At 51.9% G+C, this 115343-nt stretch carries 83 protein-coding genes, 2 tRNA genes and 1 pseudogene (1 of these 86 running past the window's edge); 40 read left to right on the forward strand and 46 right to left on the reverse strand.

Going from position 1 to position 115343, the window contains the following annotated elements:
* The 5 genes and pseudogenes from ACKI61_RS00680 to ACKI61_RS00700 all read right to left on the reverse strand — a co-directional run.
* A pseudogene (locus tag ACKI61_RS00680) lies at positions 1 to 314 on the reverse strand (carbohydrate-binding protein); the annotation flags it as partial.
* A 161-nt stretch (positions 315 to 475) separates the two neighbouring features.
* Positions 476 to 2584 (reverse strand): carbohydrate-binding protein, encoded by a 2109-nt coding sequence (locus tag ACKI61_RS00685; protein ID WP_407455901.1) that lies wholly within the window; start codon positions 2582 to 2584, stop codon positions 476 to 478.
* Positions 2585 to 2720: 136 nt separating this feature from the next.
* Positions 2721 to 4976: a carbohydrate-binding protein gene (locus ACKI61_RS00690; RefSeq protein ID WP_407455902.1), complete on the reverse strand. Its 2256-nt coding sequence runs from the start codon at positions 4974 to 4976 to the stop codon at positions 2721 to 2723.
* A gap of 190 nt (positions 4977 to 5166) precedes the next feature.
* The gene (locus tag ACKI61_RS00695) at positions 5167 to 6498 is read right to left on the reverse strand and encodes a carboxypeptidase-like regulatory domain-containing protein (protein ID WP_407455903.1); all 1332 of its coding nucleotides are present in this window, start codon (positions 6496 to 6498) and stop codon (positions 5167 to 5169) included.
* On the reverse strand, positions 6495 to 7358 hold the full coding sequence (locus ACKI61_RS00700) for a DUF4423 domain-containing protein (RefSeq protein WP_407455904.1): 864 nt from the start codon (positions 7356 to 7358) through the stop codon (positions 6495 to 6497). Before ACKI61_RS00700 ends, ACKI61_RS00695 begins: the two co-directional genes overlap by 4 nt.
* Positions 7359 to 7568: 210 nt before the next feature.
* Between ACKI61_RS00700 and ACKI61_RS00705 the strand changes: the two genes are divergently transcribed.
* The 16 genes from ACKI61_RS00705 to ACKI61_RS00780 all read left to right on the forward strand — a co-directional run bounded on the left by ACKI61_RS00705 (position 7569) and on the right by ACKI61_RS00780 (position 26417).
* On the forward strand, positions 7569 to 8081 hold the full coding sequence (locus ACKI61_RS00705) for a Fur family transcriptional regulator (RefSeq protein WP_407455905.1): 513 nt from the start codon (positions 7569 to 7571) through the stop codon (positions 8079 to 8081).
* Positions 8074 to 8340, forward strand: a complete 267-nt coding sequence (locus tag ACKI61_RS00710; RefSeq protein ID WP_407455906.1) for a hypothetical protein — start codon at positions 8074 to 8076, stop codon at positions 8338 to 8340. The genes ACKI61_RS00705 and ACKI61_RS00710 overlap by 8 nt, the downstream gene beginning before the upstream one ends.
* 80 nt (positions 8341 to 8420) lie before the next feature.
* Complete coding sequence (locus tag ACKI61_RS00715; RefSeq protein ID WP_407455907.1) at positions 8421 to 9482, forward strand: metal ABC transporter substrate-binding protein; 1062 nt, start codon at positions 8421 to 8423, stop codon at positions 9480 to 9482.
* 99 nt (positions 9483 to 9581) lie between these two features.
* Complete coding sequence (locus ACKI61_RS00720) at positions 9582 to 10322, forward strand: metal ABC transporter ATP-binding protein (RefSeq protein ID WP_407450440.1); 741 nt, start codon at positions 9582 to 9584, stop codon at positions 10320 to 10322.
* A gap of 68 nt (positions 10323 to 10390) precedes the next feature.
* A complete protein-coding gene (locus tag ACKI61_RS00725) occupies positions 10391 to 11242 on the forward strand; it encodes a metal ABC transporter permease (RefSeq protein ID WP_407450439.1) in 852 nt (283 codons plus the stop codon).
* Positions 11235 to 11669, forward strand: a complete 435-nt coding sequence (locus tag ACKI61_RS00730) for a hypothetical protein (protein WP_407450438.1) — start codon at positions 11235 to 11237, stop codon at positions 11667 to 11669. The genes ACKI61_RS00725 and ACKI61_RS00730 overlap by 8 nt, the downstream gene beginning before the upstream one ends.
* 29 nt (positions 11670 to 11698) lie before the next feature.
* Positions 11699 to 11965 (forward strand): DUF2946 family protein, encoded by a 267-nt coding sequence (locus ACKI61_RS00735; protein WP_407455908.1) that lies wholly within the window; start codon positions 11699 to 11701, stop codon positions 11963 to 11965.
* A gap of 169 nt (positions 11966 to 12134) precedes the next feature.
* Complete coding sequence (locus ACKI61_RS00740; protein WP_298768766.1) at positions 12135 to 12668, forward strand: hypothetical protein; 534 nt, start codon at positions 12135 to 12137, stop codon at positions 12666 to 12668.
* Positions 12607 to 14703, forward strand: coding sequence for a TonB-dependent receptor domain-containing protein (locus ACKI61_RS00745; RefSeq protein WP_407455909.1), 2097 nt, complete (start codon positions 12607 to 12609; stop codon positions 14701 to 14703). Before ACKI61_RS00740 ends, ACKI61_RS00745 begins: the two co-directional genes overlap by 62 nt.
* A gap of 38 nt (positions 14704 to 14741) precedes the next feature.
* Entirely contained in the window at positions 14742 to 15884 is a 1143-nt protein-coding gene (locus tag ACKI61_RS00750) for a CobW family GTP-binding protein (protein ID WP_407455910.1), read from the forward strand.
* Between the two features lie 74 nt (positions 15885 to 15958).
* Positions 15959 to 19612, forward strand: coding sequence for a methionine synthase (gene metH / locus ACKI61_RS00755; protein WP_407455911.1), 3654 nt, complete (start codon positions 15959 to 15961; stop codon positions 19610 to 19612).
* Between the two features lie 91 nt (positions 19613 to 19703).
* Entirely contained in the window at positions 19704 to 20555 is an 852-nt protein-coding gene (locus tag ACKI61_RS00760; RefSeq protein WP_407455912.1) for a TIGR02147 family protein, read from the forward strand.
* Entirely contained in the window at positions 20555 to 21811 is a 1257-nt protein-coding gene (locus ACKI61_RS00765; RefSeq protein WP_407455913.1) for a carboxypeptidase regulatory-like domain-containing protein, read from the forward strand. The genes ACKI61_RS00760 and ACKI61_RS00765 overlap by 1 nt, the downstream gene beginning before the upstream one ends.
* 33 nt (positions 21812 to 21844) lie before the next feature.
* On the forward strand, positions 21845 to 23746 hold the full coding sequence (locus tag ACKI61_RS00770) for a glycoside hydrolase family 5 protein (RefSeq protein ID WP_407455914.1): 1902 nt from the start codon (positions 21845 to 21847) through the stop codon (positions 23744 to 23746).
* 162 nt (positions 23747 to 23908) lie between these two features.
* Complete coding sequence (locus ACKI61_RS00775; protein WP_407455915.1) at positions 23909 to 25675, forward strand: glycoside hydrolase family 44 protein; 1767 nt, start codon at positions 23909 to 23911, stop codon at positions 25673 to 25675.
* Positions 25676 to 25739: 64 nt separating this feature from the next.
* Positions 25740 to 26417, forward strand: coding sequence for a DUF975 family protein (locus ACKI61_RS00780; protein WP_407455916.1), 678 nt, complete (start codon positions 25740 to 25742; stop codon positions 26415 to 26417).
* Positions 26418 to 26426: 9 nt separating this feature from the next.
* Here the strand turns inward: ACKI61_RS00780 and ACKI61_RS00785 are convergent, their stop codons facing one another.
* Entirely contained in the window at positions 26427 to 27332 is a 906-nt protein-coding gene (locus tag ACKI61_RS00785) for a flavodoxin (RefSeq protein ID WP_407455917.1), read from the reverse strand.
* A gap of 100 nt (positions 27333 to 27432) precedes the next feature.
* Between ACKI61_RS00785 and ACKI61_RS00790 the strand changes: the two genes are divergently transcribed.
* Positions 27433 to 28380, forward strand: coding sequence for an MBL fold metallo-hydrolase (locus ACKI61_RS00790; RefSeq protein WP_407455918.1), 948 nt, complete (start codon positions 27433 to 27435; stop codon positions 28378 to 28380).
* Positions 28381 to 28723: 343 nt separating this feature from the next.
* Here the strand turns inward: ACKI61_RS00790 and ACKI61_RS00795 are convergent, their stop codons facing one another.
* Positions 28724 to 30877: a fibrobacter succinogenes major paralogous domain-containing protein gene (locus ACKI61_RS00795; protein ID WP_407455919.1), complete on the reverse strand. Its 2154-nt coding sequence runs from the start codon at positions 30875 to 30877 to the stop codon at positions 28724 to 28726.
* 519 nt (positions 30878 to 31396) lie between these two features.
* Here ACKI61_RS00795 and ACKI61_RS00800 point away from each other — a divergent pair.
* Positions 31397 to 31951 (forward strand): hypothetical protein, encoded by a 555-nt coding sequence (locus tag ACKI61_RS00800; RefSeq protein ID WP_407455920.1) that lies wholly within the window; start codon positions 31397 to 31399, stop codon positions 31949 to 31951.
* Positions 31952 to 32245: 294 nt separating this feature from the next.
* Here ACKI61_RS00800 and ileS read toward each other — a convergent pair whose 3' ends face one another.
* Positions 32246 to 35431: an isoleucine--tRNA ligase gene (gene ileS, locus ACKI61_RS00805; protein WP_407455921.1), complete on the reverse strand. Its 3186-nt coding sequence runs from the start codon at positions 35429 to 35431 to the stop codon at positions 32246 to 32248.
* Positions 35432 to 35861: 430 nt separating this feature from the next.
* On the opposite strand from ileS, the gene ACKI61_RS00810 reads away from it, so the two are divergent.
* Positions 35862 to 37271: a sugar porter family MFS transporter gene (locus tag ACKI61_RS00810; protein ID WP_407455987.1), complete on the forward strand. Its 1410-nt coding sequence runs from the start codon at positions 35862 to 35864 to the stop codon at positions 37269 to 37271.
* Between the two features lie 166 nt (positions 37272 to 37437).
* Here the strand turns inward: ACKI61_RS00810 and ACKI61_RS00815 are convergent, their stop codons facing one another.
* The 6 genes from ACKI61_RS00815 to ACKI61_RS00840 form a co-directional block, all read right to left on the reverse strand.
* Positions 37438 to 39588, reverse strand: coding sequence for a glycosyl hydrolase family 8 (locus ACKI61_RS00815; RefSeq protein WP_407455922.1), 2151 nt, complete (start codon positions 39586 to 39588; stop codon positions 37438 to 37440).
* Between the two features lie 183 nt (positions 39589 to 39771).
* Positions 39772 to 40941 carry an acyltransferase family protein gene (locus ACKI61_RS00820; RefSeq protein ID WP_407455923.1) on the reverse strand — a complete coding sequence of 390 codons (1170 nt, stop codon included), beginning with the start codon at positions 40939 to 40941 and terminating at the stop codon, positions 39772 to 39774.
* Complete coding sequence (locus tag ACKI61_RS00825; RefSeq protein WP_407455924.1) at positions 40941 to 42008, reverse strand: hemolysin family protein; 1068 nt, start codon at positions 42006 to 42008, stop codon at positions 40941 to 40943. The genes ACKI61_RS00820 and ACKI61_RS00825 overlap by 1 nt, the downstream gene beginning before the upstream one ends.
* A complete protein-coding gene (sppA, locus tag ACKI61_RS00830; RefSeq protein WP_407455925.1) occupies positions 42008 to 44356 on the reverse strand; it encodes a signal peptide peptidase SppA in 2349 nt (782 codons plus the stop codon). The genes ACKI61_RS00825 and sppA overlap by 1 nt, the downstream gene beginning before the upstream one ends.
* Positions 44337 to 45284 carry a Gfo/Idh/MocA family protein gene (locus ACKI61_RS00835; RefSeq protein ID WP_407455926.1) on the reverse strand — a complete coding sequence of 316 codons (948 nt, stop codon included), beginning with the start codon at positions 45282 to 45284 and terminating at the stop codon, positions 44337 to 44339. Before ACKI61_RS00835 ends, sppA begins: the two co-directional genes overlap by 20 nt.
* Positions 45262 to 46041 carry a hypothetical protein gene (locus ACKI61_RS00840; RefSeq protein ID WP_407455927.1) on the reverse strand — a complete coding sequence of 260 codons (780 nt, stop codon included), beginning with the start codon at positions 46039 to 46041 and terminating at the stop codon, positions 45262 to 45264. Before ACKI61_RS00840 ends, ACKI61_RS00835 begins: the two co-directional genes overlap by 23 nt.
* Before the next feature lie 94 nt (positions 46042 to 46135).
* On the opposite strand from ACKI61_RS00840, the gene ACKI61_RS00845 reads away from it, so the two are divergent.
* From ACKI61_RS00845 to ACKI61_RS00895, 11 genes are read left to right on the forward strand one after another with little or no spacing between them, the layout of a single operon-like run.
* Positions 46136 to 47362, forward strand: coding sequence for a CotH kinase family protein (locus tag ACKI61_RS00845; RefSeq protein ID WP_407455928.1), 1227 nt, complete (start codon positions 46136 to 46138; stop codon positions 47360 to 47362).
* Positions 47363 to 47385: 23 nt separating this feature from the next.
* Positions 47386 to 48105 (forward strand): 2-C-methyl-D-erythritol 4-phosphate cytidylyltransferase, encoded by a 720-nt coding sequence (gene ispD, locus ACKI61_RS00850; protein ID WP_298771057.1) that lies wholly within the window; start codon positions 47386 to 47388, stop codon positions 48103 to 48105.
* Positions 48106 to 48117: 12 nt separating this feature from the next.
* Positions 48118 to 49203, forward strand: coding sequence for an NAD-dependent epimerase/dehydratase family protein (locus ACKI61_RS00855; protein WP_407455929.1), 1086 nt, complete (start codon positions 48118 to 48120; stop codon positions 49201 to 49203).
* Positions 49194 to 50345: a CDP-glycerol glycerophosphotransferase family protein gene (locus ACKI61_RS00860; RefSeq protein WP_407455930.1), complete on the forward strand. Its 1152-nt coding sequence runs from the start codon at positions 49194 to 49196 to the stop codon at positions 50343 to 50345. Before ACKI61_RS00855 ends, ACKI61_RS00860 begins: the two co-directional genes overlap by 10 nt.
* A complete protein-coding gene (locus ACKI61_RS00865; RefSeq protein ID WP_407455931.1) occupies positions 50327 to 51493 on the forward strand; it encodes a CDP-glycerol glycerophosphotransferase family protein in 1167 nt (388 codons plus the stop codon). Before ACKI61_RS00860 ends, ACKI61_RS00865 begins: the two co-directional genes overlap by 19 nt.
* A gap of 3 nt (positions 51494 to 51496) precedes the next feature.
* Positions 51497 to 53020 (forward strand): lipopolysaccharide biosynthesis protein, encoded by a 1524-nt coding sequence (locus ACKI61_RS00870; RefSeq protein ID WP_407455932.1) that lies wholly within the window; start codon positions 51497 to 51499, stop codon positions 53018 to 53020.
* A gap of 12 nt (positions 53021 to 53032) precedes the next feature.
* Positions 53033 to 54913 (forward strand): LTA synthase family protein, encoded by a 1881-nt coding sequence (locus tag ACKI61_RS00875; protein ID WP_407455933.1) that lies wholly within the window; start codon positions 53033 to 53035, stop codon positions 54911 to 54913.
* 2 nt (positions 54914 to 54915) lie between these two features.
* The gene (locus ACKI61_RS00880) at positions 54916 to 56178 is read left to right on the forward strand and encodes a hypothetical protein (protein WP_407455934.1); all 1263 of its coding nucleotides are present in this window, start codon (positions 54916 to 54918) and stop codon (positions 56176 to 56178) included.
* Between the two features lie 9 nt (positions 56179 to 56187).
* Entirely contained in the window at positions 56188 to 57048 is an 861-nt protein-coding gene (locus ACKI61_RS00885) for an endonuclease/exonuclease/phosphatase family protein (RefSeq protein WP_407455935.1), read from the forward strand.
* A 21-nt stretch (positions 57049 to 57069) separates the two neighbouring features.
* A complete protein-coding gene (locus ACKI61_RS00890) occupies positions 57070 to 57465 on the forward strand; it encodes an adenylyltransferase/cytidyltransferase family protein (RefSeq protein ID WP_407455936.1) in 396 nt (131 codons plus the stop codon).
* A gap of 15 nt (positions 57466 to 57480) precedes the next feature.
* Positions 57481 to 58833: an O-antigen ligase family protein gene (locus tag ACKI61_RS00895; RefSeq protein WP_407455937.1), complete on the forward strand. Its 1353-nt coding sequence runs from the start codon at positions 57481 to 57483 to the stop codon at positions 58831 to 58833.
* On the opposite strand, the gene ACKI61_RS00900 is transcribed toward ACKI61_RS00895, so the two are convergent.
* The 13 genes from ACKI61_RS00900 to ACKI61_RS00960 form a co-directional block, all read right to left on the reverse strand.
* A complete protein-coding gene (locus ACKI61_RS00900) occupies positions 58811 to 59932 on the reverse strand; it encodes a glycosyltransferase family 2 protein (RefSeq protein ID WP_407455938.1) in 1122 nt (373 codons plus the stop codon). The two genes, ACKI61_RS00895 and ACKI61_RS00900, sit on opposite strands and share 23 nt — an antisense overlap.
* Positions 59871 to 60716, reverse strand: a complete 846-nt coding sequence (locus ACKI61_RS00905) for a phosphorylcholine transferase LicD (RefSeq protein WP_407455939.1) — start codon at positions 60714 to 60716, stop codon at positions 59871 to 59873. Before ACKI61_RS00905 ends, ACKI61_RS00900 begins: the two co-directional genes overlap by 62 nt.
* Before the next feature lie 2 nt (positions 60717 to 60718).
* The gene (locus tag ACKI61_RS00910) at positions 60719 to 61567 is read right to left on the reverse strand and encodes a phosphorylcholine transferase LicD (protein WP_407455940.1); all 849 of its coding nucleotides are present in this window, start codon (positions 61565 to 61567) and stop codon (positions 60719 to 60721) included.
* Positions 61568 to 61569: 2 nt separating this feature from the next.
* Positions 61570 to 62940: a nucleotide sugar dehydrogenase gene (locus tag ACKI61_RS00915; protein ID WP_407455941.1), complete on the reverse strand. Its 1371-nt coding sequence runs from the start codon at positions 62938 to 62940 to the stop codon at positions 61570 to 61572.
* 136 nt (positions 62941 to 63076) lie between these two features.
* Positions 63077 to 65878 carry a CotH kinase family protein gene (locus ACKI61_RS00920; RefSeq protein ID WP_407455942.1) on the reverse strand — a complete coding sequence of 934 codons (2802 nt, stop codon included), beginning with the start codon at positions 65876 to 65878 and terminating at the stop codon, positions 63077 to 63079.
* A gap of 50 nt (positions 65879 to 65928) precedes the next feature.
* On the reverse strand, positions 65929 to 66768 hold the full coding sequence (locus ACKI61_RS00925) for an EamA family transporter (protein ID WP_298768574.1): 840 nt from the start codon (positions 66766 to 66768) through the stop codon (positions 65929 to 65931).
* 3 nt (positions 66769 to 66771) lie between these two features.
* Positions 66772 to 69129 (reverse strand): transglycosylase SLT domain-containing protein, encoded by a 2358-nt coding sequence (locus tag ACKI61_RS00930; protein WP_407455943.1) that lies wholly within the window; start codon positions 69127 to 69129, stop codon positions 66772 to 66774.
* An 8-nt stretch (positions 69130 to 69137) separates the two neighbouring features.
* Complete coding sequence (gene ptsP, locus ACKI61_RS00935) at positions 69138 to 70955, reverse strand: phosphoenolpyruvate--protein phosphotransferase (RefSeq protein ID WP_407455944.1); 1818 nt, start codon at positions 70953 to 70955, stop codon at positions 69138 to 69140.
* The gene (locus ACKI61_RS00940) at positions 70927 to 71199 is read right to left on the reverse strand and encodes an HPr family phosphocarrier protein (protein ID WP_072979301.1); all 273 of its coding nucleotides are present in this window, start codon (positions 71197 to 71199) and stop codon (positions 70927 to 70929) included. The genes ptsP and ACKI61_RS00940 overlap by 29 nt, the downstream gene beginning before the upstream one ends.
* A 7-nt stretch (positions 71200 to 71206) precedes the next feature.
* Complete coding sequence (locus tag ACKI61_RS00945) at positions 71207 to 72127, reverse strand: MlaD family protein (RefSeq protein ID WP_407455945.1); 921 nt, start codon at positions 72125 to 72127, stop codon at positions 71207 to 71209.
* A gap of 130 nt (positions 72128 to 72257) precedes the next feature.
* On the reverse strand, positions 72258 to 72917 hold the full coding sequence (locus tag ACKI61_RS00950) for a TrmH family RNA methyltransferase (protein WP_407455946.1): 660 nt from the start codon (positions 72915 to 72917) through the stop codon (positions 72258 to 72260).
* Positions 72914 to 73957, reverse strand: coding sequence for a hypothetical protein (locus tag ACKI61_RS00955; RefSeq protein WP_407455947.1), 1044 nt, complete (start codon positions 73955 to 73957; stop codon positions 72914 to 72916). The genes ACKI61_RS00950 and ACKI61_RS00955 overlap by 4 nt, the downstream gene beginning before the upstream one ends.
* Positions 73957 to 75549 carry a M16 family metallopeptidase gene (locus tag ACKI61_RS00960; RefSeq protein ID WP_407455948.1) on the reverse strand — a complete coding sequence of 531 codons (1593 nt, stop codon included), beginning with the start codon at positions 75547 to 75549 and terminating at the stop codon, positions 73957 to 73959. The genes ACKI61_RS00955 and ACKI61_RS00960 overlap by 1 nt, the downstream gene beginning before the upstream one ends.
* A 59-nt stretch (positions 75550 to 75608) precedes the next feature.
* Here ACKI61_RS00960 and ACKI61_RS00965 point away from each other — a divergent pair, with 59 nt between their 5' ends.
* Together ACKI61_RS00965 and ACKI61_RS00970 are read left to right on the forward strand one after the other, a co-directional pair.
* Positions 75609 to 76505 (forward strand): glutamate--tRNA ligase family protein, encoded by an 897-nt coding sequence (locus ACKI61_RS00965; protein WP_407455949.1) that lies wholly within the window; start codon positions 75609 to 75611, stop codon positions 76503 to 76505.
* Positions 76506 to 76573: 68 nt separating this feature from the next.
* Positions 76574 to 80677: a hypothetical protein gene (locus ACKI61_RS00970; RefSeq protein ID WP_407455950.1), complete on the forward strand. Its 4104-nt coding sequence runs from the start codon at positions 76574 to 76576 to the stop codon at positions 80675 to 80677.
* A gap of 56 nt (positions 80678 to 80733) precedes the next feature.
* Here ACKI61_RS00970 and ACKI61_RS00975 read toward each other — a convergent pair whose 3' ends face one another.
* A complete protein-coding gene (locus ACKI61_RS00975; protein ID WP_407455951.1) occupies positions 80734 to 81138 on the reverse strand; it encodes an SPOR domain-containing protein in 405 nt (134 codons plus the stop codon).
* A gap of 65 nt (positions 81139 to 81203) precedes the next feature.
* On the reverse strand, positions 81204 to 85985 hold the full coding sequence (locus tag ACKI61_RS00980; protein WP_407455952.1) for a fibro-slime domain-containing protein: 4782 nt from the start codon (positions 85983 to 85985) through the stop codon (positions 81204 to 81206).
* A gap of 397 nt (positions 85986 to 86382) precedes the next feature.
* Between ACKI61_RS00980 and ACKI61_RS00985 the strand changes: the two genes are divergently transcribed.
* Together ACKI61_RS00985 and ACKI61_RS00990 are read left to right on the forward strand one after the other, a co-directional pair.
* Positions 86383 to 87252, forward strand: coding sequence for a GGDEF domain-containing protein (locus ACKI61_RS00985; protein WP_407455953.1), 870 nt, complete (start codon positions 86383 to 86385; stop codon positions 87250 to 87252).
* Between the two features lie 71 nt (positions 87253 to 87323).
* The gene (locus tag ACKI61_RS00990) at positions 87324 to 88709 is read left to right on the forward strand and encodes an MATE family efflux transporter (RefSeq protein ID WP_407455954.1); all 1386 of its coding nucleotides are present in this window, start codon (positions 87324 to 87326) and stop codon (positions 88707 to 88709) included.
* A 4-nt stretch (positions 88710 to 88713) separates the two neighbouring features.
* Here the strand turns inward: ACKI61_RS00990 and ACKI61_RS00995 are convergent, their stop codons facing one another.
* The 8 genes from ACKI61_RS00995 to ACKI61_RS01030 form a co-directional block, all read right to left on the reverse strand.
* On the reverse strand, positions 88714 to 89499 hold the full coding sequence (locus ACKI61_RS00995) for a M15 family metallopeptidase (RefSeq protein ID WP_407455955.1): 786 nt from the start codon (positions 89497 to 89499) through the stop codon (positions 88714 to 88716).
* Positions 89500 to 89585: 86 nt separating this feature from the next.
* Positions 89586 to 90071: a hypothetical protein gene (locus tag ACKI61_RS01000; RefSeq protein ID WP_407455956.1), complete on the reverse strand. Its 486-nt coding sequence runs from the start codon at positions 90069 to 90071 to the stop codon at positions 89586 to 89588.
* A 108-nt stretch (positions 90072 to 90179) separates the two neighbouring features.
* A complete protein-coding gene (locus tag ACKI61_RS01005) occupies positions 90180 to 90977 on the reverse strand; it encodes a hypothetical protein (protein WP_407455957.1) in 798 nt (265 codons plus the stop codon).
* Between the two features lie 58 nt (positions 90978 to 91035).
* Positions 91036 to 91353, reverse strand: a complete 318-nt coding sequence (locus tag ACKI61_RS01010; RefSeq protein WP_407455958.1) for an AzlD domain-containing protein — start codon at positions 91351 to 91353, stop codon at positions 91036 to 91038.
* On the reverse strand, positions 91350 to 92075 hold the full coding sequence (locus ACKI61_RS01015; RefSeq protein ID WP_407455959.1) for an AzlC family ABC transporter permease: 726 nt from the start codon (positions 92073 to 92075) through the stop codon (positions 91350 to 91352). Before ACKI61_RS01015 ends, ACKI61_RS01010 begins: the two co-directional genes overlap by 4 nt.
* Before the next feature lie 146 nt (positions 92076 to 92221).
* Entirely contained in the window at positions 92222 to 97378 is a 5157-nt protein-coding gene (locus ACKI61_RS01020; RefSeq protein WP_407455960.1) for a T9SS type A sorting domain-containing protein, read from the reverse strand.
* A 120-nt stretch (positions 97379 to 97498) separates the two neighbouring features.
* Positions 97499 to 100147 (reverse strand): cellulase family glycosylhydrolase, encoded by a 2649-nt coding sequence (locus ACKI61_RS01025; protein WP_407455961.1) that lies wholly within the window; start codon positions 100145 to 100147, stop codon positions 97499 to 97501.
* Positions 100148 to 100344: 197 nt separating this feature from the next.
* On the reverse strand, positions 100345 to 100782 hold the full coding sequence (locus ACKI61_RS01030; protein WP_173565546.1) for a hypothetical protein: 438 nt from the start codon (positions 100780 to 100782) through the stop codon (positions 100345 to 100347).
* A gap of 97 nt (positions 100783 to 100879) precedes the next feature.
* Between ACKI61_RS01030 and mltG the strand changes: the two genes are divergently transcribed.
* The 4 genes from mltG (at position 100880) to ACKI61_RS01050 (ending at position 104822) form a co-directional block, all read left to right on the forward strand.
* The gene (mltG, locus tag ACKI61_RS01035; protein WP_407455962.1) at positions 100880 to 101887 is read left to right on the forward strand and encodes an endolytic transglycosylase MltG; all 1008 of its coding nucleotides are present in this window, start codon (positions 100880 to 100882) and stop codon (positions 101885 to 101887) included.
* A gap of 92 nt (positions 101888 to 101979) precedes the next feature.
* On the forward strand, positions 101980 to 103311 hold the full coding sequence (locus ACKI61_RS01040; RefSeq protein ID WP_407455963.1) for an MATE family efflux transporter: 1332 nt from the start codon (positions 101980 to 101982) through the stop codon (positions 103309 to 103311).
* Between the two features lie 69 nt (positions 103312 to 103380).
* Entirely contained in the window at positions 103381 to 103842 is a 462-nt protein-coding gene (locus ACKI61_RS01045) for a hypothetical protein (RefSeq protein WP_407455964.1), read from the forward strand.
* Between the two features lie 80 nt (positions 103843 to 103922).
* A complete protein-coding gene (locus ACKI61_RS01050; protein ID WP_407455965.1) occupies positions 103923 to 104822 on the forward strand; it encodes a biotin--[acetyl-CoA-carboxylase] ligase in 900 nt (299 codons plus the stop codon).
* A 39-nt stretch (positions 104823 to 104861) separates the two neighbouring features.
* Here the strand turns inward: ACKI61_RS01050 and ACKI61_RS01055 are convergent, their stop codons facing one another.
* The 5 genes from ACKI61_RS01055 to ACKI61_RS01075 form a co-directional block, all read right to left on the reverse strand.
* Positions 104862 to 105095 (reverse strand): hypothetical protein, encoded by a 234-nt coding sequence (locus ACKI61_RS01055; RefSeq protein ID WP_407455966.1) that lies wholly within the window; start codon positions 105093 to 105095, stop codon positions 104862 to 104864.
* A complete protein-coding gene (locus tag ACKI61_RS01060; protein WP_407455967.1) occupies positions 105082 to 105975 on the reverse strand; it encodes a 4-hydroxybenzoate octaprenyltransferase in 894 nt (297 codons plus the stop codon). Before ACKI61_RS01060 ends, ACKI61_RS01055 begins: the two co-directional genes overlap by 14 nt.
* A 37-nt stretch (positions 105976 to 106012) precedes the next feature.
* Positions 106013 to 106642, reverse strand: a complete 630-nt coding sequence (locus ACKI61_RS01065; protein WP_407455968.1) for a UbiX family flavin prenyltransferase — start codon at positions 106640 to 106642, stop codon at positions 106013 to 106015.
* Positions 106639 to 107319, reverse strand: coding sequence for a ubiquinone/menaquinone biosynthesis methyltransferase (locus ACKI61_RS01070; protein ID WP_407455969.1), 681 nt, complete (start codon positions 107317 to 107319; stop codon positions 106639 to 106641). Before ACKI61_RS01070 ends, ACKI61_RS01065 begins: the two co-directional genes overlap by 4 nt.
* Positions 107320 to 107388: 69 nt before the next feature.
* Positions 107389 to 109908: a CotH kinase family protein gene (locus tag ACKI61_RS01075; protein WP_407455970.1), complete on the reverse strand. Its 2520-nt coding sequence runs from the start codon at positions 109906 to 109908 to the stop codon at positions 107389 to 107391.
* Positions 109909 to 110083: 175 nt separating this feature from the next.
* Here ACKI61_RS01075 and ACKI61_RS01080 point away from each other — a divergent pair.
* A tRNA-Phe gene (locus tag ACKI61_RS01080) sits at positions 110084 to 110156 on the forward strand.
* 78 nt (positions 110157 to 110234) lie between these two features.
* Here the strand turns inward: ACKI61_RS01080 and ACKI61_RS01085 are convergent.
* Positions 110235 to 111383 (reverse strand): HD domain-containing phosphohydrolase, encoded by a 1149-nt coding sequence (locus tag ACKI61_RS01085; RefSeq protein WP_407455971.1) that lies wholly within the window; start codon positions 111381 to 111383, stop codon positions 110235 to 110237.
* 85 nt (positions 111384 to 111468) lie between these two features.
* Between ACKI61_RS01085 and ACKI61_RS01090 the strand changes: the two genes are divergently transcribed.
* A tRNA-Ser gene (locus ACKI61_RS01090) sits at positions 111469 to 111549 on the forward strand.
* A gap of 73 nt (positions 111550 to 111622) precedes the next feature.
* Here ACKI61_RS01090 and ACKI61_RS01095 read toward each other — a convergent pair.
* The 3 genes from ACKI61_RS01095 to mrdA form a co-directional block, all read right to left on the reverse strand.
* A complete protein-coding gene (locus ACKI61_RS01095; RefSeq protein WP_407455972.1) occupies positions 111623 to 112363 on the reverse strand; it encodes a ComF family protein in 741 nt (246 codons plus the stop codon).
* Between the two features lie 89 nt (positions 112364 to 112452).
* The gene (gene rodA, locus ACKI61_RS01100; RefSeq protein WP_407455973.1) at positions 112453 to 113706 is read right to left on the reverse strand and encodes a rod shape-determining protein RodA; all 1254 of its coding nucleotides are present in this window, start codon (positions 113704 to 113706) and stop codon (positions 112453 to 112455) included.
* Positions 113684 to 115343: the 3' portion of a penicillin-binding protein 2 gene (mrdA, locus tag ACKI61_RS01105; protein ID WP_407455974.1), read on the reverse strand. 218 nt of this gene lie beyond the right edge of the window; the window shows 1660 of its 1878 coding nt (coding positions 219-1878); the start codon falls outside the window, past its right edge; its stop codon occupies positions 113684 to 113686. Before mrdA ends, rodA begins: the two co-directional genes overlap by 23 nt.

Below are 115343 nucleotides of genomic sequence, written 5' to 3' on the forward strand. Positions count from 1 at the left end.
AGGTTCTCGAAAGCGTGGAACATCGGGGGAATCGCAGTGTACCATTCGCCAGTCTTGATGGACTGGTTCGTCTTGCCGCTACGCTGGCTTGCATTCGCGTTATGCGAGGCAAGCATCAGGAACTTTTCGGAATACTTGTCCTGGTCTTCGGAAGGGACGATATCGCCGTTACCCGCCATGTTGGACTGACCGTAGGCAATATAAATGTGGAAATTGGGGTTCGGTGCCGCATTGGCAAGCGTCGCAAGCATCAAAAGCCCGCCAATAAGCCACAGCGCCGGGGTAAGCAATTCCGAAAACTTTTTGATATCCATAACACACTCCTTTTACTGTTCTAAAATTATCCTAAAAAAACGGCAAAATTTCGCTAAATTCGCCAAAAACTATGGACAAATAGTCAACGGGAGATAAAGAAAACGTAACGAAAAACCCGCTTTTCAGCGGGTTCTTATTCAGCGTTGGATTTCGAATTACTCTATTTTGTCACCTGGAGGCGCATAACGCGGCCATTCGCAGATTTCGCCAAATAGACGCCACCACGCTTTACAAGGCTTGCCGTATTGACGCGGAGTTCCTGAGCTCCTGCCGCACGGACAGCACCCATGTAGCTGCCATTCAGGTCAAAGATGCGGTAATTTTCGGCCTCGGTCGACAATTTCACGCGAGAACCCGAAAGCATGATTTCGCCACCAATCGGTTCGGGGTCGGTCGCATCCTTGCCCTTTACGAAGGTGAAGTAATCCACGTCCATCCAGGAACCCATCACGGTGAAGCGGAGGATATGTTCACCCGCCGGGAGCGTTACGTTCGCAGAGACCTTGTTGTAGTCGTCATAGTTGTCTTCGCCTTCGTTCTTCGGTACAGAAATCGTCTCGGTAATCGCTTCACCGTCCAGGGACATCTGGAAGCCCGAAGTCTCATTGGCAGATGCCACCGCGGCAAAGAAGGTGTAGTCACCCGCTTCCTTCACATTCACGGTGTATTCCAGCCATTCGCCTTCCTGGTTGTAGCCAACGATGTATCCGGTCGCCTTCTTGTAGATGTCGACACCCGTACCTTCGCGGTAGCTTGTGCCGCCTTCACCGGCGCCATGGTCGTCAGCGTCATTTTCGTTGTAAGTCTTATTTTCCTTGCCGGTTCCCGGAATGTCGAAGTTTTCGGCTTCGATCTTGCCCGGAAGTTCCACGGCCTTGCCGCCGAACGGTTCTCGCGGAGTCTTGACCACGTCGCCGATTTCGCCCACGAGCGTCACGATACAGTCCTTGTTCGTTGCACCCGATTCCATAGTGATGGTCACGGAGCCGTTCTTCACATCCACAAAGCCTTCGTCCTTTGCATTCTTCGCTTCGCTCGTGGTGTACATGTGGAAGCTTTCAAGCTTCGATACGCCCGGCACGTTCACCGTCACGGTTTTAGCCGAGCCGTAGTCGCGGTTCACGAGTACCACAATAACGGAGTCGCCATTTGCACTCTTGTAGGCAGAAGCAAACAGGTTCGACTCAGGCTTGGCCGTTGCGCCCACACGGACTGCTCCCGGACGCACAAAGCGCGCGAACTGAGAAAGCACATAGCCTCGCTTAGAAATCTTGCCGATTTCGTTCTGCGGAATCTGGATCTTGTTGCCAAAATCCTTTTCCATAATCAGGCCGTAGCAACGGCGGATGTACCACCAGGTGTACTGATTGAAATTGCCCACCACCATGGCGCGGTGGATTTCGTAACCCACGTCCATGGCACGAACGGTATCAAGCTTATTTACATTCGCCTGGTCACCTGTTCTCATCACCACGCGCCAGTAGTTTCCGCTACCGTCGCTTTCAGTGTAGTGTTCCGTCATCCAGCGTTCCACATTCTTCTGGTCGGCAAGGGGATACTGGAAGAAGTTATCTCCCGTATTGGCCTCACTTGCATAAAAGTGCGCACCGAGAATGTCCCAGTTCTTGAGGGCACTGGCATCGTTCAGCACCTTGTCATACAGACTTTTCTGATAAGCAAACGACTCGGTTGAAATCACCTTGGCGCCGTTCTTGCGCATTTTGTCGGCATAGCCCTTGGTGAAGTTGTAGATTTCGTCAGCGGTCCAGCAAGCCCATTCATGGCACCAGTCCGGTTCGTTACTGATGGAAATTGCATACAGAGGAACGCCCTGGTTCTTCATGTAATCGTTAAAGCTGTTTAGGTGATCCACGTACTTCTGGTAGTTCGAAGAAGCCATGTGCTGGTTTGCACCCGCATAAGGCGATGTCCACGGAGTTGCATACAAAATAAAGTCATCACCGGCATACTTCTTGGCATACTTTGCGGCCTGAACTTCCTTGTTGAAATCATTGGAACTCGCATACACCGGAATACGAAGCGTATTCAGGCCGAGCGTTCCATCCCCCGTACCGAAAGCGATTTTTGCGTCGGCTTCGGAAAGGCCTCCACCGCCCTGCCACTGGTTATGCACCATGCCGCCAAAGCCTCGGATGACCTGGTGTTCTTCACCAAGATCCACATTGACCGTCGAAGCGGCCGCCATACTCCAGAGTCCCGCCACACCAAAGACGAAACCCACACGCTTTGCAATCTCTTGGATTGTCATTTTTTGCTCCTTTTTTGCGCGAACCCTTCCTTTAGAACCATCCCTTGCTCCAAAAATCAGGCACTCACCGCGCTTTCCCAAGGAAAGGCACCCCCGTTCGGGGGTGTCCTCCTGGTTGGATGTGTTTATGGGAAACTTACCGTATCACACGCACCTTTGAAACCATTCCGTTTTTGCAGTTACGAATCAGGCTCAATCCATGAACCTTTTCGGAACCCTTGATAGACCCACTCTGCCAAAGGTGGCTTGCTTCGTCCATGTTGCGGGCCGTGAAGTGGGCAATCTTCTTGCCGCTCAGGTCAAACACATCGAAGCTCGAAGTCGCTTCTGTCGCAAGCTTTACCTTGTTGTTAATGAACATCGGCTCGGTATCTTCGGCGTCCTTGCCTGCCACAAAGTTGATGTAGTCGATATCCATCCAGTCACCGGTCACGGTAAAGCGGAGAATGTGTTCACCGGCCGGAAGCGTCACATTGGCCTTGACCTTGTTGTAGTCGTCATAGTTCTCTTCGCCGGAACTCGCCTGCGGAACAGCAATTTCTTCGGTAATGTCATCGCCGTCGATAGAGAGCTTGAAGCTCGAAGTCGCATTGGCAGAGGCAACAGCCGCATACATCGTGTAGTCGCCAGCAGCAGCCACATTTACCGTGTATTCGAGCCATTCGCCAGCCTGGTTGTAGCCAATCACGTAGCCGGTAGCCTTCTTGTAGATGTCTACACCCGTACCTTCGCGGTAACTCTTGCCCCCATTGCTTTCGGCGCCATGGTCGTCAGTATCGTTGTCGCTGTAAGAATCATTGCCAGCACCGTAACCCGGTTCATCGAAGTTTTCCATCTCGATTTTGCCCGGAATAGCCCAGGCCGTGCCACCAAATGCAGTCTGCGGTTCCGGTTCGCGCTTGGTGCCCTGGAATTCCCATTCGAGAATACCCATGGTAGAATCCTTAGAGCCCTTGAACACGAAGAACAGTTCGTCCACGACGCCGGTAAGGCCGCTCATGGCGCAGTCGTTATCGGTGTAGTTGTTCCAGCCACTGGTCTTTGCAAGTTCGCATGTACCAGCAAGCGTGCCACTCACGGAACCCTTGCGGATTTCAATCTTGTTGCCGTCGCCCACGTTCGCAGCCTTCACGCGGAGGTTCTCGGCGCCGTTGCCGAAGTCCACGCCAGAGACGCGAATCCACGATTCCTTGGTGGCGAGCGGAGTCAGCACATGCTTCACGGCCTGACCGCGAGTCCAGTCGGTACGGCTACGTACATTGCGCTGCTTGGAACTCGTAAGCGCCTTGTATGTCCTGTACGGATCAAAATTCTTAATCTGCTTCGGGCCCGGATTGGTAAACGTAAGCTTGTTCATCTTGTCGCCATTCCAGGTGAGTTCGTCAATAGAGACGCTTCTATGGTTACCCGGTTCCGGATCCTTCACGCAGCCTTCCTTGGCGCTACAGGAAATCGGATGTTCCGAGGCGGAAACCAAACGGCGGTCATGATAGACGGCATACCACTTGCCCTTGAATTCAGCAAAGCCCTGATGGTTGTTGCCACCGTGGCCTCCTGCATCGGGGACCTGCCAAATCGCAGGGATTACTTCGCCCACATAGGTGTAAGGTCCAGTAATGCTTGTAGACATGCTATAGTCAATCACCTGGGAACTATTGTTGAAGCTCAAATAGTAATTGCTACCCTTCTTGTGCAGGTAGGGAGCCTCGAAGGAGTTCGGAGCCTGGATTCGCTTGAGGGTATTCTTGTCAACGGTAACCTTGCCATTGTTATCGGAGAACTGCACAATATCAAAGTTATTTCCGTACGGTCTCTTGTCGTTCTTTCCACCGCCAAAGATGATGTACCCCTTGCCGTCGTCATCGATAAAGATACCCGGGTCAAAGCAGTTCGCGATATCATCGCATCCGCCAAGCACGCTAGAACCCCAGTGACTTGCAATCTTGTTGACACCATGGTTTTCGGCAATGGGGTCCTTGTAAGGACCATCAATGCTGTTGGAGGTAATCATGCCCACGCCACCAGCGCCATCCGGATAAACGATGTAAACCTTGCCGTCCTTCACAGCGATGCCAGAAGCCCATGTATTGCCGACATAGTCAAACTCACGTTTTCTCTCGAAAATCAGGCCATGGTCGGTCCAGTTCTTCATGTCCTCGGAAGTAAAGGCATAAAGACCGATAATGTCATAGTTGAACGGGTCGGAACTGACGCACATGTCATCAGTGTCAGTCAAAATGTAGAACGTATCGCCATCAGATGCCGCCGACGGGTCGGCCAGATAATGATATGTTGAAATCGGGTTGTCGGCAAGGCCAAATACAGCAAGACCCGCAACAAGGCACGCCGCCTTCTTTAGGCTAAAACTTTTCCACACCTTTTTGCAATCCATAAATCACTCCTGAGAAGGCAAAATACTCCACGCCTTCAATCTAAAGATATTCTGAAAAAAGAGCCTTTTCACACCATTCTCCATAGATTCCATTGACTATTTGTCCATAACGGCATGAGGTGCAAAATGCCGAAAATAACGAAAAAACCGGACTTTTGCCCGGTTTTTCAAGATTATTTTTCAGGGGAACTTACTCTAGGTCCTTGACGCCGTAGATAGTGACATCGTCGAGCCACATTTCGTACGGGGAGCCATTCGTAACGCCACCGCCAAAGAAGTTCAGGTTCGTCACATGGTCCTTGACGGCATCCCAGCCGATGTTTCCACCGTTTCTGGTGGAATCGGTTTCAAGCAAGTCATCAGGCGTGATCACATAACGCTGCCATACGGTATCCAGTTCCATATGGACCCAAGCCTTGCCATTTTCGTAACCGTACTTTTCAAGGCTTGCGCTGTCCAGCTGCACATCGAACGAGAGACTAATCCACTGAGCGGAATCGCCCTTGGCAGAACGCGCCCAGAACACGACGGAGTCGAGATCGCTGAAGTCCTTCAGTCCGCCAAGCGAACGACCCATCAGGGCCCAGTTGTAGTTCGAGTCGTTGGAGTACTCGAAGTGAGCCACCAGGCCTTCGCGGTCAAGGACGTCTTCATCGACACCCAGCTTGGCCTCTGCATACCTAGACACATTGGTGTACCAGCCGTAGGTGCTGTCTTCGAAGTCCTCGAACAGGACCACCGGATAAACTGGCGTCGTATCCTTCGGTATCGTATCCTTCTCGATGACAATCGGCTTCTGTCCAATCACCACGTTCCTGGATTCCGTACCAGAAGAGACGTTCGTCCTGCGGGTGCCAAGCGACATGTAGACACTGGATGTCGAGGGATCCCCGTTCAAGTCGAGTGACTTGTAGGTGTGGAACACGAAGCCCACCACGCTGAAGGAGCCTACAGGAACGTTCTTGAATTCAAAGTTGCCCGCCGTATCGGTCTTGACAAAGTAATCAAGACCTTCGATACCGACAGTCACCGACACCTCGTTTTCGGGCAGGTACACCTGACCGGAAATGGAGCCGGGATTGGTCATCTTGATGGAGACGGAGTCCATCGAGGAATCGGTCACCACGACTCGCGTAATTCCCTTACCCAGTTCTTCACGGGCTTCGATCGTGTAGTTGCCTGGCTTAAGCCTCGGAAGGTTCAACATGCCCAGGCTGTCCGTTTCCACATTCAAGATTCCCGAAGCAGAATCCTCTTCGACAACAGGGGAATCAAAATCATCATAATCGTCGCTCAAGACCAGGTTGTTCGCGCCAGCCAAAAAATCCGAGGGACGAACAAAAACCTTGGTACGGGCAGCAGGAGAGCCATCACTCTTCTGCACCGCAAGCACGACAGCAATCGAGTTCTCCGTTTCAAACGAAGAACCAGCGACATCGTTTGTCTTCCCGTCGCCGCTCGTGCATGCCGCGATGATTCCACCCATCGCAGCCAAACCTATATGCCACACCCACTTCTTCATTTGGACTCCCTTTTGTCGCCCTCCACAGAATCAACGGTACGGACTCCGCCCTTGCGCGCGATCGGGTAAAAAGCCATCGAAAGCTGCATCACCCGGTCCGAGTTCTTGGCACTGTCCACCCTCTTTTGGACAAGCCGCCTGAATTCCCTAAGCATATCGCCCAAGTCGTCGAAGCAGGACTGGTCCACGGACAATGTAAGAGTAGAAATATTTCTTTCGTCCACGGGGATGTTATCCAGCGCATTGCTTGCCAACGAGAGCACTTCTTTTTGGAAGTGGCGCACGGCCTGTTTCTTTTCGGGGCCACCCACAGTCAAGTGAGCATCCGTCAGCGCCAGTTTACCCGACGCCATTTTCTTCACCAGGCCCACTTCGAGCAAGGTGTCAATCGCTTCTTTTGCCTGTTCCTCGGTAATCGGGGGACAGATATCGCGCGAAATCTGCTTGACATTCACCACGCCACCGTTCAGTTCCAGGTAGGCGCGCACGGCGGGAATCCACCAGTTTTCAAGCAGCTTGAGCTCGGCGGCCTGCAAGCTATGGCGGTCCACGTCCCTAAGATCGAGGGCCTTGGCCATGAGTTCTTCACGCTTGTTCTTGTCTTTGGTGACAGCGGCGGAAAACAGCAAGTCAAAGTATTCGGCCTCGCGACCGGACAGATTCAGGATTTCCTTTGCGGCAGGGAGCGCATGAGCCGGAAGGTGCTGCTTCTTCTGCAGCACGCGGTAAAGGTAGCTGGAATCCAACCCCAGCTTGTCACCCATCATACGGTACGAGTAGAAAGGCATCTCAGCCTTCCTGCGGTCGTAGTACTCCTTCAAGAAGTCGCGGTAATCCGATATGTCAGAAAACGTTACCATAATTTTTTACCCGTATATTTACATAAATAAAATAGACTTTGCTGGTAAAAAAACATATACCTAGTGTGAATTTCGCATGGATGTTTTATCCAAGCGGATTGTGACGCAAGTCACAGAGAGGCGTGAGGTGTGGGGTGAGGAATGAGAGGGAAGCAGCCCATTTGGCCTGTATGCAGCCCCATTTCGCAGAAAAAAACTCACAATTTGCAAATGAGTAGCAAATCTTGCGAAATTTTACTATATTTTGCGAACGATTCGCAAATTAAGCCGGTGCAGGATGCATCGCGCCCTCTCCAAATGACGAAAATTTGCGAAAATCGAGGAAAAATGGAATACAAGACGCAAACAAGGCAAAAAATCATGGACTACATGGCCGAAAATCCCGACCGGATTTTCAAGGCGTCCGAAATTGCCAAAAGTTTGCCCGAAGTTTCACTGAGTACTATATATAGGAACCTGTCCCGTATGGAAAAGGCGGGAATCGTGCAAATTGTCGGGGCCGACGACAACAACGAGTTGCGCTACCGCTACACGGGCCCAGGCCAATGCGAAGAAAAGATGCACCTCGTATGCAAGGATTGCGGCAAGTTCTTTCACCTGGAAGGCCCCGCCCTCAAGGTGTTGCAGCTTTCGGTGCAACGCAGCGGTTTTGAACTGGACCAGCAACAATCCGTGTTGCTCGGCCGCTGCTCCGGTTGTTCGCAACGGAGGCGTCATGGTTAAGGCACTCTTTGACAAGCTGCTCGTCGTCTTGGCTTCACTCTACGTCGCGAGGCACTTGGAACACCACTGCCACGGCGAACACTGCCACGTGTGCCACCACATCCACCGCTGCCTGGAACTGATTTCAGTCTGCATGGAACTGGTAGTGGCACCTTTCGAACTTGCGTTACGGTTTTTCTATTTCAAATTAGTTTGCTTTAAGGCAGCTGTCGCGCCGTCGACAACTCTCGTATCGCAAAAAGTCCTGCTACTGAATTGATTGGCGCACTGGGCACGACAAGTGCCACGGAGAATAAAGCATCGATTCAAATTTTGGCCCGATTGGGCAAAGGACTTATTATGAAGAAATTTGCAGCATTTGCAATGTTTGTTTTGGCGACGGCGCTAACGTTAGTCGCTTGCAGCGCGGAATCGAACGAAAAAGCCCCCGCACAAAAGAAAGTTTCTATTGTCGCGACTATCTATCCGCAGTACGATTGGCTGAAGAACGTCCTCGGAGACCGTCTGGACGCCGTGAACCTGAAACTGCTTATCAAGAACGGTACCGACTTGCACAGCTATAAGCCCTCGGCACAGGATATCGCAGCGATTGCAAGCGCCGACATGGTGGTGTTCGTAGGTGGCGAATCGGATGAATGGATCGAGAAAGCGCTGAAAGCAACGCCGAAGGATGGCCGCGTACAAGTGAACCTGATGGAAGCTTTGGGCGACCGCGTCAAGGAAGAAGAAGTCGTGGAAGGCATGCAGGCCGAAGAGGAACACCACCATGAACACGGTGAAGAAGCCGAAGAGCACGAACATGAGCACCACGAACATGCCGAAGAACATGAGCACGAGCATCACGAGCATGCCGAGGCGCCTGAAAACGACGAACACATTTGGCTCTCGCTGAAGAACGCGGAACTGCTGGTGATGAACCTTGCCGATGCCCTCTCGAAAGTAGACACGGCGCACGCTACGGAATACCACATGAATGCGGGCCTTTACATCGCAAAGATTAGCGCACTGGATGCTCAATACCGTGCAGCAACAGACAGCGCTTCGTTAAAGACAATCCTCTTTGGTGACCGTTTTCCGTTTCGCTATCTGGTGGATGATTACGGCATTAAGTATTTTGCCGCGTTTGTTGGCTGTTCCGCCGAAAGCGAAGCGAGTTTCGAGACGGTAGCCTTCTTGGCCGGCAAGATGGATTCGCTCGCGCTCCCCGCGATTTTCACGATTGACGGAAGCAACGGGAAGATTGCCCGCGCGATTCTTGACGCCAGCAAGAAGTCGAAGGAAACGCCGGTTCTTACGCTGAATTCGATGCAGTCGGTGACGGATGCGCAGATGCAATCCGGCACAGACTATCTGAGCATCATGCAGTCGAACCTGGAAGTGCTGAAGAAAGCAATTAAATAATTGTTTAAGTAGAAAGGAGATGCCCGACTAAATCGGGCATGACAAGCTGAAAGGGTGACGAGTAGTGAGCGATAAAAAATTAAAAATTGAGAATGAATAATGAATAGTGAAGATATACAGAAAAAAAATCTAAGCCAAAATTCTCAAAGGGAGCCCTGGAGCGAAAGCGATAGGGCGACCGAGCTCACTGCCCATACCTCGTTGCTCAAGTGTCGCCAGTTGACTCTCGGATACGGGAGCAAGGACCTGGTACGCGATTTGGACTACGACATAAACGCAGGTGACTACCTGTGCATCGTGGGCCGCAACGGTTCCGGAAAGACGACTTTCTTGAGGGGAATCGCGGGACTCTTGAAGCCGAAATCGGGAGTCATCGAACTTTGCGACGGTTTAAGCAGAAATCAAATCGGCTACCTGCCGCAGATGACGATCGTGCAGAAAGATTTTCCGGCCTCGGTGGAAGAAATCGTACTGTCGGCATTCCAAGGAAAGCACCGCTTGTTGCCCTTCTACAGAAAGGCGCACCGGGATCGCGCCATGGAATGCATGGCGCTAACCCGTACCGAAAGCCTTGCAAAATCTTGCTTCCGCGAGCTTTCGGGGGGCCAAAAGCAGCGCGTGCTTTTAGCGAGGGCCCTGTGCGCCGCCGAGCGCCTGCTGCTTCTCGACGAACCGGTGACCGGCCTCGATCCGGAATCTACAGAAACTATGTACCGCATCATCGAAGAGCTGCATCAGAAGGGAATGACCGTCGTCATGGTCACTCACGATGTAGACACTGCCCTTGACGATGCCACCCGCGTGCTGGACTTCAACAAAATTTCAACTAAGGAAAAATAAAAAGGTTCATGCCGCAACTTCCTCAAACCTCATACCTCAAAGCGCTGTAAGCGCGACCCCAAACCTTTATGCCCGAGCTTATCGAAAAACTTTCGTTCTATCTAGATTTCCCTTTCGTTCGCTATGCGATTATCGTGGGCGTTCTCGTATCGCTCTGTTCGTCGCTGTTGGGCGTTACCCTGGTACTCAAGCGTTATTCCTACATCGGTGACGGCCTTTCGCATGTCGCCTTCGGCGCGCTCTCTATTGCAGCCGTACTCAAGATTACGAACAACATGCTGCTTATCTTGCCGGTGACGGTCGCTGTGGCAGTACTCCTGTTGTGTACAGGAAAGAACGCGCGAATCAAAGGCGATGCCGCCATTGCCATGGTTTCGGTCGGAGCCCTTGCCATCGGTTATCTATTGATGAACGTTTTCTCGACTTCGGCGAATATTTCGGGTGACGTTTGCACGACGCTTTTCGGTTCCACTTCTATTCTGACGCTTCGGGTAGAAGAAGTCTACCTGTGCGTTGCACTCTCGATTGCAGTCCTCGTCGTATTCATTCTTTTCTACCACAAGATTTTTGCCATCACTTTCGATGAAAACTTTGCGCAGGCGACCGGCGTCAACACGACGATTTTCAATTTGCTGATCGCTGTCATCGTGGCCGTCATCATCGTTCTTGCCATGAACCTGGTGGGCGCCCTCCTGGTGTCGGCCTTGGTGGTTTTCCCGTCGCTTTCGGCCATGCGCGTTTTCAAGAGTTTCTTCGCGGTAACAGTTGCATCGGCCATCATCTCGGTCGTGTGCTCGCTTATCGGAATCGTCGTCGCAATCCTTGCAGGCACTCCCGTAGGTTCCACCATCGTGGCGGCAGATATTGTGGCATTCGGCCTCTTCTATTCCATCAGCCTGATTCAAGGCAGAGGTGCTTAAGTTGTTCAAAGTAGTTCTTGCAGTTCTGCTTGCCTTTGCGGCCTTGTTTGCAAAGGAACCCGGCGGTAAAGAGAAATACGACATTGACATTTCCCGCATGAGCGGGACCATGGTCTATGGGCAAGTTTACCAAATGGTCATGTACCCAAGCAAGTATCTCGGAAAGCATATCAAGATGAAGGGTATCTTTTCGAGCTATTACGACGAACAACTGGAGCGGCGTTTTTACGGTTGCGTCATTCAAGACGCTCTCGCCTGTTGTTCGCAGGGGCTCGCCTTTGAACTTGCAAAACCGCGCGAATTTCCCAAGGAATACCCCGCCGAAGGGGACGTGATTACGATTACAGGCGACTTCGATTTTGAAAGCGATGAAGGGGGCGGTGGTTTCCCCATCATCCGCAATGCTGAAATGCAGACCGAAAAATAAATTCGTTATTTTAATTATTGGATTTTTTAGTGAAGTTCTTGAAGACCATAATCGTCGCTTTCGTGGTAGCGGGCCTACTCTCTATTGCCCAGCACCATCACGATGACTTTGACGAGCATGACGATTGCCCGGTCTGTGCGCTAGTACAGAATGGTCTCGACGCGGCAAGCGACACCGCCGATGTCGCCGTATTTTTGGTGGTTATCTGCGAACTAGTAAGTGAAACTCGCATTTTCAGAACAAACCCGCGTTTTCACTTTTCAAGACCGCGCGCCCCTCCCGCTCTCTCGACATAGTCTATTAAAACTTTAACCGCAACATCCTGCTTTTTGCCTTGCGAAAAATCGCCAGGTGTTTTGGAGTATTGTCCGCATTTTTTACGTGCGTTCCGCATGTCTTTCGCGGACAGGCATGTTGCATCCTAAAACAGTCCGCTATGATGGACAAATTAAAACAGAGAGAAAAATGAAATTTTCCAAGACCATTTCCTTCGCCTTTTTCGGCGTTATCCTTAGTGTATTCTTTGCCGCCTGCGGCGACAGCAACAGCGCCTCTACCGACCAGCACGAACATTTTGAAGTTGAAGGTTGGAACCTTTACTGGCCCGACTACACCCTTGCTTACAGCGTATTCCGCGGCAAGGTCGATTCCGAGCACAAGGAACTTCGCGTCAATGCGAATTGCCTGAGCGAACACATCAACATCAAGTTCCTGAATGACGAAGAAAAAGAAGTCTCGGGCCCCAAGGACGACGAGCATTCCCTCGGCTGGACCGTGGGTGACGAAAAGATCCTCGACATTGAATGGGAAGGCGGCTGGGGATTCCACCTGAAGGGTGTCAAGGAAGGCGAAACGACCTTGATTCTCAAGGTAAATCATCACGACCATGCAGACGCCCGCACGCCCGAAATCAAGGTCATCGTTGACGAGGCTCTGGATGAACACGATTGCCCGTTCCAGGAAGAGGGCGAGGAACACGAGCACGAACATGAAGATTAGCCTCATTAGGGCTGCCATGGGAAGCCTCCTTCTGGGAGGCTTCCTTCACTCTTCTTTTGCTCAAAATACAGAACAGAATTCAGCCCAAGATTTTGTACAGGATTTAGGAAGTTCGGTAGTGCAGGCGGAAAGCCCCGCGCATGCGATTTTAGAAGGCCTCCGCGAAGATGACGATTTAAAAGGCGACAAACTCGAACGCGCTATCTCTACAACTATTGCCGAAACCATCAAAAACGAGCCCGACGTAGCAATCCGTTCCATGGGCCCTGCGGCCGCACGCCCCGTTATCAAGGGACTTTCAGGGAGCCATGTCGAATTGACCGAAGACGGTTCATTTTGTGGAGACATGAGCGCCACCTCGCCCGATCATGCCGTCGCATCGGAAGTTTTAACCGCACACCGATTGCGAGTATTGCGCGGGCCGCATATTTTGGCGCATTCATTTTCAGCTGCAGGCGGAGTGATTCAAGTCGAACGCAAGGACATTCCCTTTGACGATTCATCTTCTGACGGAGCGCCTTTTCACGGCTATGTCGCGGGGTATTCCGAAAGCGCACAGCCGGGGTACGCAACGGCCGTGGGGGCTAATGCCTCGACGGCGGGAATTTCACTTAAAGGAGAACTTTCGGCTCGCCGCATGGGCGACATGGAAACGCCCGACGGCACACTCGAAAACACGAACATTCAAAATGGAAGCGGGGCCGTAGGCGCCGCGTACGCCTTGGGGCGTTTCCGCTTCGGAGCCTCTTACCGCTGGTTCAATAGCGACTACGGAATTCCCGGCGGTTTCATTGGCGGGCACCCGAACGGTGTCGACATTGAATTATGGAAACGCGACTTGACACTGCGCGGCTTTTACTTGCCGGCCAATGACGTCCGCGACACGCTCGATGTCACACTTCGCATCAACCGCTATCATCATAAGGAATTTGAAGGAGAGAAGGGGGCGGTGGGAGCCGAGTTTGCTGTCAATCAGGAGAACTTGCGCTTAGAAAAACTCCTGGCAAGTTTCGGTCCCCTTTTCGGAATTCGCCTGGGCGCAGAATTGGAACGCCGATGGATTGAAATGGGTGGCTACGTGTTCACGCCACCGACTCGGTCGTATGCGGGTTCCGCATTTGCAGTCGTCAGCATGAGTGGGTGGCGTGGGCTTGAAATTACGATAGCTACGCGACTCGGCGGAGCGATCTTTCGCCCGCATGAAAGCGTGGTGGCCGACAAAGACGCCATCGAAGACCGCAACTTTGCATTATGGGCGTTTGACGCAGAATTCTCGCAGCGCGTCGGTGTGGGCAAATTCTTGACGCTGGATTTATTCAGGACCACACGGGCGCCCACCATCGAAGAATTATACAACCAAGGGCCGCATCTCGCCGCTTACACCTACGAGCGTGGCAACCACAAGCTGGACGCCGAAAGCGGCTACGGCAGCGAACTGGAATATCGCTCTTACGACGATTTATTCACCTGGCGCGCGACCGCTCACGCCACCTATTTCTTGAACTATCTCGCGCCCCGCGCTACAGGAGACACCAACTGGTCGCAGCTGCTCCCCATCTATCAAGTCAGCGGAGACGAGGCATTCCTTTTTGGCGGGAGCACCTCCGTCGAAACCGCGGCAGAACGCGGCATACACGCGACAGCCTCCGCAAGCTACGTACGCGGCATGTACCGCAACGCAAATAGTTCAAGCCGCAGCGAATCCAAAAACAAGTGGAGCGACATGCCGCAAATTCCGCCGCTTAAATTCCACGGCGAACTCGCCTACCTCTGGGAACATGTACGCACAGGCGCACACACCGACATGGCCCTCGCCCAGCACAAGGTCGACCGATACGAAGAACGCACCCCAGGCTACATCACCTTCGGCCTGTCAACTGAAATCCGCTGGGAACTCGCAATCGCCCGCTACAGCCTCGCTTTCCGCGCCGACAACCTATTCGACGCCGACATCCGTAATCACCTTTCTCGCCTAAAATCAGTCATGCCCGAGAAGGGCCGCAATTTTAGCGCACTCGCAAAAATCGAATGGTAGAATTTCAAACAAATTTACCCAAACCTCAAAGGAGAACTATGAAAAAGAACAAGAAACCCGTCATCCTCATTACCGGATACCTGGGCTCCGGCAAGACCACCCTCTTGAACAACATTCTCAAACAGGAAAAACGAAAAGTCGCCCTTATCGTCAACGACATGGGCAGCATCAATGTTGATGCCGAAATCCTCAAGAAGAACGGCTCGAACGTGGCCGAATGCCCGATGTTCGAACTGCAGAATGGCTGCATCTGCTGCACCCTCCGCGACGAATTCATCGAGCAAGTCGAAAAGATTTCTAACCTAGACTCCATCGAAGTCGTATTCGTCGAGGCCTCCGGCATCAGTGATCCCGGCGCCGTCAGCGCAAGCTTTTTGGCCTACGAAGAAGACAACCCCGACACAAACGTCTACCTGACATCCATCGTGACTGTCGTCGATGCAGACCGCATCTACCGAGAATTCCTCAGCGACTTGAAGCACAAAAAAGAACAGCGGGACGCCCTCGCCGATCAATACGATCTTTCGCAAGAAGAAATTTCCACCCTGATTGTAGACCAAATCGAATTCTGCAACTTTATCGTCTTGAACAAGTGCGACTTGCTCAGCGAAGACCAACTCAAGGAAGTCGAATCCATCGTGCGAGATTTCCAGCCCCGCGCACCGATTATCCATTCAGTAAACGGCGACATCGACATCGAAAAAATCCTTACAACAAAACCTTTCAACTACGGCCAAATCGAATCGTCCTCGGCCATTCAAAAAGCCACCGCAAGCCTGTTGCAGTCAGGACGCCGACGCGACAGCTGCGTAGACGAATACGGGATTTCATCCTTCGTTTTCGAAACCAGGCAACCGTTCAACAGGACCCGCTTCATGGACTTCGTCAACAACCGCTACCCCGCCGAACTCATCCGTTCCAAGGGCTACATCTGGTTCTCGGACGCCAGCAGGGACGTTCAACTGTTCGAACAGGCCGGCCGGAATTCTTCGGTCATGCCCGTTTCGTATTGGATAGACGCCCTGCGCGAAGACCAAAAGCAAGCCTACCTCGCCGATAATCCCGAAGTCCGGGAAAACTGGGATTCCCGCTACGGCGACCGCGAAAACCAGGTCGTCTTTATCGGCAAGGGCTACAACAAGGATTCTATCCGAATGGAACTCGAAAAATGCCTTGACTAGCCGCACGTTCTTTTTCTATATTTATGCATAAAATTAAATAAATGCATAAAATGTAAAAGACGGCGGTTCGTGCCATGGATAAAAAAATGACTCTACGCGAGGCTTTTGAAAGCAAAATGATGCTGCTGGACGGCGGCATGGGTTCTGTCATTCAGACTTACGGCATCAAGGGCGCGAACAACGACATGCTCTCCATCGAGAAGCCGGAAATCATTCTCGATATCCAGCGCCGCTACGTGGATGCGGGCGTGGACTGTCTGACGACGAATACGTTCTCGAGCCAACGCGTGAGCCAGCACGAATACCACCAGGAACACCGCATTGCCGAAATGAACCGCGCCGCGGTGAAGATTGCGAAGCAGGCGGCGGCAGAGGCCATGGAAAAGTACGGCCGCCAGGTGTACATCCTCGGCGACGTGGGCCCCACGAGCAAGATGCTTTCGATGAGCGAAGACGTGAACGACCCCGCGAGCCGTAGCATTACTTTCGACGAGCTGGAAGATGCCTACCTGGAACAGATTCAGGTGCTGGTGGAAGAAGGCGTCGATGCGATTCTGATTGAAACGATTTTTGATACACTGAATGCGAAAGCCGCCGCAAGTGCATTTACCAAGGTGATGGAAAAACGCGCTGCCGACGCCGGCGACAAAGCCGCAGACCTCAAGCCTGTCGAAGTCATGTTCTCCATGACGGTGAGCGACGCCTCGGGCCGTACACTTTCGGGCCAGACGGTGGAAGCTTTCGCCGTGAGCGTGATGCACATGCACCCGCTTTCGATTGGCCTGAACTGCGGTCTCGGTGCCGACGGCATGGTGCCGTACCTGCGCCGCATGGGCAAGGTTGCGCCCTGCTACATTAGCTGTCATCCGAATGCGGGACTCCCAAACCAGTTCGGCGGTTACGACGACACGCCCGAAGACATGGTGCGGCTCATGGGCGTTTACCTGGACGACAAACTGGTGAACATGATTGGCGGTTGCTGCGGTACCACACCGGAACACATCGCCGCCATGCGCAAGATGCTCGACGCCCTGCCAGCCGATTACGAACGCCGCAAGCCCGCGCCAAAGTACGCCACGAGCCCGCTACTCCGCCTCGCAGGGCTCGAGCCGCTGTTCAAGGAACAGGTGCGCCCGAGCAACGGCGCCGACAGCTGCAACGCCGAAGATTTTGTGAAGGTGGGCGAACGCTGCAACGTGGCGGGCTCCAAGAAGTTCCTCCGCCTCATCAACGAAAAGAATTACGAAGAAGCTCTCGACATCGCACGCAAGCAGGTCGAAGACGGTGCCGACGTAATCGACGTGAACATGGACGACGGTCTCTTGGACGCTACCGCCGAAATGCAGACCTTCTTGAACCTGCTCGCATCGGACCCGGCCATCAGCCGCGTGCCCATCATGGTGGACTCTTCCCGTTTCGAAGTCATCGAAGCGGGCCTCAAGTGCGCCCAGGGCAAGTGCATCGTGAATTCCATCTCCCTCAAGATGGGCGAACAGGCATTTATCGATCACGCGCGCACCATCAAGCGCCTCGGCGGTGCGGTCATCGTGATGCTCTTCGACGAAGAAGGCCAGGCCACCAACTACGAGCGCCGCGTACAGATCGCCGCCCGCGCTTACGACATCATGGTGAAGAAGCTCGGCTTCGACCCCTCGGACATCATTTACGACCCGAACGTTTTGACTGTCGCTACGGGCATGGCGGAACACAACGCTTACGCCATTGACTTTATCCGTGCGGTCCGCTGGATTATGGACAACCTGCCCGGCGTGCGCATCTCGGGCGGTCTTTCGAACCTTTCGTTCGCCTTCCGCGGCAATAACTACCTGCGCGAAGCGATGCACACCACGTTCCTTCACTACGCGATTCCAAACGGCATGGGCATGGCCATCATGAACCCCAGCGCGATTATCGAATACAAGACGATTCCGCTGGAACTCCGCATGGCCATTACCGAAGTCATCTACAACACGGAACCGGATGCAAGCGAAGCGCTCATCGAAATTGCAAGCCGCATGACCGCAGCCGCCGCGGCCGCCAAGGAAGCGGGCACCAAGTACGACCCGAAGGCAATTTTTGCCATGAGCACAGGCGCAAGCTCTTCTGACGACAACGCCAGCGCTGCCGCCGAAGCAAAGCCTACCACGCCCGAAGAACGTTTGCAAGAAGCCTTGCTCAAGGGAACTTCCACCTCTCTTCAGCCCGACCTGATGGAACTCATCAACCGTGGCGATAGCCCGGTGGGAATCATTTCCGGCCCGCTTATGGACGGCATGAACGAAGTCGGCCGCCGCTTCGGTGAAGGCAAGATGTTCTTGCCGCAGGTGGTAAAGACCGCACGCACCATGAAGAAGGCAGTGGAAATTTTGCAGCCCTACATCGAGGCGGGCAAAGACGCGAACGCTTCGAGCCGCGGCAAAATCGTGATTGCGACCGTGAAGGGCGACGTGCACGATATCGGCAAGAATATTGTCTCCGTGATTATGGCCTGTAACGGCTACGAGATGGTGGACCTCGGCGTGATGGTTCCCGAAGACGTTATCGTGAAGGCGGTCATCGAGAACAAGGCCGACATTCTGAGCCTTTCCGGACTGATTACGCCCTCGCTCGAAGAAATGTGCACTGTCGCGAAGGCCATGCAAGATGCAGGCCAGCGCATTCCGATTATCGTCGGAGGCGCAACGACCTCGCCCACGCACACGGCCGTAAAGATTGCCCCGTGCTACGACGGCCCCGTATTCCACGTGCGCGATGCCGCCAGCAACCCGGGCCTCGCCCAGAAACTTTTGGATCCGGCAACTAGCGAACAAACCATTCGCGAAAACCGAGAAGAACAGCAGCGCATCCGCGACAAGCAAAACGGCATCCAGACCGAGGCCGCAAGCGCCATGGCCGCAGCCGAAAAGACTCCGGAAGAACGCCGCTACCAATGCGACTGGAGCAAGTACCAGCCCGTGGAGCCTCCGTTCATGGGCGAAAGCAAACTCCCGCCCATCACGCTGGAAAAAGTTATCCCGCTTATCAGCTGGGAATACTTCTTCTTCACTTGGAAAATCAAGCCCGAAGAGGAAGAAGCCAAGAAGCTCAAGGCCGATGCCGAAGCGCTCATCAAGAGTCTCACAAAACCCGAATATGCACTGCGTGCCGTGCAGGCGTTCTACCCTGCAGCCGGTACGGAAAGCACTATCAAGTTCAACACGGGCCGTACCGGCACCGACTCCGACCTTGTCGAAGTCGCCACGGCACGCCAGCAGAACCCCGAAGGCACCTGCCTCGCCCTCTGCGACTACGTCGCTCCTGCGAATGCGAATACCGCAAGCATCTTCGCCGCTCCCGCCGGTAAGGATGTATTCCGCGACATCGTGGGCGCCTTCGCCGTCACCGTGAGCGACGCCTTCGTGAAGCGCCTCGAAAAGTTCAAGGCCGAACAGGGCGGCAGCGACTACGACGTTCTTTTGATGCAGACTGTCGCCGACCGCCTCGCCGAAGCGGGCGCCGAATACTTGAGCCAGGAACTCGCCCGCACCAACAGCTGGAAGGGCATCCGCCCGGCCGTCGGCTACCCCGTGCTTCCAAATATCAAGGAAATCTTCAATATCGCGAAACTCATCGACTTCGGTAGCGTGGGCATCAGCCTCACCGAAAACGGCGCCATGTACCCGCAAGCCTCCGTGAGCGGCCTCTACATCAGCCACCCTGAAGTGGATTATTTTCACGTAAAGACTTAAAAAACGCCATTTTTGAGGTGTTTCCAAAAAATTTGAATTTTTTTAAATTTTTCTATTGCTTTTTTGAAAAGTTTTGCTTATATTTGGTAACATGAACAATGTTTCCAAAATTATTGCATCAATAAACGAAAATGTTTTTATGTATTTCGATTACCGGGAATACATAAATAATGTTTTGGAAACATTGCAAAAAAGCGGTCTTTCGTTGCGCGCCATTCAAGAAAACGCAGGTCTATCTGGCTCCGCTTTCTTTAGCCGTATTCTCGACGGCAGCCGCCCACTTTCTGTAGTCAACGCAAAGACTCTCGCCAAAGCTTGGGCCATGAACGATGACGAAACCGAATATTTCCTAGACATGGTAAAATTCGGCAACGAACGCAATGTGGACAGCCGCGAAATATTTCTCAAAAAACTGCTCGCCGCAAGGAGACACAACAAGGAATTCGCCCTGCAAGATTCCACGCTCAAGTTCTTCTCAAAGTGGTATTACCCCGTCCTTCGCGACCTCCTGCCGCTAATTCCCGCAGGAACTTCCGCCGAACGCATCGGTCGCATGTTCACCCCCACGCTCCGCGCCCCACAAGTACAGAGCGGCATAGATTACCTGACCGAGGCCGGGTTCATCACCACCACCGAAGACGGAAAGTTCGTCGTGACGAGTCCAATCATTTCGACTCCACCTCGCGTACGTTCCACCATTCTACGCAAGTATCACCTCAAGAATCTTGAGATTAACGCCGAAGTCTACGACAGCTTCACCAGCGATGACCGAAGCATCACCAGCGTCACCTGCAGCCTTTCCAAAGAAAGCTTTGAAAAGGTTCGCGAAGAAATCGCCACCCTCCGCGAAAAGATCCTCGCCATAGCCCGCGAAGAAAAATCGCCCGACCGCGTATGCCATGTAGGGTTTCAACTAGTGCCCCGAGCAAAGGAGGACAAATAATGCAGAGCATCAGCAAGAATTCTCCTAACGCAGCGGCTACCCAGTCTTTATCGATGAAAATTGGGGATGGATTGGGTTGGACGTGGGTAGTCGTCTGCGCTTTTGCAGCAATGATCGTCGCCGGTTGCTCCGACAGCGCAAGTAACGACATTGCAAACGGCACCGGCAGCAATGCAGGCGAAACCGAACTTGCCACAATCGCTTTCGTCAAGGCCGACGGTACCCCACTCGCCCGCGCCATCGCACGCACCTGGAGCATGTCAGAAAAATCCATGGACCTCGTATCGGTCGACACGCTCGACGAAAACGGCCAAGTTCCTATTGACACCTCCTTAAGCGGCCTACATCTTGTTGAGGCTCGCTCCGGAGACACCCTATCAGCGATGAGCTGGATAAACTTCGACGATTCAACATCGCAAACATCCCTCGTCGCAAGTGCCAGTACATCGCTGAAGGGCAACATTACACAAAACGGAAACTCTATCAAGGGCGCCACCGTCAAAATTCTCGACAAGGCCGTCACTACCGACAGCAACGGAAACTTCGAAGTCTCGGGCATTCCCGAAGGTCAACATTTCGCCTTCGTTGAAGATGTTCACGGGACCCGCGCATTCCAGGTTCAGGCCATGGCAGACAGCACCGTAGACGCTGACAATGTCATTGACCTGGACGCAGCGCCTTTCATTCTGGTAGATAATTTCGAACAATGGGAAACCCATCGTTCCCTTCTCGGTCGCACATTCGGAGAAGGTTGGTGGTTCGTCCTCACCGATTCCACGCTGGGCGGCGGAAGCAAGCTTCTCAACGAGCCCGGCCTGGAAAACCTTTTCGAAAAGGACCCGGACAAGGGATACGTGATGCACCTGCTGTACGACTTGGATGAGGAAACCGACGGACGTTTCGGCGTAGCGGGATTCGCCCTGGGCGACGACTACGAGAACCACAAGAACTTCGCTTTCTTCGACCTGAGCGAAGCCACCTCCATCTCTTTTGACGCCAAGGGATCCGGCGAACTGTTCCTGCAACTTACCCTACGCGACAGCACCGGCGAAAAGGTGTTCGCCATGTCCGCGCCAATCGAACTGGACAGCGAATGGAAGCGCTATACCATTACCACCGAAGAATTGGACACGGACTTGACCGCCATTAATTCTATAAACTTTGTAGTTGAAAACGATGCTGAATTTTACCTTGACGATATTAAGATAGAAGGAATTTCACCCGGCATGTGGCCGGAACTCGGAAAGAATTTCTAGCGAATTTTTAACAAACTAAAATAGGAGTGTGTTATGAAACTTCTCAAGAGCTCGGCGTGGATCGCCGCAGCGGTTTGCGCGGCTACTATCGCCACAAACGCATCCGCCACCATCTTGCCCAAGCGAGTGGGCCCCGTAAGCCAATACGGAGCGCTACAGGCCGCCAAGAACACTGCAGGCGAAGGCCGCATCTACGGCAGCGTAGACGGCGTTGTCGACGGCAAGGAAGTCCAGCTGCGCGGCATGAGCCTTTCGTGGAGCCAGCACTGGCCCTGGGGCGTAAGCTTTTACGGCAACACCTACATCGACACGCTGGTGGGCGGCTGGAATGTGGAACTCGTGCGTAGCGCCATGGGCGCCGTAGCGCCGTGGGGGCAGGGCATATACATGACCCGCCCGGAATACTACGAAGCAAAAATGGACACGGTCGTGCAGGCCGCCATTGAAAACGACATCTACGTGCTCATTGACTGGCACAGCGAAGGTGGCTACTACAACTGCATCCACAAGGGTGTCAAGCCCCAATTCGAATTCAACGACAACAAGCTCTGCTTTACTGCCAAGGACGCCGCCGAATTCTTCGAGCGCATGGCCATTCGCTACGGCAAGTACCCGCATGTCATCTTCGAGATCTACAACGAGCCCGTGAGCGAATCTTGGGACGACCTGAAGGCTTACGCCGACACCGTCACTGCGGCCATCCGCAAGCATTCCGACAACCTGGTTATCATCGGTACGCCGGTTTGGTCTTCCATGGCAGGTGACGCCGTCAACAATCCGGTGAACGACAAGAACATCGCCTACACCTACCACTTCTACGCCAACATGCACAAGACATCGGAACACACCGCAAGTTCCAACAGGGCGATGGCCGCGGGCCTGAGCGTGTTCGTCACCGAATGGGGTGGCATTCAGGATATTTTCACCAATGCCGACAACAAGACTCAGCTTGAGGCATTCTTGCAGTGGACCAACGAAAAGAAACTTTCCACCGCCATGTGGAACGTAGAACGCCCCTTCCTCGGCACCGATCCGGTGGCCGACTACACCCGTGCAAACATCTTGCCACAGAAGACCACCTACACCAAGCGACTGAAATGGGAAAACGAAATTACGGACAACCTTCCGAACCTGGTGACCTACAGCGACCTGAGCGAAATCAAGGGATCCTGGAAAATTTTCGCCGATACGGTGGAAGCCGACGCTGACGGAAACTACGGCACATCTAGCGTCAAGGACAACTCCTCCGATGGCATCGGCAAGATGGACGAAATCGTTCTCGACCCGAACAGCCCCTTCAGCTACTCCCCCTACGCAAAGGCGGACTACGTTCTAGACGGCACCACGGACTTTTCCAAGTGCAAAATGCTCCAGTACACCTACAAGGGATCCAACCACGAACTCACGCTGTACTACGACTGGAACGAATCCACCGAAGCCTTCGGCAGCGGCGTCTGGGATTTCCCTTACATCGCAATGCCGCTCACCATGGATTGGGAAACCGTCAACATCGACATGGGCTGGATGGTCAATAACGGGTGGCAGAGCGACATCCCCGGAACACCCGTACTCGATCTCGTGAGAGCAATCCGTTTCAATGTCATCGACACCGCTTTCAGCAGCTCGCTCTGGATCAAGGACATCAAGTGCGTCGGCAGCGTCGAAGGCTACACGCCGGTAAAGATTCCCGACGGCACGGACGCCATCGGTACACGGCTTGCTAAAGCCGCGAAAACGAACTTCAGCGTCATGGTACAGGGTCAAAATATTTCCGTTACGGGTATTCCGCAACATAGCCGCTACGCACTTCTGAACATGCTCGGTCAGGCAATCGCCACGGGTTCCGCAAATGGTCAACTGAACCTTACCGTTCCGCAGGCAGGCCGCTACATTCTCCGCATTGGCGCAACGAGCAAGACCATCAGCATCAAGTAGAACTTCCCTAATACACCACAATCCCATAATCCAAAGGTGGGGTGCCCATTACGGGTGACCCACCTTTTCAACGCAAAAGCCCAAAAACTCCACAGCTGCAACTACCGCTTTAAAAAAAAAGAGATTATTTTAAAGACAGGTTGTTTTTTAAAGGGGTGTTTTATGAAACGTATTCTAGCCGCAATCGTCGCAGGTGCAGCGACATTGTCCACCGCCGCCATCGACATCACCGTCGACGCGCAAAAAGGCATCAAGAAAATTTCGCCCTACATTTACGGACGCAACATCGACAAGGTGAGCGACATCAAGACCGAAAGCGATGCCGACGAAGAAGCCTTTATCGCGCAGATGCTCGACGCAGGCATCCACATGATGCGTGCGAACAACGGCAACAACTCCACGCGCTACAACTGGCGCCACAAAATGACTGTTCACCCCGACTGGTTCAACAACGTCTACGATCATGACTGGGACATCACCGCCAAAAAGGTGCTCGACAAGATGCCGGGAGTCGACGCGATGTACGGCTTCCAGCTCACGGGCTACGCGGCAAGCAGCACCGAATACAATTTCCCGGACTGGAACTGGAAACAGGAACACGGCTCTTATCCGTCACGCACATTCGACCTTGCGGGCGGCGGTGAAGTATCAGAAGACGGCCAGACGCTCATCAAGGCGGGCGACGCCTCGCTCTACAACATGGAATGGCCCGCCGACTCCACGGTCGGCATCATCCCGCACTGGAGGGACGAACTCAAGTACGACATGAGCCGTTTTAAATACTGGAGCATGGACAACGAAATTGAAATCTGGCGCGGAACCCACAACGATTTGGACTTGCCCGTCACCGGAGATTTCCTCGTTGAACGCTACATCGACGTGGCCAAGAAGGCCCGCGCCGCCTGGAGCGACATCAAGCTCACCGGCCCCGTAGTCGCCAACGAATGGCAATGGTGCCACATCAATGCCTACAACGAAGAAAGCAGGCCAAAGATTGACGGACAGGAATACTGCTGGCTAGAATTCTTCACCAAGAAAATCGCCGAAGCTGAAAAGGCGAGCGGCGTGCGGCTCCTCGACGTGTTCGACATCCACTGGTACCCCACCGAAAAAGACTACGAAAGCCGCGTCAATTGGCACCGCGTTCTGTTCGACACCACCTACTACTACAAGGGCGGTAACGGTGTGCGCTGCGCGACAGGCAAGTGCGACTGGAGCGACAAGGAGAAGGGCTACAGGTCCTATATCTTCGTGCGTATCAACAACTGGCTCGAAAAGTACTTTGGCAAGGATCACGGCATCAAACTCGGCATCACCGAAACCGACCTGAACGATTCCGACCCCATGGTGACGGCCCTCACTTACGCGTCGTTCCTCGGAACCATGCAGGATAACGGCGTGGAGATTTTCACCCCGTGGACATGGGGCGACGGCATGTACGAAACGGTGCACCTGTTCAGCCGCTACGGCCACCCGAACCGCGTGCAGTCCACCTCCAGCAACGACTCGCTGGTGTCCGCCTACAGTTCCATCAGCAACAAGGGCGATTCGCTCACGGTCATCTTCGTGAACCGCGCCGAAAAGGATGCTCAGGATGTGAACCTCGGCCTTGCGAACTTCGCCTCCGACGGGACTGTCAAAACACTCACCTTGCAGGACCTCCAGGGTGAAACGTTCGTTTCACATACGGAAAACGCGCTACAGGCAGAGACAGCCTCTGCCACCGGCAACAAGGTTTCGCTCAAGCTCCCCGCAAAGTCAATCACCGCAGTACTGCTCACTACGTCAACGCCGACCGTCGTTGACGGCATCAGGCCCAAAGCCACGATTCGACCCGCGCCACATTACGGAAACACGAGCCGCTTCGACACCAAGGGCCGAAACGTCACGCACACCCGCACAAGCCCCGGGTATTATATTCTGCGATAATTTTTATATTCCCTGAAGTCGCAAACAAACCCAAAGGACTCTTATGGAAAACGAAACTCTTTTCATGCAAAGACCTATAATCGTTGGAAAGATCAAGGACTTCGCTTGGGACGCCATGAAAGACAAATGGGGCTGTGGCGCGCTCATCGTCTTTTTGAGCAGCCTTCTCACCTTCATCGTACCCGCAATACCCGCAGCATTTCTGGAAGAAAACAGCTTTCCGCTTTTAGTTTGCAATCTCGTTACGACAATCACAACTACGGGCATACTATTCGGATTCTATGTTTGCTTCCTTGACAACGCACGCCAGAAGCCCCTTTCCACGGCAACGCTATTCACTGCATTCCGCGACATGAATTACTTCTTAAAGGTTATCGCGACGGAATTTCTCCAATACATCTTTATTTTCTTGTGGTCACTGCTCCTGATCGTCCCCGGGATAATCAAGATGTATTCCTATTCCATGACAGAACTCATTCTCGCTGACCACCCGGAGTACAGTCCGCTCCAAGCAATCACGGCAAGTAAAGAAATGATGTACGGTCACCGCATGCAGCTATTCTACCTGCAAATTGCATTTTCACTTTGGTTCCTACTCACCCTCGTCACGTTCGGCATTGCCTGCCTATGGGTTTCACCCTACTACCTTACCGCCAAAAGCAAGCTCTATCTTGAAATTAAGGACAGGCAAGAAAAAAAGGCCGGCTTAGACGAAATTGTCCCAGCCGACCCCGTTAAATAATACCGAAAATTATTTTTCTACGACAATCAGTTCAGCCGCACCGCGACCCGGGAGCGGCTTAAATATTTTCACGTTCGTTTGCGTGGCAGGGCCGCCGAAAGCCTTCATTTCGCAAACGAACAGGTAATTCGTGCCGGCCACAATCTGCGTCGCGACACTCAGCGGCTTGAGGCTCAAGTAGGCGTAATCCTTGGTCGCCTCAGCAAACACGGCAGAATCTTCTGCAGTAAGCGGGCGCTGTTCCGAATAACCGCCTAGGAGTATTTCTTCGGTCTTGCCCGTTTCAAGATCCGCAAAGAACCCCTCGACTTCCTTCGCCGCGACTTCGGCGCCATTTTCCGCCGTGATACGCTTGTTCGAAATTCCATAAGCTAGCGTCACGTTCGCATTCGGCTCAAGCGTCTTGAGTTCCGCGGCAGACGCCTTGCGACCACCGCTACCGTATGTGCAGAACGGCACCACAACCTTTCCGCCTAGATCGTTGGAATCGAGGAAGGTGTAAATCGGCGGAGCAAAGGAGCCAAACATAATCGGGTAGCCCAGGTAGACCGTATCGTACTTGGCGAGTTCCGGCTTTGCATTTTCGAGCGCGGGCCACTGCTTACTATCACGCTGCACCTTCACCGCAGCAATCGTGCTGTCGTAGGTCGAGGGGTACGGTTTTACAAGCTTAAGTTCCACCGTCTCGGCATTCCTTGCATTCGCAAAAATCCCGGCAAGTTTCTTGGTCGCACCATTCTGCGAATAGTACACCACCACAGACTTCGTGGGAGCCGGCGTAGGTGCAGGCGTCGCCACCTCAGCGACATCCTTTTTCACCTCGGTTTTAGATTTCTGCTCGTTGCATGCGGCAAGCATTGCAGACATTCCAAGCATCGACAATGCGGCAACAGCCAAATTCAACTTTCGGAACATAGGGAACTCCTTTTTTCTTTAAATTCTATTCCCTAAAATAAAAAAGAAATTGTACGCACAGGCCAAATGTTATTATATATTCTACCATACAGGAGGCTCCATGAACAAACTTTTTATCCCGCTCTGCTCTTTCGCGCTGGCATTCACGATGGCTGCCTGCAGCGACACCAAGACCGCCAAGGAAACCGCCACCGCGGAAACTGCGGGTACTGAAACCGCTGCACCGACAAATACCGCTGTCGCGGGTGTCGAGAAATCCGCCGGCACTGAATCCGCCGCTGAAACTGCCGCGACTGTCGCGGGCACCAAGACGCTCACGCTCGCAAACGGAGCAAACGTCACCTGGATTCAGGACAACGAGAGCGAAAGGCTGATGCCACGCACGCTCTTCAGCGACGCGAGCGACTCGCTCTACAACAGCCTGAACATGCCCAATGGCATCCCGGCCAGCGTGAGCGCGTTCCTCGTGAAGGTGGACGGCAAATTCATCTTGTTCGACGCAGGTCTCGGGGCTTTCGGCGGACAGCTCCAGAAACGCCTCGCCGCTCTCGGCGTGAACCCCGACAGCATCGAGCTTATCTACCTCACGCATTTCCATGCGGACCACATCGCAGGCCTTGTGGCAAAGGACGACGCCGGCAACGACACGAAGGTTTTCAAGAACGCCGCCGTGTATGCGGGCAAGGTGGAATACGACGCCTGGATGAACGACATCCCGAAAAACGACTTGCAGAAGAACATCATGGCGCTCTACAAGGATAGCCTTCACTTGTTCGCATTTGGCGACACGCTCCCCCACGGAGTGCTCGCGATAGACGCCATCGGGCATACGCCGGGTCACACCGCTTTCCAGCTGGCGAACCTGCTTATCGTCGGCGACCTGATGCACGGTTACGCATTGCAGAAGGACCACCCCGAAATCAATTCCAACTACGACATGGACAAGCCGAAATCCGCCGAAAGCCGCAAGCGCGTTATGCAATACGCCCGCGACAATAAGCTCCTAATGGCCGGCATGCACCTGCCCCCTCCGGGATTCGCGGAGTAAGGGCTTTGCCTCTTAGTCACAACTTGACTAAAATCGTGCAAGTCTATAAAAAGACCGCAGCGGTGAGCTACGGTCAAAATTTTTAGGGGCATTCCCCACCATGGTGGCCATGCGCACTAAACAACAAGTTGTTAAGTGCTGTCCGCCCACTTCGTGGGTCGGGCTATATTTGAGCCCTTGGCGTCCGCGGCATCGCCTCAGCAATGAAAACAAGCAAGCTTGTTTTCACTGCATTCGGCTCGCACGCTGTTTAGGGGCAGCTGCCCATCGCTTCGCTCGCTACCCGCCTCCTAAAACCAAGCCTCGCTTCGCAAGCTCGCTATCCCTAACGCATGAAGAACAATTAATCTTTTATGCAACGGATGCTGAAACCATTCTTCTTGTAAGAATTGAAATGTATGGTTGCGCCGTTACTTCCGTAGTACAGATACACATGGTACGCTGTGTAATAATCGTTTTCCTGAGATGTCCAAAAAAAAGCTCTTTCATATATGTCTTCGAATTTCCCTTGGCCATAGTTGTCTTCGCCAAATCTTCCGCCAGCGGGAAGTATGGAAAATGCATAATCATCTGTTCCATTCCAATTCGGAAAGTCTCCAATTTTGAGCATTTTTCCTGCTTGTTTCTCTCCAATCGTAGTAAGCAAAACATTCCATTCCGTTGTGTCTGGCAGATGCCATCCTTCAGGGCAAATACCCCGTACAGGGTATGTTGGGGAACAAGTGCTTTCATGTCCACAGCCCTTACCATTGTTAGTTATTAATCCTACGCTATCCATTGCGGCAGCCCATGAATATAGACGTCCATAGAAGAAGTTGCTTTCCTTGTCATTGCCATAATACCAACTAATCCTTGGTAGATTGCCGTCGTCATATTTGAGATTCTCTGCCATCCATATCTGTTCGCCTATTTTTACAGAGCGATATATCTGGTTGTCCCTAAAATCTTTGAAATAGGTGTAATTGGGGTTAATCGAACCATCAACAAATTTGCCTGGTTCAAACGATAGGTTCTTTGTGTTAATTTCCTTTGTATCTTGCCATTCTTCATCATAACATGTTTCATCAAGACATTCTATTTTTTCAATTTCTTTGTTGCAAAGGCCCTTGACTTGCTCGCAATATCTGGCGCTCCTGAATTTACCTTGTTTCTTGTCGCATACAAGCGAAATAGAGTCTCGAGCAATTTCATCGTAATAAGTCTTCATCCAGCTATTCTCAGATCCATCACATAGTGATTTCGTTATCGATTCATACGGATCAGGCTTTCTATAAACGCCTGTTTGCTTATCGCATATTGCTGTAGTAGAAGTGCTCGTGCCAGTCAACATGTTAGGAATGTTTATGATTTTGTTAGATTCTGCTACATTACATTTGGACTGATATTTATCCAAAATTTGTTTGCAGTTGAATAATGAAAAACCGATAGCATTTTCGATTTTTTTGTCAAATTTTGGAAAGATTTTGCAAGTTGCGACAATATCGTTTATCTTTAAATCACCATTTTTTGAATAATCATTTTTGATTTTTTCAATTTCCGTCTTTTCATCATGTTGGATAAACTTTGATATGAATTTGATATTTTCGAGCCATTTCTCATCCATTTGGAACCATTCTGATTTGAGTAGCTGCTCTAGAGTTTCTTTCATTTCATATTTTAAGGGGAACAAGGATATTTTGCTATTTATTTTCTTTTTTTCATCTTTAGTTATTTTACCATTGCTGCAATCTTTTTCTGCTTCCTTGACCGATTTATGCAGTTTTTCAACACAAAGGTTAATTGCCGACTTGGTCCCGTCAAAATTGCAGTAGCCAAAGGGGAAGGCCCAGCTGCCCCTTGCATTTTTCTTGGCTCCGATTACGGTTTTTTGCATTTTTTCATACTCCCTTATATTAGCTAAGCATTCCTTCTTAGGTATAGGTTTTTGTACAATAGTATCTTTTTCGATCATTTTTTCAAACATGAGAGATTTTTTTTCTGCAAGTTTTCTATAAATATCCATTTTTTCATCAATCGTTAAGCGAGACATCAACAGACTGCAATTGTCCATCGTTTCAACATTTTGGCATAATCCTTTTCCCGCTTTATACCATTCATAAAATAGGTCTCGCCAACTTTCTCCATTCTCTTCTTTTTTTCTCCATTGTGAACAAATATCGCTGTCGCCAGGTTGATTACTGTTGCATTTTTCTTCGGCGTATTTTGTGGCAAAAACGGTGTTACTAAGGAATTTGCCTTTATGTCCGCTTAGTAGAGCCAACTTGTTTTCTTTCAGAAAACTAGCATATATTTTCTCAGCCTCTTTTACACTTAATGATGCCGGACAATAGATGTCTTTCACCCCTGCTTTCTCGATGATATTCTTTGCCATATCTACATTGCCTGCGTCAATGGCGTTTTTGAGTCCGGGATGAATCTCCCCTGCAGTAGCTACGGATAAACAGGAGAGTGTTAAAATGAAGAGCGCTGTTAGATTTGGTCGAACTTTTGCTATCATTGTAGTTGTCCTTTGTTTAAATTACTATGAAGTTCCACCCCTACTCAACAAAGAACTTCGCCAAATTTTGTATAGATACAAAAAAGGCGCAGATCGTTGCGTTTACCTAGATGAGGCTGTGCATGCCTAATAGACGATAAACACAAACGACCCACGCCCCAAACGGGCTGTTGCCCTTGGTCTACACGACCAAAAACCGACCGAAAAGTCGGCACGACAAACTGAAGCATACCGTAAAAACGGCATACCTGCGTGAGCGTTCGTCCTGTTCCCGTCTATTTGAAATTTGCACATTTCATCTAGAGAACAAGAGCAAAAACTCTTTTACTCCTTAAAAATAACATAAAAACGGGCGAAAAGCCCTAATAGTTTACAAAAAAGTTCTTTTTTGCAATGAAAATGGCGATTCTTCGCTATTTTGTAAAGAAAAAGGGTATTCCAAGTTGTAATGCACAAGGTTAAGCCGATTAAATCGATTGCTAAATCACAATGAAAAATCTATATTGTACAAGAGGTGATATGGCTGGATTTATTTCTGTACATATTGATGATTTTACCCCTTGTCTCAAGGACAATTCCACAGGTGAGCTTGTGGATACCGAGGTCGTGCGCATTCGACGGTCATCCTTTCTTTCAAAATACAACAAGCAAAATGGTTGGTATGTAAATTGGGGCTCTTTGGCAAAAAACTCTGAAATCTATGCTCTTGTTGTTAAGGGAACCGTAGATATTCAAGGGTTAGTTTCTCTTCAAAACAATTCTGACGCTAAGGCAATCTACATCCAGTGGATGTGCTCCGCCCCACAAAACAACAAACTGCTAACCGAAAACATTAAGTATTCTGGTGTAGGCGGCCATTTATTTGCCATAGCCGGGAAAAAATCGGAAGATTATGGATACAATGGCGATGTATTTGGGTTTGCTGCAAGCGTAAAGTTACTTGGTCATTATGTTGAAAAATTGGGAGCGGTTCCAATTTGCATGTTGCACCAATTCCATTTTGGGATTTTCAGTGAACAGATGAAAAATATTATGGAGGTATATACTTATGACTGGACTGACGAAGAAATATAAAGAATACCTCAACGACAGTTATTCGCCCATTGACGTCAATACATTACCCGCGTTCGTTGATATGCGGGCGATGTTTGAGTATGCGAAAAAGAAATGCGTCCAAATTTCGCAATTGACCAAAGAAGAGAAATCAAAATTTTTAATTCCAAACACAAGGGTTTCTGTCCCCTAGCATAAAGAACTTAACAATCTCTGATTTAGAGTGATTTTTGTACAGAAAAGACCGCAGCGGTGAGCTACGGTCTAAATTTTTAGGGTCTGGATCCTTCGCCCCTTCGGGGCTCAGGATGACGATTATGCCTTAACAGTCGTAAAGCTGAATGCCTCTCCATCGGCGTCGTTGGCTTCGAGGCCATCGGCGGCGGCAGCCCACTTGATAGCGACCGCTTGGGTCTCGCCAGCGATATAGGCTTCATTCTCGGCAACAGCCTGCTTGAAGACTTCGCTTGCAGAGAACAGCGTCACTTCGATCTTGTCGGTGATGGCGTAGTTCTGGTCCTTACGGCGGTTCTGGATGCGGTTCACGAGTTCGCGAGCCACGCAGGCGCGGCGCAGGTCATCAGTAATCTTCAAGTCGAGAGCCACGGTGAAGTGCTGGTTGGCTTCCACGGCCATGCCATCGGCCACGATGCGGTTGAGCATCAGGCAGTCGGCACCGACTTCACCGAAATCGAACTTAATCGTCTCGCCATTCTGCAGAGCCTTGATTTCATCAACGCTCAGCGAATTCAGCTTCGCAGAAATCACCTTCATGTTCTTCGCGTAATCCGGGCCCTTCGCCTTAATGGCAAGGAAGTTCGGCTTGGCGGAGAGCTGCACGAGCTTCGTCTCATCTTCGAGGAACTTCATTTCACGAACGTTGAGTTCTTCGAGGATCAAGTCCTTCATCGTTTCAGCAACATTCTTTTCTTCGGTGCCATGAGCAACCACCGTCATGCTTGCAATCGGCATACGGTTCTTTACGTTGTTTGTAGCGCGAATCACGCGGCCCATTTCGACCATGCCACGCACCATGGCGATGCGTTCCACGAGCTTTTCGTCCATCAGGGACTTGTCAGCGCTCGGGAATTCGCAGAGGTGCACGCTCACCGGGGCATTGGCATCCACTTCGCGGACGAGAATCTGGTAGATTTCTTCGGCGAGGAGCGGGAGGAACGGAGCGAGAATCTTGGAGAAGTCCACGAGCACCTTGTACATGGTAGCGTAGGCGGCATTCTTGTCGCCATCGTTTTCAGACTTCCAGAAACGACGACGGCTGCGGCGCACGTACCAGTTCGTGAGGTCATCCACCGCAGCAATCACGGCGGGCACCACGTTATACAGGCGATAAGCCTTCATTTCCACTTCAACCTTGGCAGCGAGATCCTGCAGCGTAGCAAGCATCCAGCGGTCAAGTTCGTTGTCGCTCTTGACTTCCTGACCCGGCTTCCAGTTCAACTGGCCCTTAGCGGCGTCAGCGTTGTGGTTAGAGACAAAGAATGCCACGGCGTTCCAAAGCGGCAACATCACCTGCTTCACGATGCCCTTCACGCCTTCTTCGCTGAAGCGGAGGTCTTCGGCCTTCAAAGCGGCGGAGTTGATCATGAACAAGCGAATGGCGTCGGCGCCCGTGCGTTCGATGAGGTCGTTCGGGTCCGGGTAGTTGCGCTTGGACTTACTCATCTTGGAGCCGTCTTCGGCCAAGATGATACCGTTCACAATCACGTTCTTGAATGCGGGCTTCTGGAACAGTGCGTTAGAAAGCACCGTCAGCGTGTAGAACCAACCGCGGGTCTGGTCGAGGCCTTCGGCAATGAAGTCCGCCGGGAAGCTGCGTTCCACGAGTTCCTTGTTTTCGAACGGGTAATGGCGGCTAGCATACGGCATAGAACCGGATTCGAACCAGCAGTCGAAAACTTCCGGCGTACGGCGGTAAACCTTGCCGTTCTTTTCAATCGTAAGCTTGTCAACAAAGTGCTTGTGCAAGTCGTCAAGCTTCACGCCAGTGAGCTGCTGCAATTCTTCGATGGAACCCACGGCAATCATGTCGCCGTCGTCAGAGAGCCACACCGGAATCGGCGTACCCCAGAAACGGTTACGGGAAAGGTTCCAGTCGCGAGCGCCTTCGAGCCACTTGCCGAAACGACCGTTCTTGATGTGGTCCGGCACCCAGTTCACGGTCTGGTTGTTTTCGACCATCCATTCCTTCAAAGTCTTGGTCACGCCGTCCTTGCTCGTGACAGGGGCGTCAATCTTCAGGAACCAAGTCTTGAGGGCACGGTAAATCAGAGGAACGCCGGTACGCCAGCAGTGCGGGTAGCTATGGACGATCACGTCCTGCTTGAACACGCGGCCCTGTTCCTTGAAGTAGCGGATAATTTCCTTGTCGGCTTCCTTTGCGCCCAGGCCCTTCCACATCGGGACCTTGTCGGTGAACTTGCCTTCAGTATCCAGCGGGTCGAAAAGGCCGAGGTCAAGTTCAGCACCCTTCTGGAAGTCTTCTTCACCGAAGGAAGGAGCGGTATGCACGGCGCCAGTACCGTCTTCGGTACTCACGTAGTCGGCAGGGTAAATCTTGTAGTGGCGGGACAGCTGGTCCGGCGTCACGAACGCATCGGAAATGCGGGAGAGCGGCTCGTAGTCCTTGCCCACGAGTTCGGAACCCTTGCAGGTATCCACGATGTTCGGGTTCTTGAAGTAGGCGGCGGTGCGGCTTGCGGCAATCCAGTACTTCTTGCCGTCCTGTTCCACCAGGTTGTAGTCCATATCCGGGCCCACAACGATGCAGAAGTTGGAATAAAGTGTCCACGGGGTCGTCGTCCACACGAGGATGCTCGTGTCCTTGAACTTGGGCTCGTTCGAGTTGATCGGGAAAATCAGCGTGAGGGACGGGTCCTGACGGTCCTTATAGCCCTGGTTCGTTTCGAAGTTCGAAAGCGGAGTGGCAAGAGCCGGGCTGTACGGCTGGATGCGGTAGCCCTGGTAGATGAGACCCTTGTCGAAGCACTGCTTGAACACCCACCACACAGATTCCATGAAGTTCTTGTCCATGGTCTTGTAGCCCTTGTCGAAGTCCACCCAGCGGCCCATGCGGCGCACCGTCTTCTTCCATTCGCTGGTGTACTTGAGCACCTTGCCGCGGCAAGTTTCGTTGAACTTATCGACGCCCAGCTTCTGGATTTCGGCAACGCCCGCGAGACCGAGTTCGTTCTGCACCAAGGATTCAATCGGAAGGCCGTGGCAGTCCCAACCGAAACCGCGGGGAACCTTCTTGCCCTTCATGGTCCAGTAACGTGGAACGATATCCTTGATGGTGCCGGCAAGCAAGTGACCGTAGTGCGGAAGACCCGTTGCAAACGGAGGACCATCGTAGAAAGTGTACGGTTCAGTTTCCGGACGGGAGTCCAGCGACTTCTTGAACGATTCATCCTTATCCCACAAGCCGAGCACGCGCTCTTCAATCTGCGGAAAGGTTTCTTCTTTCTTTACTTCACGAAACATGGGTTACCTCTCGGCCTTCGGCCAGGCTGTGAGCCATGAGCGCGGTAACCTTCGGTTTCCTTTGAGCAATGAGGTTGCCTAGCAAAGCTAGGCGATTTATCAGGCGCCTTTGGCGCGATTCTTTAGCTCAAAGCACACGAAGTGTGCGACCTCATACCTCATAGCTCATAGCTATTAGGCGTTAAATTTTCGGGCGTAAAGATAGAAAATGGTGGCGGTCACGGCAAAACAAACCACCGCAGAACTACCCAAAGTAGCCCCAAATAGGATGCTCCTAGAATCTCAATATAGTGATTCAAAACCCAATATTAGCAAAAAAATATTATCCTTCCAATTCGGAATATTCCGAGTTGGAATATGTTCTTCCGTAAAAAAAACAGCATAAGCGGTCTTTTTTTATCCAAACAAATATATTATCTATAAAATCTTCATCAAAAAGGGGGCTGTAATGTCCAGCGCTAATTCCAATCTCAGGCACATTGTCCTGATAACATTCTCCGCCGCCATTGGCGGATTCCTGTTCGGTTTCGACTCATCCGTCATCAATGGCGCGAACGGAGCACTCAAGGCTCACTTCAACGCAACCGACTATCAGCTTGCCTGGTCCGTTTCTCTCGCACTGATTGGCGCCGCCATCGGTGCCTTCTATGCCGGAAAAATCGCAGACATGCTAGGCCGCGTACGCTGCATGCTTTTTGCATCGGACCTTTTCGTCTTGAGCGCCATCGGTTCCGGCATTCCGTTTGGCATTCCCGACTTTATTATGTGGCGAGTCATCGGAGGCCTCGGCATCGGCATGGCAAGTATCGTCGCCCCGATTTACATCGCCGAAACGGCACCGGCACATTTGCGCGGACGCCTGGGGTCGATGCAACAATTCGCGATCGTGATAGGCATTTTCGTCGCACTCCTTTCGAACTACGTCATTGTACGAATAGCAGGTTCTGCAAACAATCCGATGTTCGGTAACATCAAGGCGTGGCAGGTCATGTTCTGGATTGAAATCATTCCCGCCGTCATCTACGGATACGCCGCCTGGAGACTCCCCGAATCGCCACGTTACCTTGTTCATAAAGGCTACCTAGACCAAGCCAAAAAGGTTCTAGCCATGATAGATCCCGAAGGAGTCGATAAAGAAGTCGAAACCATCCAAACATCATTTAAGAACAAGAAAAAGTCCAGACTCACCGACTTGCTCGAAATTATCGACGGCAAGGAAAAGGTTTCGCCGGTTTTGTGGGCAGGCCTCGGACTTGCAATATTGCAGCAGCTGGTGGGCATCAATGTGATTTTCTACTACGGCACGATGCTTTGGCAGAGCGTGGGCTTTGGTGAAAGCGACGCATTCCTCACGAGTGTGATTTCGAGTGGAGTAAACCTGGTAATGACCGTGGTCGCCATCCTGCTGATCGACAAGATTGGTCGTAAGCCGCTCCTGTTGATTGGTAGCATCGGCATGGCCATTACCTTGAGCACACTCACGGTCTGCTTTATGAGCGCGGGCGCCGACGGAACTTTGCCAGGAACTGCAGCCGTCATCGCGCTGATTGCCGCGAACCTCTACATCACCTTCTTCGCTGCAACGTGGGGACCCGTCATGTGGGTGATGCTTGGCGAAATGTTCAACAACCGCATCCGCGCCATCGCCATTTCCATTTGCGGCCTTGCGCAGTGGTTTGCAAACTTCGTGGTCACCTGGACATTCCCCGTGCTTACGGGACAAGACGGCATCGGCGTCGGCCCCACATACGCCATCTATTCGTTCTGCGCTATTTTCAGCATTTACTTCGTGGCAAAGTTCATCAAGGAGACCAAGGGTAAGCAGCTCGAAGAGATGTAATTAGTAGATTGCCGTCATGCACAAAACACAATGACACCATGCGAAAATTACATAAGGAAAAATGGTGATGCCGGAACAAGTCCGGCATGACATAAAGGAGAAAAAAACGGGCGGCAAAGCCGTCCGTTTTTCTATGAAGAACCGCCGGCCAAGCCGGCGGGAATTTTTACTTGACGTTCACCTTGGAGAGCTTTCCGCCAACGCGGACCAGGTAGATACCCTTGGTCGGAACCGTCACGGAAGCGTTGCCAAAGACTGCCTTGCTAGAAGCCACGAGCTTGCCCTGCAAATTGAACACGGCAACATCTTCGCCAGCCTTAACGCCAGCAACAGCAATATTCATGCCAGCGACAGAGACCTTGGCCTTAGCGGCAGCTGCGATGGACTTGATGCCAGACGGAACCACAATGCCGGTAATCTTACTCGGATCAACCACATTGCCGCTTGCATCGAGGAATTCGATAGCCTTGATGGAAAGTTCGCCGACACCACCCTTGGCGTCCTTGACTTCCCACTTGAGACCCTTGACTGCCGTAAGGATTTCATCGCCATCAGGCGGATTGTCCTTGACCCAGTCAAGAATGGCAATCAAGCTATCCGGATCCGGAGAAGAGCAGTTGTTGTCCCTACCGAGGAAGCCCTGATCGCAAGGAGTGAGATCGTAGGTCGTGGTCTGGTAGTCGCTGCTCACGGGCACATAGATACCCGGTTCGCCACCTTCCTGCCTTGTCTTTTCGTTAAGAATGGCCATACGGATAGGACCAGAAGCCTTCATCGTCACGCGAACAGACTTAATTCCGAGAGTTTTGAAGTTCACGCCCTTGGTGTCATCGGCGAGGAACGACATGGCAATACCAGCAGACGGATACTTGAGAAGACCTGCGTCAGCAGCTTCCTGCGTCCATTTCGGTTCCGGACCAATTTCCATGGAAGCTTCTGCAAAGATAGAGCCATCAGACTTTCTATAGAGCGGAGACGTGCCAGAATCCGGGACCATCACGGTACCGATATCCAGCTTGTCATGGTAGGCGCCCCAGTTCCAGAAACCAGAAACACCGACCGTCGTATCCCTAGAAGCCATCTGCGTACCACCGATTTCGTTCACCGACGGAGCCTTGGACGGATCCGGAGTGAACTTGGTGAACTGGTCGATTTCATAGAGGTTCGGCATGTTACCCGTCATCAGGAGCAGGTAAAGAACATTCAATGTTGCAGGGAAGTACTTTTCACCCGGATTGGAGCCTTCGCCACATTTTTCAGCCTGGACGCAGCTCGTAAGGGACACAAGTGCCTTGTAGGTGGAAGCAAGGTAAGCGGCGGCATCGTTACCTTCGATAGAAGACGTTGCGAAGCCAAGGCCTCCAGAGAAGGTGGAAGAGACGAATTTACGTTCTTTGCTATCATCGAGTTCGTATGCGCTACCGGTCCACTTATAACCGGAGTTCACGCCACTAGCCGTGTGAGTTGCGGGAATGAGCCAATTAACAACCGTCTGGTTGAACGTCTTAGCATCGGAATCACCATACCAGTAGTAGGCCCAGGCGGTGCGCCACGGAGTACGAGCGGCATCATCATAGAAACCTATGTCATTGGAAACAGCGGCACTAGTCAGCTTAGGCTGATGAGAACTCCAATCGCACCAGTCCGGAACAAGACCTGTCCTTTTGTCCTGGCATGCAAGCAGGTCCTTGGCAGCCTTCTGACGGATGGAAGCCCACTTGGTGTTACCCGTCACCTTTTCGAAAAGACGGAAATGGCCCAGCGAGACATAGCTCGGGTTCAGTCCCTGGTTCCACTGGTTACCCGGTTTGAGAGAAAAGTCACTTTCAAAATCGTTCGTGGCAATCCAGTTGATAAGTGTTTTGGCAGCTTCCAGATAGGAACTACTGTTCCACTGCTTGGAAGCCATCACGAGAGCGAGAGCGGCATCAAAGTCAGCGTCCGTTGCAGACCCCGAACCACCGGGAAGTTCCCAGTTCATGCCGCCACCACTAGCAACAGCATTCGACGTCCACACGCCATAAACCTTCTTAAACATTTCTTCATCGTCCATGTACACCGAAATCAGCATACCATAGGCAATTGCTTCGGAAACAGTCTTTCCAGTTCCCTCCGGTGCGTGGATCCAACCATTGGACGCATTATACCAAGCCTTCTTCCAGGCCTGATAATGGCTCTTGACCGAATCGGTAACGGCATATTCAACCGTCGTGCCATACGGATGTTTCATATTCTGCGGGAAAGGGTATTGACCCGCAAAAGAGGCTGCAGCCGAGACAGCCACAACGCCCATTGCAATTTTGAAAATGTTCTTCATAGATTTTCCTTTTTTTGACTTTCACACCCGCCCTTAAATATAAAATAGAGACCACCAAAGCGGTAAGGCTCATTTTGTAATAATTCAGTTGCAAATGTCTGGGAAATTCCCATTTTCAGGGCTTTTTTGTGATAAAGTTCACACTGCCGCACGCAGTTGATGTTCGCTGAATGTTCCCTAAAATTACTTTACCAAAGCATGCTCTTTCTGGGCTTTCGCCCTTTTACGGCGCCAAACTTTAAACTCACTGTAAAGCGTACTCACCGTATAAATGAAAATGAGCATAAGGATTGTATTCTTTGGACGGTTCAGGTTACAAAAGCCCCAGGCAATCGTGATGATGGGCAAGTGAATCAGGTACGGATAGAACGAAGCCCTGCCAATCTTTCTGACAAGCCCAATGCAGAAGAACCATGCCACAAAGCCCTTCCCCGACAATAGCGAAAGAAGGAAAAGTCCATACAACATAATCGGAAGTGAATGATGGAAGAAATAGTTGAAACCGGGATTCAGCTGCGGGCTCATCAGGAAAAGGCTTCCATAAATAGCGGCAAGCATAAGCGCCTGCGAAATTCCCGCGACAAAATCGCGTTTGAGGAAGTCAAAGAATCCTTCTTTGTAGAGCCTAAAGATCACCATGCCGAACAGGTATTCAAAGATGCGCACCGGCGCAAAGATGTGGAAGAACCGGTACTTGGCATCGAAGCTTTCGAACCACAGATTGTCGGAAAGGCCAAAGATGGCCGCCCAGAGGATACCCGGAATGAACAAGGTGCCAAACAAGACCCATAGCGTGCGGTTGCTCTGCTTGAACAGCCAGCGGCTAAACCACGGTGTAACCGCATAGCACACGAAGAAACTCGTGAGCGACCACGAGGGCTCATTCAGCTTCATGCCGAGATCCGGGACGATGGACCAGGTGAGCGAAAGGTGCAGGAACAGGCTCCGCCACGGGTGCGTCATCTTGGCAAGGCCCGCCACAAAGCAGTCACCGATTTCGGAAAGGCCCGGCAGATGCGTGTATCCGCTGAACTTGAACACGAGCGCCAAAAACATGAGAATCGTCATGAAAAAGTGCAGGCGGTAAAGTTTTGCGATGCGGCTGAACATGAAGGGGACCACCGGTATGCGGCGCGTGGGATCGCTGAACTTGCTTGCAAAAAGGAACCCCGCGAGCACATAGAAAATGCCTGCAGCAAAGGCGGGGGCATTGATAATCGGCATGACCCACTTGTAATCTGCCATGTAGCCCAGCGCACTAGAAGAACCCAGATGGAGCATCACGATGTTGATGCTAGCGAGGAGTCTAAGGCCGTCAAGAGCCGGGAAGTAATTCGGTTTTGCAGGAGTCATTACGCTTCTTGGTTCCTTTTTTCTTGCTGGCGGATGCGGGCGAGTGCCTTGGAGCGGCGTCGGGCGGTTTCCTGGAGGTCCACAGCTTCATCGTACTCGTCGACGATTTCTCTACCGAGGATTTCTTCCAAGACATCTTCGAGGCTTACAATGCCTGCAATGGCGCCCCATTCATCGACGACACCGACAATGTGTCCCCGCTGCTTTAAGAAGCGGAGCAGGAGCTTGTCCAAGGTGAGGCTGTCGGGAATCAGCTGCAGCGGGCGCATCATCTGGCGAAGCTTCACATCGCGCATGCCTTCGGCTAGCTTGTTGTAGGCATCGCGGCGGAGCACAATCCCGATCCAGTTGTCCTTTTCCTTTTCGTAGAGCGGCACGCGGGAGAAAGGCCAGTTGCCTCGTTCATCCAAAGTCTCGCCAATAGTCGAGTCCGCCTTGAGCGAAAACACCACCTGCCTCGGCGTCATCACCTTACGGACAGGGACCGACTTCAACGCAAGAATGTTCTTGATGACTGCCGACTGCTGCTTGTCGATGACATCTTCGCGGAGTCCAAGACTCACCAGGCTGTTGATGTCGTCGATGCTCACATCCTTCTTGTCTTCCTTTTCGCGGGTCCAGTGCTTGGTGAGCGTAAGGCAAAGCCAGATAATTCCCGTCCACGAAAGAATCTTGGTGATATAGAAGAAGGGCACTGCAACCAGGGGGGCAACAATTTTTGCCTGCTTGACGCCCAGGGTCTTCGGAGTGATTTCGCCAAACAAAAGTATTAAAACCGTGAGCACAATCGGAAGCGAGACCTGCCCAATCGGTGGCAAATTCTTTACGGCAAGGGCCGTCGCAAGCGATGCACCCACGGTATTCGCGATCGTGTTCACCACAAGGACCGATGCGATGTATCGGTCGATGTTTTCCTTGACATGCACCATGTAGCGCGCGGTAAACTTTTTCTGTTTCTGCAAGAGTTCTATCGTTGCTGGCGGCACGCTATAGAACGACGCCTCTGTCACCGAGCAGAACGCCGACACGGCAAGGCAGCTAAGAACCGTAAGGACAATATAAAGCATTATTCGATACCCAATAGCGAAGGTTCAAACAGGTAGGGCTCCACCGCCCAAAGCTGCGGACGGCTCAAGTCGTAGATGTAGTCGCTCCATTCCGAGAAATCGGCAAACATCTTGGAACCGGGCACCGGAAGCATCATCGAATGTCCAGATTCCAGGACCTTCAATTCGATGTCGGTATCGGCGCTGAGGCCCGCCAACTGCTTTGCCACGGCAACGGCATCATCGATTCCGCCGAGCCCATGCACAAGCCCTGCAGCATAAGCCTTAACTCCAATCATCACGCGGCCGCCACCGTAGGCGGTATCCACGGTCGCCTGCGGAATTCCCGTTGCCTTGGAAACGACGCCAGTAAAGCGTTCGTAGAATTCGTCCATGTATTCCTGGAGTGCCGCCTTTTCGCGGTCGGTCCAGGGGCGGGTAAATGTCGCGGCATCGGCGTATTCGTGCGTCTTGACGGTTTCTGCCTTGAGGCCAATTTTCGACATCAGGCCAGAGGCGTCCACCTTGCCGCCGTAAATGCCGATGCTTCCGACAATGGCCATAGGTTCTGCCAGAATCTTGTCGCCTGCACAGGCAATGTAGTAGCCACCCGACGCACCCATGTAGCCGATGCTTGAGACCACGGGGATTCCCTGTTCGCTCACGTGTCGGAGAGCCGCCCAGATTTTATCGGAAGCGATTGCCGAGCCACCCGGCGAAGAGATGCGCACAATCAATGCCCTCGCCCCAGTCGAAGGCAGCCGGCGCAGCGACTCCAGTACGGCGCGTTCCATCTTCGAGTCGATGGACCCGTCGATATTCAAAAGGGCGATCGGTGCGCGATGCAGCCAGCTCTCGTTGAAAACCTTCTTGTCAGTCGGACGCCAGGTGCGGTAAGATGCATTCGGATAGTCGATGCCGAAGAACTCCTTGAGTGCATAAGATGGCACCTGGTCAATGTAGAGCAGTTCGTCCACCAGGCCCGCGCGCTTTGCAGCCGTCGCGGTCACGAGCGGCTCATTCGCCAAGGAGTCTAGAAACGCATAAGCCTTGCCCGCGTCCATGCCCCTGCCGACCTTCCGCATCGAGATGTAGCTCTGGAGCGCCGTCCACAGGTCATTATACAGGGTATCGTAATTCGCGCGGGCTTCCGTCGACATGGAATCGGCAACGTAAGGTTCCACCGCCGACTTGAACTTGCCATGCCGCAGGAACTCCACCTTGACACCGAGCTTGTCGAAAAGTCCCTTATAGAACAGGATGTTTCCGCCAAGACCACGCCAATTCATGTACGCCGAAGGCTCCACCACGATGCGGTCGGCATGTGCCGACGCCAAAAGCACCGCCGGGCGGATGTCGTCGGTATAGGCGATGACCTTGCCGCCACGAATCTTCATCTTTTTCACATAGCGGTCAATTTCGCTAGAAATGCCGATGTTTCCCTTGTAGCCCGAAAAGTCAAGGATCACAAGACCCGCAGCAGGGTCGCGCAGAAGGTGCTCGAACAGGTTTCGCACATGCCAGATGTAGATGGATTTCTTGCGGAAAAACGCGAACGGGTCTTCCGTCTCGGAAACTTCCATATCCAGCGGCACGCGGATAATCTGCGCACTCACCGAGGCATACGGATTGCGGGCACTGTGGAAGCCCCACGCGCCTCCCTTCGGCAAGAGATCGTCGTATACATGCAGCGCGGCATTGTTGTAGCCGCCGAAACTCGTTGAGAAGGTCAGGCGGTACTGTCCGTCATCGCCATAAATCGGCACCCGGAGCCCCCAGCGAACTCCATACAGGCCGAGTTCAATCAGCAGGCGATGGTTCTCGAAGTCTTCGACATCGTAGCTCACGCTCATCAGGGGGCCAAGGCGCACCGTTGCACCAAGGTTCTGCACACGATCGGGTGCCTGCGGGCCGCCATAAAGGACATTGTCGCAGGAATAGCCCAGCGACAGGAACTGGAACGGGCGCAGCATCAGGCCCAGGTCGAGCGTCCACTCGGTGCCCGTATAGTCTGCCGTACGAAACGCATTGACGCGCTCGCCCACAAAGATCGACCGGTTCCACATGCCAAAGCCGTGCGCCAGGCTCCAGCGCGACACATCCACATGGTGAATCCCCTGCGTGTACTCGAAACCCGCCGCCAAATGGTCCAGGTTGCCACCCACGCGAAAATTCTTCACGCCGTCGTTGTAATCGTAACCGATGAGAGCGCCCTTGGAATCAAAGGCTGAAACTCCAGCAGGGTTTCCCCAAATGCCGTGTTCGTTTTCCAGCGAGACAAAGCCCGATTCACCCGGAATGTAAGCCAAAGCACAAGCTGCGCAGAAAAGTATCAGCGCAGACACGACCTTATTTTGCATCAGTTTCATTCGCCCTCCCCTTTTTGCACACTTCACCAACCAAGGAAACCATGATCACTGCAGCACAGGCATCGTACAGGCCTCCATACCAGCTGTAATCAGGCTCCCTATCTTGCAACGATTTCTTATAGGAGCCCAAATAATTTAGAAAAGCCCAATGTTCCTTTTGCAACGCAGACGCCGGATTGCCATTGCGATAGGCCCCCAAGTCCAGCGTAACGGAACGGCCATTCATCGATATTTCAACCTTGCGGGAATCCGTAGCACAATCGCGATCTGCTATAAATTCAGCCTTTAGCGTTCTCAAGTCATAAAAGGCGTGCACCCGGTCGTCCGACTGTTCTTCGCAATGGAACGACTTGTACATCATCGCGTCCTTGCCGACAAAGAAATGAAGCAGGTCCATGTCGTGGATCATCAGGTCATATTCCACGGAGACATCGCGGTTACGCGGCGAAAATCCGTGCGTTCGCGTAAACTTGAAGCGGACCGGAGCGGCACCTTGATTCTGGAGAAACCAGGATTTGAAATAGTCCTGCATTTCCCTGAAAAAATCAGTTTTCGTAAATTCTTCGATTGCCGGGTTGTAGCGTTCCGAGTGGCCGACAAAAACAAATGCGTTTTGTTCCAGGGCAAGGCGCTGGAATTCTTCTGCCTTTTCGAACGAAATCGATACCGGCTTTTCGACGAGCACGGGGAGCATCATTTCGATGCACCTTTGGACATATTCCTCATGCGTTATCGCAGGAGATGCAATGACAGCGAAATCCGGTGCAAGCTTGCCAGCCAAAATCTGTTCGAACAGGGCGCTAGCCTCGCCTGCGGTGTCTGCGACCCCGATAAATTCGACCCCATCTTCTTCGAACAGGCGCTTGTGCCTGCCTCCCATGGTGCCAGAGCCTATCAGGATCGCTTTATAGGAACATGAACTTTGCATATAACCCCAGAGTATGCCCCGTTTCCATTCCAAAGAGATTGCCGCGGTTCATCTCGTAAAATAGCGAGACGCCCAGCGAATTTCCGTACAGCGCAAAGTAGCGGGCCGCGTCAACACGCATCCTGAAGCCGCGATACAGGTCATCCATCTTGCGATAGGGACGCTCCATGTTCAGGTTTTCTGATTCCTGGATGCGAAAGCGATACAGGAAAACATAGTCGAACTTCCACCCCGAATAATCATCGCGGTCCCAGAGAAACTTCCACGAAATGGAGCCCTTTGCGCCCATTTCATCGCCCTGCTGAAAATTCTGTTTTTCAAGATAGGTAAAGTATTCTATGGATGCGCCGAGCGTCATGTTGCGGGAAAACTCATAGAGACCAAACGGGGATACCCCCAGCCGATGGTAGAGATTGACACGGGAGCCTTCGCGCGGCGGAAGCCTCCAGCTGACATCGACACCAAAGAATGTATACGGAACAAGCTTTACCCCCATATACGATTCGTTGAGGCCATTTACGCGCAGATCCAAAGCTTCGTGTCGCTGATCGTGCAGCGTGACGTCCCACTCGTAGCTTGCCAAGCGATACGAAAAATCACCATAGACACTAAAACAGTTGCAAGGAGCGTACTCCCCCGCCAAGTTCAAGTCGGCGCTGTACACATCGTCACGGAGTTCGCCAAGCAAGCCAACGGTCACCGATGATTCGGGAATGCGAATAGGCAAAACTGATTCGCGCGCAGACAGAGGAACCATCAGAAACAAAAGGGCTATAAGCCATCGTGCGTTGGATTGATACAAAAGCATATCAGGACATCACAAATTTAGAAAAACTAACTAAATTTAAATCATGTTTCGTTTCGTGGTCTTCCTCATAGCGAGCCTATTGTGCTGTTCCTGCGTATGGAACGGGACCGATAGCGCACCAGACTGCTTGCCGTTAGACGATTCGGAATTTCCTTATGCCGAGTTGCCAAGATTGGTCATCGAGACCGAGGGTTTTACCCAGATTCAAGACAAAGAAACGAGCATTCCTGCCAAACTGCAAATTTACGGCAAGAACGCACCCGAAAGCGAAATCATGGATTTGACCCTAAGAGGGCGAGGCAACTCCAGTTTCGTGATGACGAAGTACGGCTACAAGATTAAGCTGGACGAAAAGGTCTCTATGCTCGGAATGCCCAAGGACAGGGAATGGGACCTCATCTCGAATCATCGTGACAAAAGTTTCCTGCGCAACTACATCACCTACCAGCTAGCAAAATCTCTCGGCGACGAATACGCAGTCCGCACCCAGTTTGTCGAGGTTTTTCTAAACCGGAAATATCTAGGTGTCTACCAACTGGCAGAACATCCAAAGGTTGCCAAAAAGCGGATTCGCCTTCCAGAATCCGATTACAGCTACTTTTTCGAAAAGACATCCGAAACAGCAACCGATGGGAACCTGATTACCTCCAACCTCGGTTATATTTACGACATTCGCTACCCCAAACATCCCTCAGAAGAATTGACCAAAACCCTTATCGAGCACATCAACGCATTTGAGACTTTTCTACAAAGTAAATATGTCTACAACATCGATTCTATTAGCAAGTGGATTGACCTAAATGACCTCATTCGCTACTACTGGATTCAGGAATTTTCGCTTAACATAGACGGGGCCTTTAGACGAAGCCAGTATATCACTTGGCTGAAAGATACACCCATGCAAATGGGGCCCGTATGGGATTTCGACATTGCCTACGGAATTTCGAGCAATGGAATCATTGCTCCCGATCATTGGTATGTCAAAAAATATGGCTGGTACCGCTTCCTATTCAAGAATAAGCAATTCCAAACCATGGTCAAGGACTACTGGATGACAAATCGCGACCAATTCAAAGACTTGCCGGAAATGCTTGAGCAGAAAAAAGAAGACCTTTCAAAAGCCATGAAAAACGAATTCAAGCGATGGCCCGTTTTGGGAAACGACTCCGAATGGCCATTCATTGAAGCCTATGACAATTACGAAGATGCTGTAAAGGCTCTTGAAAACTGGATTCGCGAACGAATAGATTGGATTGACGGCAACCAATAGTTATATTTGGGATAGGATTCCTTATGAATATTGCATTGATTTTTGCTGGCGGAACGGGCACCCGCATGAATACAAAATCTAGGCCCAAGCAATTTCTCGAACTCAACGGGAAAGCCATTATCGTACACACCCTAGAAAACTTCGAGAACCATCCCGAAATAGACGCCATCTGCGTCGTATGTATCGAAAGCTGGATCGAGTATCTCAAGGAAATTCTTGAACGAAACTTCATCAAGAAGGTTCGCTGGATTGTCCCCGGTGGCGAAACCGGGCAAGACTCAATCCGTAACGGGCTTGAAGCCATCGTCAAGGACTGCCCCGAAGACAGCGTTGTTTTGATCCACGATGGAGTACGCCCGCTAATCAACGACAAGCTCATTTCGGACAATATCGCGAAAGTACGCGAATGCGGTTCGGCCATCACGGTCACTCCGGCAATCGAGACCATTGTCGCCGCAGACTGCAAGAACGAAATTACCAAGATTACGGATCGCAAGCAGTGCTTCCTGGCCCGGGCACCGCAAAGTTTTATTCTAAAAGAAATCATGGACGCCCACCACAAGGCAATCGCCGAGGGGATCCACGACATGATTGATTCGGCAAGCCTCATGAAACACTATGGTCATTCCCTATTCACCGTAGACGGTCCGGTCGAAAACATCAAGATTACGACCCCGATGGATTTCTACCTGTTCCGTGCCATTTACGAGGCTCGAGAAAACTCGCAGATTTTCGGTCTTTAATTCAGGTATACCATGATTGAATGCAAGAACGATCCCATTTTGCAGGAAGACCTGGAATTCGTCGCAAACTCCGCTTCGATTCCCTGGGAATCGCTAGAGAACTGTTCCATTCTAGTCACCGGCGCTACAGGTCTCGTCGGTTCGCAACTGATCAAGTCTCTCGCCTGCCGTAATCGACTGTTCCATTCCAACATCAAGATCATCGCCTGCGTGCGCAACCTCGAAAAGGCCAAGAAAATCTACGCAGACATCGCCGACCGCAAGGAACTTGAATTCGTTGTCGGGGACATTGCACACGCTATCGATACCGAGAGCAAAGTAGACTACATCATCCACACGGCAAGCGCTACCGCTTCCAAGGAATTCGTCACAAAACCGGTCGAGGTTATCCACACGACCCTGAACGGGACCCGGAACGTTCTGGAACTCGCCCTGCGGAAAAAATCAAAGGGCGTCGTATACCTTTCCTCAATGGAAGCATTCGGAGTCGTTCCACCGTCGGACAAAAAGGCAACTGAAAAAGATCTTGGCCTTATCGACCTTTCGAATCCGCGCAGCTGTTACCCCGAAGGCAAGCGCATGGCAGAATGCCTATGTACCGCCTACGCCTCGGAATACGGAGTTCCTGTAAAGGTCGCAAGGCTTTCGCAAACGTTCGGTGCAGGCATAACATATACCGAAAACCGCGTATTTGCACAATTCGCAAAAGCGGCGATCGAAGGCCACGACATCGTACTCCATACAAAGGGACTTTCGTGGGGCAACTACTGCTACACCCGCGATACCGTAACGGCCCTGCTGATGCTGCTTTCCAAGGGCAACCAGGGTGAAGCCTACACCATTTCGAACGAAGCTTCGAACGTCCGCATCAAGGACATGGCAGAAATGGTCGCGACCCGTATCGCCGGCGGAAAGATCAAGGTCGTCTTCGACATTCCCGAAAGCGCCCTGACCTACGGCTACGCCCCTGACACGGAACTCCACCTGAGTTCCGCCAAGATGCAGGCCCTCGGTTGGAAACCGACCGTCAGCCTTGAAGAAACCTACCGCCGCATGATGCAGAGCATGCTATCGAGTAAGGATTCGACATGTCCCTAAAAGACTTCGTCAAGGCCAGTTGCTATCGTCTCTTTCGGATATTTCCGATAAAGCGGAATAAAATCTTTTTCTGCAACTATTTCGGACGCCCTTACGGATGTAATCCCAAGTACATCTGCGAAGCGCTTCACAAGAGACATCCGGAATATGACCTTGTGTGGGAAGTTCGGAAAGACTCCAGAATCGGTTTTCCCGACTTTGTCCGCATCGTAAACTTTGATTCCCCTCAGGCCATTTTTGAACGAGTTACCTCTAAGGTCTGGGTTCAGAACGTCCGTTGTCGCAAGACAGCGTTGAAACGAAAAGGGCAATTCTATGTCCAGACCTGGCACGGTGCCATCGGGATCAAGAAGTGCGAGGGCGACGCCGCCGACAAGATCACTCCCGAATCGGTGCAAGTCGCTCATCATGATTCACCAATGATCGATGTCATGATTTCGAACAGCCGTTTCTGCACGGGCGTGTATAAGCGTGCCTTCTGGTACGATGGCCCCATTGCCGAAATTGGGTATCCGCGCAACGACCCCATGGCCGTTCCAGACCAGGCCATAATCCAAAAGGTCCGCGATTTTTACCATATCGATTCCGCAAAAAAGATTTTCTTTTTCGCCCCCACGTTCCGTAAAGACTCCGGTCTCTGGGATTCATCTAGTCTAAACATCAAGCGGACTCTCGGTGTCCTCTCCCAGAAATTTGGCGGAGAATGGATATGCCTATTGCGACTGCATCCCTGGGCAGCAAAGGCTTGCGAAGGAAAGATGACCTTCAACGAAACGATTGTCAACGCCACGCATTACCCGGACATTCAGGAACTGCTTGCCGCAGCCGATGTCATGATCACGGACTATTCCAGTTGCCAATTCGATTTCTTGATTCAGCGAAAGCCAACCTTCATGTTCGCTCCAGATATCGATTCCTATGTCAACGAGCGCGGACTTCTTTTCGACCCGTTCCAGTTGCCCTTCTCCTGTTCACTGAACAACGACGACCTCGAGAAAAACATTCTGCAATTTGACCAGGACACCTACATCCAGAAGGTGAACGCATTCTTTGACGAACACCAGCTTCAGGATGACGGTCAAGCTTCAAATCGCGTGGCAGACATCATTGCGGCCAAAATTCAATGCGAGAAACAGTCGTGAGCCTTCTTAGACTTTTAAGAAAACAAAACTGGTTCAAGACCTTTCTGTTCTACGCATTTCGAATTTACCCTGTTCGAAAGAATAAAATTGTCTTCTGCAACTTCAGTGGAAAACGATGCGGAGACAGTCCCCGGACCATTAGCGACGCCATTCGGGAAAAGCACCCTGACTGGGACATTGTCTGGTTGACGCACCCCAAGTACAAACCCGCCCCTCCCATCGGCACCCGCAGCGTAAACTTCGGCGAACATTCGATCAAAATGATCTATGAATTGGCAACCGCCAAGGTCTGGGTAGACAGCCACACTAAATTCGCCTTTACCCGCAAACGTCGCCGTCAATTTTACATGGAAACATGGCATGGAGGGATCGGCCTGAAAAAAGTCGAGGGCGACGCCACCGATGCCCTAGACAAACCATACCTAGACCGAGTCCGCAACAATTCCAAAATGGCGGACATATTCCTTTCAAATAGCGACTGGTGTTCCAAGCTATACCGGCGTGCATTCTGGTTTAACGGCGAATTTCTAGAATATGGACTTCCCCGCAACGACAGGCTGGTAAAGGGAGAATCCTCGGGCAAAATCCGCAAGGCATTCAACATCCCCACAAGTACAAAAATCCTTCTGTACGCCCCTACGTTCCGCGCCGACGAAAGAATGGACTGCTATTCCCTGGACACGAGCGCCCTACAGTCCGCTTTGCGAAAGAAGACTCAGTGCGATTGGAAGATCTTGATTCGCCTGCATCCCGTCGTCATGCAAAAGACTCCGCCTATCGAGTATTCGGACGATGTCCTAGATGCGACCTCGTATCCGGACATGCAAGACCTTCTTGTCGAAAGCGATTGTCTCATTTCGGACTACTCCAGCTGCATTTTCGATTTTGCAATTCTCAAGCGTCCTACGTTCCTATTCGCAACGGATCTCGCCGATTACCAAAAAGATCGCGATGTCTATTTCGATCTTCATTCCCTGCCATTTCCTCTCGCAGAAAGCAACGATTCTCTCTGCAAAAAAATTGCGGACTTTGACAAAGAAAATTTCCAGCAGGAATTATCGAAATTCATCCACGATGTCGGTCTACACGAAACCGGCATCTCCACGGACAAGGCCGTTGAACAAATTGAAGTCTGGATGGAGAGCTAATCCATGAAGAATTCATCGAGAATCGTTGTCAATACCGGCATACTATACGGCAAGATGTTCTTGAACATGGGCATCGCGCTTTTCTCGACGCGCCTCATCCTCAAAGCCCTCGGAACAAATGACTTCGGTATTTTCGCAATCGTCGGCGGGGTCATCGGAGCTCTTTCCTTCTTGAACAAGGCGATGAGCACGGCCACCCAGCGATTTCTTTCCTACAACCAGGGCAAGGGACCGGAACAAGTCGCACGCGTTTTCAACACGGCGCTTCTTCTCCATGTCTTTATCGGGCTTGCCTTCGTCCTCATTCTCGAAATCGCAGGAGTATTTCTTTTTGACGGATTCCTGAACATCGCAGAAGACCGAATTCCCATGGCAAAATTCGTCTTCCACTGTACCGTCGCAAGCACCTTCTTCACCGTCATCGCCGTTCCATACGATGCCATCATGAACGCCAAGGAGAACATGTTCATATTCTCGTTGTTCAGCGTTCTGGAATCCATTTTCAAATTGGTCATCGCGGTCCTACTTTTCTACACTCCGGTAGACAGACTCGCCACTTACGGCCTCTGCATGGCGTTGATGACTGTATTCTGCAGAACCATCAAACGAATCTACAGCAGACGCAAATACAAGGAAAGTAAGCTCAATTTCCAGATTATTGACTGGAGCTTGATGAAGGAAATGCTTTCGTACTCCAGCTGGATTACCATCGAAATCGTAAGCCACATCGCCAAGGGAGATGGTATTCCCGTCATACTGAACCTTTTCTTCGGAACCGTCGTCAACGCCTCCTACGGCATCGCAACCCAAGTCCGTCATAGCATCAGCCTCTTTGCCGAAATGCTGTTCAAGGCATCTAATCCCCAAGTGATGCGCAATATCGGCGACGGAAATATCGATAAAAGCGTTCAGCTATCCACAACGGTCTGCAAGTTCTCGTATATCCTGATGGCAATCTTATCGTTACCCCTAATAATCGATTGCGAATACATATTACGGTTCTGGCTCGGCAAAGTCCCCGAATACTCAGTCATCTTCTGCCAGCTTGTCCTGGCAACACAGCTAGTCATCATGACTGCGAGAGGATTGAATTTCTTGATAGACGGAGTTGGCAAAATTAGGAACTACCGTCTCATTTTGAGCGTCCTCAACATCATCGTTTTCCCCATCGCCTACATTTGCCTGAAAGTCGGCATGGAACCCTGGGCCGTCTTCTTCGGGATAGTTCTTTCGGACATCCTGGTCGTTGTCGTGCGCGTCTATTTCGCCCACAAGTACACGGGTATGAATATTTGGCATTTCTGCAGATCTTCCATACTCCGTTTCGTTCCTCTCACTCTGATTGTCGGCGTCATCGTCCATCGCGTTCAAGAATTAATCCAGGTCGAACCGTTCTTGAATCTGATTATCTGTTCAATTATTTCAACTGCGCTTCTCGTTTGCGGCTTTTATATTTTCGTACTGGACAGCAACGAACGGAAGTATACAAAAGAGCTGATTCAAAAGGTCAGAAAGAAGCTAGGTTAATACGGAGCAAGCATGCCCATATTATTTTCAATCTTTGTAGCAATCCGTTTCGTAGCCATTCTCCTGCTGTACTTTTTACCAACACCAAACGGAAGCGTCCTAGCGGAATCAGGTGTCTTAACCTTTATCGTCAGAACAATCGCTGCCGATGCAGGAACGCTCGCCATTGCAGGTGCACTTTTTTCCCTTGCCGCCATACTGTTCAAGAAAGCTCCTAAGGCTCTATTTCCCGCCCTTTATACAGGCTTTTCAACTCTTTACATATTCTGCACTCTATGCGACAACGAGACACTCCGTTGGCTCAACCAACGATTTACCCTCGGTTACTTCGCAACATACATGGACGCATCCAGCGATCCGCACATGCTAGTAAACATCATCAAGGGCGGGCTGCTATCCTTTGGACTAGATGTTCTGCTCACTCTGGCAGCAATCGCCGCAGGCGTGTTCGTCATCATAAAGTTTAAGGACAAGTTTCCGCAAAAGAAAATTGTCGCACTTCCCCTCCTGTTGCTCGGAATTCTCTGCATCAGCTACGCCTATTATATCCCCCTAAAAGAAAGGCAGCGCCGCGAACGCATCAGGCCCTTCTATGTACATGTCTTCAATGAAATCAGCTACGACTTTACCCACAGCGAAAAACCGGACCATTACGAAGACGGCATCCGTTTTCTCGGTGGCAATCCCGATGCGCAATACCCATTCTACAAGACATTTAGCGATTCATCCCTGAAGGCTTTTCAGAACCGTCCCCTATCTGAAAAGCCAGACATCATCGTCCTCACCATTGAATCGCTGCGAGGCTGGGTCGGCGATGTCCGCGTTCCAAAATCCTGCGCCCTACTGAAGAACATCTGCAAGCTGTCCAAGCGCGGCATCTTCTTTCCCTACACCTACAGCGTCGGCTGGCCTTCTACGGAAGGGCTGAACGGCATGATGCAGGGCGTCTGGAGCCATCCCGAAAAATATTCCGCAGGGTACCATGTCAAAACAAGGGCTCTTCCCGAAATTCTTGGGGACGCAGGTTACTACAGAATCGTCATTCCTGCCGCAAATCCCAATTTCGACAACTTCACGCCACTATTCGAGCAATGGTTCGACTCGACGGATTTCCACCTCGACATCAACCATGATGTTCCCTTGGCAAAGCGCTTCGCGACGGTATACGAAAATCGTCCCAAGGATCGGCCCGTTTTCATCGACTGGATGAGCACCACGACGCATTCCCCGTTCACGTATCCCGAGGGCATGGGACCGATGCCGAAGTACCATGACGACCGCTACGAGCACCTGGCCGCCTATATGGACAGTGCGGTAGGCATGGTTCTTGAGACCATCAAGAAGGATCCACGCGCCGAAAACACAATTATCGTTCTCACGGGGGACCATTCCTTTGCAATCGGGCTCCAAAAGGAACGCAACAGCTCCGTAGGTCTGGCTCACAGTGGAAGAACCTGGACCAACATGATTTTTGCAGGCCCCAATATTCCGGTTGACTCCATTGACACCAAGACCGTTTCCCACGCGGACCTTGCACCAACGCTCCTCGGCCTCCTTTCTATCGAAGCATCAAACCACTTCGTAGGCAAGGATATTCTTTCGGTCAATCGTGATTCTCTCGCCCCCGCCCCCGTAATCTCCTTCACTCAAACCGATTTTGCCGTCCGCCTTGCCGACAGGCACATTTACGGCAACATGAACGACAACGGATTTGTGGTTCTCAAAAGCCACAAGGTTCCAGATTGGGACACGACCCAGATTGTCAAGGGATTCATTGGCGAAGATTTTCTGCCACCGAATGCGGCCGATTCCGCCCTGTTGCAACAGGCTCGAATAGCTGCGCATGTCTGGGAATACATCCTAGACAAGGACTTGCTTACTCCTGAGGACTAGTCATGAATCCATTTGTCAAAAGAATCTACCATCTTTTGCCGGCACCTCTTCGGGACCTCCAAAACACGCTCCGCATCAAGGACCGCGTTCTTCTCTGTGGCAAGGAAAAACGCGAACGCAAGGTTATCGAAAATATCCGACAAAAGCTCGGTCGCGGGGAACGCATCAATGTGGCGTTTCTCGCCATGTCGGTTTCCTTCTGGAAATATGATGAGCTTTTCGCGTTCATGCGGCAGGATCGCCGCTACAATCCCAGAGTCATCTTTACCGCAAGACCCATAGACGCTCCCGAAATTCAGGAAATGCACCGGCAAAAGATTGAAACCTATTGCAACGAAAGAGGATTCCCATTTCAGGAAAGTCTCAAGGACTTTGAACCGGACATTCTTTTTTACGCTCAGCCCTACAAGAACAGCGTCATGGAAAACATGCGCGCCTACAACTTTACAAAGGCGCTCATCTGTTACGTTCCCTACGCGTTTTTCATATCAAACTACAAGTGGGCCTACGACGCCCAGGTACACAACCTCGCCTGGAAACTTTTCTATCCATCAGAGCTCCACCGCAAAAATGCAGAGGAACTCGCTTTTAACAAGGGCCGAAACGTAGAGGTCGTAGGGTATCCCCTCGCCGACAAGTTTGCAACCCCCGCCAAAAACGACCCCTGGAAAATCAAAGACAAAAGCCTGAAACGGATTGTATGGGGAGTCCATCATTCCATTCTCAGCGACGACCTCGCAGATTGCGGCACCTTCCTGAAATTTGCAGACACGATGCTTCAGCTGGCCAAGAGCCGCCCCGACTGCCAATTCGCCTTCAAGCCTCATCCGCATCTGAAAGAACATCTCTACAAGCATCCCGACTGGGGAAAGGATCGTTCCGACGCCTACTACGCCGAATGGAACAAGGCAGACAACACATTCCTTGTCGATGGAGACTACATCGACCTGTTCAAGACATCGGATGCGCTCATCCACGATTGTGGCTCGTTTACGGTAGAATACCTATTTGTAGACAAGCCCGTTCTCTATATCGGCAACGAGCGTAACAACATCCTCTGCAATTTTGGCAAGGCCGCAATGAACGCGAACTACACGCAGAAGGATTTTAGCGTCGAAGAATTTCTGCAGATGGTCTCGGGAAAAAATGGCGAAGATTTCAAAAAAAGCATCCGTCAGGAAATGTACCGCAAATATCTAAAGATTCCGCAGGGCAAAAGCTTCGCCGAAAACATCATGGACCTTCTAGAAAAAAACTTTGGCTAGGGTTCTCTTATGAAACATTTCTCCGCATTCCTTTTGGGCTGTCTGCTTCTTGTTGAGGTCGGAACAAGTTACGCGCAGAAGGTGGAAAAGATTTCCTTTGCATCATGGAATATCCGGTGGCAAAGCGAATCCGACATCGAAAATGGAAACGCCTGGAAAAAAAGGTTCGAGCCCATCGCCAATGTCATCCGGTTCTACGATTTCGACATCGTCGCCATGCAGGAAGGTTCCGCCTCTAAACGCGACGACCTCGCTCCTCTCTTGAACGACTACGTATTCATCGAAATTGACTCTACGGAACATAATCCTATTCTTATCAAGAAGGATATGTTCAAGCTTTTGGACAAGGGCAAGTTCTACCTATCCGAAACACCCGAAAAGAAAAGCAAAAGTTGGGATTCGAAGCACAACCGTTTCTGCCTTTGGGCAAAATTGCAAAAAGACAGCACCCAGTTCTTCGTATTCAACACGCACTTCGATTACCACGGAAAGACGGCCAGAACCGAAGGCGCCAAGGTCATGTACCAATGGATCCCTTCCATAGCAGCAAACACCCCTTATATCGCCGCCGGAGACTTCAACTCCGTCGAGGGATCCGTCCCCTACGAAATCCTCATGTCGATACCAGGCATCAAAGATGCAAAGGATGTGGCCCAGTTCACCCATATCGTAAAGAAAAGCTACAACTACTTTGACCCCTATCGGAACAGCAAATGGGACCTAGACCATGTCTTCGTGGATTCCCGCATCCCCGTATACCGTTATGGAGTCCTCAACGAAATGTATTTTGACGGGGAAAGTTACCGTTACCCCTCCGACCATTCGCCTATTATGATGGTATTTGAATTGCCCGCAGCGAGTCAGCCGTAAACAATTTCTATATTTCAGAATATGAAAAAATATAAGCGAGCGATAACGTACGGGACTTTCGATCTTTTTCATATTGGACATTTACGTCTACTGAAAAGGATAGCCGATTTGGCCGACGAGCTGTATGTCGCAGTATCCTCCGATGAATTTAATGCCATCAAAGGAAAGACCTGCGTCATCCCCTTCGAGGAAAGAGCCGAAATAGTCGATGCACTCGGTTGCGTTACTCGAGTTATCCGCGAAGACAACTGGGAGCAGAAAGTTACCGATGTCCTTGACAACCACTGCGACCTATTCGTCATGGGTGATGACTGGAAAGGAAAATTCGATTTTCTCAAAGATTATTGTGATGTCATCTACCTGCCTAGAACGCCTGGCGTAAGCACTACGGATATTAAACAATACCTAAAGAAATAGCTTTTAGGAACTCGTATGGGAATCCTCGTCTTGCTCGCATTCTTTGGCCTTCTTTTGGTCATGATATACGAGAATTCCGAAAACCGATTCCTTGTCCTGGTTGTCGGAACCATCCTATTTCCAACAACCGCACTCTTCACCAAGAACCCCTCTATTTCACCCCAGCACATCCTGCTGTACACGTTCCTCTTTCTTGAATACTGGAAAGACCGGCGTAATTTTAACGATTCCCTATTCAAGAATCCCCTATCTATCCCCATTACCCTAATCCTATTCAGCTATACAGCCACGGCGTTCTTCAATTCGGGGATAGCCTCAAAGGACATGTATTACGGAGTCCGCGATTGTATCGATACCTTCGGCTACATCATGGCGGCCTATATCAGCGGCAAGAACATCGACATAAGCTCTTTTGCTAAAAAGTTCTTCCCCATCGTTATCGCAATCTGCATTTTCGGAATCATCGAAGGCCTCCTCAACGCCAACTATCCCTATAAAATCATCAATTCAGCTTTCCCCCTCTACGAAGGGCTATACGACCTGAACGGGGACGTGGGACTCGGCCAAAGCTGGCGCACCAGGACATGCTTTACGACAAAGCACCCGACAGCCTTCGGCACATTGCTCATGAGCCTATTTCTATTCTACCTTCCTCAAATCCACCAACAGGTCATCGCCAGATCGAAGCTTTTGCTCCTACTCTCCCTCCTTTTCGTCTGCATTGTCGTAAGCGGTTCGAGAACCGCTCTAGTATGCACCATCTTCGGGGCTGCGATTTACATCATCGACCGGTTTAGCATCCTTGCCAAAATTGCCGTTTTCGGACTGATAGCGATCTCCTTTTCCGCAATAATGGCCTTCCTGCTAGCCAACTTCCAGCAGGGCGGTCAAGGGCGAGGATCGTCTCTAGACTTCAGAACCCAGCAACTTATCTTTTCGGTCTTGGCGATTGAAAACTCGCCTATTCTAGGAAACGGAAACAAGTACACAGCCAACTACATTCTTGAAGAAAACGACAAGGGCGAAAAACGCGCCGAAGATAGCAGTGGACAGGACATGGGCGGCTTGGAATCCATCGTCTTCACGCTCCTGATTGACCGCGGAGCAGTCGGTCTACTTACATACTACCTACTGCTGCTATGGATATTCTGTATTTTCTTCAAGAACAAGAAGAAGTATCTCGAAACCAAGGGCGGCTTTGCGCTAATTTTTGCCGGCACAGCGTTTTTAACCCTATCGGGAGTTATCGGGAACAGTTCTTCTTTCCTGTTCCTATTTACGGGCGTTCAGCTCGGCTACATCAAGCAACGGCAGCTACTAGAAGAAGACGGAGATTCGCCCCCGGCTACCGAAGCAGACGAGCCCTGATTTCATACATTAGTGCGATCAGGAAGTTCAGGCGGAATTTCAGCAGCCAGCAAAACTTTTTCTCATTGCCAACGAGCCTGAGTTTCGGAACAGCGACAATCGATTCAGCATACGGACTTGACTTAAGCAATTTTCCATACGCTCTATACCTTGTCCAAAAACTTTTTTCGCTCCCCTTAAAAAAGAATCCGCGCAAAGCCATCTTTTTTAAAAGAAATAAGATACGCGCATAATAGGCATCTTGCAGAATTTCAATATCACCACTAGCGGACATGAACTCTTTCACATGGAACGCAATTTTTCCGCAGTCCTCGACTAAGCGGTCTTCATTAATATGGCAAAGAGAATTAGGCAGGATTCTGTAATGATAGGTTAGTACCTGTTTATAGGCAACAACTTTCGCCTCATGGAAAACCTGCAACGCAAAGAGTCCGTCTTCGTACAATTTCATGGAAGACGAAAAGCGTAACATCCCTTTCATTAGCATTTCCCGGCGAATCAGCTTAGACCAAAGAGCCGAGAACATGTAGCTGCAGCTTGCGCTAGGGTATGGCGAATAGCCCTTGTACAGGACCATGCGTTGGACCGAAGAAACGTCCTTCTTATCCGTAAAGACAAATTCCTTCGCAAAAAAACGATGTTCCGTTTCAGGCCTACCATCCTTCCATATCCAGTGATCCGTAATCACGACGTCCGCACCGGTACACAAGGCTTCCTCGTATGAGACTTGCAAGGCATCTTTGTCCAGAAAATCGTCCGAATCCACGAACAGCACGTATTCGCCGCAAGCCGCGGCAAGGCCGTCGTTGCGGGCCGCCGACACGCCGCCGTTCGCTTTGTGAATCACCTTGATGCGGGAATCTTTCGCGGCGTATTCATCGAGAATTGCAGGAGAATCATCCGAGCTTCCGTCGTCGACAGCAACAACTTCCCAGTCCGAAAAAGACTGAGCAAGCACACTATCGATACATTCACGCAAATATTTTGCGGAATTATAGACCGGAATGACGACGCTTACCTTAGAAGACACGGATTCCTCAGCCGTTATCAACCGTCTGGGATTCTTCAACAGCCTGCAAGCCATGGTGATTGCGATCATCCATCCTAGGCGGCGTCATGTAATCTCCATACAGTTGGGTACAGACAAAGTCATAATCTTCGGGGCCACAAATTTCGGTATCTTCAAACGGATACATACGGCCCTTGCCGTAATACTTCTTATGGAACATCTCGCGGAACTTGTAGGCGCCCATGGCATTCACCAGGTAGTCCGACTTTTCATACGGAGTCGCCGTCAGCGTGCGTTCCAAGCGTTCAAGGCACCTTTTTGTATCAAAGAATTTCTGAATAGGGGTATGAAGTCCCACCCAAACCAGAATTTTTTCGTGCAGCGGGCGTCCTTTCTTGTTCACATTTACCAAGCGATCAAAACAAGAAAAGCGGTATATTGCACGCAAAAAGAGGACGTAAAAAGCCTTCAGCTTACGCAGCAAGACATTGTTCGGCATGGCATCCAGCGGGAACAAGTCTATCCAGGCAAAAGCCTCTTCGACCTTGATGTTATCATGACGAACGATTTTCATACTTTCGTCTTCAATACGACCAAAGTAACGAATATAGTCTTTAGTGTTTTTATAGGAGCGGAACTTTATTTTTCCTGTACCGGATTTTTCTTCCAAAATCTTGCAAAGGCGCTCATAATCCGGGCGCGGAATACCGACATCAATATCGTCATCCCAAGGAATAAAGCCCTTATGACGAACTGCGCCCAGCAGTGTTCCGCCCAAGGCATAGTATTCAATATGATTATCTTTACAGACTTGCTGGAAATATTTCAGCAAGTCCAGTTCCTTCAGTTGCAGAGCTCGCAGGGAATCATCCATCACTACGCCTTCTGTTCATCGAGGTAGGCGTCGTGAACGTTCTTATCGCAGTCGTCCGGTTCCTTCATGTAGTCGCCATACATCTGCTTCAACACGGCATCGCTATCTTCTGGGCCCAAAAGTTCCATGTCTTCGAAGGTGTAGAGTTTTCCCTTACCGTAATAGGACTTCGGGAACATTTCCTTGAACTTGTACTGTCCCATGAAGTTCACGATCCAGTTCGAATCCTGCACCTTGTACTTGCGAAGCAAATTATCCAGTCTGACAAGCCACTTCTTGTAGTCACGATGACCGCCAAAATGCAAATGTCTGACGAAGGCAATGACGATGCGTTCCGACAGGGGCCTGTGCGGACGCTTCAAGTTCACCTTGTCAAAGCATGCAATATGATAGCAAAGACGGACAAAGAGAAGTTTCAACATGTGAACGCGGCGAACCAAGGCGTTGTTCGGCATTCCGTCCAGCGGAAAGATGTCGACCCAGAGGTTTTCCTTTCTGGATTCGATACTCCCTTCACGGTTCATCACGTAGCGCGTGTCAACAATTCTCGAGAAGTAGTAGTGGTGGTCGGATTCGTCGCGGTAGGAGCGCAGCTCCAGGTGGTCCGGCAGGTTCTTGGAAACCGTCGCCAAGAAGCGTTCATAGTCGTCACGTACAATGCCAATATCGATGTCGTCGTCCCAAGGAATAAAGCCCTTATGACGAACAGCACCCAAAAGGGAACCGCCCAACAAGTAGTAGGGAATAGAATTATTCTCTAGGAAGGGCTTGATTTCCTTAAAAATATTCAAAATAGACAGCTGTGCCTTAGAAAGAGGCACCGGCTGCTTTGTTTTTGAATCGAGACCCATTATTACTCCGCTTTCCCCTTACCGATGCTAGACACCTCAAACCCAATCCTCCTCAGGGCGTCGGCATCCAAAATGTTGCGTCCATCGAACACGAAGGCAGGCTTCGCCATGCCCTTATAGATACGTTTCCAGTCGAGTTCCGCAAAGCACTTCCACTCCGTGCAGACGACCACGGCGTGTGCCCCTTCGGCAGCCTTGTACGGGTCTTCTTCGAACTGGACTTGGTCAAGCACGTCCTTCAGGTCGCGCTTCGCATCGGGAATGGCCTTCGGGTCGGTCACGACCGGCTGTGCATGTTCGGCGAGCAAGTCGCGCACCACGAGGTTCGCGGGGCTTTCGCGGGTATCGCCGGTGTTCGCCTTGAAGGCAAACCCGAACACGGCAATCTTCTTCCCAGCTATCGTGTTGAACATGGTCTCGAGCATGCGGTCCACCACACGGTGGGTCTGCCACTCGTTGATCTTCACGACGCTTTCCCAGTAGGTGGCCACTTCGGGCAGTCCATAGTAACCGCACAGGTACACGAGGTTCAAAATATCCTTCTTGAAGCAAGATCCGCCAAAGCCGATAGATGCCTTCAGGAACTTGGATCCGATGCGGCGGTCCTTGCCCATCACGTAGGCGACTTCGTCCACGTCGGCGCCGGTCTTTTCGCAGAGGGCGCTAATGGAGTTGATGGAGCTGATGCGCTGGGCAAGGAAAGCGTTCGCGGTAAGCTTCGTGAGTTCGGAACTCCACAGGTTCGTCGTGAGGATGCGGTCACGCGGCACCCAGTGGGCATACACGTCCACAAGCTTCTGGCAGGCGGCGAGGCCCGATTCCGTCTGGTGGGATCCGATGAGCACGCGGTCCGGTTCGAACAAGTCGTTGATGGCGGTACCTTCGGCCAAAAATTCCGGGTTGGACAGCACCTCGAAGTGCAGTCCCTTGTCGTTAGAATTCAAGATCCGTTCCATGGCAGCGGCGGTACGCACAGGGAGCGTCGACTTTTCGACAATGATCTTGCCTTCGTCGGCAATTTCAAGAATGTTGCGGGCGGTCTTTTCCCAGTACTGCAAGTCGGACGCCTTGCCGGCTCCATGGCCAAAAGTCTTTGTCGGGGTGTTCACCGAAACGAAAATGATATCCGCTTCCTTGATAGCTGCAGGAATGTCTGTGCTAAAGAACAAGTTGCGACCACGGGCGCGTTTCACCACGTCGTCGAGACCGGGCTCAAAAATCGGAAGATTGTCGCTGTTCCAGGCGTCAATGCGAGCCTGATTAATATCGACTACGGTCACTTTTACATCGGGACACTTGTCGGCAATAACAGTCATGGTGGGTCCACCGACATAGCCCGCGCCAATGCAAAGAATCTTGGTATTGTAACTCATAGTGGCTCAAATTTAGAAAAAACGGCATTTCTGTATACATTATATTAGCCAAAAAAATGTAAAAGGGACGATCTGTAAGATTAACATCACAATTTTTTGTTCACGAGTTGTTCACGAAATCCTTTTTTTTCGCGCCTTAATTAAAGTTTGCTGTCAGGGCAGGTATTTCACCGGGGACCACCACACGGGTCACATCCATCACACCATCGCTCCAACCGGCCCACACGCCTCCCGCAGACGGCATGGCAGAAACCTCCACCGGGAAGCCTTCAAAGAAATTCACCGTCATCGAAGATGCGTCGAGTCTAAGGCCATGGACAAGAATGTTCCCAGGTCCATTCACAGACAACTTGATGGGAGCCGTTCCACCCAATCCAAAGTATTCGCGAAGTTCGTCATACACCACTCCAGGGCGTTCCTTTGCAAAGTCCCTGATGGAATTGAGCTGTTTCGTCATCTTCGAGGCGCTCAGTCCCCAACGCTTCTGGTCGCGCGGAATTTCGGCCTCGATTTCCGACATCATCTGCTCAATACGGGAAAGCACCCTAGAACTTTCAAAGTTCATCTGCAAAAGCACTGCCATACGGTTCACGAACGCAGCACGGAAGCCCCCGTTTTCCAAGAGCTTTCTGAACAGAAGCGTGTATTCCGGGCCGTTCGGCCAAGATTCCCCATCTTCTGCGGCGGCGAATTCGAATATGTTGTTTGTATAGTCGCTGTAGCTATTTCCCATTCCAAAGTCCATGTCATACAGGAACCACTTCCACAAGGTCTTCGGAGAGTTGCTGCGCCACTTTTTCAGGTTGTTGCCTGGCCAGTCACGGTTGTTCGCATACATCTCGATCTGCATGTAGTTGATGAAATTGTCGACATCGATCTGGGATGCTACATGCGCATAGTTCTCTTCGCTTTCAAGCGACACCTCCTCGAGCCAGTCCATAAGAGCCACATAGTCCACCGCGGAACCTGCCGAAACGGAATTGTCCGCCTTGAGCAAGTCGATTTCATCAGGATTTAAGCCGTAATGCGTCTCGAAGTAATATTCAGTGGAGCGTTCGCGGATGCTGTGGATGCCGTAGTATTCGCCATTGTAATACACCACTGCGAATCGCCCGCGCTGGTAATCGACTCCAAGCCCTTCGCTAACGGAACTTGCAAGGCGGTCGCGGATATAGTCGTTTCCATAATTGCTACCATTATTCCGAAGCAAGAACACCTTGAACTCGGTGAGTTCCGGGAAATCGGGGAACAAGGCGTACTTGAGTCTGCTATCGCCATACTTTTCGCGGAAGGTGATCGCCACGGACTTCTTATCGTTTTGGCGGCTGTAATTTCCAAAAATCTTGAGTCCAGCTTTTTTCGCAAATGCAGGCGAATTCATACCCGGTTCCATGAGTTCAACCATCACGGGAATTTCCTTATCGAGCCAGTAATTGGCCCCATAATGCGGCTCCCGGCTCTGCGCAAAGTTCCCTTCCTCGTAGATTCCCGTATCGGGGTCAAAGAGCGAGCCCGGATCTGCCGTCAAAAACACCACCGGGACAGTAGGCGCCGATTCAAACACGTAGGTCCGCGACAGTTCTTCTCCAGGGAGAGCACCCGCCACAAAGCTTGCGCAGCGAATCGTCACCGTAGAGCCCACCTGCAACACCGTCGTCAAGGGACTGTTTTCCGTCGGAGCAAGGCCCCCCTGTTCGCAGCGCACCGCCGCCTCTTCAGGGAAAGCCACCACAAAAGGTTCTGCGAAAAAACCAGATGGAGGCAGTTCCGCAAGCGTATCAAGCGAGGGTGAGCGCGACGGCGACACAAGCGACATCGCAAAGCCGTAGGGAGTCGCATCACCATAGCCGAACCCGTTCGAGCCATCGGCCAGGTTTCCAAAGCTCCAGGTTTTTCCTACAGGTAATTCCGGGTAGGCGACGGAATCGACTATTGCCGAGTCCGCATTTACCAAGTACAGGCTTGCCCCCGACTTCGAAAGTTTGAAACCGGCATGCGGTTCGTGTCCGCGGTTCCGCGCAATATAGCTGAACACCTTGAGCGTCACTTCCCGCGTCTCGTTCGATTCGGGACTGACTCGCGTGCCATAGATGTTCTTCAGGTCGGGGTAGGTAGTCCCTGTCGGAACCGCAGTGCGGTACACCGTCGAGGAATCCCCCGTTCCCGTAAACACGATTTCGTAGCCTTTCCAGTCGTCCATATCGGACTGCGCAAGCCTGAACGACACCTTACGATCCTTGGGAATATAGGCCTGCATCAAAATCTCATTCGCCGCCGAAATGTCGAGCACATCTTCCTTGTCGCTGCTCCCCGTACCCACGAACGCAGAAATCGAAGACCAGCCCAGTTCCTCATTTTCACCCAGCCGCATCACGGCTCCAAAATGGCGATTTCCATCTTCGGTAAAGCAAAGCTTTTTTTGACCCGGCAGCGGGTCTGCATAGCTCTCCCCCGGCGGGTCGCTCTGCGCATCCGTCCAGGTCCAGCAACCGGGACCAACCATATTGAGCGTATCATGAGGCAACACGTAGTCCGGATAGTTCTTTCCCGACATGAACACGACCAAGAAGGAATTCGGGGCTAACTTGACCGTTCCAAATTTCCACTTGAACGGTTCCGTCTGGGAATCCGTCAGGTACATTCCAGACAAATCAACCGTATCGGCAGAGGTATTGTAAAGTTCCACCCAGCCGGCATCGTCCCCTTCGTGGTCCTCGTAAACGACATTAATGGGATCCACCTCGGTAAACGCCACGGGGCCACCCACAAAGGAAAGCCTATGCTCTTCTATGGCATTCCCTTGCTGTTCCGTAGAATCTACCGGAACATCCGCTTCCGGTTCCTTCGACGAACTGGAACTGTCATCGGAACACGCCGAAAACAGCGCTACCAAAAAAACGGCCAGAAGGGCCCTGCCTATGAAAACATCCCTACACATCAAGGGTAATATATATTATTAATTCGAAAGTAGGTAACGCCCCAAATGCGTTATTGGGCTTTCTTGCGGCGGGGACGACGCACAATAAAGAGGCAGGCGCCGATCAGCACGAGCGAGACCGAAACCGCCTTACCGATGGGGAATGCTTCCGAAAACACCAGGGCTCCCGCCAATGTAGGGACCGCGGCACCGACCGCCGCACTGAACGGAATGATGAAGAGCGCGCGCCCACGGGAGAACGACACCTGCGAATACAGGAACGCAATGCCATAAGTTGCAATGTAGCCGAGAGTCCTGAAGTCAAGCAGCAGGTTTGCGACAGACGAAAGCTCGATATGATCCAGGTCGAAATCCATCGCCAGGCTCTTGTAAAAGGCCGCCGAAAGTCCAAAGCCAACGCCCATGATCAAGGAGTCGACCATTTCACGGTCCTTCACCCACAAGTGGGCCACCAGCGTCACCGCCGAAAGTCCACCCGCATACGCCCAGAGCATTCCGACATTCTGCACCGCCGTCGATTCGCCCAGATTCTCCACAGAATACAGGAGTCCCGCCACCACAAAGCAGATGGCAACCACGATGCGTTTCGTGAGGACTTCCTTCAAGATGCAGAAGCCCATGAGCGCTGTGAGCACCGGGTTCAAGACCATCATCGGCTGCACCTGCGAAAGGTCGTAGCGGGCCATGGCAATGTAATAGCCGAGCGTAGCAAGGCCGGAACAGCAGATTCCCAGCCACCAGAATTTGTTCGTAATCACGCCCTTGAAGAATTCCCAGGGCTGCGAAGTTCCGCCCGTACGCTTACCGACCGTCGACACCCCCGACTTCTCGAGGATGTTTCCACAGGCAAAAAGAAACGCCGGGCCAATCGTCAAAAGAAGGAAGAGCATCCGCTAGATTCCGTCGTAGATTTCCTGGTAGATCCAGTAGTTGCCCATGACGCGCTTCACATAGTCGCGGGTTTCCCAGTAGCTGATCTCTTCGGCACGGATATCCCAGGACTTGCCTTCTCCCTGCGCCTGCCAGCGCTTGGTGGGCTTGGGACCTGCGTTATAGTTGCCGAGCACATACATGTAGTCGTTGCTGTATTCGGCCTTCAAGTCCACCAGGTAGCGAACCCCCAGGCGGATGTTCATATAGGCGTTAAAGAGCTGCTTCGGTTCAAAGTTCGCAAGGCCTTCCTTTTCAGCAAGCATCTTGCCAGTTGCGGGCATAATCTGCAGTAGGCCGCAGGCGCCTGCCGGCGACATGATTTCAAAGTTGAAGATAGATTCCTGGCGCATGACGCTGTAGACAAAGAACGGGTCTATACGATCAGACGAATGGAACTTGACCTGGTCCCTGTAGGGGATCGGGTAAAGGAAATGCAAGACGTCGATGGGCGGCGCCATCAGGCGGCGTCGATCGATATTGTTCTGGAACTGGCGCGCCAGGCGGTACCCGGCAGCCGTCTCGCCCATTTCATAGAAGAGCTTGCCGTATTCGTACAGAAAGTCAAGGCGCTTCGCGTTCTTCTTGCGGGCTTCGTCATAGAGCGCAAAGGCCTGGTCGCTAAAGCCGTACTGGAACAAGGTGCGAATGCGATTGTAGCGTTCTGCATTGTAGCTTGTATCGGGCTTTCCGACCTTCTGCGAGGCGCGAACCCAGGCAAGGGTCTGCTCCGGGGCCATCTGCACTCCATGCGCATACGGAATATCCTTTTTCGCCATCAGCTTGTAGCCTTCCAGCTTCAAGCGGCTGCGGTGAGCATAGTAGGCCAACGGAAAATCCCTAATGCAATCCAAATAGGCTTCGCGCGCCAAGGAGTCCTTACCTAGGCGCATATAGGCGTCGCCCAGGAACATCCTCGCGCCGCTTCCACTCCACAGGAACGGTTCCTTGGTTGCATCTATCAGCGCAGGGACCGCTTCAGCCCATTTTTCCTGCTTGAAGTAGATGAAGCCTATGCGGAATTTTGCCCACTGGCGCTTGATGTTGTTCTTGAAACGCTTGTGAGAAAGCGTCTTGTAGCAGACTATTGCGCTGTCGTACTTTTCCTTCTGTTCGTACTCAAAGCCCTTCACCCAAAGGTTGTTCGCATTTTCCTTGCTGTACTGGCTTGCATCCTGCAAGGCGGCATCCATCTCGCGGATTTCCTTGTCGTAGCGCAGGGCATTGTTGCGGTACAGGCGCAATATCGACTGCATCCACAGCGGGCGCGCTTCTACGGAATCCAGCAAGAAACGGAACTGGCGAATCGATTCGTCCTCGCGCTTCAGGGTGCGCAGGGTGACAGCACGCTTCTCCCACAGGTTGATGCGGGTCGCCATGTCCAATGAACTCGGCGGAAGCCTCTTCTGCAAGGAATCGTCGGGCAGCGGCTGGGCGACTTCCGGCGAAAGAGCAACCAGCGTCGAATCGAGAATCTTTATCGAATCAAGCAACACCAGGCATTCGTTCGCATTGTCCTTGGCGCAGGCCATCTTCGCATAGGCGACCTTTTCTTCGAGCGTCTCGGGGGCGCCACGCACCTTGCGGAGCCTGCGGATCGCCATGAAAGCAGAATCCTTGTATGCCGACGAACTCGTCAAGAGCCGCAGATAGATGCGCTTTGCATCCTTCATCTGCTTGAACTGTTCCAAATACTGTGCATAGCGGTAACGGAGCGCCGCCGCGTCGTCGGACCTCGGATACTTTTCTACAAAGACCTTCAGGGAATCCGCATGGGCATGGTCACTCAAGGTGGAATCGGCCATCGCAGCTTCAATCCGCAGGCGCGATGCGGCCCTGTCAAAAGAGGCGTCCTGTTCCAAGTCCTTGTTCTTGCGCAAAATGGCGCGCATCTCGGCGTAATTTCCAATCTTGAACAGAGACTTCGCCATTCGCAAGACGACAGCCCCGTTCAGCACGGAATCGCGGCCCTGCAAAGAATCGTAGGCGGCATAGGCGCTGTCCCACTGTTCCCTGTAAAAGAACTGGGCCGCACGGGCAAAGGCGCGGACATCCTTCGGCTGTCTTTCATCTTCGCTAATCGCCTTCAGCCGCTCGTAGCGAACCACCATATCCTGGAAATGTGCCGGAGCAATCTGCTCCAGTTCCGAATAGGGGTCCGGCGGAACCATCGGCATCGTCGCGATCAAGCTATCGGTCGCAGCGGTCGGCAGCGGGTTCTGCGGAAGAGCCTGCTTTTTAGGCAATGAATCGGCAGGCAGCGAAAAGGAAAGGCTCCACGCACAAATGAGGAACACTACAAAAAGGGTCAACTTACTCATCGAAGGCGTCATTTCTTGTTTTCTACCTGGCCCACCACGCTCGAAATGCCCAAATCCTTAATCGTCTGGGCGTACTTCTTGTGCATGAAATCATTCACGCTCTCGGCATCATCCATCTGTAGCACTGTGAGCGCCGAATCGCGCACATCTTCAAAATTGATCGAGCGGATAATCTTCTTGGTGGACATCACGTTCCACGGAGTCATCGACAGTTCGTCGACTCCCAGGCCCACCAGCAACAAAACGCTTATCGGGTCCGTACTCATTTCACCGCAAACCGCCACCGGTATTCCTTCGCGATGCGCCGCGCGAACCGTCTGGTAGATCATGCTGAGCACAGACGGATGGTGCGGCTGGAACATATCCGTGATCAATTCGTTCGTACGGTCTACTGCCAGGGTAAACTGAATCAGGTCGTTGGTGCCAATGCTAAAGAAGTCCACTTCTTTCGCTAGTTTGTCCACAATCATCACCGCGGCAGGGACTTCGATCATCGCACCGATCTTCACCTTGCCGACCTTGTGACCTTCCGCTTCCAGTTCCTTGTGGCACTTTTCAATGCATGCCTTGGCGCGGCGCAGTTCCGCCATTCCCGAAATCATCGGGAGCAGAATGCGCAGATTGCCCTTCGTATTTGCAAGCAGCAAGGCCTTCAGCTGGGTGCAAAAGATATCCTGCCGGTCCAGGCACACGCGAATGGAACGCCAACCCATGAACGGGTTCGACTCGTTCACCGCCGTAATGCCATTCACCAGCTTATCGCCACCGGCGTCTAGGGTACGAATCGTCACCGGGCACGGCGACATCGTCTCCAGAATGTAGCGGTAGGCGTCGCGCTGTTCATCCTGGGAAGGGGCATCTTTCCTAAAGAACAAAAATTCCGAACGGTAAAGGCCGATGCCAGTTGCACCAAAGTCGGTCACCTTTTCCGATTCCGACGGCAATTCAATATTTGCATGCAGCGTAATGTACTTGCCGTCGCGAGTCATCGGTTCCAGCTGGCGCATGGTAAACAGTTCGCGCCGCTGCCGTTCAAAAATTTCCTGACGAGTATGGAATTCCTTGATATCCTCTTCGTTCGGGTTGATCACAACCCGTCCGCTAGAACCATCAATGATGACCGTATCGCCCGACTTCACAAGGGCCGCAAAATTTCTCAAGCCCGACACCAGCGGAATCTGGAGCGAGCGGGCAAGAATCGCCACATGGCTCGTACGGCCACCGGTGTCCATCGCAAGGCCTGACACCTGCCCCGGCTTAATCGACATCAACAGGCTAGGCAGAAGCTCGTGGCCACCCAAGATGACTCCATCTTCAAAAGCCACATCCTCGAGTACCGGTCCAGAATCTTCCATCGACGCCATCAGGCGGTTGTACAAGTCCCTAAGGTCTGCCGCCTTGTCGCGCATCGCCGGCGAATCAATCTGCTCAAACCGGTCGATATAGGCACCGAGAACCACATGCACCGACCAGCGGGCGTTCTTGTGTTCCGTGCGAATCTTGTCCAGGACACCGTTCATCAGTCCCGGATCCTGCAAGATCATCAGGTGCGTTGCAAAGATGAGGCTATCCTTCATCCCTGCGCGGCTTTCAGAAAGTTCCTTAATCTGCGTGACTTCCTTGACCGTCTTGTTCACAGCCTTCAAGAACAGCTGTTCTTCGTCTGCCAGACGGCTTTCGGGTAAGGTCTCTTCAACGACCGAAATGTTGCGGTTAGTTACCGGAAACACACTTCCCATGGCAAAGCCAGGGGACGCGGGCACACCGGTCAGTTCCGTCCTAACCGATCCTTTCTTCTTAGCAGGGTTCTTCGTTGAAGTGGTCATTAAACAAGCTTTCCAACTGAGAAGCAACGCTCTCTTCGTCTTCACCATCAATTTCGAACTTGACTTCGGAGCCGGCCGGAATAGCAAGCATCATCACGTTCAAAATGCTCTTGGCATTTGCCTTGGACCCTTCAAACACAATGGATATGTCGCTTTTCGCCTGACCAGTGATATCCACGATCATTCCAGCGGGTCTTGCATGAATACCCAGTTTGTTTGTTACGACCAATGTTTTCTCTATCATTTTTTCCTCAGAAAAGATCCACGTTGATGTCTAGGCCATCTTGAAGAATGATGCGAACCAGGCTATCAGCCGAATGAACCGTCTTCACCAAATCATCATGCAGTGTGCGGTCGTTCAGCAAAATGCCCACCGTATTGTCCTTGGAACTGATCTTGGTCTGAACCTTTACGACCAGTTCGTCCAAATGGTTGGTCACCTGTTCGAGTTCGCCGAGCAGCTTGTCCGCATTGCCCATCACCTTTTCCGTATTTGCAAACATGTTGTCAATAGGCGGCTTCACCCCGTCAATCAGCTCATTCACCTTGACCGTTACCTGGTTCAGGCCTTCCAGGCTCTTCTTGAGCTGCGGATCCGTCGTATTCAGCATCACCAGAATACGGTCTTCCAGCTTTTCAGCCTTCACGAGCAGGGTCTTGAACCGTTCCTGAAATTCAGGATTCACAATGGTGCTATTGAGTGCCTGCTTGACCGATTCCAAAAGAACCTTGGTAGAGTCACAGACTTCGCCCACAAGACCAAGAGCTTCGGCAATACCTGCATCGAACTGGCCCGTAATGGTATCGCCCGGCGCAAAATAGTTCGTAGAATCCCCGAGGATCATGCCGATCTGTCGTTCACCCATGATACCGATGTTCTGCACGCGGATTTCGGAATCCTTCGGGATCTTCACATCGGTACGAAGCCTAATTTTCACCACCACGCGGTGGCCCGCAAGTTCGATTGCCTCAACCTTGCCCAGTTTCACGCCGTTTACTTTCACGGGGTCATCCAGCACCAGCGTGCTTACCTGGGTAAAGCGTAAATAGTAAGTATTGAACGTTTCCCTGGGATCCTTTTCATTCAAAAAGAAGATTCCAAAAACAAGAATTATCAGGGCCAGTATAACTACCAGGCCAACCGAAAAATAAAGAGCCGAATACTTTTTCATTTGACTCTCAATCTAGCATTATTTGAAAGCGACAGAGGCCCCTCTACACAGAAAATGGGCCTTTAGGCCCTATTTTCAGCGATTTTACAAGAATTTAAGGAACAATGAAAAGGACATCATCAATTATCCATCATTCATTTACGTGGACAATCGGGCTATTGTTCTCGATGCCGTTTACATGGCGATCGAGCCAATCCCACAGCAGGGCGTCGCGCTCGTCCTTCTTGAGCAGGAACTTTTCGCGACCTTCCTTCTGCATGAACACATCGAGATAGGTCATCAGTACGCCACCGGCCACCGACACGTTCATCGATTCCGTAATGCCATACTGCGGAAGCTTGAACTCGTAATCGGCGTGAGCAAGCGTATCGGGGTGGTTCCCGTGGAATTCGCTTCCCAGGTAAAAGGCGGTCGGCTGACTCAAATCCAAATCCAAAACCGAGTTGGTAGTATTGGTGCTTGCAACGGCGATCTTGTAGCCCTTCGCGCGAAGCTTTTCCATGCAGAGCATGCGCTTCTTGTAAAGGTACAGGCTCATCCACTTGTAGGACCCCTTCAGAATGGACTTGTTCACGCTGTAGGCATTGTCTTCTTCAATAATGTGCACATCCTGCAGGCCAAAAACTTCCGCCGTGCGAATCACGGCAGAAATGTTGTGCGGGTCGAACAGGTCTTCAAGCACCATGCAAAAATGTCTGGTACGGCGATCCACCACCGACGTCAAAAGTTCGCGGCGGCGTTCCGTCACGCGCGAAAGCAAGGATTCCATCGATTCTCTTTCTTCACTCATTTCTTTTCCTTGATAACCTGAATGTCCTTTACCATAATCGGCACCGCCTGCATGTCCTGCTCACGCTTTTCACGACGAGCCTTCTGCAAGCGTTCAAAATCACCTAATTCCCAGTGGGCGCCGTTCACCACTTCTTCAAAATCCAGCACATACTGCACATTTTCGGCGGACTTGAGCGAGGCACTCTTGAGCATCGGTTCCTTGTTGCCACCGAAGTACATTCCCGCAGCTTTCTTGATGTCGTCGACGATATGCTCTATCTTCGTATTCACCACACTACGGAACACTTTCATCTGCATGATGCTATTGAGCACCGAATTTCCGGGGAACACGATGGCAGTTAATTTGTACCTAATCTGGTTGCCGGGAATCGGATCCATGTCCAAATACGCGACGGCCGTTCCATGCAGCGCCCACTTTAGAATTTGCGCATGACCGTAGCCAAAGAACACATCCCGCATACCAAGCTTTTGCCCCGCACTATCCTGCAAGGCCCAATAGAATTCGCCCGAAAGGCTGCGGCCGTTGCTACCGTTAAAGAACCTACGGCTCGGATGCGTGTACTCGAGCGTATAGTTTTCATCCAAATACGCATTGATCAGCTGAGCCGTAAACGGCATGTTGTCGAACAAGTAGCTAATCACATTCTGGTTCAGCGGAAGCGTTCCGCTGTATATGTACTCGACACGGTATTGGCGACCGAGCCTTGCATAAATTTCCGGAACCATCGGAGCCTTGGGGTCTGCCTTGTAACCTCGGCTTGCAAGTTCCTTATAGGGCTTGCAGAATTCGTCATTGTACTTGACCTTGGGCCACGGATGCTTATCGCCCACAGAGCAGCCCGGATAGTCGATGTTCATGCAGACTTTAAGTCCGGAACATAGCGAGCGCAGGTCATCTTCCTTTTGCAGTTTCTTCAGGAGCCTATGGCGAGCGAGCGTATCGGTCGCAGGCTCAAGCTCTGCGGGTGCTGCATACAAAAACTGCCCAAGCAAAAGGGCTAGAACCAAGACCTTTGCTATGTTCAACAATGACTTCATCAGTTTCTAAACTCCAGGCTATCCAGGGGCACAAGCGTAAACGGCTTGAGCGAGTCGAGCTTAGCTGCGGGCGCCACAATCGATATGGTCATCTTGTCCATGTCGAAATACTTCTTCACCATCGCCTTCACCTGGTCTGCGGTCACAGCGTTGATTTCCTTCACATAGTCCAGGTAATGGTCCATACTCTTGCCCAGAAGTTCTCCCACGGCAAAAATGTCCGCAGTCGATTCGGGGCTGTCGAACAGGCTCGGCAGGCTTTCTATCAGCGCCTTTTTCGCCTGCAAAAGTTCCTCTTCGGTAGGGCCGTTTTCTGCAAGTTCCTGAACCACTTCACGAATAAGCTTCAATGCAAAATTGACCGATTCTACCTTAGTCTGTAGAGCAATTGTCGTCATGGCCGTATCGCGGTAATCGTTGCCGACATGGCTATACACACTGTAGGCAAGGCCCTCATCGCTGCGCACCCGGTTCATCAAGCGACTCGTAAAGCTTCCTCCCCCAAGGATAAAGCTTGCCACCGCCGCCGGATAGTAATCATCATGGGGTCTACGCACAAAGGGTTGGTTCATCGAGATGTTCGCTTGCGAAATGTCCTTGTCCACAACATAGATGCCAGGCTTGCGCAAGAAGGTTAACGGTTCAGGCTTAGCCCTTTCTAAAGCCTTTTCTGTCTTCGCCTGCTTGGCAGACTTCGGGGCAGGCGCCTTTACCGCCGTCTTCCATTCGGCAAAAAATTCCTTGAGTAGCACAACTGCGGAATCCTTGTCGATGTCTCCAGACAACGCAAAAATAATGCTATCCGAAGAATAGACACCCACGGCAGCTCGTTTGATATCGGCAACCGACACCTTCTTGTATTCATCGGCGTTAGCATCCCAAAAGCGCGGGTTCGGCGCATAGTTCACCTTGGCTCTAAGCGCCGAGAGCACTTTCGCAGGCGTATCGTAGCGGCGGTCATAGGCCGTAATGAAATTCGCGCGTAGAATATCGAGCTGTTCCTTGTCAAAGGCAGGAGCAGTCAGCACCTGCTTCGCAAGCTTAAGCATGCCGACGAAATCTTTCGACAGACAGTCAATTTCAAACGAAGATGTAAAAGTCCCTACAGAAGACGAAAGGCTTGCACTGATGAATTCCAGGGAATCATCGAGTGCCTGCGCCGAGATTCCGCCACCGCCACCACGACGCATCATGCTACCGACCATCGAAGAGGCGGCTTCATCTTTCAACGCAGGGGGAACATGGGACTCGTCGAAATAGACCGTCAAATCCACTAGCGGAAGGCTCCGGTCACTCACGATGTAGCCAACCACTCCTGGGGCAATTTCCACGCGAAAATCCTTGGGATAAGGAGCCACATAGCGAAATTCCGGAAAAACGATATCCTTGTAGCTGGCGGGAATCGCAGGAGCCTGCGCCTGCTTAGGTTCCACCTTTGCAGTGGTGTCGGCCACGGGAACTGCAACATTTTCCTTTTGCGCGGAATCTTTTAGAGTAGAATCCGTCTGCGGTTCAGGAGCTCCAGAACACGCGATCATGGTGCCGGCAGCAAGCGCTGCCGTCGCAACGAATATTTTCAAATCAAGCTTCATCTAAAAGTAAAATAGAAAAATCCATCGGTGGCGTTCAACGATTTTCTACATTTCCCCACATGTCCGGCATCATCCGCTTTGCTCCGAGTCCCACAGGATTTCTACACGAAGGGCACCTGCTCTCCGCGCTATACGTATGGGCCGCCGCAAAGAAATGGGGCCTTAAAATCCACTTGCGCATCGAAGACCACGACCAGGGACGCGCCCGCAAAGAATACATCGACAGCATCTACGAAGACTTGGCCTGGCTCGGATTCAGGTACGACACCCAGAGCATTCAAAGCAGCCACTTCGATTTTTTCCAGAAGGTTTTTGAGAATCTTTCCGCCAAGGGGTTCGTCTACCCCTGCACCTGCAGCAGAAAGCAGCTTCTCGCCGAAAACCCGCGGAGCGAAACCGGCGAAGTCATTTACCAGGGCAAGTGCCGCACACACACCCTCCCCTGCAGCGAGCCGCACAGCCTGCGCATCGCAATTCCAGACAAAGTAACCAATTGGCAAGACGAGCGCCTCGGAACCTTCCACGAAAACCCCAAATTGCAGTGCGGGGACTTTCCCATCCGCGACCGCGACGGATTCTGGACCTACCAATTCGCCGTCTGTATCGATGACATCGCCCAAGGCATCACGCACATCGTGCGTGGCGAAGACATCTTGTCTTCGACAGCCCGGCAAATTCTTCTCTCAGAAATCATTTCAGATTCCTGCGCAAAAGACTCTTCGCTAGACCTCCCTGCCTACAGACGCCCCCTGTACCTGCACCACCCGCTCATCGTAGACGAAAACGGCAAGAAACTATCCAAGCGGGAACACGCCCACAGCATCCGGCAGGACAAGGAACAGGGCGTAAGCGCAGAACAGCTCCTGGGAAGGGTACTGTTCAAGGCGAAATTGCAACCCGAAATCACCCCCATTTCGCTGGATCAGGCCATCTCCCTGGTCGCCGAAAAATTATAACCCCCTTTTGGGCCTTTTTTCAAGGTGATTTTACCGCCAGAAAGCGGCAAAATAGGTATATTCAGGGTATGTCTTCTCCATCTGCCATTGTCGCTAAAATTCGGCAAGAAGCCGCACTCTTTGACTCCAAAGATAGTCTGCTCAGTTTTTCGACTAAAAACGACCTCCAGTCCCCCCTAATGACCGAGACGGGGGATCTCTTCTACGAGAAATGGCAACAGGCGAAAGGGCCTCTTCCCCTGGAATCGTTCTTCCAGGTAGGCGCAAACTTTACGGCCCAGCAGAAGATTTCCGCGCTCGACTCGGTGACCGCGGTTCTCAAGAGCAAGCTCGCCGACTTTGACGAAACAGACCTTTACCTGCTCCTCGGCTTTTTAAAGTGGGACGGCAACGCACTTGCGCCAAGCCTTCTTGTCCCGCTAGACTTCGATGCAGCCAAGAAGACACTCTCCCTTTCGCAAAGGCTTCCCATCGAGAACGTCCTTCTCAGGGAACGACTCAAGGATAAAGTCTCGCTGCCCACCGCCGAAGATGCAACCGCAAACGGCAAGTTCAATATCCTGCTCTACTTCTCGCTTTTCGAAAAGGCGATTGCATCCGAACGCAATTGGCGATTCACCCGCCACGGGCTATGCCTTGGGTTCTTCAACACGGACCTGCTCCTGCTCAAGAAAAAGTACAGCCAGGACTTTTCGGACAAGGCCGTGGCCGCCAACCCCATTCTTGATTCGCTTCTCCGCGAGGAAGGATTCCAGACGCAGGAATCCCTGTTCGAAGAAAAGGACTTTGACAAGGTATTCTCCCCCGCAGACCACCACTTCCTTTACACGACGGACTCGCACACCAACAAGGTGACCGTCGACGCCGAAAACGAGGACGCCTGCGCCTATGCGATACAGGCACTCCCGGGAACGGCCAAGATGAAGGTCGTTGCAAACATCGTCGCAGATGAAATCGCCAAGGGGAAAAATGTTCTCGTCACCTACAGGCGATGCGTTACCAAGCGAGCCTTCACCGAAGCATGGAAACCTTCGTTCCGCAGTTTCCCAAACGCAGACCGGAGCGCCATCGAAGAAAAGGTCCGTTCGATGCGCAAGGACCTCTTGGACTACTACGACGCCGTCAACAAGCCGATTCCCCCAAGCAACGTCCTGCTTTCGGATTTGCTCAAGGAATTCAGGGACGTCCGCACCACCAAGAAAAAATTTCCCGATGCAGTATTCCAGGGCGTTTCGCAGCTTTCCTTCGAAAACTTCTCCGCCCTGAAGAACGACCTGAAGACCCTTTTTGAACTTTACTTCGACAAAAAAGGCATCGACGCCCGCAAGGCATTCCAGGGAGTCAAGGTTCCAAGCCTCACCCCCGAAGGCAAGCTCAAGCTTTCCGAAGAGCTCAAGGCTGCCGCAGACCGAGCCAAGGAACTCGAAACCATCATCAAGGTCATGGAGTCGACCGGGCTATTCACTACGGGAATTTTCCTTTCGGGACTGAGCGACACGCTCGAACTGATGCGCGACAACTTCGACGAGAATACACCCCTGTTCGAAGACTGGCAGCTTAGAAGCCACAACTGGAACGCCTACAAAGACACGCTGACCGCACTCCCCGAGGCAGGCGACAAGTGGGTGCGCTACCGCAGGCAGACCTCCGATATCTACACGGATAACGCCGTCGATGAAAATATCCAGAGCGCCCGCGACGACTTTGCCGAAAGCCAGAAGACTACCCTCAAGGGGCTTTCCGACCGTTACCGTTCATCGCGGCGCAGGCTTCTCAAGGTAATTCGCAATCCAAAGATCGTTGACTCCGACGCAAGGCTACTTGACCTCATCGACACGCTGCTCGACCTGCAGGCCAACAAGAAGGCTTACAAGGAAAGTTCCGTCCTAGGTTACCACCTGCTCGGGCGCGACTGGCATTACGAAGCGTCCAACTGGGTAGAACTCAAGGACAAAATCGAGTTCGTCTACAACTTCCGCGAAAAGCACCAAAAGAACCCCAAGCTCGATTTGCTGTTGCAGCTGCTGGAACAGTGGCATAACTTCAAGGCGCTACAACCCGAACTCGACAGTCTATGCAAGTCCGTCACTGCACTCCAGAGCATCATCAAGCAGATCAACAAGGACATGGACCTCGATACTCCGCTGGAAAGCCTGAGCATCGAAAAGTGGCTTGACAAGATTATGCTTTGGAGCGAAAACTGGGACCGTTTAGACATCCACTTGCAGCTGACGACGCTCTTCCAGAAAATGGAGGGCTACTGCAGTACCGCTCTCGTCGACTTTATCAAGAACCCGGAAAACGCAGACCAGGATTTCTACAACGCCATCATCCACTACTGGACGGGCGCACAGATCCAGGTCGTCTCCAAGATTTGTCCCACGCTGTTTTCGCAGTCCCCCAAGCAGAAGTCCCAGAAGAGCAAGGAATACCGCACTCTCCTGGACCAGTTCATGAACGCAAACTTCAAAGAACTGCACACCGCCGTCGAAGAACACCCCGAACGCCTCACCTCGGTTTCGCTCGCGGATGCCCTCCGGATTCCAAGCCAGCAGGCTTTCGACACTATCATTATCCTGGACGCCGACGCCATTTCCATGGCAGAGACGCTTCCCATTCTGCTTACGACAAAGAAGGCGATTCTTGTCGGTGACCCGCACAATCCGATTCACGAGCGGGAGCCCTCCGATGCCTACCAGGAAGATTCCGTTGCACGGAGTGCCTTCTTCCAGGAAAGTATCCTGACGGCGGCGCTTCGCCAAGGTGTACCCACCAGGGAGCTGTGGTTCTCGACACTCTACAGCGAACCGTCCATCGTGAGTTTCGCCAACGAGCATATCTACAACCAGGGCATCAAGCAACTTCCGCCGCCAAGCAACGCCCGCTTCAACGGGATTTCCTTCAAGGTCGTCCCCGACAAGATTGAAGCAATTGCACAGGCGGCCATCCGCCACGCCGAACGGCATCCCGAAAAGACACTTGGCATCATCGCTTTCCACCAGTCTACCTGCCAGGAAATCGAAGACTCCATCCGTGCAAAGCTTACCATAGGAACACCCACGGCCGCCTTCTTCGAAAGAGTCAACCCCGACATCCGTTACTTTGTCAAGACTCCCGAAAGGGCCATTGATAGGTTCCGCGACGTCATCTTTGTCTGTCTCGAAGCCGAAGGTGTCGGCGGCTCTGCAACGGACCACAAGATTCCCGTGTGCGCAACGCTTGCCAAGAGCGAACTCCGCGTCTTCTCGACGGAGGCTGACCAGAACAAATTTGCATCGCTAAAGCAGTCCCTGTTCCGTGACTGGCTCAGCTTCCTGGGGTCCAAAAATTTCGACCCGTTGCACGATGTTGAACCGGCGTACTCGCCACTACGCGAAGACGTCGTCCAGGCACTGAAGGCAGAAAACATCCAGGTGCAGGAACACTTCTCCAAGGGCGGAATTCCTACGGGGCCCGTCATTGTCGACTCGAACAACCCGGTTCATTACCTAGCCTTGATCGAAGACGACTGCACCACCGAGCGTTTCCGCGATTCCGTCGAAGACCGCGACTACATCCGCCCGATGATTTTAAAGCAGCTGGGCTGGAAGGTCATGAACATGTGGCTTCCGTTCTGGTACATGGCGAACAAGGACGAATTAGGGCACCTGGTAGCAACGATCGCTATCGAGCAGAGCGTCGCTCCGCCCCCTGCCGAAACAAGTGCCGAAGAAGAAGATTCCGAAATCTTTGACCAGGTGGCAGCCCCCACTACCGAGCCCTACCTGGTACAGCACCCCAAGATCGAAGGCACCGCACACGACAAGCCCATTGCGGAACTTCCCGTGCAAGCCCTGATCACGCAGCTCAAGTTCTATGTCGATTCAGAATCGCCCATCCACGAAGAGCTGCTCAAGCAGAGAGTCCTTGAACTGCACCATGTAGACAGGGCAGGTCCCATGCTGCAAAAGGCCTTGTCCGACGCCATCAACCAGGGTCTCCAGAAAAAGCGCTTTGTAAAAACGGGTCCCTTCTTCTATTCGCTCAAGGCAAAGGAGCTTACCCCGCGCAACCGCGAAGCCCGCCCGGACTTCGAACGCAAGCTTGCGTTTGTAGCTCCCGAGGAACGCGCGCTCATGCCGCAGAGCATGGACGAACACGCCCTCAAGCTTGCCATGGGACTCCTAGAATAATTGAACCTTTGCAAAAAAAGCTCGCATCAGCGAGCTTTTTTTAACACTCCTGTAAGCTATTTCACCTTCACGACAAAGGCTGCGATATTGTAAGCCGAAAGTTCGCGCGCCTTATCCTCGGCGGCCTTCTTGTTTCCCCAGCCACCGCCACGGAGCTTGTAGAAGGGGGCATCAAACACGACCTGCACGGCATAGCCCGTACTTGCCGAAAGCTGCGCACGGCGGCGCTGGGCCGCATCAAAGTCCGCGACCGATTCAAACTGCAGCATGTAGTAGCCATCGGACTTGGACTCCTTTGCAGAAGCCTTTCCTGGAACGGCAGATTCACTTGCAGCGCTGTCGCGAAGCGAAGCATTCAACACCGGCTTGTATTCCTTGCCTCTAAACAGGGAATCCAGATCCGTAGGTTCTGCGGCAAACGCCAAGGCACAAAAGCACAGTACAGATAAAACTTTTCGCATGGTGCAAATATAAAAAAAGGGAGCGGAGTTCATCCGTTCCCTTTCTTTCAAAGAGTAACTCTAGACTACTTCGATTCGGAAGTCGCGTCGGCCTTCCAGCCCGTGTATTCCTTCGGCGATCTCTTGACGCCGTACACAGACGTGCTTTCCTGCTTGGCATCCTTACCGACGTCACCCAGGCGCACATAGCTATTGAGCTTCATGATATAGGCACCGGTACCCACCACACGGCCCTTGTCGGAACGCATGTTCCAGCCGATGTAGAAGTTGCGGTCGCCACCGGCATCGATACAGGTTGCGCCACCAAAGTATTCTTCGTTGTAAAGTTCCTTGTTCTTGGCATCATTACAATAGATTCTCTGGCTCTTGCTGGCCACATATCCACCCAGGTTGGTGAAGTACTGGACCTCGTAGAAGAAGTACATGTCGTTGATGTCGATGCTAGCCTTTTCTTCGGCAGAGAGGCCGTTATACAAAGCGTACATGTCGGCCTTGACCAGCTGACCGGGCCTGCCGTTTTCCTTGGCAAGGATTTCGGCCTTGGTCATGGTGGTGCGATAAGAATTGACCGTAATGGCGGGCATGTCGCCTGCACCAACGTTTGCCGTAGAAGCAAACTTGTTCTCGATCACGTCAATTTCAGCATCGCCAATCACCGGAATCCACGGAGACGGGATTCTCTTGGTTTCGTCGTAGCTCGTCGGAGAATTCCAGGCGTAGCTTGCATCGGCAACAGCGCGCAGGGTGTCGCTGCCAGGCTGGCTGGTATGCGTCGTGTCGGCATCGGACCAGAACACTTCGGCAAGGGTACCACCCATACGCAGGTAGTCACCCACATGCGGAGAAACATTACCACGCTTGTACATGAACTTGACACGGCCTTCGGTACGGTTTTCGGATTCGTTGAATTCGGTACCGATCGAAGGATCGCTTTCTGCAGTCACGACCGACGAGGAGTTGCCAAGAGCAGATGTATAGCGCTGGTCTTCGGGCAGTTCCACAGCGGAATTCAGGTAGAAGTCCAGGGCGCTCTTCTTGCTGGTCGTCGTCAGCAGCTTGACCGGTTCAGAGAAGGTCACCACCAGGGAGTCGTACTCGGTCACTTCGTCGCCGTTTCTCAAGGAACGTACCTCGGCGCGGAGCGGAACCGGAGCGATGCGGTCAGTCAGGGCACCGATAAAGCCCTGCTTGACTTGGCGTCCCTTATCTTCGAACACCGCGTAAGAATGGACCTTACCCACACCCTGAGTCTTCACCTTTTCAGAAAGCGTCACGCCACCAATCATGGCCACGTTCGTGCAATAGCCGCCCTTTCCGTTGTATTCAACCGGGTTGGAGCAGTCCACGTTGATGTTGGCCGTACCGACGAGGGCGTTACAGAAGATGGCGGTATCCTTCGGAATGTTCGAGAAGCCTTCCGCGACAGGATTGTGTCTCAAAGTTTCAATATCTTCGACAGTAGTGGTATCGTCCCATAAAATACACATCATCGTCGGGATAGAGTCCTTGTGGATTTTACGGTCGTAGTAAATCGCCACGGAGTCGCCGATACCGTCCAGGTATTCCTTGTTCTCGCTAAAGTACGGTTCCGGAATCTTGTATGCATCCGTAGGCAAGGCGCCATGGGCGTCGAACACGTCAGCAAGCACCGGATACGGCACCGGAGGATCGCGGAAGTACATCGGAGTATAGACGGCCTTCACATAGTCGTTGTATTCGGCAACGATGTATGCCGGGTTGCACTTGGTTGCATCCTCGTCCCAACGGTACTTGGTCATGGAACGCACCTGGACAGTTGCATAGCCGTCATGGAAAGCAATCTGTTCAGGAATAAAGTCAACCTTCGGAGAAGTTTCTGCACCCTTATGGATCAGAAGGCCTTCGCAGTCTTCCTTACAGGGGTAGTACTTGACGTTGCCCGAAGCATCGGTCATCGGCTTCAAGATGGCAAGGTGCAGGTCATAGAGCGTGCCGACCCAGTGTTCTTCGTAGGTACCGTCAGCTTCGGGCTGCTGGCCGGTCACCTGCGTTGCAGTGGAGTCCGGAGCGGACACGAACGAAATCACCGGCAGGTAGAAGCTGACATGCATTGCATTGGGCCTACCCGCAACACCAATCGTAAATTCCGTAAGCGGCTGGGTCAGGTCGTCCATTTCGACAGTTGCCCAGAGGGTATCGACACCGGATTCGCCGATAACGCGCTGGTCGCCCGCATAGATTCTCACAAGATCACCTGCTTCGTTCTTGTAGTAGACCTGCATCAGCGGGTCGAAGGAGAGAGCGTAGCTCATTCCAACGGCAAGCGACGGCTGAACCAGGAGCAGGTTGTCTTCATAAGGTCCGACGTTCGAAACATAGACTGGAACGAGCTTGCCGCCCATTTCGTTAGTCACCAGCTGGTAGGTGCCAAGATCCTTGTCGTTCTTGGAGTCTTCGTCGTCAATGTACTTAGACACGGCATTGCCGTACACCACGTCGAGTTCGCCAGCCGGCGTGAAAGTCTGCACCTTTCTGGTCTTGCCATCGATGGTCACGAACAGGGTGTAGCGGCCTGCGCCAAGACCTTCGACGGTCTTCTGGTTCACGACCGGTGCCGACGGGTTGCTAATGTCGATGCCGTTATTGTAGATACCCGGAACCCTTGCAGTGTCAACGAAGGTACCATTAGCACCTCTCATCTGCTTAATGGGATCCGTCGGCTTCTTTCCGTTCACAAGGAAGAACGCCGGTGCAATAGCCATACATTCCGGCCTTGCGGGGTTCGTAAAGTCAGAGCCGCAGCACTTGACTTCCTGTTCGGTCTCGCTACCTGCCGATGCACAGGAACCGTCGCCAGACTTGGTGTAGCAGAGCTCAAAGATCTTTTCGGCCGGATTCTGCGGATTCTTCTTACCCTTCACCTGAATATCCACCTTCTGCTGGATATACATGTTCGTCTTGATACGCACGTTACTCATGGTGGTACGGCGGTCGCAGAAGAAGATGTCGATATCGTACTGGTTGCCCACTTCCAGCTTGCCGCTCAGACCTTCGAAATTGTCAAGGTCGACATAGCCAGGAGCTGCCAAGTGGGTACCGCCAAGGTCCACAGCAATCTTGTTGTCGATGAACACCCAGATGTCGTCGTCGCCACGGAAGTTGAACTTGAGGCCCGGCTTGTGGGTGAACTTGGCATGGGATTCAAAGCAATACTGCTGGTTACGACCGCCTGTCACATAATCCGTGGTGTTGGCAGTCCAACGGGGAACCTTGGTATCGAGCGTACTCGTCTTTTCCGTATTATCCGTATAGAAGGTCCAGCCCTTAGGAGCCTTGTCCGGGCAACTCCAGCCAAAGCCACAGGTGAACCCGGTAACATTGGCCTTGAAGAAAGCGTCAGTTCCATCACCATCGGCAAACAGGCCTTCGCAGTCTTCACCCTTGCTCCAGCCGGGGCCTTTGCAGAGCAGGTCAATCAAGGGAGCTCCTTCAACCGGATCAACTTCGCGGAGTTCCGGGCCGTAGAAAATAGCGCCTTCGGCAGCGTGCTTCCTACGGGCAGCCCTCACCGGAGTCTGGGTCGGGTCAGCCGCCAAGATAATGGCATCGCCAGTTTCATCTTGCGGGAATTCTACCGGATAGAAGCCACCCGGAACACTCGTTCCTGCACTGACATAGAAGTCGGAGTCGAATTCCCACTTGCCATCGTCGCTGCGGTGGAAGGGCATGTTGTAGCAGCTCTTTTCGTTCACACCCTGGGAGTAGTTGAAGAGCTGGTTGAAAAGGGTCTCATTGATAAAGCACTTCGGGCCATTCACTCCCGATGTATTCAAAGTCGGCTTTTTCATTTTCTGCGGGACATTCGGGTCAAGGGTCGGATTCACGATACCTGTATGAACACCCACACAATAGTCAATGGCTGCCCGGGCCGCAGTTGCAGTAACACCCAGGGCTCCCTGCTGGCATTCCGTCTTGTCGTCCTTTTTCTTGTCACCAAAGCAGGAGAATGCAGGGTGCAGGCTAGCGTCGGAATCGTAAATGATGGCGGCCATGGTATATTCGCATGTACCTTCGATGCCATCCACTTCTGCAGCGGTATAGTAGAATCCGTCGTCGTTGGTTTTCTGTTCTTCGTCTGGAACAAAGAACAAGGTATCCTGACCAGCAGCAGCCATATAGTCAAACGTCATGCCCAGGGGAATCGGGGTGGCATCATCTTCAGCATTGCCAAACAATCCGATCATATCAATGCGTTCTTCGTCATCGTCGCGGTAGAGCACCACGTTGTCGGTAATGGTTTCGTTGAAGAACACATAAGAATACCAACCGCACATGTCAGCAACGGCAGTCATGGGCTTACCGGTCACACCGCCATCCAAGCTAATCATGGGAACCGACGACATCCATTCTTCCATGTCGGGCGGAATCATCACAAAGAAATACTTGGCGTTGGGCGGATCCGGCGTAAAGACGGTCTTGCCCGGAGTCGTGGGATCTTCATAGATATATAGTGTACCTGTAGCAAGGTCTGCACAGGTAAATGCGTCATCGGCAGTGCTCTCATTGTTCGCAATGTCATAATGATTGCGGTCAATCCACTGTGCCGGATAATGCGTACCCGCACTGTTGACGCGGAAAGTCGTTCCCTGACCAACGGAGGCAGCCTTGGCTTCGTACCAGCCAGAAGTACCAACGGACAATTTGGGGAACATGCCACCTGCTTCTAGAGTCACCATAGTCCAAGACGACGGGACTTGGATATATATGGTGCCATCACACCCAAGTGCGAACGCATTCTGCACTCCAGCAAATAACAGGCAGGCACTCAGTGCCCACTTCCACAGGGAGATCTTTGACTTTTTCATCATTTTTGTTTCCATCGATGATTCTTTACCAAACGGCATACCAAAAAGACCGGCCTTCTTGAAATGCCACATACCGCCCTCAAATTTATTCTTTTTAAACGAAAAATGCCAACTCTTTTTGTAATTTTTGATAAAAAAAACGTTCATTTTTGTAAACAAGTGGTGGATAGACAAACCAAAGTGCGGAAAATCACAGCGAGTCGCGGTCGTTTGTAAACAGATTGTTACAGAATGGATTGGTAGCCGTTTTTTGAGGGGAGATCCCGCAACAAGTGCGGGACGACATTAGAGGGATTATGCGGGATGCATTAGGGGAACAACGCAGGACGCACTAGGGAGAAAAATTTTTTCCCGCTATTTACTACATTATAATATAACACGGAGTTGCACCATGCAAGATATGGATAGAACAATTGCTAGCGGAAACACCATCAAGCTGCCCATCGCCCAGATGCGACCGCACCTGATTGTACTCTACCCGCAGAACCAGTTCAAGCAGGTGCCGCTCGAAAAGGGAACCGTCATCCTTGGCCGCGGCCAGGACGCCGACATCCGCCTAGACGACGAACTGGTGAGCCGCAGACACTGCGCCCTCACCTTCGATGGCGTTGACGTGACCGTCAAAGACCTGGGGAGCACCAACGGAACCTTCGTTGACGGCAGCCCCATCGCCGAGAGCAAGCTCGAAGACCACAACCGCCTGCAGATTGGCAAGATGGTCTTGAAGGTGGACTTCAAGGACGCAAGCGAAGAGGCCTTTGACCGCGAACTCTACGAGGCGGCCACCATGGACCCGCTCACCCGCATCAGCAACCGCCGCACCTTTATGGACAGGAGCCTGGGCGAGCTTGCCCTTGCCCGCCGCAACAATTATTACGTTCACGCGATCATGGTCGACGCGGACCACTTCAAGCGCGTGAACGACACCTGGGGTCACCAGTGCGGCGACATGGTGCTCAAGGAAATCGCGCGAATCCTCAAAGAGGAAAAGCGCGAATCCGACCTGCTCGCCCGCTACGGCGGCGAGGAATTCGTACTATTATTTAGTGGAATCAGCGTGGAAGACGCCAAAAAGAGCGCAGAGCGCCTGCGCAGCGCCGTTGAAAGACACCGTTTCTCGTGGAAGGACACCGTGATCCCCGTGACCATTTCTCTGGGGCTTGCAAGCCGCCAGGGCGAAAACATCGGCAAAATCGAAGAGATGATCGCCGAATGTGACCGCCTGCTCTACGTCGCCAAGGAAGGCGGCAGGAACCAAGTGGCTTGTTAGCGCCAAATGGATTGCTTCGCCTTCGGCTCGCAATGACGTCTTAAGTACAAAAAGCTAAATTTGGCGCCGAAATGTCGAGTTTGAATTCCGAGCGTCTCAATTCTTTTGGAACCGCAAGCATCCCGAAACTGGTTTTGCAGTTTTCGGTGCCGGCCATCATCAGCATGCTGGTGAACGCCCTCTACAATATTGTGGACCGCTTTTTCGTAGGGCAGGGAGTTGGCAGTCTCGGCATCGCAGGCATCACGCTGTGCTTTCCGATTTGCCTATTTATAATGGCAATGTCGATGATGGTAGGCGTGGGCGGCAACACGCTCTTTGCCATCCGCCTCGGTCAGAAGAAGTATATCCAGGCAAGCATCATCCTGAACAATTCCTTCTCGCTTTTAATCCTGATGGCGATTGGAGCGTTCACGCTGGGCGAAATCTTTATGGAGCCGCTCCTCAAGCTGTTTGGCGCAAGCGAGCAGACGCTCCCCGTGGCAAGCAGCTACATGCGCATTCTCCTGTGCGGAGCAATCTTTCAGACAATCGCCCCGGGCATGAACCACTTCATCCGCTCGATGGGCCACCCGAAAACGGCCATGTTCCGTGAAATCATCGGTGCTGTCACAAACATTATTCTCGACTATATTTTCATTATGCGATTCCACTGGGGAATCGAGGGGGCAGCCTGGGCAACTATCGCATCGCAGCTCGTAGCCTCGGCACTCATCACGCAGTTCTTTGTCAAGAAGTCGTCACCCATCAAGATCCGCTGGCGCCACATGAAGCTCCGCGCCGCCTATGTCCGCAAGATCTACATTCTCGGACTTCCGCCCTCCGTGATGCAGGTTTGCAACAGCCTGATGAATGCGATACTCGCCTGGAGCCTGACCACCTACGGAAACATGAGCGTGCAGGCAGTAGGCGCACTTTCGGGTGGCGACATGGCCATTTCTGCTTTCGGCATTACCAATAGCATCGTTTCGATTATCATTCTGCCGCTTCTCGGATTCGTTCACGGCACGCAGCCCATCATCGGCTACAACTACGGTGCTCGCCTGAACGCCCGCGTCAAGGAAACGCTCAAGTTCGCTTTTATCTACGCAGGCGGCTTCATGTTTGTCACCTGGGGAATTCTCATGTGGCAGGCCGAGACATTCGTAGCCCCGTTTGCACCGAACGACCCCGAGCTCATCAAGCTTTCGGCCTGGGCCATGCGCATTTTTGCAGCCGCCTTCTTTATGATTCCCTTCGGCATGGTTTCGGGGAACTTTTTCCAGGGTACAGGAAAGGCATTCAGGGCCATGTTCCTGAACGCCTGCCGTCAAGTGATTCTACTGATTCCCTTCCTGCTCATCCTTCCGCATTTCTTTCAACTGAAGGGAGTGTTCATGGCGCAGCCCATTGCCGACACGGGTGCGGCCATCATCGGGCTTGCCATGCTTGCGCATGAACTAAAGAAACTGAAGTAGACCGTTAGCGAGCAAGCTGCTTAACCGGAAAAGCAAAATAGGTGTCGGGGAACGGTTCGTTCTTGAGCGTAAAATGCCACCATTCCTCTGGAAGCGGCTTAAAGCCGTGACGCAGCATTGCGGCACGTAAAATCATACGGTTTTTAAACTGTACCGAGTTGATTTTACGGTCTTGAGTAGGAACATTCCCCTCAAAGCCACAAGTGTACTTGCCCGTTTCGGGATCGCCGCAGAAATCAGGGTGACTTTCGATGCCAAACCAGTCAAAAGTCGCTCCCATATCAACATCCTTCTCGGTCTTCATGTCAAACAAAGTAAGATCCAATGTGGATCCGCGACTGTGACCAGATTTTTCGGCAATATATCCCTGCGGGAAAAGTACGGACTTGTCGAGATCCGGATAGAAATACTGCTTCATGGCGGTGTCATTTACATCGGCGCCCCAACGCATAAAGTGGTCCACCGCCCGCTGCGGACGGTAGGCGTCGAAAATCTTGAGACGATAGCCAAGAGCCTTCACGTCGTCACTTACGGCCTTAAGGCTATCTGCCGCCTCCTTTGTCAGCAAGGCCGTCGGCTGTTCGTAACCATCCACGCGAGCACCGACAAAATTATAGGTAGAATGGTAACGGATTTCAAGAATTGCATCGGGAACGACATCCGTTAACGTCACGAATTGGCTTGTGTCGTTTTCAGGAGCAACAGTCTCCTGTACAGCAGGAGATTCGTTACAAGCGGTCAAAAACGCAGCCCCACAAAGCAGAGCCGAACACATCATCATTGTTTTCATAGTAAGCAACTTGACTGGAAAAAAATTGACCTATTCATCTATTTCTTCTAACAAGAAACGCATAAGCGTTACAATCAAGCGTTAGATTAATAAAGTTTCTTCATGTCGGTGAGTTCGCCACCTTTTTCGTGGAAAAGGACGAGCGAGCCTCCCTGGAGTTTCTTGAAAAGTGCCGTAAGCTTTGCAACGGCATCAGCCTCTTCGAAGCCGATTTCGTTATATGCCGTTTCGCCAATCACAATACCCACGTTGACCATATCGGGGGCCTTGCGGCGCAGGTAGTTGAGGAAGTCGTCATCGTTATTGAGAATGTCCGTCGCCGTCGGCTTTTCGAGTTCCGCCGGATCGCGGGTACTCACCAGGAGCGGGTACATGTTGTCGGCGATAGCCTGCTTAGAATTCAGGTAGAAGGTGTTTCCTACAAACAAGCTAATGGAATCGTTCAGCACCTGGCGCACTTCCACCATGATATCGCTCTGGGAAGACGCTTCCTGGATTTCAAGTTTGGACGGACCACAGGCCATCAAGGCAAGCGACACAACCGACAGAACCGCAAGGGCAAATTTTTTCATTGTAGACCTCTTTGTTTTTAGCAAAGATATACTTTTTTTTGGCAAATGAACAAAAAATTTATCTGGAGCCCACTATTTTAGTGTTTTTTTGAGTTTTTCGGCAAAAAACTACTTATGCAGAATATGAAGCGCGCGGTCGATCAGGTCAGGCTTTAGGCCAAAAATGCGGCTCAATGTTTCGACCCGAGCTGATTCTTCGATTTTTTCGATGCGAGAGCCCTTGGCGTCGCGGGTCACGAGGTTTCCCTTCTGGTAATAGTACTGCACGCCCCTTTCACGGTCAAGGCGGTTCAGCACCGGGTAGGTCATCATCTCGCGGTAAAAGCTTTCGTTCCAGTGCTGCTTGAACTCTTCTACAGATACACCTTCGACGGGGTATTCGAAGCGGAGTTTCATCGGGCCCCCAGCACCGCCCGTCCATAGTTCCATGCTCGATGCATCGGGTCGCACCAAGCGCACGCTGTTGGGAACGAGCGGAAAGAACGCATCGCCTGTACCGAACGGCGGCGGGAGCGGAATCGGCAGCGGATCAAAAATCAAGTAGCCGGGATCAAAGAGATATTCGGCTTTTTGGATTGCCGCGCCTTCGGCTCGCAATGACGAATCTGTATCGTCCGGCAGGATCAAGGCGCAATGGATGTTCTTCTCTTTACGCTTGTGGCCCATCACCAGGCGAGGGCTTAGCCCCATGTCACGGAACACCTGGTACAGGTGCCAAGTCATGCTGAAGCAGGTGCCGCCACCCATCCAAGCATCGACATCGTTCTGAAAGCTGTCGTCAAGCTTTTGTGCAGCGGTAGAACTCCCCGTCGATTCCAGGCGAATGATTTTCGTCAGGTTCTCGTAGGTGACTTTGGACAACTTATCGCAGGTGTCCTGAATTTTTTTCCACTGTTCGGGGAGCATAGGTTAAATGTAGTAATACATCAATGGATCGCCACGCCTTCGGCTCGCGATGACGTTACTAGAGCAGCATCGAGATGCCGTCGACGCCGAGAACGGTAAGGCATGCCACCACGGCAACGCCCACAAGGCCACGACCAAGGAGCGACGCGACGACTGCTGCCACCAGGGCACACGCCCCCGAAAGCATGCTGTTCGTCGAATAGAAAATCGCAGGCACGGTCATTGCAGCAAGCACCGTGTAGGGCACATACGAGAGGAACGAGCGCCAGAAGCGGCTCTTGATTTTTCCCTTGAGAAGAATAAACGGAACGGCGCGCAACAGGTAGGTGACGCCCGCCATCACCAGCAGGAACAGAGCGTAATCTCTCAGATTCATGCTTCCTCCTTGCAGGTTCTGTCATCCGTTTCATCTAAATCCTTTATCGGGAAAAGGGCCGCGCCAAGGAGCGATGCCACCAGGGCGCAGATGATGATCGCAAAGCCGACCGTGACGCCGCTAAGGGCGGGCACATACTTGAACGCAAAGCTGCACACAATCGCAATCAGCACCGCAATGAGCGTCGGACGATGCACCTTCATTTGCGGGACAACAATCGCTACAAACATTCCGTAAAGGGCGACCCCGAGGGCGTTCGTCACAATCGCCGGAAGAATCTCGCCACAAATAGCACCGCACATCGTTCCCGAAGACCAGCCAATGTAAGGGAGAACCATGAGCCCCGCAAAATAACGTGCCGTCACAGGTTCTGTCTGGCTTACCGCAAGGGCGTAGATTTCATCGGTAATGCCTGTCGCAAGGAGCAGACGCTTGAACAAGCCAAAATTCGGCGCCACCTTCTGCGACAAGGATATCGCCATCAGGCTGTAGCGCAGGTTAATAAAGAATGTGGCAATCGCCATTTCGATGAACGTGCCAGCGGCATCGGACATAATCTGGAGCCCCGCGAACTGCCCCGCCGAAGTAAGGTTCGTCATCGAGATAAAGGTGACCAGAGGCCAACTCAGCAACTTGGAGCCGGCGATTCCAAACGAAAATGACACGGCAAAGTAGCCGAGACCAATCGGGAAACCGTCCTTGACACCGTTAGAAAATTTCATGCGACAAATATAGAAAATTTTTAAAGCAGAATTATGCAAATATGCAAATTTATGCAAAATCAGTATACAAAAGCGACGATTCCATGCATAAAAATGCCCGACATCATGTCGGGCAAAGAACATTTCCAGTTTCGTGTCGAGAAAGGTTACTTCACCACAATTCTTGCGGAGCGCACGGCACCATTGCTTGCAATGCGCACCAGGTAGGAGCCTTGCGGCAGCTTGCCAAGATCAAAGATGCCGGAACCGGCCACATGGTCGCTGTAGGTTGCGATCAGATTGCCCATCATGTCGAAGACCTGCACGCGAACGGCAGAGGATTTCGACAGAGCGACCGTGAGCTTGTTGTCGGTAAAGCCGAACTTGAATGCGTTCGCCGCGGCAAAGACGCTGGTCGTGCCCTCGCTGCTGCTCGATTCATCCGCACTGCTACTGGACTCTTCAACGGAGCTCGAAGACTCTTCGGCAGAGCTCGACGATTCCGCCGCACTGCTGCTTGATGCTTCGGAGCTTGAAGATTCAGGCTCAGAGACATTCAGGACGATGGAATAGACCGTGCCGCGAATGGTCACCTTTTCTGTATAGGTTCCCGGCTGGACATGCTCCGGAACAGTACCCGTGACAGTGAACTTGCCATCGATGATGTCACTAAAGTTCAGGTAATACATGCCCCAGTCGCGCGTATATGCATCGACGTTTTCAAATGTAATCGGATCGATCTTTCCGCCAATCACAGGGGACTGCTTGATCTCGCCGGTCACGACCACCTGAACTGCTTCAGAAGAGCTGCTCGTTTCGCTGCTGCTAGATTCCGCTTCGGAAGAGCTGCTGACTTCGCTGCTACTAGACTCAGCCTCAGAAGAACTGCTCATCTCGCTGCTACTAGAAACTTCGATCTCGGAGCTAGAGGACGCAGGTTTCTCGGAACTCGACGATTCCGGTCCTTCGGAGCTAGACGATTCTTCGCTGCTGCTCGATTCTTCTGCGCTGGAGCTGGAAGCTTCGGAACTGGAGCTTAGCTCTTCGCTAGAAGAAGACGCCTCGGAACTAGAGCTGATCTCTTCGCTTGAACTCGATTCCGCTTCAGAGGAGCTGCTCGCTTCGCTGCTACTAGACTCAGCCTCAGAAGAACTGCTCGTCTCGCTGCTGCTAGAAACTTCAGGTTCAGAGCTAGAGGACGCAGGTTCCTCGGAACTCGACGATTCCTGTTCTTCGGAGCTAGACGATTCTTCGCTGCTGCTAGATTCTTCTGCGCTGGAGCTGGAAGCTTCGGAACTGGAGCTTAGCTCTTCGCTAGAAGAAGACGCCTCGGAACTAGAGCTGATCTCTTCGCTTGAACTCGATTCCGCTTCGGAGGAGCTACTCGTTTCGCTACTGCTAGATTCCGCTTCAGAAGAGCTGCTGACTTCACTGCTACTAGAAACTTCAGGTTCAGAGCTAGAGGATTCGGGTTCTTCGGAGCTCGAAGACTGCGTCACCGTAATCCGCCCTGTCGTAGAAGTGTTGTTGTCTATACCCGTCACATCAACCGTAAAGACATACTCCTGTGCCGCAGCATCCACATCAACTCGTCCGAATATCTTGAAGACCTTCGCATTTTCATCGAGCACTGCATCAAGTCCTGAAGGCAATCCAGACACTTCAGCACTTTCCAAATTCTCGTACCTATAGACAATCGGTTCTATCGTATCGCCTGCCACAACGGTCTGCACCGAGTCTCCACTGGCAAGCATAAACCTCGTTTCCTTGGACTTGTGCTTCACAATAATCTTGATACTAGCAGAATCGTCATTGTCAGCGCCGTACACATAGACCTTCACCGTATACTCACTGTCGCGGAGATTTTCATCTACCGCACCACGAATCGTGAGAGTCTTATTCGTCTTGTCCTTATAGATGTTGATTTCTCCACTGGGTAGTCCTTCAACAGAGGCCGAAGTCATATTGGCATACTTGAACACGACCGGAACCACTTCGGAGCCCGCCATCACGGTCTGCTCGGCAGGGCCTTCCACAAGTTCAATGGTCGTCATCGCGGGCTTGTGTTTCACCACAATCTTGCCCGTCACTTCCGTATCCGAGTCAATGCCCGTTACAGAGATCGTGTAAGTCCATGTCGAATCCGAAAGGCCTTCGGCAACCCTGCCCGAGAGCGTGTAGGTTTTCGCCTTTTCATCAAAGTCGGCTTGAATTCCTTTCGGAAGGTTTGTCGCCTTGGCAGCCGTGATGTTTTCATACTTGTAAACAATTGGCTGTATGGTATCGCCTGCCGTCACTGTTTGCGCGGCATTGTCACTAATGAGCGTAAACACAGGCACAACAGGCTTATGAGACACGATAATCTTTACAGAGGCAAGCGCATCGTTATCGGCGCCAGTCACATTTATCGTCACAATGTATTCTTTATCTTGCAGAGAATCTGCAACGGTTCCAGAAATCACCACAATCTCTTTCGTCTCATCAATATCGGATGAGATCCCCGCAGGAATACCATCCACCTTGACGGATTTTGCATTGGCATAGCTAAACACCAGTGTTTCAATCTTATCGCCCGCAGTCACCGTTTGATCAGCAGAACCCTCGGTAAGCGTCACCGTCGTTGTCTTCGGCTGATGTTTTACGACAATATTCGCTGTTGCAGAAGCATTGTTATCCGGGCCAACAACATCCACAGTCACCGTGTATGTACTGTCCGAAAGCGCCGAATCTACCTCGCCAGAAACAGTCACCATCTGTTTTTCCTTATCCACCACAGCCGAAAGACCCTTAGGGAATCCATAGGTGGCAATAGAATCCGCGTGTTCATACTTGAACACGAGCGATTCAATCTTATTGCCCGCAGTCACCGTCTGTTCAGCAGAACCCCCGGCAAGCGCCACCGTCGTCGTCACCGGCTTATGCTTCACCGTAATTTTACCCGTTACAACAAGGCTCGTATCAGATCCACGCACCGTAATGGTGTAGTCATACTCATAATCTGTAAGAGAATCAGCAACATCCCCAACAATCGCATAAGTCATTGACGTGTCGCCCTTCACCAGTTTCAATCCCTGCGGAACGCCACTGACTTCGGCACTCACAACATTTGCATATTCATAGACAATCGGTTGAATTGCTTTGCCCGCCGTCACCGTTTGCGAGGCATTGTTACTAATGAGCGTAAACACAGGCACAACAGGCTTATGCTTCACCACAATTTTTGCACTTGCAGAGGCGTTATTATCAGGGCCGTACGCATTCACGGTAATCTCGTATTCTTTGTCGAGAAGTGCAGCAGAAAGTGTCCCAGAAATCGTCACCGTCCGTTTGACATTATCCAGTTCAGACGAAATTCCTTCTGGAAGTCCAAGCGTCATGACAGAATCAATGCTTGCGCACTGGAATACTAGCGTCTCTATCTTCTCGCCAGCCGTTACCGTCTGTTCGGTCTTGCCACTGACAAGGGAAACTGTCGTTGTCACCGGCTTGTGCTTCACCGTAATCTTTCCGGATACTACCGTATCAGAATCAACTCCCTCTACCGAAAGCGTGTAGTCATATTCATAATCTGTGAGTGAATCTGCAACTGTACCAGAAATCGTATAGGTCTTAGCATTTTCATCCTTCGCGACATTCAAGCCCTGAGGAAGACCTGCAGCAACCACTCGTTTAATGTTAGCATACTGGTAAACAATCGGCTCAACCGCATTGCCCGCAGTTACCGTCTGATTCGCATTGTTCGTAGTCAGCGTAAATGTCGGAGCAACCGCCTTATGTTTCACCGTAACCCACAGGGTATCGGTTGCATCATTATCTACACCAGTTGCAAGCAGTGCAACAAAATACCTTCCTTCACTAAGCGACGAACTCACCGTATCGGAAATTGTCACTAACGAATTATTCTGATCGAGAGCATAATTAAGATTAATCGAGCGAGCAACACTAAGGGATTTTATATTGGCATATTTGATTACAACCGGAACGATATCGTCGCCCGGATACACTTCCTGATTCAAACTTCCACTCACCAGCTGCAGAGTCGTTGTCACCGGCTTGTGCTTCACCGTAATTTTACCAGAAACTTCAACAGCCGAATCGAGCCCCGTAAAGGCAACCTTGTATTCATAGACGCTGTCCATCAGAGACTCGTTGACGGTGCCTGAAATCGTATAGGTCTTGGAACTTTCATTATAGGAGCCATTCACCCCTCTCGGGAAACCCGACGGCTTTATCGATGTGATGTTTTCGCACTTGTATACAATCGACCAGATGGAATCACCAGCTGTCACGGTCTGATTTGTACTTGTGTTAGAGCTCTTCAGTTCGACAGCAAGCTTCAGGTCTTCCTGGCTAGATGAAGAAATCGAGATGGCATGGGTCGATGTAAAATTGTAATAGCTCTGGTCCGGGTCCTGGATGGTAAGGCCGATAACTCCATCCTGGATTCGCATTCCTAGCGTATCCACAGAAAGCCATTCCTTATAGTCGTCATTACTGCCACCACCGACACCATAGCCGTCATCGGCAATGATTTTCTTGCCACCCATGGCAGCACTTGCCCCCGCCCAAGTAAGCATATTGTTATTGTCGTTACGGATTCGGCTCTGGTTTCCCTGGGTGCGGCCACCCGAGGTAAACAGGTAGTCCACCTTGCTCTTGTCAAAATGGCTGTACCATGTCTTGATGTCGTCGTTCAACCAAGGCGAGATGTCCACGGCAATTTTTGCATTCGGCAACGCGGACTTGATGGTACTCACAATGCTGTTGAAATAGTAGCCAGTAAGGGAATCGTCCGGAATACCGCCCCCCACTTGTTCAAAGCGACCTTCGCGAGCGTCTCCCGAAACGGAATACTGGAAAAAGTCCGGTTCAATCAGCCAAACCGTCGTCTGTTCCGAACCAGCAATTTTTTTCAAGTCGCTTGCAACACCCTGTGCATAGGCCCTATAGCGGGAAATGATATTTGACCAGCCCGTACGAATCGTCTGGGCGCCGTTGGTGCAATGGTTATTGTAATTTCGAACATCGCAATCTTCATACCCCTGGTCCTTGTCGTATTCCGCAATCACATAGGCATAAAAGACAGGCGTAAGCCCGTTCCTTGCCGCGGCACGGACCATCGAGCCTTCCCAATACTCGTTATAGTAATCGTTATCGCCAACCCAGATGGCCAGGTGCGAAAGTCCCAAGCCTTTAAAATCGGTGTTTTCGTTGAATGTGTTTTTCCACTGACGACCGAAATTGAAGTGGTCCTCGCCAAAGGCCGCGAACGAAGCTGTTGCCAAAAGCAGCAAGCAGAAAAGAAAGGCTATTTTATTTTTCATAACTACTAAAATAACTTTTTTGCATTCAAAAACCAGCCCCGACAAGCAAAAAATCCTGGCTGGACGCCAGGATTTTTGTCTAACCATATGGAATTGGTGTTTTTTGCTAGAAATCGCCTATTACCTGATATTAATGTGACGAACCAGGTTATTCGAGCCCGAGCGCACACGCACAATGTAATGGCCCTGGTGCAGATTTTCGAGACTGACGGAGCCGCGAACCTGTCCAAAGCTTGCCACAGGGCTGCCCTGCATATCAAAGACATTGACCTGCGCCTGTTCGACACCGCCAATATGGAGCATGCGGTTTTCAACCGTCAGCGATATCGGGCTAACGCGCTGAGCCATGGTAAGCATGGTTTCGCTAGAAGACGTAGACGGCATTTCGGCATCCGACGAGCTAGACACGCCTTCCTGACTGCTGCTAGAAACTGCGGAGGAGCTACTTTCGGCGGCCAGCACCGAGAGCTTGATTTCATAAGGCTGATCATTAATCATCAAAGTTTCCGAGAATCCACCCGGCACCACATAACCTGGCACCGTACCAGACACCGTGACCACATTTCCAGACTGAACAAAATCCAAGAAGTAGAGGTTCCAGGTGGCGCGACTATAGGTCTGCACGTTCTTGAATGTAATCGTTTCGAACAGACCATTCTGAGCGACAATCTGGTTCAAGGAACCTTCAACAGAGACATCCGTGTTCTCGCTGCTGGAAGACGAGCTGTTCGCCACGGAAGAACTGGACGTTGCCGAGGAACTGCTCGCGATGCTGCTAGAGGACTTCACGGAACTTGAAGATGCTACACTCGATGAAGACTTCGCAGAACTAGAAGAAGCTACGCTGGAGCTCGACTTGGCAGAGCTGCTAGAAGCAACGCTCGACGAAGACCTGACAGACGAGCTGCTTGCCACAGAAGAACTGGACCTTGCCGAGGAACTGCTCGCGACACTGCTAGAAGACTTCGCGGAACTGGAGGACCTTGCGGAGCTGCTGGAAGCAACACTCGAAGAAGACTTTGCGGACGAGCTGCTGGAAACCGGAGAGGGAACCGGCTGAATGGCCCAGCCAGAGCAACGCACGTCATCCACATAGAGGTAGTTGTACTTCGGCTGGGTCGTCGTTTCTGCAACGCCCTTGACTTCCCACGTGAACTTGTTGATACGTTTCTTGGAAATCGTCACATCGTCGTCCGTCCAAGAAGGTTGCATAAGCGCGCCCCACGAGATAGTCGCCGTGGTCCAATCGGATGCGGCAGCCTTTTCAATCTGATGGAATGCGTAATCCAAAACGTCAGTGTCTTCTGCCTTGAAGTTATGGGCAGCCCCCTTGTACTTGTAAGAAATCTGCGTACAAGCGGAAAGGTCGTATGCAGTCTGCTTTTCATTCAGCGCAAGGCCCAACGCAACATAGGGGTCATACAAATTATCACCCTGCGAAAGCTTGACTCCGGTGATACCCGCCACATACTTGGTGGAGTTTCCTGCCTTGGAGCCGGCAATAACGACATTGTAGCCGCCGCGAGCTCCTTCGCCGTTTGTAATCGAGGAAGCACCCAGGTCGCCGTCATCAGTATAGGCGTACCATTCGCCACCGGTAAAGGTGTAGCTGTCGCCATCTTCCAGGTCGTCGATATAGTCGGTGTATCCCGCAGGCATGGAACTCGAAGAACTTGCAACGGAACTGCTAGAAACCGGTGTGCCGGAGCAAGCCGTATAAGTGGTCGGGTTGCCAGCCAAGTATCCCTTGACCAGCTTACCCGACGAGGTATAGACGAAATTCGTTGCAGAGCTTCCACCTTCAAACGCAGCCGAGCCTTCGCCAATATGCGATGCGGACCAGTTTGCCCAAGAAAGCTTGTGGGTGTTCATCCAGGTCTGCCAGGAATCATTGACTCCCTGATTAACAGAGCCGGCGCCATCTGCCGTACCGGTACCCCATTCCGTCACGAACACGGACAAGCCGCCATTCATGGCCCTTACAGCGTTTGCACCTTCGTTACCCGTGGAATGAGAAGCCGCATAATAGTGGAACGTGTACGCCACATTCTTGTCGTTAATCGCATTCGTTATAGCAACCGAAGGATACTGGTCATAGTAAGGAGTTCCCACAACAACCAGGTTATCGGAATGCTTACGGATTGCTGCGATTACGGATTCCGCATAGTTCTTGATGGTCGGCCAATAACTAGATGCGGGTCCTTCACCCCAGGAACCGATAGGCTCGTTATACACTTCAAAAATCACATTGTCGTAGCCGCCGTAGGTCTTTGCAGCCCATTCGAAGAATTCAACGGCGCTGGAAGTCTGGTTCTCGGCCTGATGAGAATGCCAGTCGATAATGACATAAATATCATTTTTAACGGCCGCATTCACCACGGTATTCAGGTAGGTTTTCTGTCGATCTGCGCCGCCAGACAGGTATCCACGGTTATTGTCCCAGGATTCGCTAATGCCCATGACAAAGCGGACAATCTGGATATTCATGGAACTGACCAGGTTGTCGATGGCCGCTTCGGAATAATAATCCGTCGCGGCAGCATCTCCCGAACTCCAGTAGAGGCTCATGCCCTTCACCTGGACTTCAGCTCCATCGGCAACGCCCTTGCAGGCACCGTAAATCTGACCTTTGCCGCTGGAGTTCTTGCCAGCCTGCAGCTGACCATAGGCGCTTACCGGGCCCACACGGTTTGCTGCAAACGCTGACGACACAAGGCCAAGAACAAGTATTCCAAAGCCAAAGACTTTAGTGCCTATATTCGTTTTCATACATCCTCTTTTAATCACCAATTTCTGCAACACAAATTTAGTTTTTGAGCCTCCATTTTCCACGTGATTTGAAGCACATAATTTTTTTATAAGGATACGGGCGTAAACGAGCAAGTACCAAGCGGGATTTTTCGTTACAAAAAAAAGAAGCCCGGCGTTAAGCCAGGCAACTAAACTGTGAGATGTCAAGAAACGAACTAGTTTTCGTTGTTGTGCATTTCCATCTGTTCACGGTCCATCGTGTGCTGCAGGTATTCCTTGAAGTCACGGTCGATGTTCACACCGTCGAGATCGAGGTCGTCGTTTTCCAACACGAACACGGCGCTCGGGTTATCGAGCCAGCCCACCACGTCCACCTGGTCGAGTTTCATGGACTTGTCACCCGCGGCCTGTGCAACGTATTCAATCTTGGATTTCTGAACCCAGCCCTGTCCGCAAGGTCCCTTAACGAGAACTTCGGTATCGCCGTCCTTCAGAATGGTAAGTTCGTCATTGAAGCCCGCCGTGCAGACGACAGAACCGCCGTCCTTTTCCTTGGTCAGGTCCACATCACCCAACTTGGATTTCACTTTTTTGCCGGCACCGAAGGAGACGCCAACCAGCAAAGCGAGAGCAATAAAAAGCACCTTTTTCATATCTTTCCTCAGAAACAGGTTAAAAACTTAACAATGCAAGTAGGAATATACCTTTTATTTTTGACTTTCGTTAGGATTTCTTTTAAATTTTTGCTGTATGAAGAAGATTTTACTTGTTTTAGTCCTCTTTTTGGCACTTTTGGGCACCATTCTAGGCTTAAATATCAAGTCCAGACTGTCCGCCCAGGCCGAGAACCCCCAAACTGTACTCCTGGAAATTCCCAAAGGGAGCTCCCCCAGTAAAGTTTTCCAGATCCTTAAACAGAACGGGGTTTGGACGGACGACCTCGCCTTCCGGTTGACCGTAAAAAAAATGGCCCCGAATCTCAAGGCTGGCTGGTTTGAAATTCCCGCTGGGCTAACACTCCCGCAGGTGCTTTCGATTATCGAGGGCGGCAAGGTCGCCGTGCGCCGCGTGACGATTCCCGAAGGCCGTGCTTCCTGGGAAATCCCCGAATATCTTAAAAAGGCCTACCCCGACCTGAGCGCAGACCGATGGAACAAACTGGTCCAGGACCCGAAGTTCGCCCACTCACTCGGAGTAGACGCCAACTCGCTTGAAGGCTACCTGCTGCCCGACACCTACCCCTTCCCCATCGACGCGAACGAAGAAACAATCATTCGGCAGATGGTTGCTGCGAACCTAAAGCTCCGCGACGAAATGGAAAAGAAGCCCGGCTCCATGTGGAAGACGCTCGGTAACTGGCACAAGGTGCTCACCCTTGCAAGCGTCGTCGAAGAAGAGACGGGAATCCCCGAGGAGCGCCCCCTGATTGCAGGCGTTTTCCACAACAGGCTCCGCATCGGGATGCCGCTCGGGGCCGACCCCACGGTCCGGTTCATCTTCAAGAACCTGACCGGCCCCATCTACAAGAGCCAGCTCAACAGCGACAGCCCCTACAACACCCGCAAGTTCAAGGGACTGATGCCTGGGCCCATCTCGAATCCTGGCCGCAAGGCAATCGAAGCAGCACTTTACCCAGCAGACACCAAGGCACTTTACTTTGTTGCAAAAGACGACGGGTCCATGACGCACTTCTTCAGCAGCAACCTTGCAGACCACAACAAGTACAAGGACGTCGCCGCGAAAAACAGGGGAGAGTAGTCCTGTACACAAAGAACTGCTCACATCTGTATACAGAAAAAAATTTAGATGCCCTAGCTTTTATGCCGGGGCATTTCTAATATTGGCGCCGTATGCAGGTGCAAGTCAAGGACCGTTCCTTATTGAGCCTTTCGTGGCCCCTTTTCATCACCTTCGGTATCGCCACGTGCCAGCCGATGATGGACAGCTGGTTCCTGTCGCGCACATCCGAAGCGGCGGCCGCGGGCGTGGGCTCCCTGATGCCCGTCCTGGGCGCCCTCTTCATGGCCATTCAGGCATTCGCCCAGGCAGGGGCGAGCATCGCTTCGCAGTTTATCGGAGCAGAACGCCCTAGGCAGGCGGGCACCACCCAGACCATGGTTTTGCTCGGAAGCCTTTTGCTCGGAGTCGCCATCACCCTGATCGTCATTCCGCTTGCCGACCAGATTGTCGGCTGGATGGGGCTAGAGGGCGATGCCGCCCGTCACGCCCGCGATTTTTTGCACATCGTTGCCATAGGCTTCGCCTTCCGCGCCCTGCAATCCACACTCACAGCACTCATCGCCACCCACGGACTCACCACCTGGAACCTGCTCGGAAACATCGTCACGATTATTTCGAACGCCGCCATGAATGTCGTCTTCCTGAACGGCTACCTGGGACTCCCGCAGATGGGCGTCAAGGGCGTGGCTCTCGCCACCATGCTTTCGTGGTTTATATCCTCAGCAATCCTATACATCATTCTGCGATTCAAGGTTCACCATAAAATCCGCAGCACCGACTTCAAGCGTTCGCGCGTCATTTTGCCCGACTGGATCCGCATCGGATTTCCTGCCGCGGTCGAGCCCGTAAGCTTCCAGATTTTCCAGGTAGTACTTACCGCGATTGTTGTCCACCTCGGCATTACCGCGATGACCGCGCGCATCTTCAGCGCAAACTTCGCGATGCTCGCTGTCATCTTGAGCGTGGGCCTCAGCTGCGGAAACCAGATTTTGGTAGCCCACCTCGTAGGCGCCCACGATTTTCAAAAGGCCAACCGCCGACTTCACCAGAGTTTAATCGCCGGCAGTGTGAGCGGACTGATTGTCGCCGTCATCGTCGCACTCTTTGGAAGCCAGCTGCTTTCGCTGTATACAAACGATCCCGAAGTCATCCGTCTCGGCAGGCTTTGTCTCTGGTGCGACGTGTTCCTGCAGCCGTTCAAGGCGGCAAACATGGTCATCACGGCAGCGCTCCGTGCATCGGGCGACTCCAAGTTCCCCGCCATCGTGGGTTCCGCCATGATGTGGACCTGCGGACTTGGCACGGCGCTTCTGCTCGCCTTCGGGCTTGAACTTGGGCTCGTCGGTATATGGCTCGGCATGGCGTCCGACGAATTTTACCGTTCCATCGTCAACTATATCCGTTGGCGCAGCGGTAAATGGCAAAAGTATGGCGTCGTCTAGGGCCGATTTCGTCACGCTTTTTTGCATGCCCCTTTTCTTTTCTAATTTATCATTGTATATTATACGGGTATGCTCAACAAGTTTGCATATAGGACGATTTGTAGACCGCAGGCGCCAGGATTCCTGGTCGCACTTTTTTTCGTCTTTTTCGCCACTATATCCTGGGCGCAGGACATCGACAAGCCCGTGAACGATGTCGACGTGTTCCGCCCCGAAAAGCGCGACACCAAGGTGGAACTGGTAGATTCGACCAAGAGCAATTCCGTCACCTTGAATGTGGACATCTTCGCCGACGGAATCATCGGCTCCTACTACATCCTCTGGGACGAGGTGGACCTTTCCGAAGACATCAAGAAGATGATGACCACCCGCGACTTCGCCCGCGACGAATTCTTTATGCAGAACATCGACCGCGAACAGTTCGAACAGGAACGCCTGTTGCAGCTCTTCGAAGACAAGAAGAAGGAATACTTCGCCGTCTTCCCCGAAGAAGCCCTGAAGATGCTTGAAGACGAAGAGAAAGACAAATAGGGCGGCGACTCCGCTATGGGAAATGTGTAATGAGAAATTAATTTCTAGTTACACATCGCACATTGCAAATATGGTGGCTTGTGTTTAGCAACGAGAAAAATTTCAGCGATTGGCATCTTGGCGGTTTCGGAAACGCCCCCGCATATCTTTTCAAAAGTCTCGAAAGCACCCACAGTCTAATGAAGGCCCGCGCCGCAGCCGGAGAAATCATTCCCGGTGCCTTGATTGTCGCCGACACGCAGACGGCAGGCCGCGGCCGCCACGAACGCACCTGGGACTCCCCTGCAGGACTAAACCTGTACTTCAACATCCTGATTCCGCTGGACGGAATCCCGCTCGCCTCGGCGCCGCAAATTACACAGGTGGCGGCACTTACTTTCGCCGAAGTTTTCAAAAACCTCCAAGACGAATCCAACGCAAAAGGTTTCGGAAACCAAAGCATCGGAAAAGTCTCCGTCAAGTGGCCCAACGACATTCTTTGCGGCAAAAGCAAGTTCTGCGGAATACTCGCCGAATTAGTTTATGCAAAAAAAGTAGACCCGGACAGTGCACAGTATTCAACTGCGGCAAAAAATGCGCCCGCGATCAGCATGGGTGTCGGCATCAACGTGAACAGTTCCCCCTCCGATTACGCCCACCTGGGCCGCAGCGTCACTACCCTCAAGGATATCTGCGGCCAGAGCATCAATCGCGAAAAGCTCCTGCAAATGCTTGTTGCAAACCTCGAACGCGCCGTCGGGCAGTTCCGAGCCTTCGGTATTCGCCCGTGGGTTACCGCGTGGAAGCGCATGGACCAGTTTATCGGTGCCCGCGGGACGATTGTCGTCAACAACCATTGCACCGACCAGAACCGCGACAGCGGCGAAGGCGCCATCAAAAAAACAGGCTCCATTCTCGACATGCGAGACGACGGAAGCCTGCTGTTCAAATGCGACGACGGATCTATAGAAACCGTCTATTCCGCAGATCTAGAAATTTAAGTTGAGATTGCCGCGATTTCTAACGAAGCGGCTGGCGCATCACTTTTTTCTTGTCTTGTAAAACAAGCTTCCCACAAGCGAAACAGCAAGCACCGCAATCATCGCGGTAAGGCCCATGTCAGCGAGGTTCTTGTATTCGCCTGCATAGCCCGATTCTATCAGCATAATGAGCACAAGCGCAATCACGGCGGCAGTGGCACCCATGCGTTCAAACATGCGGATTTTTTCTTCGATCGTGAACGGTTTCTTGAAAGGTCCGTTAGTAAAGGGCATCGACGTTACCTCCCATGCAAATCCACACGATGAGCCCAACCATCACAAGAACGCTGATGGCGACATTCGCCAAGAAGAAATCGCGGTTCATGGCGTCGAGGTCGTCGGATTTACGGAACAGGTGAATATAAAGAATGGCGGCAGCCATCAACCCGGTCACCACCCACCAGGCAGTGCCCATTCCCCAAAACACGCCAAACGCCACGCACAATGCAAGCATCGCAACGTGGCTCCAGAACGCAATCTGCAAGGCTCGCTTACGGCCAAAACGGGCGGGCACCGAATGGAGTCCCATCTGTCGGTCGATTTCCTCGTCCTGAGTCGCATAGATAATGTCAAAGCCGCCCATCCAGAGCATTAAAATGACAAGCAGGAATATCGGGAACACGGCAAACTCACCGCGAATGGCAATCCAGGCTCCGAGCGGGCTCATACCGATAGCAAAACCCAGAAACCAGTGACAAAGCCAGCTGAACCGTTTCCAGTAAGAATAAGAAAGCAGCAATAGCCACACCGGTAACGCAAGCATGCCCGCAAGCGGTTGCAAAAGAGCGGCAAAGGCGACGAACAGCACCCCATTTATCACAAGGAATGCCACCACGGATTTCTTGCTCAGGCGCCCCGCGGGCAGGTGCCGTTTCGCCGTGCGCGGATTCTTGGCATCGATATCGGCGTCTGCAATACGATTGAAACTCATCGCGCTGTTGCGGGCGGTCACCATGCACCCCACAATCAACGCAATTATCTTGAGCGTCTCCGTGGCACCCATGCCACTAAAACCATCAGCCGCCACCCACATGGAACCAATCGCAAAAGGCATCGCGAAAAGCGAATGGCTAAAGCGCACCATGTGCCCGAATTCTAAAATCTTTTTCAACATCTTCGCAAGTTCCGACGATCCTTTGCCCAGGCGATTCCTACTTTAATTTTTTTCCTTTCGCCTTTCCTGTAGATTTTGAAACCACCTTCGAGATGACCTTTGAAACAGACAAACCCTTCCATGGTTTCACAATATCGTTTTCCTTAGGGAATGCATTCAAGTGCATCAAAATCTTTGCGACAACAGTATCCACCAGTTCATCAATCGTCTTCGGGCGATCGTAAAAATGCGGCGATGCAGGCACCACGATTCCCCCCATACGAGTAAGGCGCATCATATTGTCCAAATGAATCAAATTATAAGGCGTTTCTCGTGGCACCACAATAAGCGGGCGGCGCTCCTTAAGGCAAACATCCGCGGCACGAATCAGCAGGTTGTCCGACGTTCCCGCCGCAATGCGCCCAAGAGTCCCCATGGAGCAGGGCACCACCACCATGCCCGCATAATCGGCGCTGCCACTTGCACACTCGGCAAAGAAATTGTTCACATCCGGCTGAACATCCACGTAATCGAACAGACGATTCTGTTCTTCGTAGCGCAGCACCCCCTTTCCTGGCGGAGTCACCACCGCAGTCACATGGTGTCCAAGCCTTTTCAAATGCATCGCGGTGCGAACAGCGTAAATGGCGCCACTTGCACCCGTCACCCCCAAAATATACCGACTCATGTCCGTCTCCTAAGTAAAACGCGGTATGCCACCCCAAAAAAGCAGGGCTTTACATGCACCAGTTCAAACCCGTTCGATTCCGCCAAGGCGACAAAATCTTTAACCGGCAAGAATCGGAGCACCGAATTCACCAAATATTCGTAGGCTTCGCGCTTGCTAAAAAAAGCCCCCAGCACCGGAATAAAGAGCGGTGCAAGCCTCTTGTAAAAGAACCTGTTGAACGCATTCCTAGGCGAAAAGAATTCGAGCACCTGCAGGTAGCCTCCCGGCGCAAGCACTCGCGCCGATTCCTTCAAGCCACCCTCGGCGCTAGGCAGGTTGCGCATACCAAAGCCGTTCAAAATGACATCGAAAGAAGCGTCGCCAAAGGGCATCTTCATCGCATCAAGCTGCACCGGCACGGCAATAGTCTTCTTGCCTTTAGCACCTTTCAGCATGCCGTAAGAAAAATCGCCCAACACGGCTACGGCGGGCTTGCCGCCCAACTTTTCGTAGGTCGCCGCAAAGTCGCCCGTGCCACCGCAAAGATCCAACAGGCGCCCGCCCGGATTCTGCCGCCTAATTTCGCGACAGCAGCTGCGGCGCCACAGAATGTCCTGAAAGCAGCTCAGCGTATGATTCAAGAAATCATAACGGGCCGCGATTTCGTCGAACATCTTGCGTACGGGACTCATCATGGCGCCAAATTTAGAAAAAACACCCGCCTTACGCGGGTGTTTCATGTTCAAAAGCGAACCTATGCAGAATTATTCGAATGTAGCCGTAATGGTCTTGTCGCCTTCGACAGTCACGACATGCGGATTATCCGTACTCCCGTCAGACCACGACGAGAAGACTGCACCTGCAGTGGGAACCGCCGTCAGCACCATGGTATTTCCAGCAAAGAACTTGCCCTTGTAGGTTGCGCTCGGAAGTTTCATGCCATCCATAAGGACTGTACCATTGCCGTTGGCGGCAATTGTGAAGGAAACCATGTTGCTCACACCGAACTCGCTCTGGATTTCTGACAAGAAGTCAGAATCGCGACTCTCGGCCCATGTGCCTAGATTTTCTCCATATGGGTCAAAATGGCCATACGAATCTCTTCTTTCCTTATAGGCTTCTACATCCATATCCCTAGCGACATCAGATTCATCGAGCATGTCGGCAAGGAACTTAGCCTTTTCCTTTACATTCTTGGCATTCAGGTAGGAGTCTATCATCACGGCTGCATTGTTGAGGAACAGGCTCTTGAAGGACGGACTTTCAATCAGTTTCGCGTAAAGGACATGGAAACAATGGGCCTTGTCACCGGTGAATTCCTTGTTGGATTCCGTGTGGCACTTGTTGTCGCCAGAACGTCCACCATGCTTGACCCAACTAAACATGTTCGTGTACTCGCCGAATCCGCTGACACCCCATTTCCAGTCAAAGCCATGGTCAAGGTCATAGATCATGAACTTCCAAAGCGGAGCATCCGGAGATTTCCAGACACGCACATTGTTGTTTGGCCAGTCGCCGTTGTGCACATACATTTCGGCAAGCATATATCTTGCAAAGTTACCCATATCCATGAGAGATGCCATGTAGGCGTACGCATCGTTATCCTTGCTGAAGTCGTGGGCTGCGGCATATTCCAGCATGGCTACATATTCGTCAATAGAACCGTTGCTCGCTTCGATATTCTTGCCCAAATGCTTAAGGAACGTCACCGAGGAAGCATCATAGCCATAATTCGTTTCTACAAAGTTCTTGTTGTAGCGTTCGCGCATATCGTGAATGCCGTAGTACTTGCCATTGTAGAACACTACCACCTGGCGGCTACGCTGATAATCGACTCCGCTTCCTTCAAGAATGGCGCCACCCACAGCATCGGCAAAGTAGTCGCTCACGAAACGGTTTCCGTTGTTACGCAGGTTGAAGCCCTTGTACTTGTCGTTTACGCCCTTGCGCGTTTCGAACAACGGGTATTTCAGCCAGGATCCACCATATTCTTCACGCATCACGATGGCGACGGATTTCTTGCGTTCCATACGACTCCAGCCACCCATCAAAGAAATTCCACCGTTGGCTTCCCAGGCCTTTTCCTTGCTGTTCGAGCCATTTTCAAAGAATTCCACATGAACCGGGAGTTCTCCAGAATCATCCGGATAGCATTTGTTAGGGGCGTACATCTGGTCGCAATCCATATCGGGTTCGCCACCGTTCGTCTTCTTGTAGTACTTTTCAAAGAATACCGGATCAACACTTACCGACACCACAGGCATTTTTATCGGGTCTTCGCCGACAAAATAGGTGTTCGTCACGACATCCTTGGTCAAGAGTCCCTGCTTGTAAGCGGCACAGCGCAACACTGTGTTCTGGCTAATCGTGATGGTCGAATTGAACTCAGGGGAGTTTTCTGTCGGAATGGAACCATCCTGGGTGCAGCGCACCTTCATGCCATCAGAAAGGCTCGGCGGATTCAGTTTCACTTCGCTCGAATAGAATCCGCCCTGTGCACCACTGAAGCTGAACTTGGGGGCGACACCGTCGTAGGCAGTCGCCTTGGTATTCGGCTGCTCGGGAGTCGGCGTTGCAAAATATTTCCATGCACCGCCATCGACAATGCCCCAGCTCATGCCTGTAGAAAGTTCAGGATAGTTCACCGAGTCACGCACACCATAAAACGGGTCAATCAGGTAAACCGAACCACCGGTCTTTTCCAGCTTCCAGTTGGTATGAGTCCTGGAGTGGAACTGGTCATTGTCACCCGCTTCGACTGCGGCAATGTTTCCCTTGTCGCAGAACACCGTGCGGAAGGACTTGGCTGCAATCAGCTCATCGCCAAAGATCCACTTGCGCGGCTTGGCAAGATTTTCGACAAGGGAATAACCCTTGAGATTTGCGGCTTCATCGCCGGCGTTGTAAATTTCAATCCAACCCGGATCACTACCGGTCTCATCGAGCCAATCCAAGTTGACCGGGGAAATTTCGGTAATCACCAGAGAAGAGTTGCCAACCCAATGGAGGGTCGTATCGGCAGGAACATACGTCGTGTCGTATTTGTAGACCGTGTCGCCTTTCTCGTCAATCGTTCTGACGGAATCGATGTGCTGAGGTATCGTGTCGTACTTCATCACCGGGTTGCCATTTTCATCGACTACAAGGGTCGATTCAATATGGGCAGGCAATTCTTCGTCTTCTTCTCGAGAAGCCGCAGTCTTGTCATCAGAGCAGGCCACCAATCCTGCAAATAATAGTCCCAGGCTACCAATTATGGCGAAGCCGTTCAATTTTTTGAGCATGTGCACACTGCCACCTATAAAAACGTTTTCCCGGAAATTCCCTATTTCCAGCGCCTTACTTAACACCCTAATAGTAAATTTAGAAGATTATTTAGAAAAAAGGGAAAAATATCGGTAATATTCTATTTACCCTTGACAGGAATCACACATTGTGCTATATTTGGCCTACCAAGTCGGCGCTGTAGCTCAGTTGGTAGAGCAGCGGACTGAAAATCCGCGTGTCGTCAGTTCAATTCTGACCGGTGCCACGAAAAAGACCTCGATTCTTTCGAGGTCTTTTCTTTTTACAAAGCCCCGTCCTTGGGACGGGGCTCTATTGCAGAAAATCACTGAAAGCTACGGGCAGCCTCTCTACGGTAGACCCCGTAGATTTCGTCCCAATGTTCGATAAGAACATCCACCAGCTCCGGCTGGAACTGAGCACCGCGCTGCTTGATGAATTCTTCCTTGACTTTTTCTTCGGGCCAGGGTTGCTTATAGCAGCGCGGACTCGAAAGGGCATCCAGCACGTCGGCAATGGCACAGATACGCCCCGCCAGCGGAATTTCTTCGCCAGCGATACCTCTCGGGTAGCCACGGCCATCCCATCGTTCATGGTGCGAACGGGCAATTTCGGCGGCAAAGCGAAGCAGTTTGCGCTTCGAATTGCACAGCATGTTGTACCCCTTCTCGGAATGCGACTTCATAATGGCGTATTCTTCATCGGTGAAGCGTCCCGGCTTGTTGAGAATAGCATCGGGAATGCCCACCTTGCCCAAGTCGTGCATGGGAGCCGCAAGGCGGATATTGTCCACATCTTCTTCAGGGAGCCCGATCAGCTTTGCAAGCGTGTAAGAAATTTCGGCTACACGCTGAATATGGTCGCCCGTTTCCTGGCTACGGGATTCAGAAGCGTCACCCAAAATATGGATGATTTCGCGCTGGGTAGCCTCAAGTTCAGCATTGAGCATCGCCGATTCGACTGTCTTTGCCGAGTAGACTGCAGTAAGGCTTAGGCGCTCCAAATCCTGAATTGAAAAGACATCCTGCTCTCCCTTTTCGTTCACGCCCTGCTTATTAATTGCCTGAAACACCCCCATGACATGTCCCATCGAATTCATCAACGGAACCGTCATCACCGACGTCGTGCGGTAATGCGTCTTTTCGTCAGACCTACGGTCGAACCTGGGGTCTTGGTATGCATCCTTAATGAGAAGCGGTTCCCCCGTCCTAACCGAATAGCCGACAAAACCTGCATTGAGCGGAATACGAAGTTCGCTCACGCCATGAGCAACCTTAGTCCACAACTCGCCGTTATCCTCATCGACAAGCCACAAAGAGCAACGGTCTGCAGAAACGATGGACCTCCCCAAATCGGCCATGAGAACCAAAAGGTTGTCCATCTTACGCTCTGCCGCAATTTTCGGCATGTAAGAGAACAACAGCTCCAAGATCCTTTGGGATTCCACAACCTGTTTATCTTCCAGTTCTGTCATACTGTGTAAAATTTAGATAAACTTCTTGTTATTCACAACTGCACTTGACAGAAATGGCTTAATTTTTCTATCCTTGGGAAGCCTTGGAGGAATAGGCTAATTGGTAAGTCAGCGGTCTTGAAAACCGCCGCCGTAAGGCTTGGGGGTTCGAGTCCCTCTTCCTCCGCTAGAAGCTCCCTCTAGGGAGCTTTTTTCATTGCACATTCCCCACCTCACACTACACATCACACACTATACATTTAATCAGCATCCCACTCCATCTGACAATCCGCAGCATAGTCGGCAATAGCCGAAGCGGGTTCGTCGTACAGCAACGTGCATACCTTGAGAACGGGGAGGCCTCCCCCAAAATTTCCTTTTTCAAGCACTCTCTCGAAAGCGGCAAGGCAGGCCCCCGTCGTAGCCCCTGTCGTATACACGTCGTCGACAACGATGATCGTCCCTCGAGAAGGCATTTCTTTCGGCAAGACACATTCAAAAGCATCCTGCACATTCCGTTCACGCTCTTCCCTAGAAAGCTTCGTCTGCGAGACGACAAAGGTCTTTCGTCGAAGCCACTTGCAAACCCGACCGTCGGCACATACCGCAAGTGCCGCCGCAATTTTTTCCGCTTGGTTGTAGCCCCGCTCCCTATACCTGGCCCTATGGAGCGGTACAGGAACAAAGTAAAGTGGTTTCGGCAACAGATCCAGTTCCGAGCCCACCACGCCAGAAATCTTTGCCGACGAATGTCGGACCAAGTATGTCGCCATTCCCGATACTCCCTTATACTTAAGAGCATGCACAAGACTTCTCGTGATGGGGCGCATCGGATACAAGCTATACACGTCGGGGCCTGGGAAAAGCGTCACCTTCGATACACGTTCCAGTTCGGCGACACAACCGGGACACAGCCACGGGTCCAAACGTTCCGAAGCCCGACCGCAACCAAGGCACTCCGCCCCGAACACAAAATTTTCCATACTGCGAATAAGATTCATCGAATACTCCAAAGGACAGCGAGTGTCCCTCTTCTATATACGATCCTTTTTCGAGATGTGTGAAAATTTGCCCCCAATAGGGGGAACTTTTATCTTCTGCGAGCCTGGTACCTTAGGCACAGCAGGAATCCGACCAGCACCATACAGGTCAGCGCAAACGATCCTCCATACGACAGGAATGGGAGCGGAAGGCCAGTCACAGGCATGAGTCCTACCGTCATGGCTACATTCACCAGAATATGGAACAGGAAAATGGTAGATGCCCCCATCACCATCAGAGTCACGAACGGATCAGAAGACTGCTTGCAAATAGAAGTTGCCCGCCAGAGGAAAAGGGCGTAAAGGACTAGCACCACGGCACACCCCGCAAAGCCGAATTGTTCCCCAAGCACGCTAAAGATAAAGTCCGTATGTTCTTCGGGCAAAAACGCAAGGTTGGTCTGCGTTCCGTTACCAAAGCCCTTTCCGGTAAGCCCACCCGAACCAATCGCCGTAAGCGACTGGAGCACCTGATAACCATCCCCCAGAGGATCGCTCATCGGATCAAGGAACGTGTTCACGCGCTTCTGCTGATGTGGTTCCAGCATATTCCAAGCCATGGAACTTGCGTAACCCGCGAATATATTCGCAAGCAAAATAAGGCCCGTAAGAATCTTCGGAAGCTTTCTCCTGAACAGGGCGAACACGACGGCACAAATAGACACTCCCCATAGGATTTCAAATCCAATCGCCTGCGAATGGGAAAACAGCACCGAAAGTACGGGGCTCACAATCAGGAACATGTCGGTGAGCGTAAGGCCTGCAAAAAAGAAGCCGACCATGGTCACGGCAATAAACACGAGTGCCGTACTCAGATCCGGCTGCTTAAGGACCAAGGCAAACGGGACTATGAAAAGGAAAAACGGCACCACGAAAGTCTTCATCTTATGCAAGCTGACCGGATGCTTCGAAAGCCAATACGAAATAATCAGAAGGTAGGCAATCTTTGCAAATTCAGAGGGCTGCAGCTTGAAAATGCCAAGGTCAATCCAACGACCGGCACCCTTTACCACATCGCCCGCAAAAAACAGTACAACGCACAGCAAAATCAGCGACAACACATACAAAGGAACCGCAGCCCGCTTCAGCCAATCAATTCGGACAAAGATAAGGGCCGCTGCAAAAACTATTCCGAAAAGGAAATACACAATCTGCTTGAACCAGAACATTTCTACAACAGGAATGTCTTCGGCAATCGTCGCCGAATACACCAGCGACACACCGCAACTCATCAGAGCGAGTGTAAGCAGAATGAACAGCCAGTCAAATTTCAGAGACTGGTCAAGGAGTTGTCTGGGTTTCACCTTTTTCCTCCTCTTCCTTCGCCTTATTCTCGAAATAGGCACTCATCACTTTCTTCGCAATAGGTCCCGACACGGAACCTCCGCCACCCGCCGCTTCCATAATCACTGCAACGGCAATTTCTGGCTCATAAAGCGGGGCGACAGCCGCATACCATGCATGCGTCTTCTCACCCTTCTTCCATTCACCAGAACCGGTCTTGGCCCCCACGCGGATTCCAGGAATCGCGCCACGCTTACCGGTACCGCCCGGATGGTTCACCACAGAATCCATGGCAGCAAGCAGAACACGGTGCGTATATTCCTTCATGTTTCCGGGGCGCACAATTTCTGGTTCGTAACGCCGCACTACATTTCCATCGACATCGCGCAGCTCCTTCATGAAGTGCGGCCTGTAGACGCCCTTACCTGTCGCAAGGGAACCGATCAGGGTCGCCTGCTGCAAAGGAGTCACAATCTGGCCCTGGCCAATGGAAAGGTTCAAGATAAGTCCGCGAGCCCAGCGCCAGCCCAAGCGTTTGTTGCGTTCATTAAAAGACATGGAATCCGGAAGCCACCCAGCCTTTTCTCCAGGAATGTCGATACCGAGGGGCTTTTCTCCCAAGCCGAAGCGTCGACCGAACTCGTTGATCCGCGCCATATCGATGTCGAGCCCCGCCTGGTAAAAGAACACATCGCAACTCAGGCGGATTGCATTTACCACATTCAAGCTACCATGCGTTCCCCAGCATTTCTGGTAGCGTGCGCCATACTGATAGCCACCCGTGCAGGGCTTGGGATAAAACTTGTTTTCGGTAAGAATTCCATTTTCAAGCCCTGCGCCCGCCGTCACCAACTTGAACACCGATGCAGGCGGATATGTTCCCGAAATGGCTCGGTTCGTGAGCGGTCTCATGGAATCAAGCGCCACATGCGCCCATCCCTTGTTGCGTTCACGCTTCTTCAGCGAGAAAATATTCGGATCCAGTCTCGGCGAAGAGACCATCGCGAGTATTTCTCCATTGCGCGGGTCAATTGCAACGAGCGCCCCCTTCGCCGAATCAGGGATAGCCTCTTCGGCAACCTTCTGCAAACGCAAATCGATCGTAGAAACTAGGCGAAGCCCAGGAACGGGCGGAGTACCATCGACGCCATCGACAGTGCCCACCTCACGGCCAGATGCATTCACCTCGACAAGTTTCATTCCGTTCTTGCCGCGGAACTCCTTGTCGTAGAACTGTTCCAATCCCTTTTGTCCAATACGGTCTCCCTGCGAATAGCCTTCGTACTCCGGCAGTTTCAGCTGCTCTTCCGAAATTTCACTCGTGTAGCCAAGGGCATGCGAGGCAAGCGTCCCGTACGGATAATCGCGCCTCGATTCTATCACCGTCATCACGCCAGGCAGATCTTCGGAATGCTCTTCGATAAGCGCCACCTGTTCCGGCGAAGCATCTTCAAGCAAGCGGATAGGTCTGTTCTTGATCCAGCGGGAACGCTGAAACGCCGTATCCAGCGAAAGAGAATCAAAAAGTCGAGCCCCCGACGCATCGCGAATGCCTAGCAGCCTGTCAAACAGCGAATCGCGGGCGGACTTCTTGCGGGGCATATTCATCGACAAGAGTGCAATCTGGTAAGAGGGGCGGTTACGAACCAGCACTTCA

It is taken from the genome of Fibrobacter sp. (assembly GCF_045601785.1).
Taxonomy (GTDB): domain Bacteria; phylum Fibrobacterota; class Fibrobacteria; order Fibrobacterales; family Fibrobacteraceae; genus Fibrobacter.

Coding starts and splice junctions, on each gene's coding strand:
- ACKI61_RS01060 (WP_407455967.1), bottom strand. CDS start 105,975: ATGTTGAAAAAGATTTTAGAATTCGGGCACATGGTGCGCTTTAGCCAT.
- ACKI61_RS00770 (WP_407455914.1), top strand. CDS start 21,845: ATGAAACTTCTCAAGAGCTCGGCGTGGATCGCCGCAGCGGTTTGCGCG.
- ispD (WP_298771057.1), top strand. CDS start 47,386: ATGAATATTGCATTGATTTTTGCTGGCGGAACGGGCACCCGCATGAAT.
- ACKI61_RS00700 (WP_407455904.1), bottom strand. CDS start 7,358: ATGGTAACGTTTTCTGACATATCGGATTACCGCGACTTCTTGAAGGAG.
- ileS (WP_407455921.1), bottom strand. CDS start 35,431: ATGTTTCGTGAAGTAAAGAAAGAAGAAACCTTTCCGCAGATTGAAGAG.
- ACKI61_RS00695 (WP_407455903.1), bottom strand. CDS start 6,498: ATGAAGAAGTGGGTGTGGCATATAGGTTTGGCTGCGATGGGTGGAATC.
- ACKI61_RS00960 (WP_407455948.1), bottom strand. CDS start 75,549: ATGAAGCTTGATTTGAAAATATTCGTTGCGACGGCAGCGCTTGCTGCC.
- ACKI61_RS00980 (WP_407455952.1), bottom strand. CDS start 85,985: ATGATGAAAAAGTCAAAGATCTCCCTGTGGAAGTGGGCACTGAGTGCC.
- ACKI61_RS00760 (WP_407455912.1), top strand. CDS start 19,704: ATGAACAATGTTTCCAAAATTATTGCATCAATAAACGAAAATGTTTTT.
- ACKI61_RS00845 (WP_407455928.1), top strand. CDS start 46,136: ATGTTTCGTTTCGTGGTCTTCCTCATAGCGAGCCTATTGTGCTGTTCC.
- ACKI61_RS00970 (WP_407455950.1), top strand. CDS start 76,574: ATGTCTTCTCCATCTGCCATTGTCGCTAAAATTCGGCAAGAAGCCGCA.
- ACKI61_RS00780 (WP_407455916.1), top strand. CDS start 25,740: ATGCAAAGACCTATAATCGTTGGAAAGATCAAGGACTTCGCTTGGGAC.
- ACKI61_RS00985 (WP_407455953.1), top strand. CDS start 86,383: ATGGATAGAACAATTGCTAGCGGAAACACCATCAAGCTGCCCATCGCC.
- ACKI61_RS00855 (WP_407455929.1), top strand. CDS start 48,118: ATGATTGAATGCAAGAACGATCCCATTTTGCAGGAAGACCTGGAATTC.
- ACKI61_RS00705 (WP_407455905.1), top strand. CDS start 7,569: ATGAGTAGCAAATCTTGCGAAATTTTACTATATTTTGCGAACGATTCG.
- ACKI61_RS00945 (WP_407455945.1), bottom strand. CDS start 72,127: ATGAAAAAGTATTCGGCTCTTTATTTTTCGGTTGGCCTGGTAGTTATA.
- ACKI61_RS00950 (WP_407455946.1), bottom strand. CDS start 72,917: ATGAGTGAAGAAAGAGAATCGATGGAATCCTTGCTTTCGCGCGTGACG.
- ACKI61_RS00820 (WP_407455923.1), bottom strand. CDS start 40,941: ATGACTCCTGCAAAACCGAATTACTTCCCGGCTCTTGACGGCCTTAGA.
- ACKI61_RS01040 (WP_407455963.1), top strand. CDS start 101,980: ATGCAGGTGCAAGTCAAGGACCGTTCCTTATTGAGCCTTTCGTGGCCC.
- ACKI61_RS00930 (WP_407455943.1), bottom strand. CDS start 69,129: ATGAGTAAGTTGACCCTTTTTGTAGTGTTCCTCATTTGTGCGTGGAGC.
- ACKI61_RS01065 (WP_407455968.1), bottom strand. CDS start 106,642: ATGAGTCGGTATATTTTGGGGGTGACGGGTGCAAGTGGCGCCATTTAC.
- ACKI61_RS00965 (WP_407455949.1), top strand. CDS start 75,609: ATGTCCGGCATCATCCGCTTTGCTCCGAGTCCCACAGGATTTCTACAC.
- ACKI61_RS01000 (WP_407455956.1), bottom strand. CDS start 90,071: ATGAAAAAATTTGCCCTTGCGGTTCTGTCGGTTGTGTCGCTTGCCTTG.
- ptsP (WP_407455944.1), bottom strand. CDS start 70,955: ATGACCACTTCAACGAAGAACCCTGCTAAGAAGAAAGGATCGGTTAGG.
- ACKI61_RS00690 (WP_407455902.1), bottom strand. CDS start 4,976: ATGGATTGCAAAAAGGTGTGGAAAAGTTTTAGCCTAAAGAAGGCGGCG.
- ACKI61_RS00975 (WP_407455951.1), bottom strand. CDS start 81,138: ATGCGAAAAGTTTTATCTGTACTGTGCTTTTGTGCCTTGGCGTTTGCC.
- ACKI61_RS00880 (WP_407455934.1), top strand. CDS start 54,916: ATGAATCCATTTGTCAAAAGAATCTACCATCTTTTGCCGGCACCTCTT.
- ACKI61_RS00990 (WP_407455954.1), top strand. CDS start 87,324: ATGTCGAGTTTGAATTCCGAGCGTCTCAATTCTTTTGGAACCGCAAGC.
- mltG (WP_407455962.1), top strand. CDS start 100,880: ATGAAGAAGATTTTACTTGTTTTAGTCCTCTTTTTGGCACTTTTGGGC.
- ACKI61_RS00835 (WP_407455926.1), bottom strand. CDS start 45,284: ATGCAAAGTTCATGTTCCTATAAAGCGATCCTGATAGGCTCTGGCACC.
- ACKI61_RS00890 (WP_407455936.1), top strand. CDS start 57,070: ATGAAAAAATATAAGCGAGCGATAACGTACGGGACTTTCGATCTTTTT.
- ACKI61_RS00815 (WP_407455922.1), bottom strand. CDS start 39,588: ATGAAGAACATTTTCAAAATTGCAATGGGCGTTGTGGCTGTCTCGGCT.
- ACKI61_RS00865 (WP_407455931.1), top strand. CDS start 50,327: ATGCGAGAAACAGTCGTGAGCCTTCTTAGACTTTTAAGAAAACAAAAC.
- ACKI61_RS00800 (WP_407455920.1), top strand. CDS start 31,397: ATGGCTGGATTTATTTCTGTACATATTGATGATTTTACCCCTTGTCTC.
- ACKI61_RS00900 (WP_407455938.1), bottom strand. CDS start 59,932: ATGATCGCAATCACCATGGCTTGCAGGCTGTTGAAGAATCCCAGACGG.
- ACKI61_RS00915 (WP_407455941.1), bottom strand. CDS start 62,940: ATGAGTTACAATACCAAGATTCTTTGCATTGGCGCGGGCTATGTCGGT.
- ACKI61_RS00775 (WP_407455915.1), top strand. CDS start 23,909: ATGAAACGTATTCTAGCCGCAATCGTCGCAGGTGCAGCGACATTGTCC.
- ACKI61_RS01005 (WP_407455957.1), bottom strand. CDS start 90,977: ATGCTCCCCGAACAGTGGAAAAAAATTCAGGACACCTGCGATAAGTTG.
- ACKI61_RS00785 (WP_407455917.1), bottom strand. CDS start 27,332: ATGTTCCGAAAGTTGAATTTGGCTGTTGCCGCATTGTCGATGCTTGGA.
- ACKI61_RS01020 (WP_407455960.1), bottom strand. CDS start 97,378: ATGAAAAATAAAATAGCCTTTCTTTTCTGCTTGCTGCTTTTGGCAACA.
- ACKI61_RS01095 (WP_407455972.1), bottom strand. CDS start 112,363: ATGAATCTTATTCGCAGTATGGAAAATTTTGTGTTCGGGGCGGAGTGC.
- ACKI61_RS00895 (WP_407455937.1), top strand. CDS start 57,481: ATGGGAATCCTCGTCTTGCTCGCATTCTTTGGCCTTCTTTTGGTCATG.
- ACKI61_RS00910 (WP_407455940.1), bottom strand. CDS start 61,567: ATGGGTCTCGATTCAAAAACAAAGCAGCCGGTGCCTCTTTCTAAGGCA.
- ACKI61_RS00870 (WP_407455932.1), top strand. CDS start 51,497: ATGAAGAATTCATCGAGAATCGTTGTCAATACCGGCATACTATACGGC.
- sppA (WP_407455925.1), bottom strand. CDS start 44,356: ATGAAACTGATGCAAAATAAGGTCGTGTCTGCGCTGATACTTTTCTGC.
- ACKI61_RS00885 (WP_407455935.1), top strand. CDS start 56,188: ATGAAACATTTCTCCGCATTCCTTTTGGGCTGTCTGCTTCTTGTTGAG.
- ACKI61_RS00725 (WP_407450439.1), top strand. CDS start 10,391: ATGCCCGAGCTTATCGAAAAACTTTCGTTCTATCTAGATTTCCCTTTC.
- ACKI61_RS00925 (WP_298768574.1), bottom strand. CDS start 66,768: ATGCTCTTCCTTCTTTTGACGATTGGCCCGGCGTTTCTTTTTGCCTGT.
- ACKI61_RS00795 (WP_407455919.1), bottom strand. CDS start 30,877: ATGATAGCAAAAGTTCGACCAAATCTAACAGCGCTCTTCATTTTAACA.
- ACKI61_RS01030 (WP_173565546.1), bottom strand. CDS start 100,782: ATGAAAAAGGTGCTTTTTATTGCTCTCGCTTTGCTGGTTGGCGTCTCC.
- ACKI61_RS00750 (WP_407455910.1), top strand. CDS start 14,742: ATGAAAAAGAACAAGAAACCCGTCATCCTCATTACCGGATACCTGGGC.
- ACKI61_RS00685 (WP_407455901.1), bottom strand. CDS start 2,584: ATGACAATCCAAGAGATTGCAAAGCGTGTGGGTTTCGTCTTTGGTGTG.
- ACKI61_RS01070 (WP_407455969.1), bottom strand. CDS start 107,319: ATGATGAGTCCCGTACGCAAGATGTTCGACGAAATCGCGGCCCGTTAT.
- ACKI61_RS00875 (WP_407455933.1), top strand. CDS start 53,033: ATGCCCATATTATTTTCAATCTTTGTAGCAATCCGTTTCGTAGCCATT.
- ACKI61_RS00740 (WP_298768766.1), top strand. CDS start 12,135: ATGAAATTTTCCAAGACCATTTCCTTCGCCTTTTTCGGCGTTATCCTT.
- ACKI61_RS00995 (WP_407455955.1), bottom strand. CDS start 89,499: ATGAAAACAATGATGATGTGTTCGGCTCTGCTTTGTGGGGCTGCGTTT.
- ACKI61_RS00720 (WP_407450440.1), top strand. CDS start 9,582: ATGAATAGTGAAGATATACAGAAAAAAAATCTAAGCCAAAATTCTCAA.
- ACKI61_RS00790 (WP_407455918.1), top strand. CDS start 27,433: ATGAACAAACTTTTTATCCCGCTCTGCTCTTTCGCGCTGGCATTCACG.
- ACKI61_RS01075 (WP_407455970.1), bottom strand. CDS start 109,908: ATGCTCAAAAAATTGAACGGCTTCGCCATAATTGGTAGCCTGGGACTA.
- ACKI61_RS00765 (WP_407455913.1), top strand. CDS start 20,555: ATGCAGAGCATCAGCAAGAATTCTCCTAACGCAGCGGCTACCCAGTCT.
- ACKI61_RS00860 (WP_407455930.1), top strand. CDS start 49,194: ATGTCCCTAAAAGACTTCGTCAAGGCCAGTTGCTATCGTCTCTTTCGG.
- ACKI61_RS00840 (WP_407455927.1), bottom strand. CDS start 46,041: ATGGTTCCTCTGTCTGCGCGCGAATCAGTTTTGCCTATTCGCATTCCC.
- ACKI61_RS01010 (WP_407455958.1), bottom strand. CDS start 91,353: ATGAATCTGAGAGATTACGCTCTGTTCCTGCTGGTGATGGCGGGCGTC.
- ACKI61_RS01025 (WP_407455961.1), bottom strand. CDS start 100,147: ATGAAAACGAATATAGGCACTAAAGTCTTTGGCTTTGGAATACTTGTT.
- ACKI61_RS00905 (WP_407455939.1), bottom strand. CDS start 60,716: ATGGATGATTCCCTGCGAGCTCTGCAACTGAAGGAACTGGACTTGCTG.
- ACKI61_RS00955 (WP_407455947.1), bottom strand. CDS start 73,957: ATGAAGTCATTGTTGAACATAGCAAAGGTCTTGGTTCTAGCCCTTTTG.
- ACKI61_RS00825 (WP_407455924.1), bottom strand. CDS start 42,008: ATGCTTTATATTGTCCTTACGGTTCTTAGCTGCCTTGCCGTGTCGGCG.
- ACKI61_RS01015 (WP_407455959.1), bottom strand. CDS start 92,075: ATGAAATTTTCTAACGGTGTCAAGGACGGTTTCCCGATTGGTCTCGGC.
- ACKI61_RS01085 (WP_407455971.1), bottom strand. CDS start 111,383: ATGACAGAACTGGAAGATAAACAGGTTGTGGAATCCCAAAGGATCTTG.
- ACKI61_RS00745 (WP_407455909.1), top strand. CDS start 12,607: ATGAACACGATTGCCCGTTCCAGGAAGAGGGCGAGGAACACGAGCACG.
- ACKI61_RS01055 (WP_407455966.1), bottom strand. CDS start 105,095: ATGCCCTTTACTAACGGACCTTTCAAGAAACCGTTCACGATCGAAGAA.
- metH (WP_407455911.1), top strand. CDS start 15,959: ATGGATAAAAAAATGACTCTACGCGAGGCTTTTGAAAGCAAAATGATG.
- ACKI61_RS00710 (WP_407455906.1), top strand. CDS start 8,074: ATGGTTAAGGCACTCTTTGACAAGCTGCTCGTCGTCTTGGCTTCACTC.
- ACKI61_RS00940 (WP_072979301.1), bottom strand. CDS start 71,199: ATGATAGAGAAAACATTGGTCGTAACAAACAAACTGGGTATTCATGCA.
- ACKI61_RS00715 (WP_407455907.1), top strand. CDS start 8,421: ATGAAGAAATTTGCAGCATTTGCAATGTTTGTTTTGGCGACGGCGCTA.
- ACKI61_RS01045 (WP_407455964.1), top strand. CDS start 103,381: ATGCTCAACAAGTTTGCATATAGGACGATTTGTAGACCGCAGGCGCCA.
- ACKI61_RS00920 (WP_407455942.1), bottom strand. CDS start 65,878: ATGTGTAGGGATGTTTTCATAGGCAGGGCCCTTCTGGCCGTTTTTTTG.